At 65.5% G+C, this 110,509-nt stretch carries 122 protein-coding genes, 6 tRNA genes and 2 pseudogenes (2 of these 130 only partly in view); 44 read left to right on the top strand and 86 right to left on the bottom strand.

Going from position 1 to position 110,509, the window contains the following annotated elements; genetic code table 11:
* The 3 genes from SY91_RS08180 to SY91_RS08170 all read right to left on the bottom strand — a co-directional run.
* Positions 1–30: the 5' portion of a helix-turn-helix domain-containing protein gene (locus SY91_RS08180; RefSeq protein WP_023475456.1), read on the bottom strand. The gene continues 2,067 nt to the left of window position 1, outside the view; 30 of the gene's 2,097 nt are visible here — the first part of the coding sequence; its start codon is at positions 28–30; its stop codon lies off the left edge, out of view.
* Positions 31–241: 211 nt separating this feature from the next.
* Positions 242–946 carry an SOS response-associated peptidase family protein gene (locus tag SY91_RS08175; RefSeq protein ID WP_023475457.1) on the bottom strand — a complete coding sequence of 235 codons (705 nt, stop codon included), beginning with the start codon at positions 944–946 and terminating at the stop codon, positions 242–244.
* A 39-nt stretch (positions 947–985) separates the two neighbouring features.
* Entirely contained in the window at positions 986–1,327 is a 342-nt protein-coding gene (locus SY91_RS08170; RefSeq protein WP_043887002.1) for a hypothetical protein, read from the bottom strand.
* Positions 1,328–1,496: 169 nt separating this feature from the next.
* Here SY91_RS08170 and SY91_RS08165 point away from each other — a divergent pair, with 169 nt between their 5' ends.
* From SY91_RS08165 to SY91_RS08145, 6 genes are all read left to right on the top strand, one after another.
* Entirely contained in the window at positions 1,497–2,084 is a 588-nt protein-coding gene (locus SY91_RS08165) for a hypothetical protein (protein WP_023475458.1), read from the top strand.
* Positions 2,085–2,174: 90 nt separating this feature from the next.
* On the top strand, positions 2,175–2,588 hold the full coding sequence (locus SY91_RS08160) for a PAAR domain-containing protein (protein WP_043887004.1): 414 nt from the start codon (positions 2,175–2,177) through the stop codon (positions 2,586–2,588).
* Between the two features lie 3 nt (positions 2,589–2,591).
* Complete coding sequence (locus SY91_RS08155) at positions 2,592–3,095, top strand: DUF4123 domain-containing protein (RefSeq protein ID WP_043887005.1); 504 nt, start codon at positions 2,592–2,594, stop codon at positions 3,093–3,095.
* Positions 3,088–3,567, top strand: a complete 480-nt coding sequence (locus tag SY91_RS34950; protein ID WP_260632428.1) for a hypothetical protein — start codon at positions 3,088–3,090, stop codon at positions 3,565–3,567. Before SY91_RS08155 ends, SY91_RS34950 begins: the two co-directional genes overlap by 8 nt.
* On the top strand, positions 3,455–4,045 hold the full coding sequence (locus tag SY91_RS08150; RefSeq protein WP_260632432.1) for a restriction endonuclease fold toxin 5 domain-containing protein: 591 nt from the start codon (positions 3,455–3,457) through the stop codon (positions 4,043–4,045). The genes SY91_RS34950 and SY91_RS08150 overlap by 113 nt, the downstream gene beginning before the upstream one ends.
* 2 nt (positions 4,046–4,047) lie before the next feature.
* Positions 4,048–4,755 carry an immunity 52 family protein gene (locus tag SY91_RS08145; RefSeq protein WP_043887008.1) on the top strand — a complete coding sequence of 236 codons (708 nt, stop codon included), beginning with the start codon at positions 4,048–4,050 and terminating at the stop codon, positions 4,753–4,755.
* A 35-nt stretch (positions 4,756–4,790) separates the two neighbouring features.
* On the opposite strand, the gene SY91_RS08140 is transcribed toward SY91_RS08145, so the two are convergent.
* The 36 genes from SY91_RS08140 to SY91_RS07965 all read right to left on the bottom strand — a co-directional run bounded on the left by SY91_RS08140 (position 4,791) and on the right by SY91_RS07965 (position 34,641).
* The gene (locus SY91_RS08140) at positions 4,791–5,579 is read right to left on the bottom strand and encodes a DNA adenine methylase (RefSeq protein ID WP_023475462.1); all 789 of its coding nucleotides are present in this window, start codon (positions 5,577–5,579) and stop codon (positions 4,791–4,793) included.
* Positions 5,580–5,749: 170 nt separating this feature from the next.
* A complete protein-coding gene (locus tag SY91_RS08135; RefSeq protein ID WP_043887009.1) occupies positions 5,750–6,244 on the bottom strand; it encodes a DUF2514 family protein in 495 nt (164 codons plus the stop codon).
* Positions 6,241–6,735 carry a glycoside hydrolase family protein gene (locus SY91_RS08130; RefSeq protein ID WP_043887019.1) on the bottom strand — a complete coding sequence of 165 codons (495 nt, stop codon included), beginning with the start codon at positions 6,733–6,735 and terminating at the stop codon, positions 6,241–6,243. Before SY91_RS08130 ends, SY91_RS08135 begins: the two co-directional genes overlap by 4 nt.
* 2 nt (positions 6,736–6,737) lie before the next feature.
* Positions 6,738–7,022 (bottom strand): phage holin family protein, encoded by a 285-nt coding sequence (locus SY91_RS08125; protein ID WP_023475464.1) that lies wholly within the window; start codon positions 7,020–7,022, stop codon positions 6,738–6,740.
* A gap of 75 nt (positions 7,023–7,097) precedes the next feature.
* Positions 7,098–8,147: a phage late control D family protein gene (locus SY91_RS08120; RefSeq protein WP_023475465.1), complete on the bottom strand. Its 1,050-nt coding sequence runs from the start codon at positions 8,145–8,147 to the stop codon at positions 7,098–7,100.
* Between the two features lie 9 nt (positions 8,148–8,156).
* Positions 8,157–8,363 carry a tail protein X gene (locus SY91_RS08115; RefSeq protein ID WP_023475466.1) on the bottom strand — a complete coding sequence of 69 codons (207 nt, stop codon included), beginning with the start codon at positions 8,361–8,363 and terminating at the stop codon, positions 8,157–8,159.
* Complete coding sequence (locus SY91_RS08110; RefSeq protein WP_023475467.1) at positions 8,338–9,216, bottom strand: phage tail protein; 879 nt, start codon at positions 9,214–9,216, stop codon at positions 8,338–8,340. The genes SY91_RS08115 and SY91_RS08110 overlap by 26 nt, the downstream gene beginning before the upstream one ends.
* A gap of 9 nt (positions 9,217–9,225) precedes the next feature.
* Complete coding sequence (locus tag SY91_RS08105) at positions 9,226–11,667, bottom strand: phage tail tape measure protein (protein WP_023475468.1); 2,442 nt, start codon at positions 11,665–11,667, stop codon at positions 9,226–9,228.
* 80 nt (positions 11,668–11,747) lie between these two features.
* On the bottom strand, positions 11,748–12,050 hold the full coding sequence (locus SY91_RS08100) for a phage tail assembly protein (protein ID WP_023475469.1): 303 nt from the start codon (positions 12,048–12,050) through the stop codon (positions 11,748–11,750).
* A gap of 97 nt (positions 12,051–12,147) precedes the next feature.
* Positions 12,148–12,651 (bottom strand): phage major tail tube protein, encoded by a 504-nt coding sequence (locus SY91_RS08095; RefSeq protein ID WP_023475470.1) that lies wholly within the window; start codon positions 12,649–12,651, stop codon positions 12,148–12,150.
* 10 nt (positions 12,652–12,661) lie between these two features.
* Positions 12,662–13,831, bottom strand: coding sequence for a phage tail sheath family protein (locus SY91_RS08090; protein ID WP_023475471.1), 1,170 nt, complete (start codon positions 13,829–13,831; stop codon positions 12,662–12,664).
* 84 nt (positions 13,832–13,915) lie between these two features.
* Positions 13,916–14,668, bottom strand: a complete 753-nt coding sequence (locus tag SY91_RS08085; protein ID WP_043887021.1) for a tail fiber assembly protein — start codon at positions 14,666–14,668, stop codon at positions 13,916–13,918.
* A gap of 15 nt (positions 14,669–14,683) precedes the next feature.
* The gene (locus tag SY91_RS08080; RefSeq protein ID WP_043887023.1) at positions 14,684–16,651 is read right to left on the bottom strand and encodes a phage tail protein; all 1,968 of its coding nucleotides are present in this window, start codon (positions 16,649–16,651) and stop codon (positions 14,684–14,686) included.
* Positions 16,639–17,217 (bottom strand): phage tail protein I, encoded by a 579-nt coding sequence (locus SY91_RS08075; protein WP_023475474.1) that lies wholly within the window; start codon positions 17,215–17,217, stop codon positions 16,639–16,641. Before SY91_RS08075 ends, SY91_RS08080 begins: the two co-directional genes overlap by 13 nt.
* Complete coding sequence (locus tag SY91_RS08070) at positions 17,207–18,103, bottom strand: baseplate J/gp47 family protein (RefSeq protein ID WP_043887025.1); 897 nt, start codon at positions 18,101–18,103, stop codon at positions 17,207–17,209. The genes SY91_RS08075 and SY91_RS08070 overlap by 11 nt, the downstream gene beginning before the upstream one ends.
* Positions 18,100–18,435, bottom strand: a complete 336-nt coding sequence (locus SY91_RS08065; RefSeq protein ID WP_023475476.1) for a GPW/gp25 family protein — start codon at positions 18,433–18,435, stop codon at positions 18,100–18,102. The genes SY91_RS08070 and SY91_RS08065 overlap by 4 nt, the downstream gene beginning before the upstream one ends.
* A complete protein-coding gene (locus SY91_RS08060; RefSeq protein WP_226135219.1) occupies positions 18,435–18,596 on the bottom strand; it encodes a hypothetical protein in 162 nt (53 codons plus the stop codon). The genes SY91_RS08065 and SY91_RS08060 overlap by 1 nt, the downstream gene beginning before the upstream one ends.
* 98 nt (positions 18,597–18,694) lie before the next feature.
* Entirely contained in the window at positions 18,695–19,375 is a 681-nt protein-coding gene (locus tag SY91_RS08055) for a phage baseplate assembly protein V (RefSeq protein WP_043887028.1), read from the bottom strand.
* Entirely contained in the window at positions 19,372–19,902 is a 531-nt protein-coding gene (locus tag SY91_RS08050) for a hypothetical protein (protein ID WP_023475478.1), read from the bottom strand. The genes SY91_RS08055 and SY91_RS08050 overlap by 4 nt, the downstream gene beginning before the upstream one ends.
* A complete protein-coding gene (locus tag SY91_RS08045; RefSeq protein WP_043887029.1) occupies positions 19,892–20,422 on the bottom strand; it encodes a phage tail protein in 531 nt (176 codons plus the stop codon). The genes SY91_RS08050 and SY91_RS08045 overlap by 11 nt, the downstream gene beginning before the upstream one ends.
* Positions 20,423–20,424: 2 nt before the next feature.
* Positions 20,425–20,712, bottom strand: coding sequence for a hypothetical protein (locus SY91_RS08040; RefSeq protein WP_023475480.1), 288 nt, complete (start codon positions 20,710–20,712; stop codon positions 20,425–20,427).
* Position 20,713: 1 nt separating this feature from the next.
* Positions 20,714–21,709, bottom strand: a complete 996-nt coding sequence (locus tag SY91_RS08035) for a major capsid protein (RefSeq protein ID WP_023475481.1) — start codon at positions 21,707–21,709, stop codon at positions 20,714–20,716.
* Positions 21,710–21,782: 73 nt separating this feature from the next.
* On the bottom strand, positions 21,783–22,127 hold the full coding sequence (locus SY91_RS08030) for a head decoration protein (protein WP_023475482.1): 345 nt from the start codon (positions 22,125–22,127) through the stop codon (positions 21,783–21,785).
* A gap of 30 nt (positions 22,128–22,157) precedes the next feature.
* A complete protein-coding gene (locus SY91_RS08025; protein ID WP_023475483.1) occupies positions 22,158–23,225 on the bottom strand; it encodes a head maturation protease, ClpP-related in 1,068 nt (355 codons plus the stop codon).
* Positions 23,222–24,715, bottom strand: a complete 1,494-nt coding sequence (locus SY91_RS08020) for a phage portal protein (RefSeq protein WP_023475484.1) — start codon at positions 24,713–24,715, stop codon at positions 23,222–23,224. The genes SY91_RS08025 and SY91_RS08020 overlap by 4 nt, the downstream gene beginning before the upstream one ends.
* Positions 24,712–24,918, bottom strand: a complete 207-nt coding sequence (locus tag SY91_RS08015) for a phage head-tail joining protein (protein WP_023475485.1) — start codon at positions 24,916–24,918, stop codon at positions 24,712–24,714. Before SY91_RS08015 ends, SY91_RS08020 begins: the two co-directional genes overlap by 4 nt.
* 13 nt (positions 24,919–24,931) lie before the next feature.
* Positions 24,932–26,974: a phage terminase large subunit family protein gene (locus tag SY91_RS08010; protein WP_313771523.1), complete on the bottom strand. Its 2,043-nt coding sequence runs from the start codon at positions 26,972–26,974 to the stop codon at positions 24,932–24,934.
* On the bottom strand, positions 26,919–27,449 hold the full coding sequence (locus SY91_RS08005) for a hypothetical protein (protein WP_023475487.1): 531 nt from the start codon (positions 27,447–27,449) through the stop codon (positions 26,919–26,921). The genes SY91_RS08010 and SY91_RS08005 overlap by 56 nt, the downstream gene beginning before the upstream one ends.
* Positions 27,450–27,539: 90 nt before the next feature.
* Complete coding sequence (locus tag SY91_RS35460; RefSeq protein ID WP_313771522.1) at positions 27,540–27,851, bottom strand: hypothetical protein; 312 nt, start codon at positions 27,849–27,851, stop codon at positions 27,540–27,542.
* Positions 27,852–27,914: 63 nt separating this feature from the next.
* Positions 27,915–28,448, bottom strand: a complete 534-nt coding sequence (locus SY91_RS07995) for a hypothetical protein (RefSeq protein WP_185921129.1) — start codon at positions 28,446–28,448, stop codon at positions 27,915–27,917.
* Positions 28,449–28,583: 135 nt separating this feature from the next.
* Complete coding sequence (locus SY91_RS07990; protein ID WP_043887032.1) at positions 28,584–29,426, bottom strand: DUF4747 family protein; 843 nt, start codon at positions 29,424–29,426, stop codon at positions 28,584–28,586.
* 364 nt (positions 29,427–29,790) lie between these two features.
* Positions 29,791–30,378: a hypothetical protein gene (locus SY91_RS07985; protein ID WP_043887033.1), complete on the bottom strand. Its 588-nt coding sequence runs from the start codon at positions 30,376–30,378 to the stop codon at positions 29,791–29,793.
* Positions 30,379–30,598: 220 nt separating this feature from the next.
* Positions 30,599–33,106 carry a VapE domain-containing protein gene (locus SY91_RS07980; protein WP_023475490.1) on the bottom strand — a complete coding sequence of 836 codons (2,508 nt, stop codon included), beginning with the start codon at positions 33,104–33,106 and terminating at the stop codon, positions 30,599–30,601.
* Between the two features lie 269 nt (positions 33,107–33,375).
* Positions 33,376–33,759: a hypothetical protein gene (locus tag SY91_RS07975; protein WP_043887034.1), complete on the bottom strand. Its 384-nt coding sequence runs from the start codon at positions 33,757–33,759 to the stop codon at positions 33,376–33,378.
* Positions 33,746–34,288, bottom strand: coding sequence for a phage regulatory CII family protein (locus SY91_RS07970; protein WP_043887035.1), 543 nt, complete (start codon positions 34,286–34,288; stop codon positions 33,746–33,748). The genes SY91_RS07975 and SY91_RS07970 overlap by 14 nt, the downstream gene beginning before the upstream one ends.
* A gap of 83 nt (positions 34,289–34,371) precedes the next feature.
* Complete coding sequence (locus tag SY91_RS07965; RefSeq protein ID WP_072465517.1) at positions 34,372–34,641, bottom strand: transcriptional regulator; 270 nt, start codon at positions 34,639–34,641, stop codon at positions 34,372–34,374.
* Here SY91_RS07965 and SY91_RS07960 point away from each other — a divergent pair.
* The 7 genes from SY91_RS07960 (at position 34,640) to SY91_RS07930 (ending at position 38,935) form a co-directional block, all read left to right on the top strand.
* On the top strand, positions 34,640–35,377 hold the full coding sequence (locus SY91_RS07960) for a LexA family transcriptional regulator (RefSeq protein ID WP_260632427.1): 738 nt from the start codon (positions 34,640–34,642) through the stop codon (positions 35,375–35,377). The two genes, SY91_RS07965 and SY91_RS07960, sit on opposite strands and share 2 nt — an antisense overlap.
* Positions 35,378–35,546: 169 nt before the next feature.
* Positions 35,547–35,825: a hypothetical protein gene (locus SY91_RS07955; RefSeq protein ID WP_023475494.1), complete on the top strand. Its 279-nt coding sequence runs from the start codon at positions 35,547–35,549 to the stop codon at positions 35,823–35,825.
* 51 nt (positions 35,826–35,876) lie between these two features.
* Positions 35,877–36,239, top strand: a complete 363-nt coding sequence (locus SY91_RS07950; protein WP_043887045.1) for a hypothetical protein — start codon at positions 35,877–35,879, stop codon at positions 36,237–36,239.
* Positions 36,239–37,537, top strand: a complete 1,299-nt coding sequence (locus SY91_RS07945; protein ID WP_023475496.1) for a ParB/RepB/Spo0J family partition protein — start codon at positions 36,239–36,241, stop codon at positions 37,535–37,537. The genes SY91_RS07950 and SY91_RS07945 overlap by 1 nt, the downstream gene beginning before the upstream one ends.
* Positions 37,534–37,986 carry a hypothetical protein gene (locus SY91_RS07940; protein ID WP_260632426.1) on the top strand — a complete coding sequence of 151 codons (453 nt, stop codon included), beginning with the start codon at positions 37,534–37,536 and terminating at the stop codon, positions 37,984–37,986. Before SY91_RS07945 ends, SY91_RS07940 begins: the two co-directional genes overlap by 4 nt.
* 2 nt (positions 37,987–37,988) lie before the next feature.
* Entirely contained in the window at positions 37,989–38,591 is a 603-nt protein-coding gene (locus SY91_RS07935) for a hypothetical protein (RefSeq protein ID WP_185921163.1), read from the top strand.
* On the top strand, positions 38,588–38,935 hold the full coding sequence (locus SY91_RS07930) for a helix-turn-helix domain-containing protein (RefSeq protein WP_023475498.1): 348 nt from the start codon (positions 38,588–38,590) through the stop codon (positions 38,933–38,935). The genes SY91_RS07935 and SY91_RS07930 overlap by 4 nt, the downstream gene beginning before the upstream one ends.
* 69 nt (positions 38,936–39,004) lie before the next feature.
* On the opposite strand, the gene SY91_RS07925 is transcribed toward SY91_RS07930, so the two are convergent.
* The 8 genes from SY91_RS07925 to uvrC all read right to left on the bottom strand — a co-directional run bounded on the left by SY91_RS07925 (position 39,005) and on the right by uvrC (position 44,138).
* The gene (locus SY91_RS07925; RefSeq protein WP_185921128.1) at positions 39,005–39,244 is read right to left on the bottom strand and encodes a hypothetical protein; all 240 of its coding nucleotides are present in this window, start codon (positions 39,242–39,244) and stop codon (positions 39,005–39,007) included.
* Positions 39,245–39,395: 151 nt separating this feature from the next.
* The gene (locus tag SY91_RS07920) at positions 39,396–40,592 is read right to left on the bottom strand and encodes a site-specific integrase (protein ID WP_043887040.1); all 1,197 of its coding nucleotides are present in this window, start codon (positions 40,590–40,592) and stop codon (positions 39,396–39,398) included.
* Between the two features lie 174 nt (positions 40,593–40,766).
* A tRNA-Cys gene (locus SY91_RS07915) sits at positions 40,767–40,840 on the bottom strand.
* A gap of 99 nt (positions 40,841–40,939) precedes the next feature.
* Positions 40,940–41,015 (bottom strand) — tRNA-Gly (locus SY91_RS07910).
* A 51-nt stretch (positions 41,016–41,066) separates the two neighbouring features.
* Positions 41,067–41,142, bottom strand: a tRNA-Gly gene (locus SY91_RS07905).
* 53 nt (positions 41,143–41,195) lie between these two features.
* A tRNA-Gly gene (locus SY91_RS07900) sits at positions 41,196–41,271 on the bottom strand.
* Between the two features lie 141 nt (positions 41,272–41,412).
* Positions 41,413–42,000 carry a CDP-diacylglycerol--glycerol-3-phosphate 3-phosphatidyltransferase gene (gene pgsA / locus SY91_RS07895; protein ID WP_011544951.1) on the bottom strand — a complete coding sequence of 196 codons (588 nt, stop codon included), beginning with the start codon at positions 41,998–42,000 and terminating at the stop codon, positions 41,413–41,415.
* 89 nt (positions 42,001–42,089) lie between these two features.
* Positions 42,090–44,138, bottom strand: a complete 2,049-nt coding sequence (uvrC, locus tag SY91_RS07890) for an excinuclease ABC subunit UvrC (protein ID WP_023475501.1) — start codon at positions 44,136–44,138, stop codon at positions 42,090–42,092.
* Between the two features lie 108 nt (positions 44,139–44,246).
* On the opposite strand from uvrC, the gene earP reads away from it, so the two are divergent.
* The 3 genes from earP to SY91_RS07875 all read left to right on the top strand — a co-directional run bounded on the left by earP (position 44,247) and on the right by SY91_RS07875 (position 47,756).
* A complete protein-coding gene (gene earP / locus SY91_RS07885) occupies positions 44,247–45,407 on the top strand; it encodes an elongation factor P maturation arginine rhamnosyltransferase EarP (protein ID WP_023475502.1) in 1,161 nt (386 codons plus the stop codon).
* Positions 45,408–45,545: 138 nt separating this feature from the next.
* The gene (gene efp / locus SY91_RS07880; RefSeq protein ID WP_006476487.1) at positions 45,546–46,103 is read left to right on the top strand and encodes an elongation factor P; all 558 of its coding nucleotides are present in this window, start codon (positions 45,546–45,548) and stop codon (positions 46,101–46,103) included.
* A 267-nt stretch (positions 46,104–46,370) separates the two neighbouring features.
* Positions 46,371–47,756: a sigma-54-dependent transcriptional regulator gene (locus SY91_RS07875; RefSeq protein WP_023475503.1), complete on the top strand. Its 1,386-nt coding sequence runs from the start codon at positions 46,371–46,373 to the stop codon at positions 47,754–47,756.
* 182 nt (positions 47,757–47,938) lie between these two features.
* Here the strand turns inward: SY91_RS07875 and nagZ are convergent, their stop codons facing one another.
* The 22 genes from nagZ to SY91_RS07765 all read right to left on the bottom strand — a co-directional run bounded on the left by nagZ (position 47,939) and on the right by SY91_RS07765 (position 67,736).
* On the bottom strand, positions 47,939–48,967 hold the full coding sequence (nagZ, locus tag SY91_RS07870) for a beta-N-acetylhexosaminidase (RefSeq protein WP_023475504.1): 1,029 nt from the start codon (positions 48,965–48,967) through the stop codon (positions 47,939–47,941).
* A 16-nt stretch (positions 48,968–48,983) separates the two neighbouring features.
* Positions 48,984–49,418 carry a holo-ACP synthase gene (gene acpS, locus SY91_RS07865; protein ID WP_023475505.1) on the bottom strand — a complete coding sequence of 145 codons (435 nt, stop codon included), beginning with the start codon at positions 49,416–49,418 and terminating at the stop codon, positions 48,984–48,986.
* 81 nt (positions 49,419–49,499) lie between these two features.
* Entirely contained in the window at positions 49,500–50,276 is a 777-nt protein-coding gene (gene pdxJ, locus SY91_RS07860) for a pyridoxine 5'-phosphate synthase (RefSeq protein ID WP_011544945.1), read from the bottom strand.
* Complete coding sequence (recO, locus tag SY91_RS07855; RefSeq protein ID WP_006476492.1) at positions 50,273–51,109, bottom strand: DNA repair protein RecO; 837 nt, start codon at positions 51,107–51,109, stop codon at positions 50,273–50,275. The genes pdxJ and recO overlap by 4 nt, the downstream gene beginning before the upstream one ends.
* Positions 51,096–51,995, bottom strand: a complete 900-nt coding sequence (gene era / locus SY91_RS07850) for a GTPase Era (RefSeq protein ID WP_006476493.1) — start codon at positions 51,993–51,995, stop codon at positions 51,096–51,098. Before era ends, recO begins: the two co-directional genes overlap by 14 nt.
* A gap of 60 nt (positions 51,996–52,055) precedes the next feature.
* Positions 52,056–53,285: a ribonuclease III gene (gene rnc / locus SY91_RS07845; protein ID WP_124477050.1), complete on the bottom strand. Its 1,230-nt coding sequence runs from the start codon at positions 53,283–53,285 to the stop codon at positions 52,056–52,058.
* 154 nt (positions 53,286–53,439) lie between these two features.
* Complete coding sequence (gene lepB, locus SY91_RS07840; protein WP_011544943.1) at positions 53,440–54,333, bottom strand: signal peptidase I; 894 nt, start codon at positions 54,331–54,333, stop codon at positions 53,440–53,442.
* 16 nt (positions 54,334–54,349) lie between these two features.
* On the bottom strand, positions 54,350–56,143 hold the full coding sequence (lepA, locus tag SY91_RS07835; RefSeq protein WP_011544942.1) for a translation elongation factor 4: 1,794 nt from the start codon (positions 56,141–56,143) through the stop codon (positions 54,350–54,352).
* A 185-nt stretch (positions 56,144–56,328) separates the two neighbouring features.
* The gene (locus tag SY91_RS07830) at positions 56,329–56,565 is read right to left on the bottom strand and encodes a glutaredoxin family protein (protein ID WP_006476497.1); all 237 of its coding nucleotides are present in this window, start codon (positions 56,563–56,565) and stop codon (positions 56,329–56,331) included.
* 7 nt (positions 56,566–56,572) lie between these two features.
* The gene (locus SY91_RS07825; RefSeq protein WP_124477049.1) at positions 56,573–58,069 is read right to left on the bottom strand and encodes a DegQ family serine endoprotease; all 1,497 of its coding nucleotides are present in this window, start codon (positions 58,067–58,069) and stop codon (positions 56,573–56,575) included.
* Positions 58,070–58,085: 16 nt separating this feature from the next.
* Positions 58,086–59,138, bottom strand: a complete 1,053-nt coding sequence (locus SY91_RS07820) for a MucB/RseB C-terminal domain-containing protein (RefSeq protein WP_011544940.1) — start codon at positions 59,136–59,138, stop codon at positions 58,086–58,088.
* Between the two features lie 5 nt (positions 59,139–59,143).
* Complete coding sequence (locus SY91_RS07815; protein ID WP_012328152.1) at positions 59,144–59,761, bottom strand: sigma-E factor negative regulatory protein; 618 nt, start codon at positions 59,759–59,761, stop codon at positions 59,144–59,146.
* Between the two features lie 86 nt (positions 59,762–59,847).
* The gene (rpoE, locus tag SY91_RS07810; RefSeq protein WP_006490873.1) at positions 59,848–60,447 is read right to left on the bottom strand and encodes an RNA polymerase sigma factor RpoE; all 600 of its coding nucleotides are present in this window, start codon (positions 60,445–60,447) and stop codon (positions 59,848–59,850) included.
* Between the two features lie 91 nt (positions 60,448–60,538).
* Positions 60,539–61,003 carry a hypothetical protein gene (locus tag SY91_RS07805; RefSeq protein ID WP_124591679.1) on the bottom strand — a complete coding sequence of 155 codons (465 nt, stop codon included), beginning with the start codon at positions 61,001–61,003 and terminating at the stop codon, positions 60,539–60,541.
* Positions 61,004–61,014: 11 nt separating this feature from the next.
* Positions 61,015–62,247, bottom strand: a complete 1,233-nt coding sequence (gene fabF, locus SY91_RS07800) for a beta-ketoacyl-ACP synthase II (protein ID WP_124477047.1) — start codon at positions 62,245–62,247, stop codon at positions 61,015–61,017.
* A gap of 164 nt (positions 62,248–62,411) precedes the next feature.
* Complete coding sequence (gene acpP, locus SY91_RS07795; protein WP_004197638.1) at positions 62,412–62,651, bottom strand: acyl carrier protein; 240 nt, start codon at positions 62,649–62,651, stop codon at positions 62,412–62,414.
* A gap of 144 nt (positions 62,652–62,795) precedes the next feature.
* Entirely contained in the window at positions 62,796–63,545 is a 750-nt protein-coding gene (fabG, locus tag SY91_RS07790; protein ID WP_006476504.1) for a 3-oxoacyl-ACP reductase FabG, read from the bottom strand.
* A gap of 36 nt (positions 63,546–63,581) precedes the next feature.
* Positions 63,582–64,514, bottom strand: a complete 933-nt coding sequence (gene fabD, locus SY91_RS07785) for an ACP S-malonyltransferase (RefSeq protein WP_124477046.1) — start codon at positions 64,512–64,514, stop codon at positions 63,582–63,584.
* Positions 64,515–64,596: 82 nt separating this feature from the next.
* Complete coding sequence (locus SY91_RS07780) at positions 64,597–65,586, bottom strand: beta-ketoacyl-ACP synthase III (RefSeq protein WP_006476506.1); 990 nt, start codon at positions 65,584–65,586, stop codon at positions 64,597–64,599.
* Complete coding sequence (gene plsX, locus SY91_RS07775; RefSeq protein WP_006476507.1) at positions 65,587–66,693, bottom strand: phosphate acyltransferase PlsX; 1,107 nt, start codon at positions 66,691–66,693, stop codon at positions 65,587–65,589.
* Between the two features lie 129 nt (positions 66,694–66,822).
* Positions 66,823–67,002 (bottom strand): 50S ribosomal protein L32, encoded by a 180-nt coding sequence (rpmF, locus tag SY91_RS07770; RefSeq protein ID WP_006051932.1) that lies wholly within the window; start codon positions 67,000–67,002, stop codon positions 66,823–66,825.
* Positions 67,003–67,100: 98 nt separating this feature from the next.
* Positions 67,101–67,736 (bottom strand): YceD family protein, encoded by a 636-nt coding sequence (locus tag SY91_RS07765; protein ID WP_027805411.1) that lies wholly within the window; start codon positions 67,734–67,736, stop codon positions 67,101–67,103.
* 230 nt (positions 67,737–67,966) lie between these two features.
* Between SY91_RS07765 and SY91_RS07760 the strand changes: the two genes are divergently transcribed.
* Both SY91_RS07760 and SY91_RS07755 read left to right on the top strand, forming a co-directional pair.
* Positions 67,967–68,599, top strand: a complete 633-nt coding sequence (locus SY91_RS07760; protein ID WP_124477098.1) for a Maf-like protein — start codon at positions 67,967–67,969, stop codon at positions 68,597–68,599.
* Entirely contained in the window at positions 68,596–69,318 is a 723-nt protein-coding gene (locus SY91_RS07755; RefSeq protein WP_011544932.1) for an SAM-dependent methyltransferase, read from the top strand. Before SY91_RS07760 ends, SY91_RS07755 begins: the two co-directional genes overlap by 4 nt.
* Before the next feature lie 163 nt (positions 69,319–69,481).
* On the opposite strand, the gene SY91_RS07750 is transcribed toward SY91_RS07755, so the two are convergent.
* Genes SY91_RS07750 through SY91_RS07735 form a run of 4 tightly spaced genes read right to left on the bottom strand, consistent with a single transcriptional unit; the run spans position 69,482 to position 72,554 of the window.
* The gene (locus SY91_RS07750; RefSeq protein WP_023475865.1) at positions 69,482–70,474 is read right to left on the bottom strand and encodes a S49 family peptidase; all 993 of its coding nucleotides are present in this window, start codon (positions 70,472–70,474) and stop codon (positions 69,482–69,484) included.
* A gap of 12 nt (positions 70,475–70,486) precedes the next feature.
* Positions 70,487–70,888 carry a Rieske (2Fe-2S) protein gene (locus SY91_RS07745; protein WP_011544931.1) on the bottom strand — a complete coding sequence of 134 codons (402 nt, stop codon included), beginning with the start codon at positions 70,886–70,888 and terminating at the stop codon, positions 70,487–70,489.
* Positions 70,885–71,544 (bottom strand): HAD-IA family hydrolase, encoded by a 660-nt coding sequence (locus SY91_RS07740; protein ID WP_023475864.1) that lies wholly within the window; start codon positions 71,542–71,544, stop codon positions 70,885–70,887. The genes SY91_RS07745 and SY91_RS07740 overlap by 4 nt, the downstream gene beginning before the upstream one ends.
* A gap of 5 nt (positions 71,545–71,549) precedes the next feature.
* A complete protein-coding gene (locus tag SY91_RS07735; RefSeq protein WP_011544930.1) occupies positions 71,550–72,554 on the bottom strand; it encodes an RluA family pseudouridine synthase in 1,005 nt (334 codons plus the stop codon).
* A gap of 719 nt (positions 72,555–73,273) precedes the next feature.
* On the opposite strand from SY91_RS07735, the gene SY91_RS07730 reads away from it, so the two are divergent.
* The 6 genes from SY91_RS07730 (at position 73,274) to SY91_RS07705 (ending at position 80,537) form a co-directional block, all read left to right on the top strand.
* A complete protein-coding gene (locus SY91_RS07730; RefSeq protein WP_023475863.1) occupies positions 73,274–76,441 on the top strand; it encodes an Rne/Rng family ribonuclease in 3,168 nt (1,055 codons plus the stop codon).
* Between the two features lie 131 nt (positions 76,442–76,572).
* Entirely contained in the window at positions 76,573–77,685 is a 1,113-nt protein-coding gene (moaA, locus tag SY91_RS07725; protein ID WP_043887334.1) for a GTP 3',8-cyclase MoaA, read from the top strand.
* An 11-nt stretch (positions 77,686–77,696) separates the two neighbouring features.
* Positions 77,697–78,332, top strand: a complete 636-nt coding sequence (gene mobA, locus SY91_RS07720) for a molybdenum cofactor guanylyltransferase MobA (protein ID WP_185921144.1) — start codon at positions 77,697–77,699, stop codon at positions 78,330–78,332.
* A 111-nt stretch (positions 78,333–78,443) separates the two neighbouring features.
* The gene (gene glp / locus SY91_RS07715; RefSeq protein WP_023475862.1) at positions 78,444–79,742 is read left to right on the top strand and encodes a gephyrin-like molybdotransferase Glp; all 1,299 of its coding nucleotides are present in this window, start codon (positions 78,444–78,446) and stop codon (positions 79,740–79,742) included.
* 37 nt (positions 79,743–79,779) lie between these two features.
* The gene (locus SY91_RS07710; protein WP_006476519.1) at positions 79,780–80,055 is read left to right on the top strand and encodes a hypothetical protein; all 276 of its coding nucleotides are present in this window, start codon (positions 79,780–79,782) and stop codon (positions 80,053–80,055) included.
* On the top strand, positions 80,052–80,537 hold the full coding sequence (locus tag SY91_RS07705) for a GNAT family N-acetyltransferase (protein WP_023475861.1): 486 nt from the start codon (positions 80,052–80,054) through the stop codon (positions 80,535–80,537). Before SY91_RS07710 ends, SY91_RS07705 begins: the two co-directional genes overlap by 4 nt.
* Positions 80,538–80,627: 90 nt before the next feature.
* On the opposite strand, the gene rmuC is transcribed toward SY91_RS07705, so the two are convergent.
* From rmuC to pncB, 5 genes are all read right to left on the bottom strand, one after another.
* Positions 80,628–82,103 carry a DNA recombination protein RmuC gene (rmuC, locus tag SY91_RS07700; protein WP_023475860.1) on the bottom strand — a complete coding sequence of 492 codons (1,476 nt, stop codon included), beginning with the start codon at positions 82,101–82,103 and terminating at the stop codon, positions 80,628–80,630.
* On the bottom strand, positions 82,100–83,089 hold the full coding sequence (locus SY91_RS07695; protein ID WP_012328142.1) for a 2-hydroxyacid dehydrogenase: 990 nt from the start codon (positions 83,087–83,089) through the stop codon (positions 82,100–82,102). The genes rmuC and SY91_RS07695 overlap by 4 nt, the downstream gene beginning before the upstream one ends.
* 81 nt (positions 83,090–83,170) lie before the next feature.
* Positions 83,171–84,604, bottom strand: a complete 1,434-nt coding sequence (locus SY91_RS07690) for a sodium:proton antiporter (RefSeq protein ID WP_023475859.1) — start codon at positions 84,602–84,604, stop codon at positions 83,171–83,173.
* A 42-nt stretch (positions 84,605–84,646) separates the two neighbouring features.
* Entirely contained in the window at positions 84,647–85,309 is a 663-nt protein-coding gene (locus tag SY91_RS07685; RefSeq protein WP_011544921.1) for a lactate utilization protein C, read from the bottom strand.
* A gap of 87 nt (positions 85,310–85,396) precedes the next feature.
* The gene (gene pncB, locus SY91_RS07680) at positions 85,397–86,596 is read right to left on the bottom strand and encodes a nicotinate phosphoribosyltransferase (protein ID WP_027805402.1); all 1,200 of its coding nucleotides are present in this window, start codon (positions 86,594–86,596) and stop codon (positions 85,397–85,399) included.
* 288 nt (positions 86,597–86,884) lie between these two features.
* Here pncB and fdxA point away from each other — a divergent pair, with 288 nt between their 5' ends.
* The 8 genes from fdxA to SY91_RS07640 all read left to right on the top strand — a co-directional run bounded on the left by fdxA (position 86,885) and on the right by SY91_RS07640 (position 91,292).
* Entirely contained in the window at positions 86,885–87,208 is a 324-nt protein-coding gene (gene fdxA, locus SY91_RS07675; protein ID WP_011544919.1) for a ferredoxin FdxA, read from the top strand.
* Positions 87,209–87,310: 102 nt separating this feature from the next.
* Positions 87,311–87,386: transfer RNA gene (locus SY91_RS07670), tRNA-Asn, on the top strand.
* 71 nt (positions 87,387–87,457) lie between these two features.
* Positions 87,458–87,533: transfer RNA gene (locus SY91_RS07665), tRNA-Asn, on the top strand.
* Between the two features lie 127 nt (positions 87,534–87,660).
* Positions 87,661–88,146, top strand: a complete 486-nt coding sequence (locus tag SY91_RS07660) for a CreA family protein (protein WP_011544918.1) — start codon at positions 87,661–87,663, stop codon at positions 88,144–88,146.
* Between the two features lie 59 nt (positions 88,147–88,205).
* Positions 88,206–89,126 (top strand): AraC family transcriptional regulator, encoded by a 921-nt coding sequence (locus SY91_RS07655; protein WP_023475856.1) that lies wholly within the window; start codon positions 88,206–88,208, stop codon positions 89,124–89,126.
* A 126-nt stretch (positions 89,127–89,252) separates the two neighbouring features.
* Positions 89,253–90,020, top strand: a complete 768-nt coding sequence (locus tag SY91_RS07650; RefSeq protein ID WP_043887329.1) for an AzlC family ABC transporter permease — start codon at positions 89,253–89,255, stop codon at positions 90,018–90,020.
* A complete protein-coding gene (locus SY91_RS07645) occupies positions 90,017–90,355 on the top strand; it encodes an AzlD domain-containing protein (protein ID WP_023475854.1) in 339 nt (112 codons plus the stop codon). The genes SY91_RS07650 and SY91_RS07645 overlap by 4 nt, the downstream gene beginning before the upstream one ends.
* A 160-nt stretch (positions 90,356–90,515) precedes the next feature.
* Positions 90,516–91,292: a DUF4088 family protein gene (locus tag SY91_RS07640; protein ID WP_023475853.1), complete on the top strand. Its 777-nt coding sequence runs from the start codon at positions 90,516–90,518 to the stop codon at positions 91,290–91,292.
* A gap of 131 nt (positions 91,293–91,423) precedes the next feature.
* On the opposite strand, the gene SY91_RS07635 is transcribed toward SY91_RS07640, so the two are convergent.
* Positions 91,424–91,825, bottom strand: coding sequence for a hypothetical protein (locus tag SY91_RS07635; RefSeq protein ID WP_011544915.1), 402 nt, complete (start codon positions 91,823–91,825; stop codon positions 91,424–91,426).
* Positions 91,826–92,091: 266 nt separating this feature from the next.
* Between SY91_RS07635 and SY91_RS07630 the strand changes: the two genes are divergently transcribed.
* The 3 genes from SY91_RS07630 (at position 92,092) to fumC (ending at position 95,426) form a co-directional block, all read left to right on the top strand.
* A complete protein-coding gene (locus SY91_RS07630; protein WP_006486208.1) occupies positions 92,092–92,310 on the top strand; it encodes an RNA-binding S4 domain-containing protein in 219 nt (72 codons plus the stop codon).
* 138 nt (positions 92,311–92,448) lie between these two features.
* Complete coding sequence (norM, locus tag SY91_RS07625) at positions 92,449–93,837, top strand: multidrug efflux MATE transporter NorM (protein WP_023475852.1); 1,389 nt, start codon at positions 92,449–92,451, stop codon at positions 93,835–93,837.
* A gap of 194 nt (positions 93,838–94,031) precedes the next feature.
* Positions 94,032–95,426, top strand: a complete 1,395-nt coding sequence (gene fumC / locus SY91_RS07620; protein WP_011544913.1) for a class II fumarate hydratase — start codon at positions 94,032–94,034, stop codon at positions 95,424–95,426.
* Between the two features lie 46 nt (positions 95,427–95,472).
* Here fumC and SY91_RS07615 read toward each other — a convergent pair.
* Both SY91_RS07615 and SY91_RS07610 read right to left on the bottom strand, forming a co-directional pair.
* Positions 95,473–95,984: pseudogene (locus SY91_RS07615) on the bottom strand (acyl-CoA thioesterase).
* Between the two features lie 130 nt (positions 95,985–96,114).
* On the bottom strand, positions 96,115–96,255 hold the full coding sequence (locus SY91_RS07610) for a hypothetical protein (protein WP_012328134.1): 141 nt from the start codon (positions 96,253–96,255) through the stop codon (positions 96,115–96,117).
* A gap of 189 nt (positions 96,256–96,444) precedes the next feature.
* Here SY91_RS07610 and SY91_RS07605 point away from each other — a divergent pair, with 189 nt between their 5' ends.
* Together SY91_RS07605 and SY91_RS07600 are read left to right on the top strand one after the other, a co-directional pair.
* Positions 96,445–97,152 (top strand): ArsR/SmtB family transcription factor, encoded by a 708-nt coding sequence (locus SY91_RS07605; RefSeq protein WP_023475849.1) that lies wholly within the window; start codon positions 96,445–96,447, stop codon positions 97,150–97,152.
* A gap of 162 nt (positions 97,153–97,314) precedes the next feature.
* Positions 97,315–99,899, top strand: a pseudogene (locus SY91_RS07600) (DUF6600 domain-containing protein).
* Positions 99,900–99,998: 99 nt separating this feature from the next.
* Here the strand turns inward: SY91_RS07600 and SY91_RS07595 are convergent.
* Together SY91_RS07595 and SY91_RS07590 are read right to left on the bottom strand one after the other, a co-directional pair.
* Positions 99,999–100,970, bottom strand: a complete 972-nt coding sequence (locus tag SY91_RS07595) for a thymidylate synthase (protein ID WP_006476535.1) — start codon at positions 100,968–100,970, stop codon at positions 99,999–100,001.
* A 42-nt stretch (positions 100,971–101,012) separates the two neighbouring features.
* Entirely contained in the window at positions 101,013–102,410 is a 1,398-nt protein-coding gene (locus tag SY91_RS07590) for a sigma-54 dependent transcriptional regulator (RefSeq protein WP_043887326.1), read from the bottom strand.
* Between the two features lie 498 nt (positions 102,411–102,908).
* Between SY91_RS07590 and SY91_RS07585 the strand changes: the two genes are divergently transcribed.
* On the top strand, positions 102,909–103,235 hold the full coding sequence (locus SY91_RS07585; protein WP_023475845.1) for a hypothetical protein: 327 nt from the start codon (positions 102,909–102,911) through the stop codon (positions 103,233–103,235).
* Between the two features lie 296 nt (positions 103,236–103,531).
* The gene (locus SY91_RS07580) at positions 103,532–104,032 is read left to right on the top strand and encodes a dihydrofolate reductase (protein ID WP_023475844.1); all 501 of its coding nucleotides are present in this window, start codon (positions 103,532–103,534) and stop codon (positions 104,030–104,032) included.
* 85 nt (positions 104,033–104,117) lie between these two features.
* Here SY91_RS07580 and pmbA read toward each other — a convergent pair whose 3' ends face one another.
* Positions 104,118–105,488, bottom strand: coding sequence for a metalloprotease PmbA (pmbA, locus tag SY91_RS07575; protein ID WP_006476538.1), 1,371 nt, complete (start codon positions 105,486–105,488; stop codon positions 104,118–104,120).
* 127 nt (positions 105,489–105,615) lie between these two features.
* On the opposite strand from pmbA, the gene yjgA reads away from it, so the two are divergent.
* Positions 105,616–106,218 carry a ribosome biogenesis factor YjgA gene (gene yjgA / locus SY91_RS07570; protein ID WP_272929891.1) on the top strand — a complete coding sequence of 201 codons (603 nt, stop codon included), beginning with the start codon at positions 105,616–105,618 and terminating at the stop codon, positions 106,216–106,218.
* Positions 106,202–106,810: a molybdopterin adenylyltransferase gene (mog, locus tag SY91_RS07565; RefSeq protein WP_023475843.1), complete on the top strand. Its 609-nt coding sequence runs from the start codon at positions 106,202–106,204 to the stop codon at positions 106,808–106,810. Before yjgA ends, mog begins: the two co-directional genes overlap by 17 nt.
* A 34-nt stretch (positions 106,811–106,844) precedes the next feature.
* On the opposite strand, the gene orn is transcribed toward mog, so the two are convergent.
* Positions 106,845–107,465 (bottom strand): oligoribonuclease, encoded by a 621-nt coding sequence (gene orn, locus SY91_RS07560; protein WP_006476541.1) that lies wholly within the window; start codon positions 107,463–107,465, stop codon positions 106,845–106,847.
* Positions 107,466–107,591: 126 nt separating this feature from the next.
* Between orn and SY91_RS07555 the strand changes: the two genes are divergently transcribed.
* From SY91_RS07555 to SY91_RS07545, 3 genes are read left to right on the top strand one after another with little or no spacing between them, the layout of a single operon-like run.
* Positions 107,592–108,851 carry a M48 family metallopeptidase gene (locus tag SY91_RS07555; RefSeq protein WP_011544904.1) on the top strand — a complete coding sequence of 420 codons (1,260 nt, stop codon included), beginning with the start codon at positions 107,592–107,594 and terminating at the stop codon, positions 108,849–108,851.
* Positions 108,848–109,789: a ribosome small subunit-dependent GTPase A gene (rsgA, locus tag SY91_RS07550; RefSeq protein WP_023475842.1), complete on the top strand. Its 942-nt coding sequence runs from the start codon at positions 108,848–108,850 to the stop codon at positions 109,787–109,789. The genes SY91_RS07555 and rsgA overlap by 4 nt, the downstream gene beginning before the upstream one ends.
* Positions 109,790–109,845: 56 nt before the next feature.
* The gene (locus tag SY91_RS07545; RefSeq protein ID WP_011351362.1) at positions 109,846–110,163 is read left to right on the top strand and encodes a putative signal transducing protein; all 318 of its coding nucleotides are present in this window, start codon (positions 109,846–109,848) and stop codon (positions 110,161–110,163) included.
* A gap of 77 nt (positions 110,164–110,240) precedes the next feature.
* On the opposite strand, the gene SY91_RS07540 is transcribed toward SY91_RS07545, so the two are convergent.
* On the bottom strand, positions 110,241–110,509 hold the 3' portion of the coding sequence (locus SY91_RS07540; RefSeq protein WP_043887323.1) for a CobD/CbiB family protein. Its footprint extends 670 nt past the window's final position; 269 of the gene's 939 nt are visible here — the last part of the coding sequence; its start codon lies beyond the right edge, outside the window — the gene reads right to left on this strand; it ends in the stop codon at positions 110,241–110,243.

Genomic DNA, 110,509 nt, shown 5'->3' with positions numbered 1-110,509 from the left:
CGGGATATATATTCGGAATTCGGTTTTCACGGATTAGTGTAGCCGGAGGTGCGATGCTGTCTTTTGATTGGCACCCGAAGTATTCGAACATGCGCTTCAGGCGCGTAAGCGCTATAGCACACAATAATAAACGAATGTGGTAGCTCAACCGAACGAACGGTACTTACCATCCAGTCACATGCCCTGTCCCGTCAAGGGACGGGCGCGCTCCACGAATCTCCGGCGGCTCAGCAATTACAAGTTACTTTGGTTCTGCGAACATTTCGTCCGCCGGATAGAGTTGCAACATCGCTCGCGCTGCCTCAATGTTCGGCGTCGTCAGCCACTCCTCCCAGTCGTCCGGTCGCAGGATCACGACCGAGCGCTTCTCGTCGAAAGGCTTGTGCATTCGCGACATCAAGGGGTGTCCGTCAGCGTTGACCGTAAGCATCGCCATCGCATTGAGCTCCGCGCCATCCCGGCGACGCAGCGTTTGCCAGATACCGGCGACGCACATGGTGGGGCGATCGATCACGCTGATGCGCTGCCACACGCATGGCCCGAGCACCCATTTGCCATCCTCGCCTTCATACGCCTCCGGATACGACGGCTCGACGACGTATTTGGCCGGGATCAGGCAGCGGCCCCCGGCTCGCCATGTTGGAGCGAATAGCCGCGACTTCCCGACGTTGTCATCACGCACGTTCATCAGTGTACGCATGATGTCGGGCTTCTTGCCGGCCGCCTTTGCCGCTTCAATTCGCTCCTTCTGGACCGCGCGCGGCACGAAGCCGAAGCTGGCAATCAGAGGCTTGAACTGCCCGTCGACGTAACCGACGATCGGGGCGTCGTAGTCCTGGTAGATCTCCGGCTTCCACGGCGTCCACCGGTACAGATCATGAAAGCTGTCAATCTTCAGCTCACTCAGGCCTGGATCTTCGCCCGGCGCGACGTAGTTGGTGCACACAGTTCACGTCCTCTGGTTGTCCGAGATGCCAGTATCTGGCTAGTCGTAACCCAACTCCGGAGGCGATTGAATTTGGTCCAGCGGTATAACGGGACCGCTCAGCCACTCGTCCAGCGCGGTACAGATGATGTCGTAATAGACCTCATCGAACCCGGAGCCTTCGGGCTGGCCCGGCGCGTCGGGGAACAATTCTCGGCCGAGCGTCACCTGATGCTCGCAGAAGCCATATTTCCCCACGACGATATTCCCGGCTAGATCGTTGTAGCACCGCGCTTCGTACCCTATGACCGTGACTTCCATGAGGCTTAGGATATGGTATTTGGCATCTGCAATACACATGTCGACGAATGCCGATTGCACGGCTGTCATGGGTCGCAACATATCACCCTCCGTCCGGTGGCCTCCGTCTTCAGATCTTACTGCGCCACTCCTCGATCCCTATTTTTGAGACTTGACGGCACCATCTTGGCACAAGATAAACTGTATATCCATACAGTGTTATCTCCGCATCATGATATTGCCCCCATTTAGTCCGCCGCGCTTCGACGAGTTGTCGAAATGGTGGAACACGTGCACCTACGCCGAGGTTCATCGCCTGATTCTGGAGGTGCTGCACCTGCGGATTACGCTGAGGGAAATGGATTCGCTCACGGACGATGCCAAGCGCATGATCGCGTACCTAGAACAAGCGGACACGTTGAAATACGCGGCTCCGCTGCGGCGCTTGTCGACCAAGATCGACAAAGAGATTACGCGAGCTGGCCGAATAGGCAACGCACGTGCGCCGGTCGCGCCGTTCTCTGACGAGTGGCGTGCACGCGAAGAGATGAGGCGCAGGCTGTACGACACGCCAGGTGAGCCAGATCCGGGTTCCGACAAGGCGACAAAGCTGCCAGAGTTTCAGCGGCTGACATGGGCCGAGCTACGCGACGCGTGGAGCGCGACCCCGTTCAAGAAAAACAAGCTGCCGACTCTCGAACAGCGTTTCGTGCTGGAAGTTGTGCACGTCCGCCGAACACTGCGGCTCATGGAGAAAATGGTCTGCGCGGCCGAACTGGAGCTGAAGAAGAACGGCTATCCCGATTCGTTCGCGCTCGACCAGCTCCGGCGCATGATCGACGGCGCTCGCTTCGATTGACCGTAGTTGATTGAGGGCGATCTAGCCAATCATCAGACGTTCTCCCGGAAATGGTAAATTCATACGAAAACCACACCTACGAGAGAACATATGGCCCGAGCCATGATCTGCGTCGGCGACACGACGACGCATGGCGGCCGCGTGCAGGAGGGCAGCGCGACCGCGACAATTGAGGGAAAGCCCATTGCCGGCGTCGGACACAAGGTACTTTGCCCGCAGTGCAAGGGGATCTTTCCGATCCTTCCCACCGGACGGCAATACTCGCACACGTTCGACGGACGAGAAACCGCCGTCGAGGGTATGAAAACCGCGTGCGGCGCGACGCTGATCGCATCGCAGTCGTCAGCAACGTTCGACGACGTCGGATCGGGCACAGCGACGACTGGAGGCGCAAGTGCCGCCATCGCAACGACTGCCGCTGCGCTCGCTCCCTCGCCGACGCTCTGTCTCGAATGCCTGAAAGCTGCGGCCGAGAATGCCGCGACGATGATCGCGCGCGGGTAGTCTATGACCGAAAATTCGATCGAGGCTTTCTTCTTCAGGCGTCAACAGCAGTTGACCATGCAGGTGCATCTGTACGCGCTTGTCGACGGCCTTCTCTACGCTGATGCGGCCGGCGGTTCATCGCCCCAACGATCGCAGTCGGCCATAGCGGTATTCGACGGCACGCAGGACGCGTCACTCGCAGACGCTGGGCCGTGGCTTTTCGCGTACGAGGCTGCGGCTGACAATATCCGGCGAACGCTCTCCACAATGGCCAGCAGCTCCACCGGCGTGTCTTGGCTGATCAGCGCATATCCGATCGAATCACTCGCTGACGAGCTGCGCAGCCGCCTCGACGTACGCTTGCCGGATGGACACACCGCCCTCCTCCGCTTCTACGATGCCCGCATCATGACCGACATGGCGTCGCTGATGGAATTCACGCAGCGCATGCAATTCTTCGTGCCGACATTCGACTGGCTCGTCGAAGTGAATGGAAAACTCAGGGGAGTACACCCGCATGCTTGAGCTGACAAGCGAACAGGTCGCGGGCCTTGCCGAGATCGACGCGCGCGGATACGTCGAGCGCGTTAGGCAGGATCTCGTCAAAGCCGATCCCAAACTTGCCGACGACAGCACTCTGTCAACGCGTCTATGGAACGCATACGTTGCTGCTCGACGGTTGGGTATTCAGTCCGACGAGAACATGGCAGCGTTCCTTCGAATCGAGGCATACGCTCCGAAGTTTTACGAAAAGCCGGCCACGCGCGCATGGATAACCCGGCCCGGCCGATCTGCCGACGAACGCTTTCACGACTATTTCCGCGTCATCAAGTGGCGCATCGAACATCCGGAATACGATAGGAGATCAATAGATGGCGGGGTTCGTGGCACCGATAATCGAAGCGGCAGCAGTGGAGCTTGGGCCGCTATTGGCACGCGCTGGCGTCGCCTTGTTGGGCGGGGCAGCAGTGGCGGGAACGGGGAGTCTGTCGGGTGACACGCCGAAGGACGAAAGCAAGGCGACGCCAGACGTCCGCGCAGTGCCTCGTACTGGTGAAAAATGCCAGCAATGCCCGCCTGAATTGGGCGGTGCTCCGGCCCGACGCCGTTACCACATGAATCGCGGGCCTCGTGAGTATCAAGGACGAATCACGGGACGGCCATACAGCGTCGAGGAAGGATGGAGCGAGGAATGGGCATGGAACGGCACCGACTTTGATGGATTCCAACAACCGGCATGCCTCCTGCAGGAAGCGAAGGGGGACTATGACCAATTCTTCGACCGCGAGACGAAGAAGCCCATCACGTGGTTCAAGGGGTTTTCTAAAATCACGGTGGAAATCGAAGAGCGAGCAATGAAGGTCCATGCCAACCCGCCGACCAAACTCCAGTACTATTTTCAGACTCCGCTAACGATGTCCTACTTCCGCACAACTCTCGCAGAAAACGGGATTCCCTACGTTGTCACTGGTTGAATATGAAAATCACCTCCCGCTTCAGAGATCCGCAGCATGATGCATCCGACCTGCCCGTCGTCTTTGAACAGCTCGGGTCGGTCGCGCAGGCAATACACGCTCACGCGCCGCAGCTCTCCCAATGGTTCCTGACAGGCGAGTCGAAAGAGGAAGCCCGTCTATATCCTGCATTTGAGGACTGGAAGCCGACTGCCGCTGCGCTGGCAGTGTTGCGTACCGAGTTCGAAGGCGCGGAACATCGGCCGCAGATTATTTCACTGTGGGATGGCGGCGATGACCAACGGACTGGCGCAACATTGACGTATCTCGTCGCAACGAAAGAGCGCCCGAAGAAAATCGAAGCGGACTTCAATGACGAACGATTGCTTTCGGAAGAACAAGCCATTGCGATCGTCGAATCTATTGTCCAGCACACCGCGCCGGCATACGTAACAGTCGAGCCTCAAGGTTACGTCGACAAGCAGGTCTTCGACGACAAGCCCGGCGTCGGCTGGATGCTGTACTTACCGAAGATCATCACGCAACAACAGGTGCCGGAAGCACGCGGCCTCATCCCGGTCCCCTCTTCCGGAAAGCAAACCGGCACCATCATCGTCAGTGTGATCGACGGCCCGTTCTCCATCGAGAATCCCGAGCACGTCGAAGTCGCAAATCGAATCGAGATCCGCCTCGTTGATCAGGATCTAGTGCCGAACTACGCGGGTATCTGAGGAAAGTGGGGCGCCTGCCCCACAGACCGCCTGTCCTAGAACAGTCCGACGGGCTGCGCCGCGTCGTCCCAACTGAAAATGATCAGCTCGTTTCGCTCGACGCCCCTCCCACCGCCGACCGTGTATTGAATCGGCACGGTCTCGATGTGAAAGCCGTCGAACACGCGCCGAATGTCGGGATGGTCATTGAGGCTCACGATCGCACGCCCTTTGATCGACCGCAGGCGCTGCGCCATCTTCTCGTACTCGCTGACCGGAAACGCCACGCCGTACCCTTCCGTCTCGTAATACGGCGGGTCCAGGTAGAACAGCGTATGCGGGCGGTCGTACCGATCAATGCAGGCAGCCCAATCCAGCCGCTCGATATACGCGTTCGCAAGCCGCAAGTGGGCCGCTGACAATTCTTCCTCAAGCCGCAGCAGGTTCAGTCCCGGCGGATGTTCGGTTCGCGTTCCGAACGTTTGCCCTTCCAGCTTCCCGCCAAAGCAACTTTTCTGTAGGTAGTAGAACCGCGCAGCACGCTGGATATCGGTGAGGGTTTCCGGGATCGTCTGCTTCAGCCATTCGAACACCTGCCGACTCGTCAACGCCCACTTGAACTGACGCACAAATTCCTCCAGGTGATGCTGCACGACGCGATACAGGTTGATCAGTTCGCCGTTCACGTCGTTGATGACCTCGACCTTGGCTGGCGGTCGGAGAAAATACAGCGCAGCCCCGCCCGCGAACACTTCGACATAGCAGTCGTGCGCCGGGAAACGCGGGATGAGATGGTCTGCAAGACGGCGCTTGCCGCCGATCCAAGGAATAATGGGATTTGCCATTGTGAAAGCCGTTTTAAAACTTGGTGTAGAATCCGGCCCGCCTACCGGTAGGTAGCAGGGCCTTGGCCGATTCACTGGCGTAGACAGTGGAAAGGCGACCGGGAAGCGTGTTCCTGCACGCTCCTCGGTCGCCCTGTTTCTTTCGAGACCGCCCGGCCTCGATCGCCGCGCTACTGCGGCAGATTGGATTGCGCGTCGCCGATCAACGCGTCATAACTGCGCTCGCACTGCTGGCCGGCGATGCCCCGCTCGTCAGCGATCTTCGCCAGCTCTCCCGCGCGCTCGTCAGACCGGCCGAACACGTCGGCAAGCAGATCGAGGGCGTCGCCGGCTGCCGGGCTTCCGGCCGAAGCGCTGGCACGCCGGACGTCGGCAACGAGCACTGCGACCTGCTTGCGCAGGCCGTCAGCAGCAGCATCGGCAGTAGCGGCATCAGCGACCGCCTGATCACGTTTCTTTGCAGCATCGGTTGCGATCCCCTCTTGTGCCGCCAGCCGGCGGCGAATCTCGTTTCGTTCGTTCCGAAGGTCATCGATCTGCCTCGCCTGATCCGCGACCTTCGCGGATTGATCAGCGTCACGGTGTCCCTTGAAGTAACCGCAGGCCGAGCCGGCAACGACGCCGGCAACGACGAGCAGCCAGATACGCGGATCGATCCATGTCATGCGACCACCTCCCCGCCGGCCGCGCGATACGCGGCCAGCAAATGCTCAATGTCGTTCTCATGCTGACCGTAGCCGGCCCCCGGCAAACTGGCCCATACGTTCGACACTTTGGCGATAGCTTCACGAAACCGTCCGGCATCGATCAGCGGCAATGCGCCGTGCTCGCGCAACTGCTGCAGCGCGTACCGATCCTGCGACACCGGCCCGAAGTCGGGCAGCTTCATCTGCGCCTGATAGATCCGCCACCAGCGCGTCAGGATCTGATAGCGGCCGGCCGCCGTCGACGGCACACGGATCTGCCGGTTGAGCACATTCGGATGTGACACGTAGCTGGAGAACAGCAGCGGACGCGACGCGGTCGAACCGACCAGCACGTTGTAGCCGTCGTCCGACTTCGCCAGCAACGCCGCGCCGATCTCGCTCACCGCGACTGTGTCGAGAAACGCCACACGGTTCTTTCCGCCTGCGGCGGCAATACTGATTCGAGCCATCGTTACTTCTCCCCAAACACACGCTTCGCGTGCCGCCGCAGCAGCACTTCGAGGTACTGCGACCCGACGATGCCGAGCGCACTACCGAGCCCGAGCAGCGCGATCGGCGGCAGATCCGGGATCTGCAGCAGCGCAAGCCCGGCCACCATCGACGTCGCCGACCCCAAAACGGCACGGCCGGCAACGAGCCGGAGCGTCAAATGTTCGTTACCCACCAACACCTTGGCGATGCCAATCAAACCGCCCATGATGATCAGCTCCAGAATCGTCTTTTCATGGTCTTGCATCGGTTCCCCTTGCCCGATAAAAAGAAAGGCCGCTCCGGTTGCCCGTGAGCGGCCTTCGAATAACAGTGCGCGGCGTTATTTCGGCGCCGGCACCACCAGATCGATCTTCTTGCCCTTCTTCTTCCCGTGTCCGACCTTCGCTTTCCCCTTGTTCCCTCCATTCAATGTGACCACCGTGATCCACCCGCGTGACGCGAACGTGTGTTCGACCGACTCGATCAGAAACTCGCCGTCCACGCCCTTCTTAAATCCCTGCAGCGCAATCGTCTTCTCGGCCGACAGATCTGCGCGACCGCGCATCGTCAGCCGGCTCGTCGACGTGTGCCGGTTGAGCGTCGCCATTCGCGACGTCGCCCCGGCCTTCGCCGCTTCCGGGCTGGCGAACGCGTGACGTTCGGTATGTACCGCGGACGCACCTGGCGGCGCATCCGGGTTCGGGATCGTCAGGTCGATCTTCTTCCCCGTCTTGCGGTCATGCACCTTCGTGCGCACGGCCGCGAAGCTCGCGCGATCCGGGAAATTAATGTCGTAATCGAGCAGGTCGCCCGGCGTAAGCGTGACGATCGGCAGCGGCTTGCCGCTGGCGCTCTTGCCTCCCCCGCGCGGCAGGACGATCAGCTTGCCGGCCTTGACCGTCGCCGTCGCACCGTACTGCCGAGCCACGCGCGTGATGAAGTGCAGATCGCTCTCGCCGAACTGGTCGATGCGCGGCACGACGACGTCGACGTCGCACGCGGCCGACCACTTGTTACGACGCGAGACGTCGCCGACGATGTCGGCCAGCTTCGCGTTCGACCAGCTCCCGTATCGCTGCGTCTTCGACGTCGCGCGCATGTTCGCAGGCTTGCCACGGATCACGACGCTGGCCGGCGGGCCGCGCAATCCGACCTCGTCGACGGCATACTCGCCGAGCATCGACAGCCCCTGCCCCTCCCATCCGATCGACACCTTCAACGTCGCGCCCTTCGGAGGAAATTCGATACGGCCGTCACGATCGTCGAGCGTGATCGTGCACTCATCTGCGTCTAGACCCGGTTTGTCGATCGCCCGGATCTCCAGCACGCGGTCCTGAATCACCTTCGTCACATCCGCGCCGTTCGCGACCACCTGAAAAATTGCTTCCATCGTGCCTCGCTATGTCCACAGCTGGACCGACTCGACACGCGGCGCATCGAGATCCGGCATCACGATCTCGACACCAGACGCGAACGGCTGCGGTCGATTCGCCAGCCCCGGATTCGCGTCGTAGACGGCCTCGACGGTGCCCTGCAGCGTCCCGTAGTACCGATAGCAGAGCGTGTCGAGCACGTCGCCGTCAGACGTTCTTAAAGTCTTCGCCATAGCGGCCGAACTCCACCGAGAATGTTTGTTTGCGCGGCATGCCGTCCGCGAGCAGCGCGTCCTGTTCCTCCTCGATCGCCTGCAACAGCCAGCGGCCGAGCACTTCGCCGTCGCCCGTCGTGAGCTGTACGGGCTTCATCCGGCCGCCGATCGCCCGCAGCCGGCTGATCTGCTTCGTGCCTGCCCCAAGCGACGGGAACACGACGCCCGACAGCGTGATCGTCTCGCCCCCTTCACTGACCGGCTGAAGCGCCTCCTGACGATTCAGGCGCTCCTGAGACGCGACGCGATACCGCGTCGCGCGTCGCAGCTTGTCGTGAGCGGCCGTCGACAGATTGAAGTGGAACGCGTCGCCGGCATCCGTCGTCATCGTCATCAGGTGCGGCGTGCTCGACGACGCTCCGTCGACCAGCCCCGACAGCATCGAGCCGACGCCCGTCGACTTGATCACGTCCATCACCGCCGAGTCCTTCAGGCCGACCGCCGCGTTGAATTGATTCCACGCTCCGCCCAATGCAGACTTCACGCTGTCGGCGGCAGCCCGCACAAGGGGGAAATTCGATCCGTCGACCGCCTTCAGAATCGAGCCGATCGACGCCTGCGTCGCGTTGAAGCTGCGCATGATCGCGCCGACCTGTGGAAACAGGTCCGACGCCACCGACAGCGCGCTCGTCGCGCCCGTGAGCAGCTCGGCCGCGCTGCTGAGATTGCCGGTCGCGAGACGCTGCAGCACGTCGACCGTCGCCATGCTTGCCGCACGATTCCGGTCGAATATGCGAACCATCTGACGCACGCGCTCGGTCGCAATGCCAGCCTGCGTCGCGGCCCCCGTGATTTGTCGAATCACATCCATAGCGCCCCCTTACATATGCGGCGCGTCGAACATTGCCGTTCGACTGTTCGCCTTGCGTTGATGCTCGTCCAGCGCCCGCGTCAACAGCGGACTGACCTGCGCGAGGAATTTGTTCGCCATGTCGGCATCGCTCGCTTCGATCTTCACGTGGAAGACCGGTGCGAACGTGTTCTTCTGATCGATACGCGGCCCGAAGCGGCTATCTGCCGCCGGACTCTCAGCAACCTTCGCTGCCTTGGCAACCGCTTCGGCGTTCGCGGGCACCTCGTCCGGTTTCCTGCTCAGAAACTTGTTCGCGATGGCGCTCAATGCCTTGTCGCCGACGAACGTCCCGAGTGCCCCACCAATCACCCCGACGACTGCAGACCCGATCGGCCCACCGAGCGCACCAATCGTCGCCCCAACCTTCGCGCCGATCACACCGCCCGCGAGACTGCCGGCGATGCCGGCGAAGCGGCTCGCCTTCCGCTCGTTCGTGTCGGTGCTCGACGCGACGGCGTACGCTTCGCGAGCCGCAAGGCCAAACTTCAGCACGGTCCCCGCCACGGCAAGCTTCCCTGCCCACGGCGCGACCCGACCGAAGAGTGCACGTCCCGCGTTGACGACCCGCCCGATCCTCCCGAGCCGCCCCGCCCGAGCTGCGGCACGACGCGCGGCTCGACCGGCACGCCCACCACCCATCAGATCACCCAGCCCGCCACCGCCGATGCCGCCGCCGGGCATGTTCACAACGAACACACGCTGCACGCCACCAGCGGCGCTGGCAGCTCCGCCGAGCGCATCGAGCGCGCGACCGACAGGTCCACCCGCAGCCCCCTTCCGCCCTGCCGAGTCTCGACCACCACGCGCCAACAGCGTGCCGCGCGCGATGTCGAACATGCCGCGACCGATACTCCAAAGTGCCTTTGCTCCGCGCACCGCGAGCACCGTGCCGGCGATGCCGACGACAGCGGCCGTCGCCTTCGGGGCACTGTCTGCTGCGGACTGGATGCCGCTGCCGGCTCCCTTCGCGGCCTCACCAACGCGATCCGTGACCGGTCGCAACGCGTCGCCGATGCTGCGCATCGCGTCGTCCCATCGCTGCCCGACCTCGCTCCAGATCTGTTTGGACGTCTCCCGACGCGCTTCCAGATCCTTCTGAATCTCGCCGCTCGCCTGCTGCGCGTTGCGCTTCAGGTTCGAATACAGCTCGGCGTTCTGCATGTACGCCGTCAGCGCCGCCTTGACCTGCATGTCGTTGAACAGGTCGCCGGTCTTCATCGTCTCGGCGAACGCGGCCATCTGCGTCTGACGCTTGGCGGGGTCCATCTCGGAATTGAACTGCTTCGCCGCAGCCGCGAGTTGCTTCGCCTTGGCGGGATCGACGCGCTCGATGTACGCGCGGGCGAGCACGAACGACGCTTCCAGCGTCGACCAGCCCTTGCCGATCGCCTCGCGCATCTTGGCCTGATAATCGACGCCGGCCTTCGCATAGTTGCGTTCGGTCTCACCCGATCCGATCTTCGAAAACCAGTTCTTCAGGTTGTTCGCGGCTTCGTCCGAGCTACCGGCCGTCTTCATCTGCACCTGGAGCATCGCCCCGAGCTGCGTCACCGAGTCCTGCCCCGTGATGCCGATCTTCTTCATTTCGGCGAGCAGCACCGGGAACCACCGCGCCATGTCGACGGACTCGAACGACCCTTCCTTGCCGAGATACGCGATCGATTCGAGCGCCTTCGACATCTGCTTCGGGTCGACGATCTCCGCGTTCTGCTGCAGCGCTTGGATCATCTTCGCGGTCTCGACCGTCGTCGCCCCTTGGCCGATCGAGAACTTCGCAACCAGCGGCGCGAAGTTGAGCGCGCGATCCAGATCCATGCCGCCCGCGACCATCTGGTTGACGGCGTCGGCCAGCTCGTTGCGGCCGATACCGTTCGCCCCGGCGTCACGCCTGATCCGCGCCCCCATCGCGGCTTCTTCCTGCGTGCGCGCGATGCCGGCCTTGATCGCGATGTCGCGGATGATCGCCTGATAGTTCGCCGAGATCGTCGCCGGCACCGCGACTGCCGCCGTCAGCTTCATCGCATCGCCAATCACGCCGCGACCGGCCTCTTGCCCGGCTGCCAGTCGCTCGCGGCCGGCCACCTTCAGATCCAGCCCGCGAGCGGTTCGCCCGAGTTGCGCATACGCGCGATCGAGCCGGCCGACCTCGATGCCAGCGTCTCGCAACGATTTCAGATTGCTGTCGAGCTTGCGGCGGATGCCGTCCGCCGCGCTGTCGCCCGCCAGATGCAGGCGACGGAACTCATCCTGCACGCGCATCGTCTCGCCAATCTGGCGCTGCCAGAGCCGCGAGTCGTTCGCCCGCTTCTTCATCGCGTCGATCTTCGACGACGTGTCGGTGATCGCCTTCCCGAACGTTGCCGAGACGGCCCCGCCGATCACGATGCCAAGCGCTAAGTCTTTCGCCATCCCGGCCCCCTCAATCCGTCAACCACCAGAGCATGTCGTCGACCGTCATCTCGTCGATCGACGTCGGCGACATGCCGCATTCACGCACCAGCCGATTCGCCAGCGCCTTGAGCGTCTTTCGGTCCAGCTTCGCGTACGGATCGAAAGGAGTAGTAGGCGTCCTGCACGCGCTCGTAATCGGCCATGTCCATTTCTTCGATGTCGTCGGGCGAGACGTCGGCGAGATTCGCGAACAGGATCAGCTCCTGTTGTTCGGCATCATTCGGCGCGAGCTTCTGCGCCCCGCGCATGTCGCGCACCTTCGGCCGGCGCATCGTGAATTTGTCGCATTCGACGCCATTGAGCTTGATCGGATAAGTGAGCTTGACCGTGACCTTTTCCATTGCGATTCCTGAAATGAAAAATGGCGAGCTGTCGGCTCGCCATTGAGTGAATAAAGTAGCTTTGCTGCGTGTCCGTCGAGTGACGTCGACGTGGCAATTACATGCCGAGACCCTTACGGACTTCGGCGAGCTGGTCGATGCCGTTGATCACGCGCTTGCACGCGAAGATGTCGATCTCGTGCACGATCTGGCCCGCGATCTCCAGCTTGTAGTAGTCGCACGACACCGAGAATTTCGCCTCGTACTTGTCGCCCGGCTTCCAGTCACCCGGATCGATTTCATGCAACATGCCGCGCATATACGCGGCGACGTTCTTCGTCTTGCCGCTACGGTCCATGAAGACCGCGCGAAAAACAGCGTTGAACGCCCCCTGATCCACCAGCCCGAAGAAGCGCAGCACTTCGTACTCCATCGTCGACATTGCGAACGATGCGTCGAGCGCTTCCATGCCCTGATCGACCTTGACCGTCGCGTCCATCCCGCCCGCGCGAAAGTCGTCCGTCTTGATCTTCAGCTTCGGCGGCGTCACGCTCGTTGCGCGACCGGCGTATCCGCGGCCGTCGACGTGCGCGGTGCAGTTATACAGAGTTTCCGGAATCATCGTTCCTCCCTTAGATCTGGTTATCCAGCACTTCGGTCAGCCACTGGTTCGTGACCTCGAAGCGGAAAATCGGGTTTTCGGCCGGCGGGACGTCCGTGAATCGGATGTTCCAGTACACCTTGCCGTCTTCGAGCTGGCTCGCCGTGTTCAGCAGCGGGTCCGGATAGACTTCGAAGTTGATCACTGCGCCCTGACGCTTCAGGTCGCGCATGAAAGCCTGCAGCCCTTCGGTCACGTCGCTGACGTACGTCGCCGTGATGCCGCGATCGACCGCCCATTTGTGGCCGGCCTGCACGGCATCCATCACGATGTCGAGCGTTCGCACGCGCGTGACGAACTTCCACTTCGGATCGGCCGACAGCGTGCGGTTCCCCCAGAGGCGATACCCGCCGTCGCGAATGATCGTCGTGATGTTCGCGTTGTTGAGCAGGTTCGCGCGGCACGTCTCGTCGCCGTCGAGGTATTCGATCGGCCGGCCCGTGCCCGTGATCTCGACGATCTCCTTGTTCGACGGCGACGCCCAGAAGCCGATCTTCGCGTCGGTCTGACAGAAGAGTCCCGCCGCGTACGGCGACGCCGGCAGTGCGATCTCGCCGTTCGTCGCGTTGTCCCATGCCTTCGCGCCGGGGTCGACCATGTACAGGCGCTTGCTGCCGAAATTCTTCGCGTACGCAATCGCTGCCTCGTCGTCGACGTTCGGACCATCGATTACGGCCACTGCACGCAGCTTGCCGGCGAGCGAGTCAGCGGCCGTCGCGACCGGCTGCTTGGACGTATGCCCAGGTGCGATCAGCAAGCGCGGTTGTGCGTTGAAACGTGACTTCGCGTCGAGCAGCGCCTGCATGCCCGTGCGTGCGCCACCGGCCGAGACACCGCCGATAATCGCTGACGTGAGCTGCGCCGCGTCCGCCGCTACCGGCACGCCAACCGCGATTACAACCGCGCTGCTCTGCGCGTAGATCGCGCGGGCAGCCCGCGCGATCGCGCTGTTCTCCCCGAACGCGCGTACCGCTTCGCCGTAGCTGGTGAGTTGCACGGGAACGTTCGGCTGCGCCAGATCGGGACCGGGCGTGTACGTGTCGGCCATACCAACGACCGACGATGACGGCACGGCGATCGTGCGCGGCCCGCTGTCGACGATCGTTGTCGTGATGCCGTGGAAAAAGGAAGTCGCTGCCATGCGGATCTCCGGAAATAAAAAAAGCCGCTCATCGGAGCGGCTTGAAACGAAACGACGCCAATCAGGCGAGTGGCATCGGCAAAGTTACTTTTTGGTGGTCTCGCCCGACTCGGGCATCGGTTCAGCGTCGTCGGCATGAGTCGGCGTCGCTGCCTCTGCTGCCGCGCGATCTGCTTCGGCCTGCTTCGCTTCCGCTTCGCGCTTCGCTGCTTCGTCAGCTTCGCGAGCCGCTTTCTCCGCCCGCTCGGCCTGCACCTTCGCGAGAATGGCATCCGGATCGGGTTCATCCGGCCACGCGATCTGCGCCGGAAAATCCGGCGACTCGACGACACGCACCAGTGCGACCTGATAGTCGGCCCACGCATCGAACGTTGCCGCTTCGAGATCCGACAGCCGACCCGTCACGCGTGCGTCCGATTTGCCGAGATTCTGCTTGCGCGCCTTCTCCAGTCTCGCGAAGAAGTCATTCATCGCCGCTTCGCGAACCCTGCCGGCAACGATGTCTTCGTCGATCGCCCATGCACCATCACGCCAAACATGCGCGTCGGACGGTCGCGGGACTTCGGTCAATCCCACCTCATCCGGCGTCACACCTGCGACCGTGATCTCAGCCACAGCACCGGACTCGGTGCGATAGAGGCGCACACCGCGATAGTCCGGCAGCATTTCCCATTTGTCGTTGCGCCAGAACGGCCACGTACGCGGCTCACGCTCGGGCAGCGGTTCGAGCGTGCAGAACGCGGGCACCAGATAGCGACTGGAATTCATCGGATCGACGTCGGCCAGAAAACTCACAATGTACTGCCCCGTCAAACTGTCGTATTGATTGCAAAGCATGCTCTACCTCACTAATTAGAATGCCCGGATCATGGCGAGCACGGCGATGTTGCGCATGCGCGCCTCTGCGCCGCCATCTGCCGCCACCGTGATGGCGTGACTGTGTGCCCCGGCTCCGTTCATACCGATGTTGTGCCCATGCGCCCCCGCACCGTCCGTGTCGAACGCGTGTGCGTGGTCGCCGACCGCAGACGTACGCGCATTGCGGACCTCGTTATCAATCGAGAAGACGCTAGCTACACTGCCTCGATCAGTGTCTCCGCCGTATTGAGGAAGCGGATAATTGATCTGGTGATCGTGGCTACCAGCGCCGGCCGTGTTGCCGTGGTGTGCGTGAAAGCCCTGCGAGTCAGTCCAAGCGCCGTGCACGTGATCGCCGACCGCGGCAGCCGAAGCGCCGTGCGCGTGCGAGCGGTTCTGGCTGTCCTGCCACGTCCCGACTCGCCGGCCGGGATCGGCACCGCGACCGACGTCGGCACACCGAATGCCCTCACCTCGAAACTCCGGAATCCGGAACGTGGTAGCTCCGTCGCCAGTCGAGAACGAAGCCCAATTGTTACTCGCCCAATCCTTCTCTTCGACCAGCGTGCCGCTGCCCTGCGCATAGGCCCACAAGGCCGGATAATCCGCTCGATTCAGCACGGCGCCGTTGAGCGTGAGACATCCAGCACGCGGCGCTGTCCGGGACTCGAAAATGATCTGGCCGATCGACGCCGATGCGATCGCGTCGACGACGTACGCTGTCGACGCTGCGTTATTCGACCTGTCACCGGCGGCCGGAGTCGGAACCTGAACCGCACGATCAAAAATCGTGCCTTTGTTGGCCGTGAATCGTACGTTGACCAATCCGTTGCAGGTCACGCCAAACTCGCCATCGGCGATGTGGTACAGCCCGGTATCCGGCGCACCGTCCTTGTCGAACGTCAGCGACGGATTCTGCGGCGTACCTTCGGACAGGATGATGCGCGCCCCCGGAGCAAACGAGAGCGTCCCCTTCGAGGTTCCGCCGATATTGAGATCGAGCGGCGTCAGGTTTCCGGAATGCCATACAGGCTGACCGTCGATGCGAAACGTTCGGTTGCCGAAGTAGTACTGGAAAGCACCTTCCGTCGCCGAAAACCAGCCGACACCGCCCGCATTGGCATAGAAGTAGCCGCTGTTCTGGCCCAGATATATCCGCCCTTCTCCAGCCGTCCGTTTCAGCGTGAGGTCGCCAGCCATATCGACCGCCCCGCCGAGCTTGGTGCCCAGCCCCGTCCCATCAATCGTGACAGCACCCGTGTCCAGCGACCATGCAAACGGGCGGTACGTGTTCCACGTGCCAAGCGGATCACCCTTCTTCGTCTGCAGCAAATACGCAGACATCCCGTCATGGCGCAACAGCACCCCGTAGTTCGGGTCGGTCATCCGAAGATGCCCGCCGTCAGCCCCTTCCAGCCCGGTAATTTGAACGCCGTTCGCGAACGACGCACGGTAAGCGACCTGCATCCCGTCTCGGCCGTTGTCGTCGGTCGTCCCGAGCAGCAATCGACCGGCCGGCGTGAACCGACCGCGTTCGACCCCGCCCGAGTTGAACAACAGGAAACCACCGGGATTGAGCGTCAGATTGTTTCCGAGCATCACGACGTAGGGCACGCCGTTCGCGCCGAGCTGCAGATGACCATCTGCCGGTGAAAACATGCCCGTATCCGGATCGCCATCGAAGGCATACCCGACGTTCTTCGGGTTGTTGCCAGCGATCGCGCCGGGCTTTCCGAGCAGCGCCCCCGACACCGCACCGCCCGACTTGTCCAGCTTCCCGCTCCCAAGGCCCGCGACGACCTTGTCTGCCGCGTCCGCACGATCCTTGAGGTATCGCGTCCGGTTGCCAAGTTGCTTGAGTGCGATGTTGTCGACGCCGTCCGGGCCACCCTGCACCGGGTCTTCCGTCTCAAACTGGCGAATCCCCGGTTCCCACTTACTCTCTTCCTTCAAATCGGCCATGTTCCGATTACCCCTCGCGTATATTGACCGTTGCGCGTCGCGAGTCCGTTATGCCGGATCGCAACCTCCGAAAAATCGAGCCACGCCAGCACACTGCGCGCGGGCGCGTAGCGTTCGATAGCCCGCTTCAGGTTTTCTCCCTGATCCCGCGTCACCGGTTGCCGCAGCGTCACGATGTACTCGGCCCAAGCAGTCGAGCCGCCGTACCGATACCGGCCGTTCCGCTTAAACGATCCGTCGCGGCGCTTGATCTGACGCCCCTCCTGAATATCGATCTCGCCGAAACCGAGCCGCCGCACGATCTCGCGAATCGCCCACGGCGTACCCTTGCGCTGGTAGATCGCCAGCGATGACTTGATCAGTGCGCGTCGCGCGTCTTCGGACTCCGCCAGTTCCCACCCGTCGACCGCGAGCGACCACGCGAGCCACGGCAAAAATGCAACCGGACAGCGATCGGCGTCCCAAAGCGTCCGGATCACGTCGGGATCAACGCTCGGCCGCATCACCTGAGCAAGCGCTGCCTCAAGGCTCGTCTGGTTCGTCGGCAACAATGCTTCAGTCGTCATCGTTCACCTTCGGATTGAGCACGATCGACGTGCAGCGCGCGAACTCGTCGATCGCACATACGACATCGGCCGCTGGGGATTGCAAATCGACCCGCATGACGCCCGATTCCTTCGGATGCAGCGCCCCGGTTATTGCCGATCTGGGCATCCCGACTCGCAATCCCCCACCTGCCGCAACAGCGATATCGAGATCCTGCCGTCGCGCAGCGAGCACAACACCCGGATCAGGCCCGCGCCCGATGTAGACGTCGGCGACGATCGCGTAATTGACCGGCCGCGCCGGCACGACGAGCGGTGTGTCGTTAAGCGGCCGACGATCCTCAGGCGTAAGCGCACGGCGCACGGTGTCGAGCAGTGCAGCGCTCGCGACCCCGTCGTTCGAATACGACTTCACGACCACGCGCACGACACCCGGCTCGGGATGGTCGACGCGCACGTCGGCGACATCCGCTGACGCGTCCATCGCGAGCGATCGATACGCGCCTGACGGCCCGGCCGTCGACGCACGCTCGATCCCCATCTGCGTGCGCAGTCGCAAGCGCTCATCGCGCTCGTACGTGACCGGAATCGGCGGGTGCGCCTCCGGATCGCCGGGATCGACGATCTCTTTCTTCAGGTTCCAGAGCGCCGCGAGGTGTTCGAGATCCGCCCCCGTTGCATAGGCCAGCAGCACGGCACGTCCGGCATCGTTGACACGCGCCCGAAACCGGATTTCCTCGTACGCGGCCAGCTCCAGCAACTTCACGACCGGGTCGGATTCGAGCGCTGCCGTCCAATCCGGATAGATGCGCTTGAAGTGCTCCAGCTTGCGCTGATACACCTCCTCGAAGTCGAGCGTTTCGACGAGATCCGGCGGATCAAGCGCCGACAGATCGATCACTGTCATATCGTCACCTCGAATACAACGTCATCGCCGTTGTACTGCCCGGCGATCCGAAAAGTTACTTTGCCGTCCACGACAGACAGCGCCTTCACGCTATCCAGTGCAATACGTGGCTCCCACCGTCCGATTGCACGCGCGGCTTCGGCCTGTGCCGCCGATATCCATCCGCGCGTGACCGGCAGGTCCACCATCGCAGGGAGATCCGAGCCGTAATCGGGCCGCTGGCGACGGGTTCCCTTGCGCGTGCTCAGAATGTCCGCGATGCTCTGCACCAGATGCTCGACTCCGCCGATCAGTCGGCCCGTGCGGCGACACATACCGACCAGCGCGACCATCACTGCGCCTTCGTCGGAATGCGCTTGAAGCACTCGCGCGATTCGAGATACGCGATGTGCTCGGGCTCCGTCACTTCCGTTTTGCCGGCCAGCACGGCAACGTGCGAGCCGTCCGGAAACACGATCACGCGGCTGCGGAACTCGGTATCGATGAATGTCACGGGAGCCGCCGCCCCGCCCTGCTGTGCGTCTTTCGCCATAACCACCTCCACAAACGAAAAACCCCGCACGGGCGGGGTCAAAAGTTACTTTGCTGTGCTCACACTGGCGGGCTAACCAGCTCGCCGTCGCCTTCTTCGCGGTGCCTGTGCTTCGTGAGCGACTTACCGCCGGCAACAACGTCGTCGGTATATTCAGCACCACCAGCGATCTTCATCGCGACACCGCCACCCTCGCCCGGCTTGCCCTGCATGCCGCCGTTGAACGTCAGCAGTTGCTCCGTCGTTGTATTGCCCGTGAACGTCGAGTCCGGCACGTCTGCCAGCAACTTCGCGCTGCGCAGCATTGCGCCGTCCGCCTTCAGCTCGAACTCCGTACCACCGATGCGGAACACGATCCGACCACCGGCCGGCACCGACAGCACGTATTCGTGGCTCGCATGGTTGTACTGCTCGAATGCGCCGTCCGGGAAGTCGGTCGCGGTCTCGTCGGGACTCGATCGACCGGACCCGCCGTGCTGCTCCGTGTAGTAGCCGGGCGCGACGAACGCACCGGCGAGATCGCCGGACGGCGCCCACAGGGCGACCTCTTCGTCGACGGACGGCGGACGCCAATGCCGAACCTTGCCGGCAGCACCGGCCTGCCATTTGAGCCAGTCGCTCACCCAATCGCCGACACGCACTTTCACGCGCGGCGGGTCGTACGTGATCGCCTCCACGACCGCGGATTGCGTCAGGCACGCCATACGGCGATCCATTTCGCCAAGCTCAAAGTCGCTCACACGTCACCCCGCCCCTGTTCCGCTGGATTCCAGTAGTGGTCTTCGTGCCCCGGCCCCGTCTCCGGATCGACACCCCACACCACCGCACGCCCCTTCGTCGGCGGCTCGTACGCATCGCCCAGGTCGAATTCGTGCACCCACTCGACAAGCCAAACGAGATACGTATCCAGCTCGGGCCGAAAGGGATCTTCACCGGCCGATCCGACCTGCTTGCCGGGCGTCATCGGCAGCCCCCATGTCGCGCCGTGCACCGTTTGCAGCACGCGCGCCGATAGCTCGCGCACCTGGACCTCGGCATCCTCCACCAGCGGGTCGACGATCACGCGGGCCTGCATGCGCGCGATCAGCGGCACCCGACCCGTTCCGTCATCGTGCCCCGGCTCCAGCTCCGCAAGCTCGATCGCGATGAACGGCGTGTCGATCGACTTGCCGATCTTCGGATACGCATGGATGCGTTCGAGATCCGGCAGCCGCTCGCGCAGTCCTGCCTCGATTCCGTCGTGCAGTTGTTTCAGGTTAGCGAGCACGGTTCACCGCCTTTTGCAGTTCATAGTCGACCTCTTGCCGAAGGACCGTCATCAGCCGCGCCTCGCACGCACGTGCCGCCCGTCGAAATGCCGGATCTCCCGTCTGCGCCCACTCGACCGTCACCACCTCGAACGGCGTTCGCGCCTTCCCGGTGCGGCGGTAGATTGCGCCGTCCGGCTGCGCCTTGGTCTTGCGCCACGCGCCCTCGAACAGCGATTTGCCGGCACGCATCCCCTTCTTCGTCCGCCGTACCGCGCCGAGCCGGTGCGCCTCGATCGGATTCAGCCCGAGCCACACCTTGCCCGTATCAAGCGAACGCATGAAGAAGTACATCCGCTGCCGCAGCAACTTCTGTTGAATGCCCGTCGCGCCGCTGACCTCTTTCGCCGTCTGGCTGCGAATCCATGCGCCCGTCTTGCGCAGCGTCCGACGCCATGCCGCCTGCATTGCTGCAGGCGGCAGGCCCGCGAGCGCTTCGAGCGCCCCCTTAACGTCGATCTCAACCTTAAGCAGATCCATCGTCACCTCAGAATCAGGATCGTCCAGCCCGTGCCGGTCGGGTGGATCTCGAAGACACGGAACCGCTCGCCACCCGCTTCGACGATGCTGCCCTCACGCACGCGTGCCGCGTCGTCGTCCGTGATGTCGAGGATCGGCGCAACGAGCTGCGTGCGTTGCGTTCCGAGAGCCGGGCCGAGCCAAGGCGCCTTGAACATGCCTTCCAGCGGCTTGCCATCGATCTTGACCTCGTCCGACAGGTCTCGCTTCACGGCCGTGTCGACGTCGGCCATCAGATCCCGGAACGCCATGTCACGCCTTCAGCTTGACGAGCGCCTTCGGGCGCGTGCACAGGTGGATCGGATTCGACTGCGCCTCGACCTCGACGCCCTTGCCGAAGGGCATCAGCTCCTGCTTCGCGTAGTACGGAATCCCCGTCGTGTTCACCGCCTCGACGTAGTCGGCCGGCGCGAAACGCGTGATGAACAGATCGGACACGCCCTCCGGCACCGCATGCGCTTCGTCGTCCGCGACATACCCGACATCGCCGACGCGCCCGCGATAACGCTCGAACGTGCAGCCACCGAAGTCGAACGCGTCGCGCGCGTCGCCACGCAACTGCGCGGCCATCACGGACGCGAGATACGTTTCCTTCACCGACTTTGCGGCGATCAGCTTGTTCCAGAACTCGCGCCCGCAGAGCACGCGCACGCCGGTGTACGTCATCGCACCGAGCGCATCTTCGATCGCGTCCTGCACCTCGATGCACTTCTGACGAATCTCGGTGGTCGCGGTCGACAGCTCGAACGGAATGACCGTCTGCTCGATACCGAAGTACTTCAGCAGATCGATCAGCACCGTCTTGCCGTCCGCGTCGAGCACCGCGCCCTTGATTGCACCGATGCGGTGGAATTCATGCGTCGCGTCGAGCTGGCGGCGCATCTTCGCGAGCCGGCGATTCACGACGGTCTGCAGCGCCTCCAGCTCCGTTTCCGAGCCGAACGCACGCAGGTTCGCGATTTCGTCGGCCATGATCACCGCGCGCTGCGGCAGATGCACCGTGTTGAACGGGATCATGTTGCGCTTGCTGCCCGCGACAACAGCGGCCGGCGCACCGCGCTGGCCAGACGCGACGAGCGACAGCGTGTCGCCATCGCGCTCGATCTGCACCGTCGTCGTGGTGATGCCGTCCTCTTCGAACAGGCCGAGCGTGCCGATCCGGCCGGGCACATACGGCTGCTCGTTGATCGCAGCACTCAGGGACGACAGCGAAAACGCATCGTCTTGAAACAGGGCGATATCCGCCATACAACCTCCGACATGAAAATGGATACAAAAAAGGCCACGCGGTTGGCGTGGCCTTGAATGGGGCGTGATGCGATCAGCGGACGATCACGTGTCGCTCGGCGAGATCACCGCGACCGGCTGCATCGAGCCCCGTGAGCAGCCCGCCAGCGACTTCAGCGAGCCGGACGACACCCGTCGCCGGTCGCGGCGCTTCGGACGCCGCCAGCGGCGCGTAGAGCACCGCTGCGGCGACTTCGGAACCGTCGTTCGCGGCGTTGTCGTACGGCGCGTATTCGCCGGTACTGGTCACGCCGAGCACCTGCCCGGCCGGCAGCGCCGGACCAGCCTTCACGACGATCCGCTCGCGCGAGATCTGCCCGTTACCCTCCGACACGAGAAATTCAGCCGTCAGAGCGGCCTGTACCTTCCAGTTCGACATGAGTTTTCCCCTCCTCGGGTTGCGTCAAAGTTACTTGCCGCTCTTGCGAGCCGCGTAGATGGACGCCGCACGCGGCGCATTCGCGACCACGGGTGCGTCTTGCGACGCAACCGGGGCAGCACGATGGTTGATCGGCTTCTGCGAGGCCGTCATGCGCTCGAACAGCCGCGCACGAACCTGATCCGGCGACAGGCCATCCGATACGAAGCCGGCCGTCAGCTCGGTCAGACTCGCGGCCAGACAGATACCGGCGATATCCTGCGCGTTGCGGATCGCGGCGTCGACGCTCGCGCGATCCCGCAGGCCGGTCGCCAGCACGATGCCTTCCGCGCAGTGTTCGATGCGCGCGTCGCGGCACGCGCTGTACACGTGAGCAGCGAGAACCGACACGTCCGGGCCCGGCGCTGGTGTAGGCGTCGGCAGCCGATGAGGCTCCGGGGCCGGCGTCACCTCGCTGTCGTCCTCCAGCACGGCGCGGATCTCGGCCGGCACCGCCGCATAGCGTGCGGCGAGCCGTGCCGCGCCCGCATACGCCTCGATCCGGATCGGATCCACGATCGCGTCGCAAAAGCCTTGCTCCTTCGCCTGCGCGGCCGTGAGCCAGGTCTCGGCATCCATGATCGCGCGGACTTCCTCTGCGGTTCGGCCGCTGCGCTCGACGTAGGCCGCCAACATGCTGTCGGACGTGCTGTCCAGCAGATCGGCGAGCTTGCGCAGATGCTCCGCCTCGCCGGCCGCGACTGTGTTCGGGTTGTGGATCATCAGCCTCGCGTTCGACGGCATCTCGATCGTGTCGCATGCCATCAGGATCAGCGACGCAGCCGATGCGGCGACACCGTCGACGCGCCCCGTCACCTTGCCGCTATGCCGACGCACCGCGTTGTAGATCGCGAACGCATCGAACACGTCGCCGCCCATCGAGTTGATCGCGAGGACGATCGACGTCGCTGTCGACGCTACCTCGTCCAGCTTCGTCGCAAACAGTTCCGCGTCGGTGCCCCAAAATCCGATGTCGCCGTAGATCCGGATCTCGACTTCGTTCCCGCCCGCCGCGTTCGCCTGCGCGCGGATGTCCCACCACCGCTTCTTGCCTTTCATTCGCCATCCCCATTAGAAAGATCGCTCGCCCCGTCGATGGGATCGAGCGTGTCATATCGAATTCCGAGCCGGCGCTCGCGCGCGAGATCGTCCGCGTTCTCCTGATCGACCTGCTCCGGATCGTCACCGCGCGAGAGGACTGCACCTGTCCGGCTCGCAAGCCCGGAGCGGATCTCCATCCGCTTCGCCGTGACGTCCTGCACCGGATGGATATATGGCCAGCCCTGCGGCACCCACCGCACCCGCAGGTACTCGCGCCGTCGTCGGTAGTAGTCGGGCATCGCCATCGCGCCCGACAGCGCACATGCGTCGACCCACCAGCGCCAGACCTTCCTGCAAAACTGGTGAATGAACACGTTCCACTGGAACTGCTCGATCGACCGCCGGAACTCGTTCAAGATCACCCGCAGCACCCGATCGCTCACGTCGCGCAGATCGCCCGTCAGGACTTCGTACGGCATGCCGACCGACGCCGCAGCAGCCATCAGTTGCTGACGCATGAATGGGCCGTAGTCGGTCCCCGCGCCCGGCGGCTCCGCAAACTTGACGTCTTCGCCGGGGGCCAGCTCCTGCATGCTTCCCGGCTCGAGCGAAACGACCGGCGAGAAGCCGTCGACGTCGTACTCCATCGCCGCGCCCGTGACTGGATCGCCCGGCAGGCCCGGCTCGGCGGGCGGCTTCGTGATGAATCCGGCAAAGAGGTTGCTGACCTCCTGCCGGAACAGCACCGCATCATCGAAGTTGTCCAGCGACTTCAGCCGCAGCAGCACGGTCGACAGCTCGGGAACGCCCCGCACCTGGCCGGGCCGGAGCGCGAGGAACACGTGCGCAATCTCGTCGGCCGGCACACGAACCGTCTGCATGTTGGCCGTCGATGCACGCCCGTACTCGCCGGGATGACGCTGCAGCAGGTGATACGCAACGCGTCGACCGTCCGCATTGAACTCGACGCCGTTGACGATCTCGCCCCCGCCGGGGACGATCTCGTTCTTCTCCATCGGCAGCAGGTCGCCTTCGAGAAGCCGGATCTGCAACGGGACCGCCAAACCTTCGCTCGGACTGCGGAACTGACGACGAACAAGTACCTCGCCGTCACTGAAAAACGTCCGTGCGGCAAGCGTCTGCACGCCCGCCATGTCGAACAGCTCGTCCGCGTCGATCTCCTCGCAGCTATCCTCCCAAAGTTGCTTTTGCATTTTTCGCACCGCAGCGTTCGGATGCTTCGGGTGAGCTTGGATGCCGTTCCCGATCGTGTTCGATACGAGTCTGGCAATCGCCGTCTTCGCCCACGGGTCGTTTCGGATCGCATCGCGAGCGCGCGAGCGCAGTAGCGGCAGGTTTTGCGCCGCCGCCGCGTTCGGTCCCGCGCTTGACGCCCGCCACGACTTCGCCCGTGCGCCAGTCGTGCTCGCCGACTCGTATGCCGCCGCCTTCAGCCGCGTCGGCACCACGAATCCGCGACGCGCGAGTGACGGAAAGCCCGCCTTCATCGCACCCCCTTGCCGGCGTGGCGAATCCGGACGATCGACGAACGCCCGGCCGCGCCGTTCAGGTCGCGAATGATCTCGGTGCGTGCCTCGCGCAGCTCGCTGATCGAGCGATATTTCACGCGCCGGTCGGCATACTGCACTTCCAGCTCGCCCTTCGCGATTGCAGACTGGATGTTCTGCAGATCCTGTTTTGTGTAGCCCATGCCATTCCCTCGTTTAGCGCCGCTTCAGGTACGTCGAGCGACCGACACGACGCCCCTGAATGCGCGAAACCCCGCTCGGGGGCGGGGTTTCGGTGGGTTTTACTACCTGCGGCGACGGCCGCGGAGTCTCTGTTACGGTCTCTTCGACCGGCGGATCAGGAAGTACCTCGGCCGGCAGCGCCGCCGGCAATGCCTCCAGTACCGGGACCGCATCAAACAGCGACACCTGCGATGCGCGATGCTGCTCGACCTGCCAGTGCGCCTCGGTCATCAGGTGCACTTTCACACTGCGGGCCGCGTGCAGCGCGTACCCTTCGCAGTCCAGCGCCTCGTTGCGCGGACTGATCTTCTTCCACACGCGCTTACCGCCACGTGGCCCTGGCACCTTGACCTCCGCCGTGAGCTGCTGCAAGTAGTCGCTGCGCACGCCGCTGTACCAGTGCATCCGGCCCGGCCCATCGCCTTCGAGCTTCAGCCGGTTTTCGAGGATCAGATCCTTCGCCCGGCTGACGCCGACCATATACGGCCGCAGCCCGTACTTCGCCGCCTTGCTGTTGTTGCGCGTCGAGTCGATCGACGCCTTCGGCACGCTGAAGATCTCCGCGTCGACGTTGCTGCTGCCCTTGACCGCCATGACGTTGTAACCGGCCTGCTGCGCCGCGCGCACATACCTGTATACGGCGTCCGACGTCGCACCGTCCGACGAGTCGATCGACGTTGCACGGACACGCAACAGCCAGCCGTTCTCATGCCGGTATGCGTGCGACAACAGCATCGTCAACGCGCCCCATACGCCGCCTGTCATCGGGTCTTGCTGCTGCTCCGTCACGTTGCCGTAGATCTCGCCCCATGCGACGAGCCAGCTTTCCTCGCCGCGCCCCCATGAACGCAGGACGATTGCGAGCCGGTCGTGCTGCACGTCGACGCCAAGTGTCAACACCAGACCCCCGAGCGGCACCGTCAGCTCCGCGTATGGCAGCGCACGTTGCGCGAGCACGTCCAGCTCGGGCAGATCGGTCTTGTACTTGTACGCCCGGCCCTGCGAGTTGTTCACGAACGAACGCATCTTCGTATCGTCGCCCTCGCGCAGCGCCCTGTCGGCCGTCAGCCACTTCTTGACCAGCTCGGCCATGTTCGAGCCGGGGAACGGCGACACCAGCTCGTTGATGCGGAAGCCGGCGACGCCGTGAAACGGTGCCGTCGCTACCCATCGCCCGCGACGAACGGCGCGAATGCGCGTCGCGTCGTCCCACAACGAGCCGCAATGCGGGCAGGTGTAACGGGCCGTCTCCGGTTGTGCGCGGCCGTAGACCTCATGCACGACTTCGGCGCCCTCGCTCCACGTGACGTTTTCCCACGCCAGCTCATGCTCCTCGTCACAATCCGGGCACGGCACCAGATACACGCGCTGATCCGATGCCGCGTATGCCTGCTGGATGCGCGACAGGCCGTCGATGGTCGGCGTGCCGCCCAAGATCATCTTGCGTCGCCGGGCCGAATAGCTCTTGTTCCGCTCCTCCAGCAGCGTGATCGAATCGCCCTGCTCGCGAACGTTCGTATTCGCGTCGTCCGGCTCCTCGACCGCAACGACCGGGGCCGGCGTCGACTTCACTTCGTCCGGCGCGTTCGACGTGATGAACTTCAGGAAGCCGCGTGCGAACGTCTTGTGATCCCACAAGTTGTTTTTGTCGCGGGCCGCGTGAACCGGCAATTTCGCCGAGAGGCGAGGCGTCACCTCGACCATCGGCTCGAACTTCTCCAGGTTGAATTTCTTCGCCGTCTTCTCTTTCGGGAACATGACGATCATCGGGCACGGGTCAACGTCGATCCGCTTGCCGATGTAGTTCAGCAGCACGCCATCCGTCCACGCGACCTGCGCCGACTTCATACACACGATCTTCTGCACGGTCGGATCGTCCAGCGCTTCGTGCATGCCGAACACCCACGGCGTGATGTTCGGGTTATACCGGCCGGGGCTGGCCGACCCTTTCGCGCTCAACCTACGATGTTTGCGTGCCCAATCCGTCGTCCCAATCCGCTCCGGCGGACGCAGCATCGTCGCGATCCGGCGAATCACCGCGTGGACTGTCTGGGTCGTATTCAGAAAGCTGCTCAAGGCATCCATATATATGCTCATTCAACCATTCGACATCGACCTCGACGCCGTATAGCGTGCGCAGCTCCTGCACCAGCTTGTCGGACAGCGACAGCAGCTCCGTTTGAAATGCGCCGACCATCAGGCCGTACGCCTGTTCGAGCTGCGCCGCGTTGACGAGCTGCCCCTTCTTCTCGGCCAGCGTCAGCAGTTTGATCTCGCGATCGACGATCTCGGTCTTCGCCCGTTCCGCGACGAGATCGATGCCCGTACCGCTGGACCGGCCGGCCGCGACCTCGCGCAAATGACGTATGTACGCGACGCGGATCTCGTCGATCGACGCCACGCGGTAATCGAGCTGGACCTTGTCGACGAACCGCGAAACGGCCGACTGGTCAAGGTCGAGATGGTCAGCGATCTGCTGCTGAGTCGGCATGAATATGACCCCCTATGAAGACTCGCCAGTAGAGAAAAAACGCGGGTGCGAGCCCCCGCGTCTGGCGATGGCCAGAGGGTCCCCGCCTGCTCAAAAAATAGGCAGACCCGCACCGATCGCGACATCGGCGGTCACGCCGTCGCGCGCTCGGTCCATCGCCCACACGACACGGTCGATCGCGTCGTCAAACACGAAGCACCGCGCGGTAACGCGCCCCATGCTCCGATCTTCATCCCACGTCAACCAGACCTCGCGCGGCCCAGCGTTCGTCGACTCGATTCGCATTTCAGCGCCCCAATACAAAAAGCCCTGAGGGCTTTCGCACTCAAGGCTTCGATATTCACTTCGTAAGGAAAAACGTCCCGCCCAACCAAGATACGTTACAGCCAGCACCCAGGCCACACGGAAAACCACACCCACAAAATACAGTGCTGGGCGTGGTCTTCCTCCATGCGTATCAACCGCTTAGACCCGCCAATTTCGAGCGCGGCGAGCCAACATCCGCCTTCGGCTCATCACTCGACGTCTCGGTGGCTCCGTCTTTTTCGGCTCCTCGTCCCGCTCAATCATCGTCGTCAGCCGAAAGATCGCCATGGCAGTAGCGAGAGCCGTCGCGATGGCGTAGATGAACAGCAGGAAGCCCAGGAAATACCCGACCGGGGATATCCATTTGTGTACGAAGTCGACTGATCCGAAAACGGAGTACACATAGACACCAATCCCCTCCGTCTCCTCAAGTGGAAAGTCGAGACCCTTTGCAACTAATGCAACGCCGAATGCCGCAAGTTGCACGACAATGAAGTGAGCGAGTGACGCGCTGATTGTAACGAAGGGACTCGTTTTCCCCTTCCGCCGGGTCATGATGACGCTTCGAAAACGCTCGTCCCCAAAGCCCAACACAATCGCATACGCACCAATCGCAAAACCAACCATAGTTGGCAAAACGGCGATAGGGTCACCCCACCATTTGCCGTCTACCCACAGATTGGCGAGCAACACCGTGACAACCGCTGAAGCATGGAGATACGGAGAGGTCAGGACCGCTCGCCATCCCCCATATGCACTCCAGTATCGCCGGAATATGTTGCGTACCCCGCGATACGATCTCTTCAGGTCACTCAGCATGAGTTAGCCTCAGGCAGGTCTGCGTAAACGACGGATACGTGCTAGATACGCGTTGGCTACAGCCTTCAACGCGGTAACAATGGTCTCGGCGTTTGGATCATACGGTGCCGGACTCAACATCGGATGTTTTTTCGTAGAGAGCGTCTGGACCTTCCCGATCTCGGTCTTCCCGCGAGCCTCTACATAGCCATTAGCCTGCGCTACCTCGGAAAGCAAACGTGTGTGCTCATTCGGCTCCAGAGACTCCCCCTTTTGTGCGACAAGAACCGTCACCATTGTCGCCGCGTTCTGCTCTGCCATTCTCTCCTTGACGTCCTGCTCGACTTCCTCCCAATCATCGGGATTCGGCGGCGTAATGACGATATGGAGCTTTCGAAGCTCTGGCAGGCTAAAGATCTTGTCGAGTGTATCGGCGCCCGGAATGACCGTAACGGCGATTTCCTTAAACTGATCCGTCAGTCGCGGCTGATTAAGCAACTGCTTGAAGTATCTGCCAGCATCCTGCGGCCCCAGATGCTCTTGAGAGTCTTGACTAACAAAGAAGAGCCGGTGCGACGGCGCATGGAATAGGAACGGAAATGCCTCAAGACCCGGCTTCAGATGTTGGGGGACATTCAGTTCCGCCAAATCATCCTCTTCTGCCGGAGCCTGCTCAAGCATATTAAGCCACTTCCCAGTGAGCTTGAGATCGTAGAACTTGAATATCTCGCCGTAGTAGAAACCATCGCCAAGATCCTCCCCGAAAGTACCCAGAATCCCGGCGAACTGTCCTCGGATTTTCACAACTCGTTTGGTCTTGTACGCCTTCTTAAGCAAGTCAACGTATCGCGCCGGGCTATGAGGCTCAGGCATAACAATATTCAGAGCGCCGACAGTAGCAGTTCTCACGCTATTCCCCCGTATCGTTATATGAAATGGCGCAGAAAATTCCACGTCCGATCCATATATTACTCGGAAATCGGAGCATCCGACCTGACCAACGACCCGGAGCAGCTTTGCGAAGGGCACACAGCAAAAAACCCCGAGAGCTTCCGCACTCAGGGCTTCAGAATTCACTTCGTAGGGACGAACGCCCCCACACGACCTAACGGGCTCCATTACGTGTTCTTATGTCCCGAGAGGTTTGCACGACTAACGCGCGGTGCCAGCGAATATCCAGTAACGCGGTAAAGGATTTCCGAAGTTTACGCGATCTACTCTTGAAATGAAAGATGTTTCATTCTCGCATTTGGCGGCGCATTGTGTCGGACACCGATCCATTCACGTGATCGAGCAGCGAATGCATGTCGTGAAAGCGCCGCGACCAGTGACGCCGATATTCATCAAGTGGAATGCCGAGTGCATGCGCACGTGCTGCATCGTCGATCGGCCGCTTGCCCGAGCCAGCGCAGTCCGGACAAATATAACGACCGTCCCGCCGCACGATGCCGCGCCCTTCGCACCGCACGCATTGATCGTTGATCCACTCGTCTAGCACACGCAACGCGAAGCGCTCAACAATATCAACCTTCGCGCGTTCGACTTCGCGTCCTGCGCGCTGATCGCGACGCTCCTCACGGTTCAGGCCCGTGAACCGGTTGCGCTTAAACCGGCCCGACAATCGGATCATCTGCGCAAACAGCAACGTTGCCTTGCGGATCGTTCCCGGCCTTGCCTCCTGTCCCGCCTTGATCCGCACCAGCAACCGACCGAGATCGTTCGCAAATGCGAGTGCCCCCAAAGTAACTTTAGGATCGGCAATCGGGTCGGTGAACTGACCACGAACGCTCATCGCTATACCTGCCCGCTCCATCAAATCAATCACGACTCTCTCCTATTCGTCCTAATGTCTCAATGTCCCAAGGGAAAAGGCTTGCAGGGGTGCGCGCCTGCGACATGCGACATGCGCCGCTCACGTCGCGCATGTCGCGCCCCTGCACCCGCGCCCGAGACCGCGCCTTGGGACGTTGGGACATGGGACGTCCGCAGCGCGCCACGACGGGGCATGTGGCGCGCTTACCGTGCAGGCACAGCGCGCCACGCGATCACAGCGGACTGTCGTCATCACCCGCTGCGACCAGTTCGCGCTCCGCTTCCTGCTGTTGCTCCTCCTTCACGTAGTACCAGCCACGCGATCCGGTCGACTCGCGCTTGCGCACCCAGCCGAGCGACTTCAACGCCTTGCCGATGCGGCGCTGCTCTGCCAGCGTCCATTTCGACGTATCGAGCTTCAGGATGTCCGCGAGGATCTCTTCCATCGTCGTGCGCGAGACGAATTCCAGGGCCTTGGCGATCTTGTCCTCATACACGTCGCCCTCGTAACGCTCCGCCTGTTCGATCTCGAACAGCGGGCGCTCATGCTCTTCTACGTGCCACACGACGCCCGAGCGGTACAGGTGCACGGCTTCCGCCCATAGCTGATCGCGGACGGCCACAATGCCGTCGATGTCGACCAGCCCGCCGACACGCAGCGGCCAGTAACGCCGGTTGCCCGATTCGTCTTTGAGGTACGTGTCGAAGTTGACCGAGCCGGCGAACACGCACTGACGGGGGACGTCGGTCGCCCGCTTGCCGTAGAAGTTGCGGAACCGGTCGACGGCAGTCGCGAAGAAGCTCTTTACCGCCGACGAGTCGGCCTTGTTCAACGAGTCCAGCTCGGCCAGCTCGATCACCCACTTCCCGGCCAGCACCGCGTATGTGTCTTTGTTCCCGATCTGGATCGGCGTATCGGTGAACCACGGTGCGCCGGCCAGCACCTTCAGCGCCGTCGATTTGCGATGCCCCTGCTTGCCTTCGAGGATCAGGACGTTGTCGACCTTGCAGCCCGGCTCCATCACGCGCGCGACGGCGGCGATCATCCATTTCGTGAACGCGAGCCGCACATACTCGCTGTCGGCGACACGCAGGTAGGTCGACGGCATCGATCGCATGCGCGACACGCCGTCCCATTTGAGCCCTTCGAGGTATTCGCGCACGTCATGGAAGTGCTTCTCGTCCGCCACCAACAGAACCGCGTTCATCACGATATCGGTGCGCACCGAGAGGCCGTAGCGCTGCGACAACCAAAGCGCGCAGCGCTGATCGTCCATGTCAGTCCACTCGCCCTTCACGCCTTGCCGGAACGGCGGTGCCTTGCGCTTCATCACGCGGCCACCGAAGTCGTCCTGCTCGATGACGCCCTGCCACGCTTTGTGATTCGCCAAGATCATGTGCACGTTGCCGAGCGTCGGCAGCAGCGTGCCCTTGTCCGAACGCGCGAGATCCTGCTCCCATGTGTGCGCGCCGTTCTCCGCCTCGCGGCCATCCCATTCCGGCTGTTTCGCGGCAGCGGACGTCGCGGCGGATTTCGTCGGCGTGTCGTTCGCGGTCGACACCGCAACCGTCGCCGGTCGGATCTCTTCGTTCGCTGGCGCGATGACGCGCAAGATCGCCGCCTGCACCTGAGCCTGGACAGGGTCGATGCCCTCTTCGACGTGCAGGTCGTTGAAATCGGTCAGCTTGCGCTCGCCGCGCTTGGCGAATACCGGATAGACGACGCTGACGTCGGCGACCATCGCTGCCGCCTCATACGCACGTTTCAGGCCCGTGTTTTCGAACCGCTTACGACGCAACGGCATCACGTCGTTTCCGTAGCTGACCTCGACATACGGCACACCATTGTCGTCACGACGGCGTGACGCGGCGACCATGTACCACGTGTTCTTCGCCTCGATCCGTACCGGGTCGGCACCAAACGGCAGTTCACCCCGGAAACCGAACTCGTCGGCAAGCCAGTCGCGCATGCGCTGCTCGATCTTCCAGTCGTCGTCGGCGCAGACCACCACATGCACATCCGGATACGTCGCACGCAAATACCGCACGGCCGGGAGGATGCCGCCCGCGTCAAAGCAGACATTGACCGCGAACGCCTCGTCGACCGCCACGCGGATCGATCGCGCGGTCGCGTAGCCTTCGGCGACCAGCACGATCTGGTCGTCGGCGCCCACCTCGCCGAGCAGATACGACGCGCCCTTCTTTTCCATGCCTTTGTTGAAGCGCTTCGCGCCGTCCGGCGTGATCTTCTGCAGACCGATGAGCCGAGCGTCATCGCCGTACTGATACATCGGCACGAAGATCGTGCCGTCCGCGTCGAAACGCACGCCTTCGGCCGTGATGCGCTTGCGTTCAAGATAGGCGGACTCGCCGTGCTCTGCCGCGCGGTTCCACTGATCTCGCGCGCGGTTCGCGGCGAGCTTCGCCTGACGCGCGTCACGCTCCGCCTGCTCACGGTCGGCGGCTTCCTGCCGGCGACGCGTCTCCGCGAGCACTTCCTCGCTCAGCGGTGCGCCGCTCCACTCGAATCGATCGGTGCCCGGATCGTCGCCCGAGAAATGGCCGAACGTACCGCCATAGCCGATCACCGCGCCCTTGCTGATGACTTCGCGAAGCTGATACCAGTATTTCTTGCGCGGCCCGTATCGGTGATGTTTGCCGTCCGCGATCGGATGCCCGGCGGGCAGGTCAGGATGACCCGCAGCACGCAATTGCTGAATAATCTGGTCCAGTGTCGCCATACAAAAATTCCCTCGATCAAAGTTACTTTGGCCGCCCGAGTCACTATTGGCGGCCAGATCACAATTCGTTGAGTTGCGCGCCGTTAGCTCGCACGACGACCCGCCTCCAACTCGACGAGACGACGGTCGCGCTCGACCTTGTGAGAAAAGCTTCGCCATGCAGCCCGCCCCGCCGCATAGCACTGCCGTCCGCTCGGCGAGCGGCTGTACTGCGATGCGCCGCGTCGCAACGCGCTACTGGTCCCGTTCACGTTCACATGTGTCTCCGGTTATTTGCCGCGCAGTCGACGCCATTCCGCCGACATGAGATCGTCGAACGCGGCAAGGTCCAGCGCGCAGAGACGATCGGTAAGCTGGTCGCGGAACGCGTGACGTTCCGCCTTGGTCGCGAGCGCGGCGCATGCGCGCGCAGCTCGCTCGATGAACACGCGCACGCGCCCCGCTGCGTTCGCTTCCGCAAGAATCGGAGCGAGGCGATCGGGAAACGTGGCGAGCAATTCGGACAGCAAGCGCCCCGCTTCGGCGGGGGCATACTCGAATCGGGATGCGAGCGTCGTGACAGCGCATGCCAATTGCTGCTCAGGCGAACAGCAGAGGCCGACGTGTTCACGGTCAGGCCGGCAGCACCCCATGCCAGGCTTAAACCGCTCCATGACGACGGCGCCGACGCGCGGTGAGGTTGCGAGCAGCGTGAATCAAACGCTGGAACAGACGCTGGCCCTTGCGGCCGGTCGCGATGATCTTCTCGGCATGTTGATCGTCGATCCGCTGATCAGCCAGCGCACGCGTCACGTCGTCAGCAACGAGACCAACATGCGCCTGCAGGTGCAGCGCCGTCGATACAAGACGCAGCGTGCCGGGTTCGCTGACGTCGTCAGCGGCATGGTCGTCGACGTGTTCGGCAACCAGCCCGAAGCGCGCGTTCAACGCATGCAGCGCGTCAAGCGCGTACGCCTCGCCCTCTGCCTTTTCCTGCATCCACTCGATCAGCAGCTCGAACATTTCCATCGACAAGCGACTGTCGCCAACACCACGCAAGCGAAGGCGAAGCGATTCTGGCGTGATGTTCTTACCGCGTCGGATGGTGAGGTGATTCGCCGCGTCGGCGACACCGCCGGGCGTGTTGCGAACAGACGTATAGAGGACGTCCAGCCATTCGGTACTGTCGTATCGGCAGGTCATAGCGTTTGAGATCGGAGCGTTTCATCCTGTCGCGACGCGCGAAACGTCACTAGGATTCGAGATGTGCGATCGAAACCGCACCGTTAGCTGTTGCAGACATGCGTTGCGCTTGGCGATGGCCCCGATTGGCGGACGAAGGCCCAATCGACCCGACTGTTCAGCTCCTCACATCGCACGGCACCGTGGCAAAGCTGCTCAATTGGAGGGCAGTGTTCAGCCGGCACCCGCCGGCCCGCCTGCTTCCATTGCTGGACCGCCGCGCGAGTCACGCCAAGGTGGTCTGCAAGCGACTGCATAGTCAGCCCGGCCGCTTTGGCGGCCCGATCCAAGGGGTGTTCAACGATGTTGTCCATGAGCTTCCATCATCAGCGCAATGATAGAAATTCTAACATTCGAGAGATAGAAAATATAGCCATACGCGCGCAAGATTTTCTTACCATTGAGCGCATGGACATCGGTGAATGGATAAAGGCCAGCCGCGAAGCTGCCAGCCTCAAGCAAGATGAACTCGCGGAGCGATTGGGGAAGACGCGCGGCAACGTGTCAGCGTGGGAGAACGGCCGTCACGAGCCAAGCTTCGGCCAGATTCTTGAGATCGCACGTATTACCAAACATGCAATTCCCATCCCCGGCGTTGCGGGTACGCCCATTGGGAACGTTGTCCCGGCGAATGTCGGCACGCGTCGCATACCGCTGATCAGCAGCGTGCAAGCCGGCCTGATGAGCGAGGCAATCACTCCGTTTCCACCTGGCGGTGCGTTCGAGTACCTGCTAACCGATCTAGAGCTATCGGATCATGCGTTCGCCCTTGAGGTAGAGGGGGAATCGATGGCACCGGAGTTTATGCCTGGCGATAGAATCATCGTTGAGCCAGCCATTGCACCTAGGCCGGGCGACTATGTCGTCGCTAAGAACGGCAAAGAAGAAGCCACGTTCAAGAAGTACAGGCTTCGTGGCGTGAGTACGACTGGCGCGGAAGTGTTTGAGCTGGTCCCACTGAATTCCGACTATCCAACGATAAATAGCGAACACGAACCCGTTCGGATTATTGGCGTGATGGTTGAACACCGTCGATATCGCCGGCGATAACTCGCTCCCCGCAGTCCCGCTTCGGCGGGATTTTTTTTGCACACCCACTCCTGACTATTGCCTACTCGATCTCAATAGATAGATTTTCTACCGACAAGGATAGTTTTTCTTGCATATGATTGGATAGAAAATCTATCATCCTCACGTCACAACCTATCGTGAGGAACTGATGAATCGCGAACTTCCTGAACTGCACGCCTCGCAACCCGTCGCTCACCACTGTCAAGCGAGCCGCCTGATCGATTGCCAGCTCTACGACCGTCACGAATGGCTCCGAGACGAGCAAACACCCCGCATTACCCCGTCCGAGCCGGCACGCCAAAGCAACTTTGAAAAATCGAAGATCTTCCGCTGGACGGTCGTCGCCGCCCTGCTGTTTGTCGTCGTGAATGTGTTTCAAGACGATCCGGTCGTCGCCCCAACGACCGCTTACAACGTCACCGTCTAAACCGCCCCGACATTGCCGGGGCGAGCCCGCCCCGGCGTCATGGAGACCACCATGCCGCGCATCAAAGTCAAAGCAGAACCCCTATTCGACGTCGAACGTCGCGACACCCTCTCACTCCGCACTTTCACGCGATACGACCGGAGCGCACGCCGTCCGTCGACACCGCTCCTGATCGGTAAGTACGTTGTCGGGCGCCGTCCGCTGCCGGACAGCGTGCATACGGAATATTTGATCCTCGACGGTACCGAAATTGCGCGCAGGCAGATCTCGATTCCCGACGAAGGCAACTGCGCTGACGCGATCAAACGCCTGCGCGACGCCAAGCGCGCAGCGGGCGTCGAGGCGTCGAACGCGATCAATAGAGCGAAGAAGCGTGGCAAGGCGCGGACGGCGGTACCGCAGGAGGTTGCGTAATGGACGACCGCACGCAACAGCTCGACCTGACCGCGCCGATCCCGACCGGGAGCGCGAAGGTAGCAGCGGCCGCTGCGGGCGCAACGTCAGCCGACCTGTGGATGGTCCCGTACGGCCAACTTCATTACGACCCGTCCGACAACATCCGCCCCGTTGATCCCGAATGGGTGACGCACCTTACTGCCCTCATCATCGAGAACGGGTACGACAAGGGTTCGCCGCTTCATTGCTACGCGCGAAAGGTTGACGGGAAGGATCTGCTGTTCGTGTACAAGGGGCAGCACCGCTACCTTGCCGCCGGCAAGGCAATCGAAACAGGCAAGGACATCGGCAAGATCCCGGTCGTCGTCCGTGACGCCAAGACGGTCAACCGCGCCGAAATGGTGATCGACGGCTATCTCAGCAACAACGGCAAACCGTCGTCGCCGCTTGATCTGGCCGCTGCCGTCGCAGAGCTGCGCGACATTCACGGCATGGCGCTTGCGGCGATCTGCAAGCGCCTGAATGTCACCGACCAAACGATCCGCGACGTCGGCCTGCTCGAACGGGCACCGGTCGAACTGCATCAGCTCATACGGAACGGCCAATGTACCGGCACACTGGCCATCGAGCAGATCCGCCTGCACGGCGGCGACAAAGCGCTCGAACGCATCGTGTCCGGCCTGTCGAAAGCGAAGGAGGCCGGCAAAGGGAAGGTCACGAAGAAGCATCTAGCCAGCAACACGAAGCCTTACGAGCCGGCCGCGCCCAAAGCGACAAAGATCACCGATGCCTGTGCAAAGCAACTTTTGCAGGCGCTACAGGCAGTCCTGCATGATCCCGTTTTCGGGAAGCTTTCGCCCGGAACGATTCGAGCCGTCCATACGGCACTCTCGCCGCTCGCCGATCTCCTCGACACTCCGCAAAAGGCACGGATTTACCCCGTGACGGCACCGGATCAAGACGGTCGCTGCGTCGCGACCGATACCCTTCGATCGCCCAACAGCAAGCGTACGAAAAAGCCGATCGCCGAGATCTACGTGGCCCAACCGAAAGCAAATCAGTGGATTTGCGCGGCTATGTACAACTTCGGGGACAGCTTCGCATCAACTCCACTGAAATTCGGCCCGGGCACCACGATTTATCCGACGCGGATGCAGGCAGTTCAAGAAGGCGCTCGATGGCTTAGGAAGCGTCTCGGCAGTGAAAGCGTCAAGCGTCAGAAAGATCTGCCGTTCGTCCTTCAGTGGCTCGATGACATCCTTCAGTTGCCCGACCCAGATTGGACGCATGAATTGGCGCAGGAGGCGGCCCAATGACCCCACGCCCGGCCACTTCTACCCCACGTCCGCTGCCGCGAAAGCGGGAACACGCGAAGAAGCGCCCGGCTATCGCACTGGCGAGCGTCAACGGCACTTCGATGCAGTCGGACAACGACGGGCTGACGCCCGTAAAAACGATCCAGAAGGACGGAGCGCCGCTCGCGCGGCGCAAACCGGTCGAGATGAACGAAGCCTTGGCGGAGGCCCGCCAAGGCAGGCTCGCGCGATTCGACGCCCTTCGCATCGAGATCCGCGCGTTGATCGCCGAAATCTCGCACGCGGCCGACATCGAGCTGCTGGACCTGATGGCCGACGAGATCGGGTCATTCGCTCGCCACAAAACCGCGCAGGACGCGCGCACCTGGGCAGCAACCGCCGGGATCACGTTGGAAACCGGCTTGATGCAACTCGCTCGCGCTCTGCCCGCTACCTCCACAGGAGAATGACAATGACAGGTACCCAAACGCACTGCGCCGATGCGCTGGCGAACAACGCGTCGACGGAACGCTTACGAACGTACCTGACTGAGCACTATTCGGACGCTCGGCCGCGCTCGACCGACGACGTTGCATCGTGGGCACTTGCTGCGCTAGACGTCCGGACCGCACGACTCCACAGGGCAATTGAATCCGCGCGCCAAGGGGCGTTGCGAATTTATGGTGAATCTAGCCGCCCGACGCGCCACGCGATCGAGCAAATCACGCGATCGCTGCTCAGAATCTATCCCGACCGCACGGAACCGCACGCTGTAGTAACACGGACTGCCTCTGCCCGCGATGTGCTCGTTGAGCGCAACCGACAAATTGCCGTAGAACGCCGGGGGGCAACCAGCGACGATCAATACACAGAAGGCGAATTGCCTGAAGCAGCGGTCGCGTATGCTGTGTCTGCTGCCGGTTGGGATCTTGATACAGCCGCCTACTACTGGCCAAGCTCATGGGCAGCATGCTGGTTCAAACCGACCACGCCTCGTCGCGATCTCGTGAGAGCCGCTGCACTGATCCTCGCCGAGATCGAACGCATCGATCGGGCTGCAGGGGGCATTGCGTGAGAACGTTCGATCTACAAGAATGCGCCGACTTCCTGAAGGTCGACCGCACCACGGCGATGAAACTGGCGCAGCAAGGCGACATCGTCGGTGCTCGTATCGGTCGGGCATGGGTGTTTCTCGAAGACGATGTCGTCGCGTTCCTCCGTGAACAGGCGCAGCAGCAAACCCTCGAACGCCTCGAAGGCCGCACCAGACCCGATTACGCGGAAACTGATCGCCGCACGCATGCCGCAATTCAGCGGCAGTTGCAACAGGCACCCGCACGCAAGGCCGGCCGCACGGCTCGCGCGTTGCCGCGTCTGCCCGACCTGCCGGCGAACAATCCAGCCGCACAGGCTGCATGAGAAGGCTGCTGCCCGTCAAATGACGGGCAGCGGCCCCAAAGCCGTCGTGCTTGGCCTGATTTGAATTGATCAGCTAGGACGCACGCGATCGAGCTCCTCGACGGAGGCTGAAACAACTTCGAGGAGATGGCGAACGATCTCCTCGGCGGACATTCCGGCTTCGCCATATTCGCGAACGCTCATATGGCGGGGTTGATACGATCCCTGCTCTCCATTCACGATGTAAATCGTAGCCTGCTCGTCACCTGGCGTGAAAACGACTTGAATCGTCTTATTGCTCACGATTGCTTGCATGCTTATGGTGCCCATCGTGCCCTCCGGTCTAGCCTAGTATGCTCCATCGCCCGAGGTATTGTTTCGCGAATTGGCGACGGCAGTCGCAACGCATGCCGAGCTACGCCTCCGAAAAGAGGACTATCGCCCTAGAGATCCAGCCAAGCAGTTGTGTATACGCGGCACGCTACCAAAGCCGCGCGGCCAGATCACTGCCCCGCAGGTTCGCGTAACGCATTAGGACCTTGGGATCTGTATGACCGGTAATCTTCGCTATCTGGATATCACTCAATGTCGTCCGTTCGTACAGCCGCGACGTCGCCTCATGCCTCAGATCATGGAAGACCAGATCAGGGCAGCCGGCGGCGTTGAATAGCCGACCGAACTGGCCCGACAGCCGCACGGTGACGCGTTCGAGAACCTTCCGCCGGAGAACTGGCATATTCTTCGCGCGCATGCCCGCCTCGATCTCACCGACCCACGGGAAGAGCCTGCCGCCCTCGAACGAAAAACCGCACATCGCCGGGTCATGACCGTTCACTGCCTCGACGTAGCGTTCGAACGCTGCCACTGCCACCGTCGTGAGCGGCACTGAACGCTTGCTGCCGTTCTTTGTCCGCTCCAACGCGGCCGTCCGGCGGCCGACGTCAAACTGCACGACGTCTAGCGTATACATCTCGCGCATCCGCATTGCGGACTCGATCGCCAGCTCGAACAGGAATACCAACGCCGGCCGATACGGCAACTCAAACGCCCGCTCTCGGTCCTTGGGCTTTCCCCCTGCCATGATGCGTCGGATCTCGGTCAATTCTTCTTCGCTTGGCCGTCGGTCTCGGTGCACATCTTCTTTCGGCGCACGATCCTGCGCCTCAACTGCCACGCGATCGTCATCGGTATACGTCGCGTAGCGCTTCGGCAACAGCCGCAGTGGATTGACGGCAAGCATCGGAGTACCTGACTTCACTACCCAATCGAAACAGCGAGCGAGCGCCCCGACATTGTGGCGAATCGTCGATGGTGACAAATGATGCTCGCGCTTCATTGTCGTCACCCATCGTTCCGCCCAATCGTAGTCCACGGTAGAAAGCGCCTTCGAAGGGAGTCGGCCGCCGAGCAACGTATTTAGCACTTGGGCGTCGGAGTCTGGCACCGACACACGTCGCAGGTATTCTCGAACGGCGTCGAGCGTCGTGGCGATAGCTTCGCGTTGCTCAACGACGTCCGTCGGCACAATGCCGGCATCGAGCAGTTGCTCCAGCCGGGCGACGTACGCATCGCCCTCTTCTTCAGATTGAAACGTAAGGGAAAGTGGCTTTGGAAGAAGTTTCGAACGTCGGATGATGTATTCCCACGTTCCGGAGGGTCGTAGTCGCTTGGTTGCCATGCGCTGATGCGAACTCGCCTATACGGCCAAAGAGCCGACTTAGGCGTGGTTACGCGTGCTTCTTGAGTGGTTAGAGGCGACTTTGTACCACTCTCGGCGACTTTCTTACAAGGATGAAAGTGGGGCCGGAAAAAGAAAAAGCCCTGATTTCTCAGGGCTTTTTCTCTTCCTACCTGGAGGCGCGAGCCGGAGTCGAACCGGCCTAAACGGCTTTGCAGGCCGCTGCATAACCGCTTTGCTATCGCGCCAAAAGCGGACTGTCCGGATGCCGTGAGGCAAGCGACAGATTTTTATTCGAGGACCGGAAGCCCATCAAATAAAAAGGGAAGCGTGGCTTCCCCATTACTTGGAGCGGGAGACGAGTCTCGAACTCGCGACCTCAACCTTGGCAAGGTTGCGCTCTACCAACTGAGCTACTCCCGCATTGTCCTGCATCTGCAGCGCTTTGCCGTACCACACGCTGCCAGAAAAATCTGGAGCGGGAGACGAGTCTCGAACTCGCGACCTCAACCTTGGCAAGGTTGCGCTCTACCAACTGAGCTACTCCCGCATGTGTCCTGCATCTGCAGCGCTTTGCCGTACCACGCGCTGCCAGAAAAAATCTGGAGCGGGAGACGAGTCTCGAACTCGCGACCTCAACCTTGGCAAGGTTGCGCTCTACCAACTGAGCTACTCCCGCGTATTGCTACGCTACCGCTTCCCCGTCACACACTTACTTCGTCGTGCAGCGGAGAAGCGAGATTATGTCGAAGGCACATTCGTGTGTCAAGGGCTTTTCCAGCCCTTTTTACAAAAACCACCGCCGCACAGGCAATGCGGGTCACGCACCGCCGCGCTCGCGAATCTGCGGCCAGGCGAGCTTCATGTAGTACAGCATCGACCAGATCGTCAGCACCGCGGCCAGATACATCAGCCACTCGCCCCACACGCGCGTATCGATCGTCACGACGCCGAGCGGCAGCGGCCCGTAGAACAGCAGCATCGGAATCGCGACCATCTGGCACGCGGTCTTGAACTTGCCGAGCTGGTTCACCGCGACGCTCTTCGACGCGCCGATCTGCGCCATCCACTCGCGCAGCGCCGAAATGGCGATCTCGCGACCGACGATCACCAGCGCGATCGCCGCGTCGACCCGCGAAATCTGCACGAGGATCAGCAGCGCGGCCGTCACCATCAGCTTGTCCGCCACCGGGTCGAGAAAGGCACCGAACGACGACGTCTGGTTCCACTTGCGGGCGAGGAAGCCGTCGAACCAGTCGGTCAGCGCGGCGAGGATGAAGATCGCCGCCGCCGCGAGATTGCGGTGCGCGCCGCCCATCACCGTGTCCGGCAGATAGAACACGCCGACGACGAGCGGAATCAGCACGATCCGTACCCACGTCAGGAAAATCGGGAAATTGAACGGCATGGCATGCGGGACAGTAAAGGATTCGCAATTGTGCCGTGTCGACCGGCCTGCCACAAGAACGCTGGCAACGAGCCGGCCGCACGGCCGCGTCAGTGAAGCTGCTTGTAGATCTGCTCGGCGAGCGCGTGCGAAATGCCCTCGACGCTCGCCAGTTCCTCGACACTCGCGGCCACCACGCCGCGCAACCCGCCGAAGCGCGCGAGCAGCCGCTGCCGGCGCTTCGCGCCGACGCCTTCGAGCTCCTCGAGCCGCGACGTCTGGCGAGCCTTCGCCCGCTTCGCCCGCATGCCGGTGATCGCGAAGCGGTGCGCCTCGTCGCGAATCTGCGCGACGAGCATCAGCGCGGCGCTCTCCTTGCCGAGTTCGAGCGGCGCGCGGCCGTCCGCGAACACCAGCGTCTCGAGGCCGACCTTGCGCCCCTCGCCTTTCGCGACGCCGACCAGCATCGACGTGTCGAGGCCGAGCTCGGTGAACACCTGCCGCGCGATCTCGACCTGACCCTTGCCGCCGTCGATCAGCACGATGTTCGGCAGCAGGCTCGACGCCTCGGCCTGGCGCGTCGACTCGCCGTCGATGCCGGCCGCTTCGTCGACGGCCGCCGCCTGCGCGGCCTGCTCGACCATCTTCTCGTAGCGGCGCGTGAGCACCTGCCGCATCGCCGCGTAATCGTCGCCCGGCGTGATGCCCGTGATGTTGTAGCGGCGGTATTCGCTCGACTGCATCTTGTGATGGTGATAAACGACACACGATGCCTGCGTCGCCTCGCCCATCGTATGGCTGATGTCGAAGCACTCGATCCGCAGCGTCGCGAGATCGTCGCTGTCGTAGCTGAGCGTGTCCGCCAGCGCGCGCGTACGCGCCTGCTGCGAGCCCTGCTCGGACAGCAGCCGCGCAAGCGCGAGCCGTGCGTTCTGCTCGGCCATCGACAGCCACGCGCGCCGCTGTCCCTGCGGCTGCCGCACCAGCGACACCTTGTGGCCGGCCTGCTCGGACAGCAGCTCCAGCAGGTCGCGGCTCGCGGGCGCATGGCTGACGACGAGCACCGGCGGCACGCGGTTGCCCAGATAGTGCTGCGCGATGAATGCGTCGAGCACCTCGGCCTCGACCGACGCTGTCGCCGCCGCGCCGCGCGCGCTGCCCGCCTCTTGCGCAGGCTGATCGGCCACTGTGTCGACCGGCGCGTCGGCCATCGCATCGATCGACTCCGCCGGCTCGACCTCTTCACCGAGACCGCCTTCGGCGAGCGTCAGCGCACTTTCGACGTGCGTCGGGAAATACGCCTTGTCGCCCAGGTGCCGGCCGCCGCGCACCATCGCGAGGTTCACGCACACGCGTCCGCCCTGCGCGACGACGGCCAGGATGTCGACGTCGCTGTCGCTGCCGACCTCGATCGCCTGCTGGTGCAGCACCGTCGCGAGCGAGCTCATCTGGTTGCGCACGGCCGCCGCCTGCTCGAATTTCAGCTCGGCCGCGAACGCGTGCATCTTCTGCTCGAGCTCCTTCATCACTTCGGACTGCCGGCCAAGCAGGAAGCGCGCGGCGTTCGACACGTCGACCGCGTAATCCTCGTCGGAGATCGCGCCCACGCACGGCGCCGTGCAACGCCCGATCTGATGCAGCAGGCACGGCCGCGTACGGTTGTTGAAGACCGAATCCTCGCAGGTGCGCAACTGGAACACGCGCTGCAGGATCTGGATGCTCTCGCGCACGGCCCACGCGCTCGGGAACGGCCCGAAGTACTGGTTCTGCTTGTCGACCGAGCCGCGGTAGTAGGCCATCCGCGGAAAGCGGTGCGCGGTGAGCTTCAGGTACGGATACGACTTGTCGTCGCGAAACAGGATGTTGTAGCGCGGCGCGAGCGCCTTGATCAGGTTGTTCTCGAGCAGCAGCGCTTCGGCTTCCGAGCGCGTGACGGTCGTTTCGATGCGCGCGATGCGCGTGACCATCATCGCGATGCGCGGCGACAGTTGCGTCTTCGTGAAATAACTCGACACGCGCTTTTTCAGGTCGCGCGCCTTGCCGACGTAGAGGACGGCGCCCGCCGTATCGTAATAGCGATAGACGCCCGGCATGTGCGGCAACTGCGCAAGGATCTTCTTCGGTTCGAACGGAGTAGCGGAGGCTTCTGGGGATGTCATGCGTGATCCGGGCGCCTTGTAACGCGGAACGGGTCTATTAGAATCGCCAGTTTAGAGCATTCACCGGCCCGCTTCGATGCCACGCACCACCGCTGCCCCCTCTCCGCCGTGCCGCTCGCGCCGGGCGAACCGATTGCCTGCGACCTCTTCTGCACGGTGATCGACAATTTCGGCGACATCGGCGTGTGCTGGCGCGTCGCGCGCCAGCTCGCGCACGAGCACGGCTGGCAGGTTCGCCTGTTCGTCGACGACCTGCACACGTTCGCGCGCCTGCTGCCGCAGGTCGATCCCGACGCGGGGCGGCAGACGGTCGATGCGATCGTGATCGAGCACTGGCATGCGGAAGTCGGCGACGCGCTGGACATCGCCGATGTCGTGATCGAGGCGTTCGCGTGCGAGTTGCCCGGTCCGTATCTCGCGGCGATGGCGCGGCGCGCGCGCCGCCCCGTGTGGATCAACCTCGAATACCTGAGCGCCGAGGACTGGGTCGCCGATTTCCATTTGCGGCCATCGCCGCATCCGCGCTACCCGCTGCTGAAGACGTTCTTCTTCCCGGGCCTGTCGGCCGGCACCGGCGGCGTGCCGAAGGAGCGCGACCTCGACGCGCGCCGCGCGGCCTTCGACGCCGATCCGGCAGCCCGCGCCGCGTGGTGGCAGCGCGCGACCGGCGGCGCGGCGCCGGCGCCCGGCACAACGGTCGTCAGCCTGTTCGCCTACGAAAACCCGGCCGTCGACGCGCTGCTCGCGCAGTGGCGCGACGGCCCGTCGCCGGTCGTCGCGCTCGTGCCGACCGGGCGCCTGTCGCCCGCCGTCGCGCGTTTTTTTGGGGTCGAGTCGTTCTCGGCGGGCATACGGGCGCGCAGCGGCAACCTGACCGCCCACAGCCTCGCATTCGTTCCCCAGGCCGACTACGATCCGCTGCTGTGGGTCGCCGATCTCAATTTCGTGCGCGGCGAGGATTCGTTCGTCCGCGCGCAGTGGGCGCGCAAGCCGTTCGTGTGGCACATCTATCCGCAGGCCGACGACGTGCACCTGCCCAAGCTCGATGCCGCGCTCGCGCACCTCTCGGCCGGCCTCGCCGATGCGCCGCGCGCCGCGCTCGAGCGGTTCTGGCATGCGTGGAACGGCGCCGGCACGCCCGACTGGGCCGATTTCTGGCAACACCGCGCCGCGCTTGACGCCAATGCACTCCGCTGGGCCGACGCGCTCGCGGCCGTCGGCGATCTCGCCGGAAAGCTGGCGGAATACGCAAAATCTCAGTTAAAATAAGCGGTTATCCGACGGCTGACCACGCAAGCGCTCGCGTTTGGGCTCCTGGCGCCCACCGGAACGCACCGCCGCTTGCGCCGTCAGCCGTTGCGCAACGCTCAGGCACCTATTTATTTGATTTGATCAGGACAGTTTTTTATGAAAACCGCACAGGAACTCCGCGTAGGCAACGTCGTGCAGATCGGCAGCGAAGCATGGGTCATCGCAAAAGCGGAATACAACAAGTCGGGCCGTAACTCGGCCGTCGTCAAGATGAAGATGAAGAACCTGCTGTCCAACGCAGGTCAGGAATCGGTCTACAAGGCTGACGACAAGTTCGAGGTCGTCGTGCTCGACCGCAAGGAAGTGACGTACTCGTACTTCGCCGACCCGATGTACGTGTTCATGGACGCCGACTACAACCAGTACGAAGTCGAAGCCGAAATGATGGGCGAAGCGCTGAACTACCTCGAAGACGGCATGGCTTGCGAAGTCGTGTTCTACAACGAGAAGGCGATCTCGGTCGAGCTGCCGACGGTCCTCGTTCGCGAAATCACCTACACGGAACCGGCCGTCAAGGGCGACACGTCGTCGGGCAAGGTGCTGAAGAACGCGAAGCTGGCGACCGGCTTCGAGCTGCAAGTGCCGCTGTTCTGCAACACCGGCGACAAGATCGAAATCGATACGCGCACGAACGAATACCGCAGCCGCGCGTAATCGTCAGCGATTTCCGCATCGAACAAAGCGCCCTTCGGGGCGCTTTTTGTTTGTCTGGCGCCAACAGCTGCCACAAACCGGAGCCATGCGCAGCACAAAAGCCACCGGTAAAGATATTCAATTTGTATCATCGGTAACTGTTTTATAGCGCCGGAGAAATAATGCGCGTGACGCGTTCGGCGGGGCATAAAATCAGTCTTTAATCCGACATGCGGCTGCGGCCCGCTGGCCGACAGCCCGCCTCTCTTGACTCGACTCGCGTCCACCATGCCACACGCCCTGATTGTCGAAGACGATCCCAACAGCCTGTCAGGCCTCACCGCGCTGCTCGCCGCAGACGGCTTCTCGGTCGACACGGCCACGTCGCTCGCCGAAGCGCGCACGGCGCTCGGCCGCTCGATTCCCGACGTCGTGCTCGTCGACCTGAACCTGCCGGACGGCAGCGGGTTCGATCTGCTCCAGCACCTGCCGCAGCAACAGCCGAACGGCTCGCTGCCCGTGATCGTGCTGACGGGCAACGCGACGGTCGAGAGCGCCATCGAGGGGCTGCGTCACGGCATCTGGGACTACCTGCTGAAGCCGATCAACATCCCGCGCCTGCGCAGCCTGCTCGCGCGGATTCCCCGCCCGTACGAACTGATCGACGAAGTGCAGTCGCTGCGTGCGTCGCTGCGCCATCTCGGCCGCTTCGGCGCGCTGGTCGGCCGCAGCGACGCGATGCAGCACGTGTACGACATGATCGAGCACAACGCCCGCACCGAAACGGCCGTGCTGTTCTCGGGCGAAGCGGGCACCGGCAAGAAGCTGGCGGCGCGCACGCTGCACGAACTGAGCCGGCGCCGCAAGGGCCCGTTCGTGTCGTTCGACTGCCGCATGCTCGTGCAGGCCGGCCGGCATGGCGCGTCGCTCGACAGCGTGCTGTTCGGCCATGAGCGCGGCGCGTTCGACGGCGCCGAGCGCCGCGAGACGGGCCTGTTCGAACAAGCCGGCGGCGGCACGCTGTTCCTCGACGAAATCACCGCACTGCCGCTCGTGCTGCAGGAAGCGCTGCTGCACGCGCTCGATTCGCAGAACTTCATGCGGATCGGCGGCACGAGCTCGATCACCAGCGATTTCCGGCTGATCGCGGCCACCCGCCGCCCTGCGCGCGAAGCGGTGGCGAACGGCACGCTGCGCGAGGATCTGTGGCTGCGCCTCGACGCGGCGTCGATCACGATGCCGCCGCTGCGCGAGCGCGACGGCGATGCGCTCGCGATCGCGGACGCGCAGATCGACGAACTGAACCGGGAAGCGCGCGCAACCGGCCGCAGCACGACCGACAAGCGCGCGGCCCCGGGCTTCGTGCGCGAATGCCTGTCGTACGAATGGCCGGGCAACGTGCGCGAACTGCAGGAGCGCGTGCGTTTCGCGTACGACGCATCGGGCGACTTCATCGAGACGCTGCGCGCGGGCGAAGCCAGCTTCTCCGCCGGCGCCGCGCTGAACGGCAGCAGCGTGCAGATCAAGGTCGGCACCCCGCTGTCCGACGTCGAGGATCTGCTGATCCGCGCGACGCTCGACGCGGTCGGCGGGACGCGCCACCGCGCGGCGACGCTGCTCGGCATCAGCCCGAAGACGCTGTACAACAAGCTGCAGCGAATGAAGGTGAACTGAGTGGGGCAGCCCCTGGATTCGGGCGCTGGCCGGATCTGACCGTTAGTTGCGCATGAATCCATTCCAGCTGCTATCCGAATCGGGTCATCGCACGGGACATCCGCAATAAAAAAGCCGCGCTATAGCGCGGCTTTTCGTTTGGAATGACCGGAACGGCGCGACCCGCGCCGTCCCCTGCCCGCTTACGCCAGCGCGCTGCTCAGCAGCGCCTGCGCCTGCAGATACTCGGGCTGCGCGATCAGCTTGTCCCACTTGAGCGCCTTGCCGCGCGCGCGCATCCGCTTGAGGCGCCGCACCGACTCGGCCGAGGTCCGCGCCTTCAGTCCGTTCAGCACGACTTCGGCCGCATCCGGCTGGTTGCAGACGAGCACCATGTCGCAACCGGCGGCGAGCGCGGCGTCGGCGGCCTGCGTGAGCGTGCCGCCTTCGCGGGCGGCCTCCATCGACAGGTCGTCGCTGAAGATCGCGCCCGTGAAGCCGAGCTTGCCGCGCAGGATGTCCTGCAGCCACACGCGCGAGAACCCGGCCGGCCGCTTGTCGACCTGCGTGTAGATCACATGCGCCGGAATCACCGCGGCAAGCGACAGCCCGAGCCAGTCGTACGGCGCGACGTCCTGCTCGAGGATCGCATCGAGCGTGCGGTCGTCGGTCGGCAGCGCGACGTGCGAATCGGCCTCCGCGAAGCCGTGCCCGGGAAAATGCTTGCCGCAGTTCGCCATGCCGGCGAGCGACAGCCCGTGATTCAGGCTCTTCGCGAGCAGCGTGACGACGCGCGGGTCGCGATGGAACGCCCGATCGCCGATCACCTTCGAGTGCCCGTAGTCGAGATCGAGCACGGGTGTGAAGCTCATGTCGATCCCGCACGCGCGCAATTCGGCGGCCAGGATGTAGCCGACGGCGGTGGCGACCTTCGTCGCGAGCAGCACGTCGCGATCCCACAGTTCGCCGAGGCGGCGCATCGCGGGCAGCACCGTGAAGCCGTCGGTGCGGAACCGCTGCACGCGCCCGCCTTCGTGGTCGACGGCGATCAGGATGTCTTCGCGCACCGCGCGGATCGCGTCGGTCAGCGCGGTCAGTTGCGCACGATTCTGGAAGTGCCGCGCGAACAGGATCACGCCGCCGGTATTCGGATGCGCGAGGCGCCGCGCATCGTCGCGCGACAGGGTCGTGCCGACGACGTCGAGCATGACCGGGCCGGGAGTCGTTTTCATCAGATCGGGAATTCCGTCAGGAGGAGGTTCGGGAAACAGGTACAGGAGCAGGCGCGGCGTCCGTTTCGGCGACAACGAACGACACCGCGTAGTCGCGTTCGTCGCTGACCGTCACGCGCGCCGTGATGCCGCGCGCGGCCAGCCAGTCGGCCAGCTCGCCCGAAGCGACCACGTACGGCTCGCCGCTCGGATGATTGAGCGTCTGCAGCGCGCGCCACGTCATCGGCCAGTGCATGCCGAGCCCGATCGCCTTCGAGAACGCTTCCTTCGCGGAGAAGCGCGTCGCGAGAAATGCGATGCCGCGTGCCTCGGAGCGGGCGCGCCGGGCATGGAACACGCGCAATTCGTCGGGGCCGAGCACCTTCTCGGCAAACCGGCCACCCGTGCGTTCGAGCACGGCCGCGACGCGGCTCACCTGTGCGATGTCGGTACCGATGCCATAGATCGCCATGTCAGTCTCCGCCGGGGCGGCCCGGCGAGGCCGGGCCAAGCACGTCGCAAACGGCGTGCGGGGCGCGGCGGCCTCGCATCGTCAGCGCGCGCCGCCGTGCAGCGCGGCGACGCGTGCGGCGACCATGATCGCCTTCATCTCGCGCACCGCGTTGTCCCAGCCCGCGAAAATCGCGTGCGCGACGATCGCGTGGCCGATGTTCAGTTCGACGATGCCGTCGATCGCGGCGATCTGCTGCACGTTCGTGTAGTGCAGCCCGTGACCCGCGTTGACCTTCAGGCCAAGCCGCGCGCCGGCCTGCACGCCCGCGACGATACGCTCGTATTCGCGCTGCTGCTCGGCTTCGTCGTGCGCTTCGGCGTAGCGGCCCGTATGCAGCTCGATCACCGGTGCGCCCGCTTCGTGCGCGGCGCGGATCTGCGTGTCGTCCGGGTCGATGAACAGCGACACGCGCACGCCCACGTCGGCGAGCTGCTTGCACGCCGCGCGCACGGCCTCGAAGTGGCCGGCGACATCGAGACCGCCTTCGGTCGTCAGTTCCTCGCGCTTCTCCGGCACGAGGCACGCATCGTGCGGACGCACTTCGCAGGCGATGTCGAGCATCTCGGCCGTGACCGCGCATTCGAGGTTCATGCGCGTCTTCAGCAGCGGGCGCAGTTCGCGCACGTCGGCGTCGACGATGTGACGACGATCCTCGCGCAGGTGCAGCGTGATCGCGTCCGCGCCCGCTTCTTCGGCGGCGAGCGCCGCGCGGATCGGATCGGGATAGCGCGTGCCGCGCGCATTGCGCAGCGTCGCGACGTGGTCGATGTTCACGCCGAGGTCGATGGCGGTGGGCGTTGTCAGGAAGAAGCTCATAGGTTTTGCAGGTCGATCAGGATCTGACGCGTGGCGAGCGGCGTGCCGCCGAGATAGGTGTTCAGCAGGAAGCGCATCAGCGTCTTGCTTTGCGCAACCGTCTGGGCTCGATGGTAATCGTCCTGTTCCATGTCGAGCAACGTCTGCCCGGTGATGACCGGCCAGTGCGACGGCACGTCGTCGTCCGCATTGCGCACGCCGCGTTCCGGATCGAACACGTAGCGGCGCTCGGGTTCGACCGCGCGGCGGGCAACCGTGCGGTTCAGCGCCATCGCATAGCCGGTCTCGCGCAGCAGCACGCGCTCGAACGAGCGCAGCACCTGCACCGCGGGCTCGCCGTGCGCGAGGCGCGTGAGGGTCAGCACGTAATGATTGAACAGCGGCGGCTGCGGATCCTCGCGCGCGCAGAACTTCACGAGCAGCTCGTTCGCGTAGAAACCGCACAACAGCCCGTCGCCGCCGAGCGGCAGCATCCCGCCGACCCACTCGGCGCCCGTCAGCGTGCGCACCTCGGATTTGCCGGACCAGGACAGCAGCAGCGGCTGGAACGTCTGCAAGACGCCGCGCAACGCGGAGTGCGGGCGCTTCGCGCCCTTCGCGACGAGCGCGAGCCGGCCGTGGTCGCGCGTCAGCACGTCGACGATCAGACTCGTTTCCCGATACGGATAGCTGTGCAGCACGAACGCCGGCTGCTCGGCGACGCGGAAATCGGACGTGCGAGACGTCGCGCGCCGCGCCTTGCGCGGCGGTTCGGGCGGTGCCGGCAGCGGCGCGTCGTTCGCGCCGGCCGTCACCGCGTCTTCGGTCGACGTCAGCGCGTCATTCGTACCCATAGGCACGCAGCCCCGCCTCGTTGTCGGCCCAGCCGCTCTTCACCTTCACGAAGGTCTCGAGGTACACGGGGCCGTCGAACAGCTTTTCCATGTCCATCCGCGCCTCGGTGCTGATCTGCTTGAGCTTCTCGCCCTTCTTGCCGATCACCATCGCCTTGTGCGAATCGCGCTCGACGAGGATCGTCGCGAAGATGCGCTTCAGGCGGCCCTCTTCCTCGAACTTGTCGATCAGCACGGTGCTCGTGTACGGCAGTTCGTCGCCGGTCCAGCGAAACACCTTCTCGCGCAGGATTTCGGCCGCGAGAAAACGCGAGCTGCGGTCGGTCAGCTCGTCCTCGCCGTAGATCGGCTCGCCTTCCGGCAGGTACGGCTTGATCGTGTCCAGCAGGCGCTTGATGTCTTCCGGCTTCTGCGCCGACAGCGGCACGAGCTCGGTGAATTCGCGCAGCTCGCTCACCTTCTGCATGAACGGGAACAGCGTGGCCTTGTCGTTCACGCGGTCGATCTTGTTCGCGATCAGCAGCGTCGGCATGCCGGGCGGGATCAGGTCGAGCACCTTCTGGTCGTCGGGCCCGAAGCGGCCGGCCTCGATCACGAACAGGATCACGTCGACCGACGTCAGCGTCGACGTGACCGCGCGGTTCAGCGAACGGTTCAGCGCGGTGCTGTGACGGGTCTGGAAGCCCGGCGTGTCGACGAACACGAATTGCGCGTCGTCGAACGTGTTGATGCCGGTGATGCGGTGGCGGGTCGTCTGCGCCTTGCGCGACGTGATGCTGATCTTCTGGCCGACGAGTGCGTTCATCAACGTCGACTTGCCGACGTTCGGGCGGCCCACGATCGCGATCATGCCGCAACGGAAACCGGTAGGAGCGGGAGTGTTCATATCGTTTGGGAGACAGGTTCGGAAACGGCCGCGCGGCGCGCGGCACGATCGCTGGGCAATTCAGTGGTCGGCATCGGCCACGCGCGCCTGCGCGGCAGCAAGACTCGCGCCGCCGGGCGGCGTGTCGGCGTCGGGCGCCGCGGCATCGCGTGCGCGCGCAGGCGTACGCGCGGCGGCGTCGGCACTCGCGGCAGGCTTGTCGGCCGACGACGATGCCGGATCGGCTGCGTGACCAGCCGGCTTGTCGGCTGCGCGCGGCGCGGCCTCGGCGGGCTTTTCCGCGGCCTTGTCGGGCCGCTCGGCCGGTTTGTCGGCAACCTTGTCGGCCGCCGGCTTCGCCGCCCGTTCGCCCTTGTCCGCGGCCGGCTCGACATGCGCCGCGCGAATCGCGGCCATCGGCGCGATGGCCGGCTCGGCGCCCGTCGCCGCGGCTGCGGCGGTGGCAGCCGGCACCGCGCCCGCCGCTCTCGCCTCGCGCGCCGCCGCACGTTCCTTCCGCTCGGGCGAGCGCAGGTCGAGCGCTTCCTGCACACCCTTCACGCCCGGCACGATCTCGGGTTCGACATGCTTGGACCCGCGCGCGTTTTTCGAGCGCTTCGGCTTCGCGGCCAGCATCGGCGCGGCCGCCATCACTTCGTCGAGCGCCTTCTTCGCGGCAGCCTGCTCGGCCGCGCGCCGGCTCGCGCCGGAGCCCGATACCTTCACGTCCAGCTTCGGCACCGTGCACTCGACCTCGAACTGCTGATTGTGCGCTGCACCATGCGTCGCGACGACCGTATAGGTCGGCAGCGCGATCTTGTGCCCCTGCAGATATTCCTGCAGCAGCGTCTTCGCGTCCTTGCCGAGCGTACGCGGATCGATGTGGTCGAGAATCGGGATATAGAGGCGCTTGATGACCCCTTGGGCGGCTTCGAAGCCCCCATCGAGGAACACGGCCCCGATGATGGCTTCGAACGCGTCCGCGAGGATCGACGGGCGGCGGAACCCGCCGCTGCGCAGTTCGCCCTCGCCCAGCCGCAGGCCGTCCGAGATATTCAGGGCCTGAGCAATTTCGTACAGCGACTGCTGCTTGACGAGATTGGCGCGTACGCGCGACAGGTCACCTTCGTCCAGCTTGCCGAAACGCTGGAACAAAAGGGCCGCCACCGCGCAATTCAGAACGGAATCGCCGAGAAACTCGAGCCGTTCATTGTGCGTGGCACTGTGACTGCGATGGGTCAAAGCCTGGCGCAACAATTCCGCATTGCGAAATTCGTAGCGCAGCCGGCTTTCCAACTGGGATGAGGGCATGTGCAGGAGTATAACGCGGGCGCCCGGTCGGGCCGAAACGGCACGGCCGGACGCGAAAAGGCGTGACGAGGCGGTGTTACCGCCGGTTCTTAAAGTAGTTCGGCAATACGCGACGCGGCCCGTGCGTCGCGTACTGCGTGTGAATCGAATGCGGTCAGTTGAAGGAGCCGATGCGCTTCAGGTCGCTGAAGTTCATCCAGATGAAGAACGCGCGGCCGACGATGTTCTGGTCGGGCACGAAACCCCAGTAGCGGCTGTCCGCGCTGTTGTCGCGGTTGTCGCCCATCATGAAGTAATGACCGGGCGGCACCTTGCAGATCACGCCGCGGCTGTTGTACGTGCAGTTGTCGCGATACGGATAGTCGTATGCGCCCATCACGAACGGCGGCACGGCCGGGTTGTTGAGGATCGCGTTCTTCTTGTTGCCGATCGTTTCCTCGAACTGCTTCGCGTAATTCTGGCGCTCGTCGTCGAAGAAATCGGGCAGCGGCGTTTCGGGCACCGGCTGGCCGTTGATCGTGAGCTGCTTGTCCTGGTACGCGACGGTATCGCCCGGCAGGCCGATCACGCGCTTGATGTAGTCGACCGACTCGTCCTTCGGATAGCGGAACACGACGACGTCACCGCGCGACAGCGGGCTGCCCTGCGTGATCTTCGTGTTGGTGACCGGCAGGCGCAGCCCGTACTCGAACTTGTTGACGAGGATGAAGTCGCCGACGAGCAGCGTCGGCACCATCGAGCCCGACGGGATCTTGAACGGCTCGACGACGAACGAACGCACGACGAACACGGCCAGAATCACCGGAAAGAAGCTCGCCGTGTACTCGAGCCACCACGGCTGGCGCAGCTTTTCGTCACGCAGCTTCGAACGCGTCTGCACCGCGTTTTCGTCCGCGAAACGCTTGTCGATGCGCGACTGCTGGCGATCGAACTCCTCGATCGCCGAGTCGGCCGCCTTGCGACGCCGCGGCAGGAACACCAGTTTGTCCAACACCCACGCTACGCCCGTCACGACGACGAGCACAAAAAGAATCAGCGCAAAATTCATAAAAGGATCAGTCCTGTTATTTGTCTTCGACGCGCAAGATCGCGAGGAACGCCTCCTGCGGGATCTCGACCGAACCCACCTGCTTCATCCGTTTCTTACCTTCTTTCTGCTTCTCGAGCAGTTTCTTCTTCCGCGTGATGTCGCCGCCGTAGCACTTCGCGAGCACGTTCTTGCGCAGCGCCTTGATGTTCTCGCGCGCGACTATGTGCGCGCCGATCGCGGCCTGGATCGCCACGTCGTACATCTGGCGCGGAATGATCTCGCGCATCTTCGCGGCGACTTCGCGGCCGCGGTATTGCGATTGCGACCGGTGCACGATGATCGAGAGCGCGTCGACCTTGTCGCCGTTGATCAGCATGTCGACCTTCACGACGTCCGACGAACGGTATTCCTTGAACTCGTAGTCCATCGACGCATAGCCGCGCGACACCGACTTCAGGCGATCGAAGAAGTCGAGCACGATTTCCGCCATCGGGATCTCGTACGTGAGCTGCACCTGGCGGCCGTGATACTGCATGTTGATCTGCGAGCCGCGCTTCTGCTCGCACAGCGTGATCACCGAGCCGACGTAATCCTGCGGCATGTAGAGATTCACGGTGACGATCGGCTCGCGGACTTCGGCGATGCGGCCGGGCTCCGGCATCTTCGCCGGGTTCTCGACCATGATTGTCGAGCCGTCGCTCTGCACGACCTCGTAGACGACCGTCGGCGCGGTCGTGATGAGATCCATGTCGAATTCGCGCTCGAGCCGCTCCTGCACGATTTCCATGTGCAGCAGCCCGAGGAAGCCGCAGCGGAAACCGAAGCCGAGCGCCTGCGACACTTCCGGCTCGTACTGCAGCGATGCGTCGTTCAGCTTCAGCTTCTCGAGCGATTCGCGCAGCGCGTCGTACTGGTTCGCCTCGACCGGATACAGCCCCGCGAACACCTGCGGCTTCACTTCCTTGAAGCCCGGCAGCGGCTCGGCGGCGGCCTTGGCCGCGTGCGTGACGGTATCGCCGACCTTCGCGGCCGTCAGCTCCTTGATGCCGGCGATGATGAAGCCCACCTGCCCGGCCGACAGCGAGTCGAGATTGCGCGACTTCGGCGTGAACACGCCGACGTGCTCGACCGGATACTGCGCGCCGGTCGCCATCATCTTGATCTTGTCCTTCGGACGCAGCGTGCCGTTGACGATGCGCACGAGCATCACGACGCCGACGTAGTTGTCGAACCACGAATCGATGATCAGCGCCTGCAGCGGCGCGGCCGGATCGCCCTTCGGCGGCGGCACCTTCGCGATCAGCGACTCGAGCACGTCTTCCACGCCGAGGCCCGTCTTCGCGCTGCAGCGCGTCGCGTCGGTCGCATCGATGCCGATCACGTCCTCGATCTCCTCGATCGCGTTCTCGGGGTTCGCGGCCGGCAGGTCGATCTTGTTCAGCACCGGCACGACCTCGACGCCGAGCTCGATCGCCGTGTAGCAGTTCGCGACCGTCTGCGCCTCGACGCCCTGGCTCGCGTCGACGACCAGCAGCGCGCCTTCGCACGCGGACAGCGAACGGCTGACCTCGTACGAGAAGTCGACGTGCCCCGGCGTGTCGATCAGGTTCAGGTTGTAGACCTTGCCATCGCGTGCGCGATAGGACAACGCGGCAGTCTGCGCCTTGATCGTGATGCCGCGCTCGCGCTCGATATCCATCGAATCGAGCACCTGCGCTTCCATTTCACGGTCGGCGAGGCCGCCGCATACCTGGATGATGCGATCCGCGAGTGTCGACTTGCCATGGTCGATGTGCGCGATGATCGAGAAATTGCGAATATGATCCATTCAGTGCCGATCAAGCGAAAAAGGCGCGCTCGACGACTGCGGAGCACGCCTTGTGTAAGTCGGTGAAAAAACGGCTTATTTTAGCCGAAAAGGCTTACGCCGGGCGGGATTTCGGACGCCCGCCCCGCGGGAGCCCGGCGGATCGAGCCCCGTGCGAAGCGGCGTCGGCCGACGGCGGGCCAGGTTCAGCGCCGGGCCGCCAGCGCGTCGCGCACCCGCGCATCGTCGAAGCGGTGGCGGCACACTTCCGCGCCGTCCAGCAGCAGCACGGGTACGTCCTCGTCGTAACGCGCGACGAGCGCCGCATCGGTGTCGATGTCGATATAGTCGACCGCGACGCCGAATTCGGCCGCCACCGGCGCCAGTGCATCGCGCATGTCGTCGCACAGGTGGCACCAGCCGCGGCCGTAGAGGGTGAACATCGGCGCGTTACTTCTGGCGCGGCCGCACGGGCACGAACTGCGTGTTGTCGCCACGCCGCACGAGCACCGCGACCGCCTTCTGCGGATCGAGCTGCGCGGTCACGTCGGCGAACTGCTTCGCGCTCGTGATGTCGGTGTCGCCGACACGCAGCACGATGTCGCCGCGCTGCAGGCCCGCACGGGCGGCCGGGCCGTCGACGCCGTCGATCTGCACCCCGTTCTTCAGCTTCAGCGTCTTCAACTGCTCCGCGGTCAGGTCGCTGACCGTCAGGCCGAGCGAATTGGTCTGGCGCGGCTTCTGCGGCGCGTTCTTGCGCTGTTCGGCCTTTGCCGTCGATTCGGCCGGCGTCTCGGCGATCGTGATCGGCAGATCGCGTGCCTGACCCTTGCGCCACACGTTGACCGTCGCCTTCGTGCCGGGCTTCGTGTCGCCGACCATGCGCGGCAGGTCCGACGCCGCATCGACCGGACGGCCGTTGAACTTCAGGATAATGTCGCCCGGCTGGATGCCGGCCTTGTCGGCCGGGCCGCCCGGCTCGACGCTGCTGACGAGCGCGCCTTCGGCCTTCGGCAGCCCGATCGAGTCGGCCACGTCCTTCGTCACCTCGCCGATCGCCACCGCGATCCGGCCGCGCGTGACCTTGCCCGTCGCCTTCAGCTGGTCGGCCACGCGCATCGCCTCGTCAATCGGAATCGCGAACGAAATGCCCATGAAGCCGCCGGTGCGGCTGTAGATCTGCGAGTTGATGCCGATCACCTCGCCTTGCATGTTGATCAGCGGGCCGCCCGAGTTGCCGGGGTTCACGGCGACGTCGGTCTGGATGAACGGCAGGTAGTCGCCCGTATTGCGGCTCTTCGAGCTGACGATACCGGCCGTGACCGTGTTGTCGAGGCCGAACGGCGAACCGATCGCGACGACCCACTCGCCGACGCGCACCTTGTTCGAATCGCCGATCGCGACGACCGGCAGGTTCGACGCCTGGATCTTGACGACCGCGACGTCCGTGCGGTCGTCGACGCCGATCAGCTTCGCCTTGAATTCGCGCTTGTCGGTCAGCGTCACGTAGATGGTGTCGGCATCGTCGACGACGTGCGCATTGGTCATCACATAACCGTCGGCCGACACGATGAAGCCCGAGCCGACGCCGCGATTCTGCTCGGTGTCGGGCCCGTTGTCCGGCGCCGGCACGTTCTTCGGGTTGCTGCCGTTGCCGCCGCCGTTGCCGGGCGCCTGCGGCAGCGGAATGCCGAAGAAGCGCCGGAAGAATTCCGACATGTCGCCGTTGTCGAAGCCGGGCGGGAGCATCCCGCGCGGGCCGCTCGTCGGCACGTTGGCGGTGGTCCGGATGTTCACGACGGCCGGCCCGACCTTTTCGACCAGATCGGCGAAATCGGGAAGGCTGGCAGCCGGAGGCGTGACAGCGACCGCGGTTTGCGGGACGAGCGGCAGGCAGGCACACAGCGCCGCCGCCGCGAGCACTTTGCGCAGCGTGAGTTTCGTCATGTCGGAAGCCGTAGCGTTACTTGGAAGCCTTGTATTCTATGGCAGACGCGAACTGCTGCAACGTCGCCGGCGGCACTTCGCCGAGCACGGTGATCCAGTAGTCGCCGCGGCGCTTCACGAGAACGTGCGTCGCACCGGTGCTGCCCGCGCCCTCCTTGCGCGTATTCTTTTCGGCCGGCTCGATGAAGACCGAGATCGTCGCGAGGCCGTCGGTGAAGACGGCCTGATCGACCGGGATCGGCGGATCACCCGCATCGCGCGCGGCCATCGGCCGGCGCACTTCACGAATCTTCTGGAAGCCGGCGACGCTCGGCGCGAGCTGCCAGCCCTGCGCTTCCATGTCGACAGCCGCGACCGGCGGGCGCACGACCGTCCAGCCGCTCAGGTTGCGCATGCCGGCTGCAATCGCGGCCTTGTCGCCGCTCGCGCCGCCGGTTTGCAATTGCGAGAACGCGATCTGTTCGAGCACGTGATCGTTCGCGTCGAGCGTCTGCGAACGCAGCAGCAGCCCGGTGCGCGCGTCGGCCCACAGCTTGTACGTGAAACGGTAGGCATCCTTCGGCACGAGCTCGACGACCTGCGCGTCGATCCCGGCCACGCGGTCCTTGCCGAGCGACTTCGCATCGTAGACGGACATCACGTGCTCGCCGCTCGCGCCGAGCAGCGCGGGGAACGAGTCGCGCGTCTGGCGGCGCTCGACCACGCACAGCTTGCGCTCGGGCACGAACGTGTACAGCTCGTCGTTGTGCCGCAGCAGCTTGCGCGGCTTGCCGTCGAGCGTCTCGATCCGCTCGAACTCGCCGTCGCGGGACGAGACGTGCGCGATGCGTGACGACTGCACATACCCGCCGCGCTGGTAGACGAACGTACCTTCGTAGCTCTGCTGTTGCGCCGCCTGCTGGACGCGGTCGAGCCAGTCGGCGGCACCCTTGCGGGTCGCGACGGGATCGTCCGGTTGCTGGGCGCTGGCGGGAAGGGATTGAACGGACAACAGGGCGGCTGCGCAAAGCAGGAGGGCCGGCAGCCGCTTCCATCCGGAGATGGCGTGATTCAACTGCAATGTCCGCATCGGGTTTATTGGCCTGGCGTGGTGGTCACGGCAGCGCGGATCAGCGGCATCGAACCCGTGACGACGGGCTGCTGGGCGAATTGCTGGTGCGCTTCAAGGTATTGGTCGAGGCTGGCGTCGCGAATGATGTTGACGTCCTGCAGACCCGGCTGGGCCGATGCCTGCGCAACCGTCACGCGCTGCAGGTTGCCGTTCTGCGGCGCGCCCACCGATGCAACCTGGACGGCGCCCGGCGCACCGGCCGTCTGCATCTGCGGGACGACGATCCACGTCAGCGTGGCGGCCGCGGCGGCCACCGCGAATGCCGGCACGACACGGCGGCGCAGCGACAGCAGCTTGCGCGCGACCGGCGCGGCCGCCGGTGCCAGCAGGTGCGGCTCGCTTTCGAGCGCAGCCGACATGCGCGCGGTGAACGCGACACTCAGCGCGGGCGACAGCGCGAGCTCGTCCGAGCGCAGCGCATCGCCGATCAGGTGGTAATGGGCCCACACGGCGCGATCCGCGCGGTCGAGCTCAGCCAGAAACTGCCCGTGATCCGGGCCATCGAACATTTCGCCGTCGACCAGCGCGGAAAGGCGCTCGCCGCGCGAGCACGCTTGCGATTGCGTATTGACCGACCCCATGATGCTCCCCATCTTGCACACCCCGTCGTGACTTCACGACTCTATCCGTAACTAGACCCCGACCCGCGTCGTTCCGCCCGTCGCGCTTACCAGCGCTTGCCTTCGGGCGTATCGAGCAGCGGACGCAATTTGGCAGCGATTGCTTCGCGCGCGCGGAAGATCCGCGACCGGACCGTCCCGATCGGACAGCCCATCATTTCCGCGATCTCTTCGTAGCTCAGGCCCTCGATCTCGCGCAGCGTGATTGCCTGGCGCAGTTCCTCGGGCAGCAGAGCCATTGCAGCGTTGACCGTCTCGGCAATCTGCTTGCTCATCAACATCGACTCAGGCGTGTTGATATCCCTTAGTTGGTCTGCGTCCGAGAAAGTTTCCGCTTCCTCCGCATCGGCCTCGGTCGAGGTCGGCGCCCGGCGGCCTTGCGTCGCAAGGTAGTTCTTCGCCGTGTTGACGGCAATTCGGTACAACCACGTATAGAACGCCGATTCGCCGCGGAATTGCGGCAGCGCACGATACGCCTTGATGAACGCGTCCTGGGCCACATCCTCGACCTCGGCGGGATCCCGCACGAGGCGCGAGATCAGCCGAATGATCTTGCGGTGGTATTTGGAGACCAGGAGTTCGAACGCCGCCTTGTCGCCCTTCTGTACGCGCTCGACCAGAGCCTGATCGATTTCTTTTTCACTCACCTGACAAATCCGTTAACTAGGGATGCAACGCGGAGCGTTATTGTAGCGTTCCGGCGCCGGCCGCTGGTTACGGTCGGTAACCGCACCGCCGTCATGCCCGCCCCGCCGCCCCGGCCGTTCTCGCCAGTACCGACAGCGCGCTGAACGACGCGGCGTCGAGCGCGTCGGCCGGAATCAGCAGCGGCCGGGTCCGCCGGGCACCCTGCCCGACCGACAGCACCAGCAGCAGGCTGCTCCAGTGCGCATGGCCCGTCACACGGCCACGGGCCAGCAACCGCCCGGTGCGGCCAAACGCCGCAATCTCCCCGAAGGCATCGATCCGCAACTCGGCCGGCAGCCGGCGGGCGCAAGCGCGCGCCGCCCATACGGCCAGCAGTGCCGCCGTCGCGGCCGACACGCCTGCGCCGGCGGCAGCGCCCGCGCGCGGCGCCCAGAACAGGTACGCCGAGGCGGCAGCCGACGCGACGAACGCGGCCAGCACGAGATACGACACGGCCGAGGCCCGCAACGCAAAGCGCTGCGGACGCCCGGCCGGAGCATCGAATGGACTCGTCAAGCGATTCGACGTCAGACGCGCTTGAACACCAGCGTGCCGTTGGTGCCGCCGAAGCCGAAATTGTTCTTCACGGCTACGTCGATCTTCATGTCACGCGCGGTGTTCGCGCAGTAATCGAGATCGCACTCGGGGTCCTGGTTGAAGATGTTGATGGTCGGCGGCGACACGTTGTTGTGCAGCGCCAGCACCGTGAACACCGATTCGAGGCCGCCCGCGCCACCCAGCAGGTGGCCCGTCATCGACTTCGTCGAGTTGACCACCATCTTGTACGCGTGCTCGCCGAAGGCCGCCTTCACCGCATCGGACTCGTTCTTGTCGCCCAGCGGCGTCGACGTGCCATGCGCGTTCAGGTACTGCACCTCGTCGGCATTCAGGCCGGCGTCGCGCAGCGCCGCGACCATGCAGCGGCGCGGGCCGTCCATGTTCGGCGCGGTCATGTGGTACGCGTCGCCCGTCATGCCGAAACCCACGACTTCCGCGTAGATCTTCGCGCCGCGCGCCTTCGCGGCCTCGTACTCCTCGAGCACCATCACGCCGGAACCCTCGCCCAGCACGAAGCCGTCGCGGTCCTTGTCCCACGGACGCGACGCGGTAGCCGGATCGTCGTTGCGGGTCGACAGCGCGCGCGCGGCGGCGAACCCGCCGATGCCGAGCGGCGACACCGTCGATTCGGCACCGCCCGCGACCATCACGTCGGCGTCGCCGGCCTGGATCAGCCGCGCGGCGAGGCCGATGCTGTGCAGGCCGGTCGTGCAGGCCGTGACGGCCGCGAGGTTGGGGCCCTTCAGGCCGAACATGATGCTCAGGTGACCCGAGATCATGTTGATGATCGAACCCGGCACGAAGAACGGCGAGATCCGGCGCGCGCCGCGATCGACGTAGGTCTGGTGCGTATCTTCGATCATCGGCAGGCCGCCGATGCCGGAACCGACCAGCACGCCGATGCGTTCCGCGTTGGCTTCGGTCACTTCCAGCCCGCTGTCCCGGATGGCCTGGACGCCGGCGGCGATGCCGTAATGGATGAACGTATCCATGTTCCGGGCTTCCTTCGCCGGGATGTACTCCTCGGCGCTGAAACCCTTCACTTCGCCCGCGAAATGGCACGCGAGGTTCGACGCATCGAACTTCGTGACGGTGGCGATACCGGACTTGCCGGCGACGAGATTGGCCCAGCCGTCGGCAACACTATTGCCAACAGGCGAAATCAGCCCCAGGCCTGTAACGACAACACGACGGCGGCTCACGGTAACCTCTTTTCCATTATTGGATGACAAAAACAAAAGCCACAGTGGCCACAGGAACCAGCCCTGCGAGCCCTGTGGCTGTTAGTCCGTCCGGCGCGAAGCCGGCAGGATGGCGCGTCAATCGCGAAGATCGCGGCGACGTGGCGGACAAGCGCGAAAGGCGCTTACGCCTTGACGTTTGCGCGAGCGTAGTCGATCGCTTGCTGAACGGTCGTGATCTTCTCTGCTTCTTCGTCCGGGATTTCCATGCCGAACTCGTCTTCCAGAGCCATCACCAGTTCGACCGTGTCGAGCGAGTCCGCGCCCAGGTCGTTCACGAACGAAGCCTCGTTCTTGATCTCGGCTTCCGCGACGCCCAGTTGCTCAGCGACGATCTTCTTGACACGTTGTTCGATGTTGTCCATTACCCCTCCGAGGGAAAGTTCAGATTTACAAGTGCGCGCATTTTATCAGGTTTGCTGACGCCAAAACGCGCGTTGGCTTGATGGTCGATCAAGCGCCGGTCCGCCTGAAAAACGGGATACGGCGCGGATGGTAAACGAAAACCGTTACGACATGTACATGCCGCCGTTCACGTGCAGCGTCGTGCCGGTGATGTAACCGGCCTGCGGCGATGCGAGGAACGCGACGGCATGGGCGATGTCCTCCGGGCTGCCGAGGCGGCCGAGCGGAATCTGGGTCTTGAGCGCGGCCTGCTGTTCTTCCGGCAGCGTCTTCGTCATGTCGGTATCGATGAAGCCCGGCGCCACGCAGTTCACCGTGATGCCGCGGCTGCCGATTTCACGCGCGAGCGCACGCGTCATGCCCGCGACGCCGGCCTTCGCGGCCGCGTAGTTGACCTGACCCGGATTGCCGGCCGAGCCGACCACCGACGTGATGTTGATGATACGGCCGCCGCGCGCCTTCATCATCGGGCGCAGCACCGCGCGCGACAGACGGAACACCGACTTCAGGTTGGTGTCGATCACCGCGTCCCAGTCCTCGTCCTTCATCCGCATCGCGAGCTGGTCCTGCGTGATGCCCGCGTTGTTGACGAGCACGTTCAGCGCGCCGAATTCTTTCACGGTCGCATCGATCAGCGCCTCGGCGGCGGCCGCGTCGTTGACGTTCAGCACCGCGCCGCGGCCCGTGACGCCCGCTTCCGCGAACGCCGCGGTGATCGCGGCGGCGCCCGATTCGCTCGTCGCCGTGCCGATCACCGTCGCGCCCAGGCGCGCGAGTTCGAGGGCGATCGAACGGCCGATGCCGCGCGACGCGCCGGTCACGATCGCAACCTGTTTATCGAGAGTCTTGTCCATGAATCGAATATCCGTTGCTTGGGAAAAGGCGCCGCGTCAGGCGGTCGCGAGCTTGAGCGCTTCGTCGAGCGAAGCCGGATCGAACACCGAGGCGCCGACCAGATTGCCGTCGATGCGCTTCGTCAGGCCGGCGAGCACCTTGCCCGGACCGCATTCGATCACGTGCGTGACGCCCGTGCCGGCGATGTGCCGCACGCACTCGACCCAGCGCACCGGGCCCGCGGCCTGGCGCACCAGCGCATCCTTGATCGCGGCCGGATCGCTGACCACGGCGACGTCGATGTTGTTGACGACCGGAATCTGCGGCGCCTTCACGTCGACGTTCGCGAGATAGTCGCGCAACTGATCCGACGCCGGCTTGAGCAGCGACGAATGGAACGGCGCCGACACCGGCAGCGGCAGCGCGCGCTTCGCGCCCTTCGCCTTCGCGATTTCGCATGCCTTTTCGACCGCAGCCTTGCTGCCTGCGATCACGACCTGCGCGGGCGCATTGAAGTTCACCGCTTCGACGACGCCTGCTTCCGCGGCTTCGGCGCATACCGCGCGTACCGTTTCGTCGTCGAGGCCCAGGATCGCGGCCATGCCGCCCTGGCCCACCGGCACGGCCGTCTGCATGGCCTGCGCGCGGAAGCGCACGAGCGGCACCGCGTCCTTGAACGCGAGCGCGCCGGCCGCGACGAGCGCCGTGTATTCACCGAGGCTGTGGCCGGCGACGATCGACGGCGCCGGGCCGCCTGCCTGCTGCCACGCGCGGTAGCACGCGTACGCCGCGGCCAGCATCACGGGCTGCGTGTTGGTGGTCAGGTTCAGCTCTTCGGCCGGGCCTTCGGCGATCAGCTTGCCGAGATCCTGATTGAGTGCATCGGATGCTTCCTGGAGCGTCTCGCGCACGACGGCCAGATCGGCGAATGCGTCGAGCATTCCGATCGCCTGCGAACCCTGCCCCGGAAAAACGAATGCAAATTTCATATCGTCCCCAATTGAATCGATTCGGACGGCGCGCACGAACGGCGCGCCGATGGGACCCGCGCGCGGCAATGCGCGCCGCGGATCAGAAGCGGAAGACCGACGCGCCCCAGGTGAAGCCGCCGCCGACGCCTTCGATCAGCACGTGCTGGCCACGCTGGATACGGCCGTCGCGCACCGCGGCGTCGAGCGCCAGCGGGATCGACGCAGCCGACGTGTTGCCGTGCTGGTCGACCGTCACGACCATGCGCTCCTGCGGCAGGCCGAGCTTGCGGCAGGTGCTGGTCATGATGCGGATGTTGGCCTGGTGCGGAATCAGCCAGTCGATTTGCTCGGGCGCGAGATTCGCCTTCGCGAGCGCCTCGATCGCGACCTTTTCGAGCACGTTGACCGCGAGCTTGAACACGGCCTGCCCGTCCATGTGCAGGAACGCGCTGCCGTCGATCACGCCGCGATTGACGTTGCCCGGCGTGCACAGGATGTTCGAGTAGCTGCCGTCCGCGTGCAGCGCGCTGCCGAGCACGCCCGGCTCTTCCGACGCGGACAAGATCACCGCGCCCGCGCCGTCGCCGAACAGCACGCAGGTCGTGCGGTCCTTGAAGTCGAGAATGCGCGAGAACGTCTCCGCGCCGACGATCAGCGCGGTGCGGTGCTGGCCGCTGCGGATGAAGCTGTCGGCCGTCGCCATCGCGTATGCGAAGCCCGAACACACGGCCTGCACGTCGAATGCCGCGCCGCCGTTCTTGATGCCGAGCTTGTTCTGCAGCAGGCACGCGGTGCTCGGAAACACGAAATCGGGTGTCGAAGTCGCGACGATGATCAGGTCGATCGACTGCGGATCGACACCGGCCGCTTCGATCGCACGACGCGACGCCTCGAGCGCGAGATCGCTCGTCGTGACGTCCGGTGCGGCGAAATGGCGCGCATGGATGCCCGTGCGCGCCACGATCCATTCATCGCTCGTCTCGATGCCTTCCTTCGCAAGACGATCGGTCAGCTGCTGGTTCGTGACGCGGTCGGGCGGCAGGTAGCTGCCCGTGCCGAGCACGCGGGAGTAGAGAGTCGATTGGGCCATTTATGCTTTAGAGGATTGCGCAGCGGAAGGTTCGGCGTGATGGCCTGCGGCCGGGCTTGCCTGGCCCGCGCCGCCCGCGTCGTGTTCGCCGTCGCCGAGCGACACTGAATTATCCGCCATCGCGCGCGCGAGGCGCTCCAGCACCCCGTTTTTGACGGCATCATACCCGCGTTTGATCGCCCACTCAAACGCGTAGGCGTCGGCCGACCCGTGGCTCTTGATCACGAGGCTCTTCAGCCCCAGCAGCGCCGCGCCGTTGTACTGGCGGTGGTCGACGCGCTTCTTGAAACGCATCAGCACGGGCAGCGCGAGCAGCGCCATCAGCTTCGACATCAGCGAGCGGCCGAACTCCTCGCGGATGATGTCCGACAGCATCTGCGCGAGCCCTTCCGACGTCTTCAGCGCGACGTTGCCGACGAAGCCATCGCACACGATCACATCGACGGTGCCCTTGTAGATGTCGTTGCCTTCCACGTTGCCGCGGAAATTGAGCGTGCTGGCGCGCAGCAGCTCGCCTGCGCGCTTGATCGTCTCGTTGCCCTTGATGACCTCTTCGCCGATGTTCAGCAGGCCGATCGTCGGGCGCTCCTTGCCTTCGAGCGCGGCCACGAGCGCGTGCCCCATCTCCGCGAACTGCAGCAGGTGCTGCGGCTCGCAGTCGACGTTCGCGCCGAGGTCCAGCATCATCGTGTAGCCGGTCGGGTTCGGCAGCGCGAACGCGATCGCGGGCCGCTCGATGCCGGGCAGCGTCTTGAGTACGTAACGGGAAACCGCCATCAGCGCGCCGGTATTGCCGGCGGAGATGCAGGCCTGCGCCGCGCCTTCCTTGACGTGGTTGAGCGCGACGCGCATCGAAGAATCCTTCTTCTTGCGCAGCGCCACTTCGACAGGATCGTCCATCGCCACGACTTCGGTGGCGGGCACGATGGTCAACGCGGGATCGTCGAGGGCTTTCAGCTTCTTCAGCTGAGCGCGAATCGCGCTTTCGATGCCGACGAGCATCAGGTGCGCATCGGGATGCGCGCGGACGAACTTGACTGCCGCGGGAACGGTCACGGACGGGCCGTGGTCGCCTCCCATGCAATCGATTGTGAGCTTTACGGTCATGGAATGCGACGAATTTCAGGCACAAAAAAGCGGCAGTTGAATGCCGCCTTTTTGTTGAGCCAGGAAAGTGTCAAGCGAACCAGTTGTCACGCGAACGGCGAGCGTAGCGCGCAACGCGTGACTTGACGCTTAGTCGTTCTTCGTCTTGACGACTTTCTTGCCGCGATAGTAGCCGTTCGGGCTGACGTGGTGACGCAGGTGCACTTCACCCGTGCTCGGCTCGACTGCCAGCGGCGCTGCCGTCAGGAAATCGTGCGAACGATGCATGCCGCGCTTCGACGGCGACTTCTTGTTTTGCTGGACTGCCATGACTAACTCCTAAATAATTTTCCGGATTCTAACACAGCCCGATCCGGCGCTTAACTACCCTGGCCCAAAGCCCTTACGCCTTCCCGCGCCACAACTGCTTAGTGTTTCTTGGTGCCGTCACCGTCCTTCTTCAACGCTTGCAGCGCTGCGAACGGATTCGGCCGTTTGCCTTCGTCCCCGGCTTCGTCGGACTCTTCGTCCTCCTCTTCCGCGGGACCGCTCGCACCCGACACGAGGCTTTCGTGAACTGCCGGGCAAACCTCGTGCTTGGGCACGAGCGGCAACGAAAGCAGCAATTCCTCTTCGATCAAGTCGACGAGATCGAACTGGCGTGAGCCCACGATCACATCGGCTTCATCGTCGTCGAGCGGAAATTCTTCAGCTTCTTCTTCGGTCGCGACGACGCGGTACGTCATGTCCACGTCGAACGTCTGGTCGTACGGCGTCATGCAGCGCTGGCACGTGAGCCACGCGTGGCCATGCACCGCGAGGCGCAGATACGGCTGCTGCCCGTCGGCGCCGTCGTCCTGCAACTCCTTCTGCGTGAACCCTTCCGCCTGCCACGTGAAGACCGTGTCGCGATCTGGCGCGTCCGTCGGCACTTCGTTTAACATGCGCGGCAGTTGCGAGAGGTGTACCGCGCCAGCTGCCTGCCGCCCGCTGCGGGCGAACTCGAACAGGTCGACCGCGTGCGGATCGAGCGCCGCCGCAGGTTTGCCAGAAGAAGTGTTCATGTGCGCTCCTGCCTACAGGCTGACTTGCGGGATCCGGCTTGGCACCGCTCGCGTACGGCTCATCGAGGATGACGTACTTTACTTCCGAAGACCCGGCAGGCGCCACCACAACGGATGCCTGCCGACGAAAAGCGGGAAAGCATACCTGTTTTACCTTTTGCGGTCAATCACTTAAGCTTGCGTCCGCGCAACGCCGCGCCCCACCTGACGACTCACCGATCCAACCGACCATGCCGGATACCGTTTGCCGCCCGCCGCGGCTGATTCTTGCCTCCAGTTCCCGTTACCGCCGGGCGCTCCTCGAGCGCCTCGGCATACCGTTCGACGTCGTGTCACCCGATCTCGACGAAACCCCGCTGGCCGGCGAAACGCCGGCCGCGACCGCACTGCGCCTCGCCGGCGCGAAGGCGCGCGCCGTGGCCGCGACAATCGACGCGCCGGACGGCGTGCTTGTGATCGGGTCGGACCAGGTTGCGACCTTCGACGGCCACCAGATCGGCAAGCCCGGCACGCACGAGCGCGCGCTCGCGCAACTCGTGTCGATGCAGGGCCGCGAAGTCGAATTCCACAGCGCGCTCTGCCTGTACGACAGCCGGACGGACGACGCGCAGGTCGAAGACATCGTCACGCACGTGCGCTTCCGCTCGCTGCCCGAGGCCGAACTCGACGCGTACCTGCGCGCGGAAACGCCGTACGACGTGGCCGGCAGCGCGAAGTCCGAAGGACTTGGCATCGCCCTGCTCGATGCAATCGACTCGGACGACCCGACCGCGCTCGTTGGCCTGCCGCTGATCGCCCTCACGCGGATGCTGCGCACCACCGACTACCCGCTGTTTGCAACCACCCGTGGAGACCGCGCATGACCGCCGGCACGCTTTATCTCGTCCCGAACACGCTCGGCGAAGGCGACGAATCGATGCTCGCCGCCGTGCTGCCCGCCGCCGTGCAGGCGCGCGCCGGCACGCTCGGCTACTACATCGGCGAGAATGCGAAAACGACGCGCGCGTTTCTGAAGAAGATCGGCACGACGCGCCCGATCCAGGAAATCGAGATCAGCGAGCTGAACGTCAATACGCCGGCCGGCGCCATCGACCGGCTGCTCGCGCCCGTGCTGGCCGGCGCGGACGCCGGCCTCGTGTCGGAGGCCGGCTGCCCGGCCGTCGCCGATCCTGGCGCGCTGCTGGTACGCCGCGCGCACGAGCGTGGCGTGAAGGTCGTGCCGCTCGTCGGGCCGAGTTCGATCCTGCTCGCGCTGATGGCGTCGGGCCTGAACGGCCAGAGCTTCGCGTTCAACGGCTATCTGCCGGTCGATGCGGCCGCGCGCGCGAAACGCCTGCGCGAACTTGAGCAACTGTCGCGCAAGGCGCGCCAGACGCAGATCTTCATCGAAACGCCGTACCGGAATCACGCAATGCTCGACACGCTGGTCGCGACCTGCGCGCCGTCGACGCAAATCTGCGTCGCGGCCGATCTGACCCTCGCGACCGAGACGATCGCGAGCCGCACTGTGGCGGACTGGAAAAAGGCGCCTGCACCGAATCTGCACAAGCGCCCCGCGATCTTCCTGCTGCTCGCGAACTGATGCCGAGAACGGCGATCAGTTAACTGAAAGGCGGGCCGTCGCGGCCCGCCGATTGTCGCCGGTCGCCGGTCGCCGGTCGCCGGTCGCCGGTCGCCGGTCGCCGGTCGCCGGTCGCCGGTCGCCGGTCGCCGGTCGCCGGCCGTCAGCCGTCAGCCGTCAGCCGTCAGCGCAGGCTGACCGGCGCGCCGCCGGCCGTCAGCGCCTTCATCGCGGCGCCCCCGACGGCCGCGCCGAACTTGCGCGCGACGCGATTCGTCAGGCTTTCCTTCACCGTATAGTCGACCAGATCCGGCGCCTTCAGCACGTCACGCGCGACCGTGTCGGTCGTGCCGTAGCCGTCGGCGAGCCCGAGCTCGACGCTCTTCTCGCCGGTCCAGAACAGGCCCGAGAACATGTCGGGCGTCTCGTGCAGCCGCTTGCCACGACCATCCTTCACGGCCTTGATGAACTGCGCATGCACCTGGTCGAGCAGCGCCTGCGCGTGCGCGTCCATCTTCGGCGTTTCCGGCGAGAACGGATCGTAGAAGCCCTTGTTTTCGCCCGACGTATGCAGGCGCCGCTCGACCCCGAGCTTGCCCATCAGCCCGGTGAAGCCGAATCCGTCCATCAGCACGCCGATCGACCCGACGATGCTCGCCTTGTCGACGAAGATCTTGTCGGCCGCGGACGCGATGTAATAGCCGCCCGACGCACACATGTCGGTCACGACGACGTACAGCGGCTTGTCCGGATACTTGCCGCGCAACCGCCGGATCTCGTCGTAGACCATGCCGGCCTGCACGGGGCTGCCGCCCGGGCTGTTGATCCGCAGCACCACGCCGACCGTGCCGTCGTCGTCGAACGCGGCATCGAGCGCCGTGTTGATGTCGTCCGCGTTCGCGTTGACGCCGGCCGCGATCTCGCCGTCGATCGTCACGAGCGCCGTATGCCGCCCGCTCGACGAGAACTTCGAATCGCTGGAGAAATCGATCAGCGCGAACGCGAGCAGCACGAATACGCCGAGAAACGCGAAGCGGAAGAAGATCTTCCAGCGCCGTGCGGCACGCTGCTCCTTGACGGCCGCGAGCGCGATCCGCTCGAGCGCCGCGCGCTCCCAGCTCGGTTCACGGCTGTCGGGACGGGAGGAGGAATCCGGGGAATTCGGTTGGTCGGCCATGCAGTGATGTCGTCAGTCGGTCGTGGCGGGAGTGGCGGGATGCAGATCGGCATCGGGTACCCAGAATACCGCACGGCCGTCGGGCGTGTCGCGCTCGTCGACCTCGACCGGCCGCAGACGGCCGCCGCGGCACGGGCCGCCGACGCACTTGCCGGTATCCGGCGCGTAGATCGCGCCGTGCGTCGCGCACATCAGATAAAGGCCCGACGACTCGAAGAACTGCCCTTCGGCCCAGTCGAGCTCCATCGGCACATGCGCGCAGCGGTTCAGGTAGCCGTAAGCGCGGCCGTCGTAGCGCACGAAGAACACGACGGCCTGCTCGCCGCGCAGCGTCGCGTCGACCCGCACGCCGGCTCCGCCGTCGGTCAGTGCGGCCGATGCGCACACGCGCACGGCGTCCGGCGCCGCGCTCACGCGTGCTCCCGCAGCCAGGCGGCCAGCGCGCCGACGTCCGGCGCGACGAAGCGCGGCGTGAGCGCCGCCAGCGCATCGGCCGTATGCGCGCCGTACGCGACGCCGACGCCGGCTGCGCCGGCGCTGGCGGCCATCTGCAGGTCGTGCGTGGTGTCGCCGATCATCACGGTGCGCGCCAGATCCTGCCCCAATTCCCGCGACAACTCGTGCAGCATCGCCGGATGCGGCTTCGAGAACGTCTCGTCCGCGCAGCGCGTCGCGTCGAACCAGCTCGTCAGCTTCGACTGGTCGAGCACGCGGTTCAGCCCGACCCGCCCCTTGCCGGTCGCGACGGCGAGCAGGTAGCCCGTGTCGCGCAGCTCGGCGAGCAGCTCGCGCACACCGGCGAACAGCTCGATGCGCTGGTCGTCGAGCAGATAGTGATAGCGGTAGCGCTCGGCCAGCCGCGCGTAGTCGGACGGATCGAGGGTCGGCGCCGTGATCTGCAGCGCATCGCGCAGGCCGAGGCCGATCACGTAACGGGAAGCCTCGTCGGACGGCGTGGGCAGGCCGAGATCGCGGCATGCCGCCTGGATGCTGTGCGCGATGTGCGCAGTCGAATCCATCAGCGTGCCGTCCCAGTCGAAGACGATCAGGTCAAATTGCTGTCGAGCCATGCGGTTCAGGCGGTATCGCGCAATGCGCTGAGTTGATCGAGGAAGCGCCGGCATTCGGCCGGCAGCGGCGCATCGAACTGCAGCGCCTCGCCGGTCAGCGGATGCGCGAGCTTGAGGCGGTGCGCATGCAGGAACATCCGTTTGAGCGACGGCTGCGCGTTCGCGCGCGCCAGCGCCTTGTTCAGTGCGAAATCGCCGTACTTGGCGTCGCCGGCGATCGGCAGGCCGAGATGCGCGAGGTGCACCCGGATCTGATGGGTCCGACCCGTTTTGAGTTCCGCTTCGACGAGCACATAGTCGGGCCACCGATCGACGAGATTGAACACCGTATGCGACGCCAGCCCGTCGTCCTGCACGCGCACCCGGCGCTCCCCTTCCGGGGTCGAATACTTGAACAGCGGCGCCTTCACCGCGCGGCGCCGGCCCCAGTCGGGCTGCCATTCGCCGTGCGCGCACGCGAAGTAGCGCTTGTCCATCCGGTTCTCGCGGATCTGCTCGTGCAGGCCCACGAGCGCCGTGCGCTTCTTCGCGAGCATCAGGATCCCGGACGTCTCGCGGTCGAGCCGGTGCACCAGTTCGAGGAATTTCGCGCGCGGGCGCGCCTGCCGCATCTGCTCGATCACGCCGAACGCGACGCCGCTGCCGCCATGGACCGCGACCCCGGCCGGCTTGTCGATGACGAGCATCGCATCGTCCTCGTACAGCACATCGAAATTCGCGGGCGGCACGACCGGCGTGTCGGCACGCGCGAGGTCGGCCGCCGCCACGCGCACCGGCGGCACGCGGACGAGGTCGCCCAGTTCGAGGCGGTACTGCGCGTCGATCCGACCCTTGTTGACTCGCACTTCGCCGCTGCGCAGGATCCGGTAAATATGGCTTTTCGGCACGCCTTTACAGACGCGCAACAGGAAATTGTCGATGCGCTGACCGGCCGAGTTTTCGTCGATCTCGATCATCGATACCTGGCCGCTTGCGACCGAATTCTGGGATATTTTGCCTAACTCATTCATACTGAATATAATTTTGCCCAGCCTGACGTTGTGGGTGGCCTGTTCGGCCGGCCCCGGCTGAATCGGGCAAGGCGCAAGCGCAAACTGCTATTTTACTTGCGCCGGGGGTCCGCTGCTCACCCCTAATCAAAGAGAAGCAGCAAGTTGCACGCACGGCGCCGCCCGTCGGCAAGGATCGCGCCCACAGGCGGATTCGGTCGGCAAGGCGCCGCGGTAACGGAAAGTTGGTTGAAAAGAATTTGATCGGCAGCCCGACGGCGCGAAGTGCGTCCGCAGGCTGCCGGTTGCGAAAATTACGGCGTTGCGCCCGATTTGGCCCGCGAAGCGTGCGGGGCTTGGCGACGTCAAACCAGGGAAGTACACCCCAAGCGGGAAAGTCGGGCTGGATTCGATACTCCCCGCTGCGGCCCAAGCCGCAGCATCTGCCGCCCGTCGGCGCGCGCGACGCATTGCGCGCGCCCGTGGCAATGCCCGGACAGGCTTAGCGCGCTTTTGCAGCGTGCGGTGTGTGAACGCCGTGCTTTGAAGCCGTATTCGCAGGTGCCCTATGGCCGCCGGCCCCGTCTTTCGGGCCCAAGCGCCTCTTCAGGCAATTCTCCCCGCCAGCATTCCCGCTCCAGCGTGCTCGTGACAACACAACAAGGTGCGGCCTGCCGTCGTTCCCGCCCTCGCGCCTGACAACCGCGAGGCGCCGGCAGCGGAGCCGCCTGGAGTCGTTCATGAAACGCATGCTGTTCAATGCGACGCAGCAGGAGGAGCTGCGCGTCGCCATCGTCGATGGGCAAAAGCTCATCGACATCGACATCGAAACCGCCGGGCGCGAACAGCGCAAAGGCAATATCTACAAAGGTGTCATCACCCGTATCGAGCCGTCGCTCGAAGCGTGCTTCGTCAACTACGGCGAAGACCGCCACGGCTTCCTGCCGTTCAAGGAAGTCGCCCGCCAGTACTTCAAGGAAGGCATCGACATGCGCTCCGCGCGCATCCAGGATGCCCTGCGCGAAGGCCAGGAGCTGATCGTCCAGGTCGAGAAGGAAGAGCGTGGCAACAAGGGCGCCGCCCTCACCACCTTCATCTCGCTCGCCGGCCGCTACCTCGTGCTGATGCCGAACAACCCGCGCGGCGGCGGCGTGTCGCGCCGGATCGAAGGCGACGAGCGCCAGGAACTGCGCGAAACGATGGCGCAACTGCAGATTCCGGACGGCATGAGCATGATCGCCCGTACCGCGGGCATCGGCCGCAGCGCCGAGGAACTGCAGTGGGACCTGAACTACCTGCTGCAACTGTGGCGCGCGATCGAGGCCGCCTCGCAAAGCGGCAACTCCGGCCAGCCGATGCTGATCTATCTGGAATCGAGCCTCGTGATCCGCGCGATCCGGGACTATTTCCAGCCGGATATCGGCGAAATTCTGATCGACACGAACGAAATCCACGATCAGGCCCGCGCGTTCATGGACATCGTGATGCCGGACAACGTCGCGAAGGTGAAGCGCTATCACGACGACGTGCCGCTGTTCTCCCGCTTCCAGATCGAGCACCAGATCGAAACCGCGTACTCGCGTACGGTCCCGCTGCCGTCCGGCGGCGCGATCGTGATCGACCACACCGAAGCGCTCGTCGCGATCGACGTGAACTCGGCACGCGCGACCAAGGGCGCGGACATCGAGGAAACGGCCACCCGCACGAACCTCGAAGCGGCGGACGAAGTCGCCCGCCAGTTGCGCCTGCGCGACCTCGGCGGCCTGATCGTGATCGATTTCATCGACATGGAATCGGCGAAGAGCCAGCGTGAAGTCGAGCAACGCCTGAAGGACGCGCTCAAGCACGACCGTGCGCGCGTGCAGATGGGCAAGATCTCCCGCTTCGGCCTGATGGAGCTGTCGCGCCAGCGCCTGCGTCCGGCGCTGTCGGAAGGCAGCCACGTGACGTGCCCGCGCTGCAACGGCACCGGCCACATCCGCGATACCGAATCGTCCGCGCTGCAGGTCCTGCGGATCATTCAGGAAGAAGCAATGAAGGAAAACACCGCGGCGATCCACTGCCAGGTGCCGGTCGAGGTGACCGCCTTCCTGCTGAACGAAAAGCGTCAGGAAATCAACAAGATCGAGTCGCGCTTCAAGGTCGGCATCGTGCTGATCCCGAACAAGCACCTCGATACGCCGCACTACAAGCTCGAGCGCCTGCGTCACGACGACGCGCGCCTCGACGATCCGCGCGCGTCCTGGAAGATGGCCGAGGAAGCAGCCCGCGAGCTCGAGTCGGAAACCGGCTACAGCAAGCGTGCCGCCGAAGTGAAGCCGAAGCAGGAAGCCGCGGTCAAGGGCATCACGCCCGAGCGTCCGGCACCGAGCGCGGCGCCGCAGCGTCCGGTCGAGCCCGTTGCCGCCCCCGCCCCTGCGCCCGTCGCAGCGGCAAGCGGCGGTTTCATCGGCTGGCTGAAGGGCCTGTTCGGCGTGTCGCCGGCACCGGCGCCCGCACCGGTTGCTCCGGCACCGGCGAAGGAGCAGGCAGCCCGTCCGGCTCGCGAACGCACCGAAAAGACCGAGCAACGCGGCGGCGATCGCAACCGCAACCGTCGCGGCGGCGCCCAGCAGGGGCAAGGCGGCCGCGACCAGGCAGCCGCAGGCCGTGGCCAGCCGCAACGCCAGGAACGCGAAGGCAAGGAAGTGCGCGAACCGCGTGAAGGCCGTGAGCCGCGCGAGGGCCGTGAGCTGCGTGAAGGTCGCGAGGGCCGCGAAAACCGCGAAGGCCGCGAGAACCGTGAAGGTCGCGAAGGTCGCGAGGGCCGTGGCCCGCGCGAAGGTCGCGAGCCGCGTGAAGGCCGTGAGCCGCGCGAACCGCGCGAAAATCGCGAGCCGCGCGAGCGTGCCGAACAGCCGGAAGGCGGCGACGCAGCCGGCCGGGGCGAGCGCCAGGAACGCGGCGAGCGTCGCGAGCGCGGCGAACGCCGCAAGCCGACCCAGCATGCGGCCACGCTCGAGACCGTCACCCGCGGTGAAAACCATCCGGAACCGGAAACCGACAAGGCTGTTGCAGAAGCCCTGCCCGGCGCGGAACTGGCAGCCGATGCGGAAGCCGGCGCACGTGACGGCGAAGAACGTCGCCGTCGCCGTCGCGGCCGCCGCGGCGGTCGTCGCGAGCGCGAGGAAGACGGTGCAATCGACCAGGCCGAGCAAGGCGTCGAAGTCGAAGGTGAAGTCGCGGCGCAAGCCGTGACGCCGGCCGCACCGGTCGCAGCCGAACCGGCCCACACGGCCGCACCGGCAGTCGTCGCGGCCGTGGCCAGCGCGGTCGCCGTCGAAGCCGTCGTCGAGCAGCATGCCGCACCGGCCGCTGTCGAAGCGCAGCCGGCACCGGCACGCGTCGAAGCGGCTCCGGCCGCCCCGGTCGAGCCCGCCGTCGCCGTCCAGGCAGCAGAACCGGCACCGGTCGCACCGGTGATCGCGGAAGCGGGCCCGGCTCCGGTCGCGGTGTCGCCGACCGACGCGTTCGAAGTGCCGGCAACCGCGCCGGCCGCTGTCGAGGCGCCGCAAGCCGCGCCGGTCGAGCAAGCCGCTCCGGCCGCCGTGGCGATCGAAACCGCGCCGGTGGCAGTCGAACCGGCACCGGTCGAAGCCGCACCGGCCGAGGCCGTCGCTGCACCGGCCCCGGTACCGACGCCGGCTCCCGCCCCCGCACAACCGGCAGCCGCGCCCGCTTCGGCGAGCCTGGATGTCGTGCTGGAGCAGGCCGGTCTCGTCTGGGTGAACACGGACGCCGACAAGTTCGCGGCCGCGCAGGAAGCCGCATCGCGGCTCCCGCGCCCGGCCCGCGTGCCGCGCGAACGCAAGGTGCTGCCGCCGGCCGATACGGCCCCGATGCAGCAGGTCGAAACGACGCACCACTGAACGGCGCATCGCACGACCAGGAAAAGCCCGCCTCCGGCGGGCTTTTTCATGTCCGCGCTGCGGGTTTCCGCCCACCGGCCCCGCCGGCCGGTTGCGGCTAAAATAGCGGTCTGGTTCGCACTTCTTCCAACATGTCCCGACGCATCATTCCTCTCGCCGACGTCAGCGGGATGCCGGACGTCTCCGGCGTCGCGCATGCCCCCGACGGCACGCTGGCCGACACGTTCGCCAGGCCGCTGCGCGACCTGCGCATTTCGGTGACGGACCGCTGCAACTTCCGTTGCGTGTACTGCATGCCGCGCGCGGTGTTCGACAAGGACTACCCGTTCCTGCCGCACAGCGCGCTGCTCACGCACGAGGAAATCGAGCGCGTGGCGCGGCTCTTCGTCGCGCACGGCGTCGAGAAGATCCGCATCACGGGCGGTGAACCGTTGCTGCGCAAGAACCTCGAATTCCTGATCGAGCGCCTCGCGCGCCTGACGACGCACGCCGGCCGCCCGCTCGACCTGACACTGACGACCAACGGCTCGCTGCTCGCACGCAAGGCGCGCGCGCTGAAGGACGCCGGGCTCACGCGCGTCACGGTCAGCCTCGATGCGCTCGACGACGCGCTGTTCAAGCGCATGAACGATGCCGAGTTCGCGAGCGCCGACGTGCTCGACGGCATCTTCGCCGCACAGGCCGCGGGCCTCGCGCCGGTCAAGGTCAACATGGTCGTGAAGCGCGGCACCAACGACAGCGAGATCCTGCCGATGGCCGAGCGCTTCCGCGGCACCGGCGTGATCCTGCGTTTCATCGAATACATGGACGTCGGCACGTCGAACGGCTGGAACATGACCGAGGTACTGCCGTCGGCGGACGTCGTCGCACGTATCGCCGAACATTTCCCGCTCGTGCCGCTCGAGCCGCACACGGCGTCCGAAACCGCGCAGCGCTGGGGCTATGCGGACGGCAGCGGCGAAATCGGCGTGATCTCGAGCGTCACGCAGGCCTTCTGCGGCGACTGCACGCGCGCGCGGCTGTCGACCGAAGGCAAGCTGTACCTGTGCCTGTTCGCGTCGACCGGCCACGACCTGCGCGCACTCGTGCGCGGCGGCGCGAGCGATGCCGAGATCGCGACCGCGATCGCCCGCATCTGGCAGGCGCGCACCGACCGCTATTCGCAGCTGCGCGGCAGCGCATCGGCCGATGCCGCGCCCGACGGCGCCGGCAAGCGCGTCGAAATGTCGTACATCGGCGGCTGACGCACGCCGCTCTGTCCACCCCTGCGCACGATGCCCGCCCCGCCTCCCCGTCGATCGCCGGCCTGCTGCTCGCAGGCGGGCGCGCCACCCGCATGGATGGTGTCGACAAGGGCCTGCAGCTGCTCGACGGTACGCCGCTCGCGCTGCACGTGCTGCGCCGGCTGGCGCCGCAGGTCGACGAGACGCTGATCAGCGCGAATCGCCATGCCGATCGCTATGCCGAGCTCGGTGCCCCGTTTGACGCGCGCATCATCGCGGATGAAACGCCCGACTTCCCCGGCCCGCTCGCGGGCCTGCTCGCCGGCATGCGCGCGGCGCGCGCACCGCTGGTCGCGTGCTCGCCGTGCGATACGCCCTATCTGCCCGTCGACCTCGTCGCACGGCTGCGGGCAGCGCTCGACGCGCAGCAGGCGGACATCGCGATGGCCGTCACCATCGACGCGCAGCAGGTGTGCTCGCCGCAGCCGACGTTCGCGCTGCTGCGCACGTCGCTGGCCGACGACCTGGCCGCCCGGCTCGCGGCCGGCGACCGCAAGGTGCGTGCGTGGTACGCACGCCACAAGACGGTCGAAGTCGAGTTTCGCGACGAGCGTGCGTTTTACAATGCCAACTCCTGGCAGGAACTCGCCGCGCTGGCCCGTCGCTGACGGCCCTGTGCCGTTCCTGCCCGGCGCCCGCCACACGCGAAACCCGCGCCCCGGCACCCTCCTCGCGCCACCGGCCACGAACCCGATACGCCTTGCGGCGCAGTCCGACTGATGATCACGCACTCCTCGCCCGCCTCCCGAACCGCACCCGACCCCGATGCCCCGCTGTCGCTCGCCGACGCGCAGGCGCTCGCGTGCCGCTTCGCGGTGCCCGTCGACGCGTGTGACACGGTGACGCTGCGCGAGGCGCTCGATCGCGTGCTCGCGGCCGACGTGAGCGCGCCGTTCGACATTCCCGCGTACGACAACTCGGCCATGGACGGCTATGCGTTCGACGGCGCCGCCGCGGCATTCGCATCGGCGCAGGGCGAGGTCGCGATGCCGGTCGCCGGCACCGCGTTCGCCGGCCATCCGTTCGACGGCGCCGTGGCGGCCGGTGCATGCGTGCGCATCATGACGGGCGCGCCGATGCCGGCCGGATGCGACACGGTGATTCCGCAGGAACGCGTGCGCGTCGACGGCGACACGATCCGCTTCGCCGCGCACGACGTCGCGCGCGGCGCGAACTGCCGCCGGGCCGGCGAGGATCTCGCGCGCGGCGCCTGTGCGCTCGCCGCGGGCCGCATCCTGCGGCCGTCCGATCTCGGCCTGCTCGCGTCGTTCGGCATCGCCGACGTCACGGTGCGCCGCCGCGTGCGCGTCGCGGTGTTCTCGACCGGCGACGAGTTGCGCGAGCCCGGCGAACCGCTCGGCCGCGGCGCGCTGTACGACAGCAATCGCGGCATGCTGATCGCGATGCTCGAACGGCTGCACGTCGACACGATCGACCTCGGCATCGTCCGCGACGACCCGGCCGCGCTCGAAACCGCGTTGCGCAACGCCATCGCCGCGCAAGCCGATGCGGTCATCACGTCGGGCGGCGTATCGGTCGGCGAAGCCGACTTCACGCGCGACGTGATGGCGCGGCTCGGCGACGTGACATTCGCGAGTCTCGCGCTGCGGCCCGGCCGGCCGCTCGCGTGCGGCACGCTCGCCCGCGCGGCCGACGGCGCCGGCCACGCGCTGTTCTTCGGGCTGCCCGGCAATCCTGTCGCGTCCGCCGTGACGTTCCTTGCGATCGTGCGTCCTGCGCTGCTCAAGCTGGCCGGCACGCAAACGCCGCCGCCGGCCATGTATACGGCGCTCAGTACGCAGCCGTTGAAGAAGCGTCCCGGCCGCACCGACTACCTGCGCGGCATCGCGACGCGCGCCGCCGACGGCCAATGGCACGTCGCGCCGACGGGATCGCAAAGCTCCGCGTCGCTGAGCGGTCTTGCCGCCGCCAACTGTTTCATCGTCCTGGGCCACGATACCGCGGCAGTCGACGCGGGCGCCCCGGTCGACATCCTGCCGCTCGACGGCCTGATCTGAATTCCAATCGGTATATTTCTACGGGGGCAATCCGCACATGAAGAAACAAATCTCGTCGATCGCCGCGGGGCAGACCGCAAAGGCGCTGATCCTCGTCTACCTGACGTTCAGCGTGCCGATCGTGCTGCTCGGCATTCTGGTCGCGTATATCCGCTACGGGATGGTCGAGTTGAGCACGATCCTGAGCGCACTGCTGCTGAACGCGATCCTCGGTTTCGTGCTGCTGTGGATCGCGTGCCATGCGTACAACTGGGTCGCATCGCGCTTCGGCGGCATCGAGATCGTGCTGTCCGATCCGCCGGAGGAAGCGTGAGCGGCACGCCGCTGATCCGCGCGGCCGACCCGCGCGACGTCGGCGCGATCCTCGCGCTGATGCGCGAGCTGGCCGAGTTCGAGAAGCTCACGCATCTGTTCGTCGCGACCGAAGCCGATCTCGCCGACGCGCTGTTCGGCGAGCACCCCGCTGCCGAAGCGCTGGTGGCCGAGCGCGACGGCGCGATCGTCGCGTATGCGCTGTTCTTCCACAACTACTCGACCTTCCTCGGCCGCCGCGGGCTCTATCTCGAGGATCTGTACGTGCAGCCGTCGCAGCGCGGCACGGGCCTCGGCACCGCGATGCTGCGTCATCTCGCGGCACTCGCCGTCGAGCGCCGTTGCGCGCGCTTCGAATGGTCGGTCCTCGACTGGAACCAGCCGGCAATCGATTTCTACGAGAAGATGGGCGCGTCCGTGCTGCCGGAGTGGCGCATCGTGCGCGTGACGGGCGACGCGCTGGACACGCTCGCCGCGCATTGAGGGCGAGCCGGCCGCGCCGGCGATCGCCACACAAGAAAACGGGCGCCGCGGCGCCCGTTTTTTCCGTCCGGCAGCGGCCGGCAACGCGCATCACGTGTCGTCCGCATCGGCGCCTTCGGCCCCGTCCGCGCCGAGCAGCCCGGCCGCCGTGTCGCCCGGCAGCGCCTCGACCTGCTTGAGCTTGCGACTCATCACCCGCGTGCGCTGCTCGGCAGACTCGATCGAACGCGTGACCGTTTCGAGCTGCGCCTTCGTGCGCGCGAGCACGTCGCCGAACTTGCCGAACTCCGTCTTGACCGCGCCGAGCACCTGCCACACCTCGCTCGAGCGCTGCTCGATCGCGAGCGTGCGGAACCCCATCTGCAGGCTGTTCAGTAGCGCGGTGAGCGTGGTCGGCCCGGCGACCGTCACGCGATAGTCGCGCTGGAGCAGGTCGGTCAGCCCCGGGCGGCGCAGGATCTCCGCATAGAGCCCCTCGGTCGGCAGGAACAGCAGCGCGAAATCGGTCGTGTGCGGCGGCGCGACGTACTTCTCGGCGATCGTGCGCGCTTCCATCCGCACCCGCGCCTCGAGCGCACGCGCCGCCTCCTCGACGGCCACCGCATCGGCGCGCTCCTGCGCGTCGATCAGCCGCTCGTAGTCTTCGCGCGGGAATTTCGCGTCGATCGGCAGCCACACCGGCGGCGCGTCGCGCGTGCCGGCATCGCGGCCCGGCAGCCGGATCGCGAATTCGACGCGCTCGGTGCTCTTCGGCACCGTCGCGACGTTCTTCGCGTACTGGTCGGCCGTCAGCATCTGTTCGAGCAGCGCTTCGAGCTGCACCTCGCCCCAGGTGCCGCGCGTCTTCACGTTGGTCAGCACCTTCTTCAGGTCGCCGACACCGGCCGCGAGCGTCTGCATCTCGCCGAGCCCGCGATGCACCTGCTCGAGCCGGTCCGACACGAGCTTGAACGATTCGCCGAGCCGCTGCTCGAGCGTCGCATGCAGCTTCTCGTCGACGGTGCGACGCATCTCCTCGAGCTTCGCTGCGTTGTTCGTCTCGATTTCCTTCAACCGCTGTTCGAGCGTCGCACGTACTTCCCCGATCCGGCGATCGTTCGCCTCGGTCAGTTGCGTGAGCTGCCGGTGCAACGTGTCGCCGAACAGCCGCAACGCGCCAGTCTGTTCCTCGCGCGCCTGCTGGGCCTGGCGCTGCAGGCTCTCGCGCATCGCGTCGAACTGCTGCGCGTTGCCGGCGACGAGCTTGCCGAGCTGCTGCGCGAACCCCTCGATCTGGTTGTTCTGCACGGTCGCCACGCTCGTCAGTTGCGCGGCGAGCGTCTGCTGCAACTGGACGAAGCTGCCGGCCAGCTCGGTACGCGAGCCGCGTGCGTTTTCGACGATCTCGCCGCGCAATTCGCGTTCGAGCCGCTCGACCGCGCGCGCCTGCGCATGCGCGGCGTCCTCGATCTGATCGCCGAGCACGGCCGCATCGTCGTGGCGGCCGCCGCGCACGAGCGCGACGATCGCCACCGCGAGCGCGACGGCCAGCACGACGACCGCCGCCAGCAACAACGTCATCGTCATGCGCGCGGCTTCCCGATCACGTCAGGGTTGATCGGATTCGGCGGCTGCCCCGCACGCGGTCCCTCGCCGAGCGCGGCGATCAGGTTGTCGGCAGCGAGATTCGCCATCGCGCGGCGGGTCTTTTCGGTCGCGCTCGCGATATGCGGCGTCAGCACGACGTTCGGCACCTCGAGCAGCGCCGGATGCACGCTCGGCTCGCCCTCGTACACGTCGAGGCCGGCCGCGGCGATCGTCCCGTCGCGCAGCGCGACGGCCAGCGCCGCATCGTCGACGATCCCGCCACGCGCGATATTGGTCAGCGTCGCCGTGGGTTTCATCTTCGCGAGCTCGGCCGCGCCGATCGTGTGATGGTTCTCCTTCGTGTACGGCAGCACGAGCACGACATGATCGGCGCGCGCGAGCAGCGCATCCTTCGACACGTATTCAGCATTCAGCTCGGCCTCGATCTCCGGCGCGACCCGCGACCGGTTGTGATAGATCACCTGCATCCCGAAGCCACGCGCGCGGCGCGCGAGCGCCTGGCCGATGCGGCCCATCCCGATCACGCCGAGCGTCGAGCCGTGGATGTCGGTGCCGAGGAAGCCGTCGTACGCCCACTTCTGCCAGTGACCGGCGCGCAGCCAGTGTTCGGATTCGGCGATCCGGCGCGCGGCGGCCATCATCAGCGCCCAGCCGAAATCGGCGGTCGACTCGTTCAGCACGTCTGGCGTGTTGGTGCCGAGCACGTTCGCCGCGTTGAACGCAGCCATGTCGAAGTTGTTGTAGCCGACCGCCATGTTCGCCACGACCCGCAGGCGCGGCGCCGCCGCGAGCGTGGCCGCGCCGACCGGGTCGCCGGCCGTCAGCGCGCCGTCCTTGTCGGCCAGACGCGCGGCGAGCGCGTCGGGCGCGAGTGCGTCGCCGTCGTTCCAGTCGACGTCGAAATACTGCTTGAGCCGTTCGATCACGTCCGGAAAGATCGGACGCGCGACCAGAATCTTCTGCATCGCCATCTCCGCATGCCGCGGACGGATCGCGGCGCGCCATGCGCCGCCGGAGCCGCCCGCTCGGGGTTGAAAAACGTCAGCTTACGCCGTGAAGAAAAGCCACGACGTCAGCAGGAATACCGGTATCAGCACGACGAGCGCCCAGCCAAGATACGCGAAGAAGCTCGGCATCTTCACGCCGCGCGATTCGGCGATCGCCTTCACCATGAAATTCGGCGCGTTGCCGATATAGCTGTTCGCGCCCATGAACACCGCGCCGGCGGAAATCGCGGCGAGCGTCGATGCGCCGGTCGTCATCAGCGTCTGCGCATCGCCGCCCGCAAGGTTGAAGAACACGAGATAGGTCGGTGCGTTGTCGAGGAACGACGACAGGATGCCCGTCGCCCAGAAGTACATCGCGTCGATCGGCCTGCCGTCGGGCCCGGTGACGAGATGCACGATCTGTGCGAACGCGCCGTCCGCGCCCGCGCGCAGGATCACGATTACCGGCGCAATCGTCACGAAGATGCCCGCGAACAGCTTCGCGACTTCCTCGATCGGCGCCCAGTTGAATGCGTTGCCCTCGCGCGCGGAACGCGGCGTCAGCGCGAGCGACGCGAGCGTCACCACCACGAGCGCGACGTCGCGCACGAGATTCTGCAGCGCGACGTGCGTACCCCACACGTCGAACGAGATGCCCGGCTTCCACACGCCGCTCATCAGCACGAGCGCGATCACGACCGCCAGCAGCACGAAGTTGATCTTGCCGTCGATCGACAGCGCCGCGCCGTCGGGCGTCGGATCGAGCGCGGCCGGCCGCTCCTCGCCGCCCTTCCGGTAGAAGTACGTATCGAGCACGAAGAACAGCGTCAGCAGCACCACGCAGATGAACAGCATCGGCAGCGCGAGATGGGTGGTCGTCCAGAAGAAGCTCACGCCGTTCAGGAAGCCGAGGAACAGCGGCGGATCGCCGAGCGGCGACAGCGAGCCGCCCGCATTCGCGACGAGGAAGATGAAGAAGATCACGACGTGCACGACATGCTTGCGGTTGTCGTTGGCGCGCAGCAGCGGCCGGATCAGCAGCATCGCGGCGCCCGTCGTACCCATCACGCTCGCGAGCAGCGTGCCGAGCGCGAGGATCGCGGTATTCAGCTTCGGCGAGCCATGCAGGTTGCCGTTCACGCAGATGCCGCCCGCGACCGTGTAGAGCGCGGTGAGCAGCACGATGAACGGAATGTATTCCTCGAGCAGCGCATGCACGAGCGTGCCGAACGCGGTGCCGGCGCCGAACGCGACCGCGAACGGCGCCAGGAACACGATCGCCCAGCCGGCGGCGATCTTGCCGAAGTGGTGATGCCAGAACACGGGGGCGACGAGCGGGAACAGCGCGATGGACAGCAGGATTCCCGCGAACGGGATGCCCCAGAGCGCGGACAGCGTGGCACCGTCGAGCGTGGCGGCCGATGCGAGCGCGGGAGCGGCGCCAAGCGCGATTCCCGACGCCATGCCCGCCCAGGCGGCGGCATGTCGTTTCATGCGGAACTTCCTTGTCGAGTAGGGGTGAATACAGCGGGCGCGTCAGGCGCCCCGTACGACGATCGCGTGCACGCGGTACGGGCCGTGCGCACCCAGAATGATCGTTTGCTCGATGTCGCCCGTGCGCGACGGGCCCGACACGAAATTGACCGCGCGCGGCAACTCGCCGCGCTCCGCGCGAATCAGTGCGAACGCGTCTTCATGACCGGCGACGATGCGTGACGCCGGCACGATCGCGATGTGGGTTTCCGGCAGCAGGCCGGCCGATGCGTAAGTGTCGGGGCCGGACAGCAACACCAGCGACCCCGTTTCGGCGGTCGCGCAGAAGCAGCCGGTCAGGCCGACGAGATCGCCGTCGCGCGGCTTGCGGCACTCGACCGACAGGCCGGCGCCGGCCCAGTCGAGATCGGCCAGCGTGCGCCATGCGACGGCCTGCGTCGGCAGACCATGAGCGGCAAGATAGCGGGCGGCGGCGGCGGGCACATCGGCCAGCGTCGCGACTTCGTCGACCGTGGTCGACAGGCGCCCCGCTTCGTCGACGAAAGCGGCGACGAGGTCGGCCGGCGCCGGCGGGCGCGGGCCCTCCGGATGACGGGCGAGATAGTCGGCGACGCCGTCGCGCTCCGCTGCATCGGGTTCGGCCGCGCGCCCCTGCGCCGCGCGGATGCGCGCGAGGATCTGGCGACGGGCAGCGGAAGTGTCCATGAACGGTCCTCGTGACGTTGGCGTGCAATACGTCGGATTATACCGGCCACCCCTGCCGCGACACACCTTCGGCCGAACGGCCGACGCCTACTTCGACGCGTCTTCCTCGACCGGCTGCGCGATGCCGAACACCTGCCGCAGGTACGCGAGATACGCCTTGTCGTCGCACATGCTCTTGCCCGGCGAATCGGACAGCTTCGCGACCGGCTGGCCGTTGCAGCGAACCATCTTGATCACGATCTGCAGCGGCACGTAGCCGAGATCGTTGGTGAGGTTGGTGCCGACGCCGAACGCGAGCTTGCAGCGGCCGCGGAACCGTTCGTACAGCTGCATGACCTTCGGGATGTCGAGCGCGTCCGAGAACACGAGCACCTTGGTGCGCGGGTCGCACCGGTTCGCCTCGTAATGGCGCAGCATCCGCTCGCCCCACTCGAACGGATCGCCCGAATCGTGGCGCGCGCCGTCGAACAGCTTGCAGAAGTACATGTCGAAGTCGTTCAGGAACGCGTCCATGCCGTAGACGTCCGACAGCGCGATCCCGAGGTCGCCGCGATATTCCTTCGCCCACATCTCGAAGCCGTAGATCTGCGAGTCGCGCAGCCGCGGGCCGAGCGCCTGGCACGCCTGCAGGTATTCGTGCGCCATCGTGCCGAGCGGCGTGATGTCGTGCTTCATCGCGTACAGCACGTTGCTCGTGCCCGCGAACTGCGGGCCGAGCCCGTCGCGCAGCGTGAGCGCGACTTCCTCGTGCCAGACCTTCGAGAAGCGCCGGCGCGTGCCGTAGTCGGCGATCTTGCAGTCGGCGAATTCGGGCTTCGCGCCGAGCAGCTTGATCTTCTCGCGCAGCCGCTCGCGCCCTTCGCGATAGTCGGGCTCGCGCTGCGTGTTGCGGAAATAGACTTCGTTGACGATCGCGAGCACGGGGATCTCGAACAGGATCGTATGCAGCCACGGCCCCTCGATCACGATGTCGATTTCGCCGTTGCCCTTCGGCGACGGCGTGATCGAGATGTACTTCTCGTTCAGGTGGAACAGCGCGAGGAAGTCGACGAAGTCGCTCTTGATGAAGCGCATCCGCCGCAGGTAGTCGAGTTCGACGTCGGCAAAGCGCAGCGAGCACAGGCCGCGCACCTCGTCGCGAATCTCGTCGATGTACGGCACGAGATCGACGCCGGGCGTGCGGCACCGGAAGCGGTATTCGACGTTTGCAGCCGGGAAGTGATGCAGGACGACCTGCATCATCGTGAACTTGTAGAGATCCGTGTCGAGCAGCGAAGTGATGATCATGATGACGGCAGCGCCAATATCGTGACCGGCCCCGGCGCACCGCGCGCCGCCCGGTCTGTCGGTCATGTTACCCGAATGCGGGACGGACCATCGTGAAACCGCCCCGCCGCCTTGCCGCATCGTGCCGGCGCCCGACGTGCGCGTACCCGTCTTGCACATCCCATAAACTAATCACGAAACGATATAAGCCGGATAGCCGACCTCGTCATGCGGGTTTTGCGCTTCAGTTACAATGCCGCTTTTGGCGCAAACGCCACCCCATATATACCGCCAAGCAGGAGCGTTTTAATGACTCACGTTGTGACCGAAGGCTGCATCAAGTGCAAATACACGGATTGCGTGGATGTGTGCCCGGTGGATTGCTTCCGTGAAGGTCCCAACTTTCTCGCCATCGATCCGGACGAGTGCATCGACTGCGCCGTGTGCGTCGCCGAATGCCCGACCAATGCGATCTATGCCGAAGAAGACGTTCCGGGCGACCAGCAGCAGTTCACCGAGCTGAATGCCGAGCTGGCGAAGAATTGGCCGTCGATCACGAAGACCAAGCCGGCGCCGGCCGACGCGGACGAGTGGAAGGACGTGCAGGACAAGCTGCACCTGCTCGAGCGCTGATCGCGCGGCGGCCGCAAAAAATTTTATGCGCCGCGGCCCCAAAGTGTTGACAGGTTAGCGAACACTCCATACAATCTCGTTTCTCTGCTGTTGCTTGTTTGTTCCCCGATAGCTCAGTCGGTAGAGCGCCGGACTGTTAATCCGTAGGTCCCTGGTTCGAGCCCAGGTCGGGGAGCCAAAAACGCAAAAGCCCGTTGAAAGTGGACGGGTTTTTTGTTGGAAAACACAGCACGCAGATGTACCGATTTATTCCCGATAGCTCAGTCGGTAGAGCGCCGGACTGTTAATCCGTAGGTCCCTGGTTCGAGCCCAGGTCGGGGAGCCAAATAGCGAAAGGCCCGTCATGCGACGGGCCTTTTGTTTTTCCGGCCACCGTTCCGTCTTTCTGCTTTTCGTGGCCCGGTCATGCGCATGCTAGAGTCTCTGTCCCGCATTCGCATCCGGTTCCGTCGATGAAGCATCGTCTCCTGCGCTCCGCGCCCCTCGCCCTCCTGCTCTCCGCCTTCGCCGCGGCACCGTTCGCGCATGCGGAGGAAGTCGGCAGCGTCAACACCCATTTCCGCGTCACGGGTTCCGACCGCGTGGTCGTCGAGGCCTATGACGATCCGGTCGTGACCGGCGTGACCTGCTACGTGTCGCGCGCCCGCACCGGCGGGATCAAGGGCACGCTCGGCGTGGCCGAGGACCCCAGCGAAGCGTCGATCGCGTGCCGGCAGGTCGGCCCGATCAGCTTCAAGGAACCGGTCAAGCAGCAGGCCGACGTCTTCAGCGAACGCATGTCGTTCATCTTCAAGACGCTGCACGTCGTGCGCGTGGTCGACAAGAAACGCAACACGATCGTCTATCTGACCTACAGCGACCGCATCGTCAGCGGCAGCCCGAAGAACGCCGTCACCGCGGTGCCGATGCCGGCCGGCACGACGATTCCGGTCAAGTAAGGCCGCACCCGCCGGGCGCGCGAGCGATACACTGTCGGTTCGACCGCTCGCGCCCGATCATGTCCACCACCCGCCTCCCCGATTCCGCACGCTACTGGCGTACGCCGCTCGTGCCGGACGCGGATCTGCTCACGGCCACCTATCGCGATCACGCGTTCGCGCCCCACTGGCACGACGCGTACACGATCCCCGTGATTCTCGAAGGCGCGGAACGCTTTACCTATCGCGGCACCGGCTACGTCGCCGAAACGGGCACCGTGCCCGTGATCAATCCCGGTGAAGTGCATACGGGCTCGCGTGCCGCCGACGAAGGCTGGTGCTATCGCGTCAGCTACATGCCGGTCGAATTCATCCACGAGCTCGCGAGTACGATCGCGGGCCGCCCGCAGGATGCGCCCTGGTTTGCCCCCGACGTGATCCGCGACGCCGATCTCGCGGCCCGGCTCACGCTCGCGCACCGGATGCTGGAAGCCGGCAGCGAGCGCGCGCTGTCGTCGCAGGCCGATGCGCCCGGACAGCCGGCCGGCGATCCGGCGGCCGGCGATTCGGCCACCGGCGCGCCGCGCATCTACGATCCGCTCGCCGCCGAAACCGCGATGCTCGACGCGCTGTCGACGCTGATCGTGCGCCACGCCGACGTGCGGCCGCAACCGGCGCCGCTCGCGGCCGACGAGCCACGCGTCGACGCGATGCGCGAGCGGCTCGCTGCCGACCTGACGTGCACGGTGACGCTCGACGACGTCGCGCAGACGGTCGGCCTGTCGCCATTTCACGCGGCGCGCCTGTTCACACGTACGACCGGCATGCCGCCGCATGCGTGGCGCAACCAGCTGCGGCTGCAGCGCGCGCTGGCGCCGTTGCGCGCGGGCGTGCCGGTCGCCGATGTCGCCGCGGCCAGCGGCTTCGTCGACCAGAGTCACTTCACGCGGCATTTCAAACGGATGTTCGGCGTGCCGCCCGGGCGCTGGCAGGCAAGCTGACGCCGGCTTCCCGCCATCGTCGGTCGCGCCGTGATCCGTGCCGGCCGGCACGTGAGCACCGGCCCCGCTCCGGCGGGCGCAAGAACATACAAGCCGGCTCGCCGCCGGCCCGCTATCCTCCCGCTCATGGAGGAGCGCTTCTTGAACAAGACACCCGCATCACCCCCGCGCCGCCCGCTCAACGAATGGCTCGATGGCGCGCGCGACACGATCCCGATGATGATCGGCGCCGCGCCGTTCGGCGTGATATTCGGCACGCTCGTCGGCGGCGGTCCGCTCGCCGCGTGGCACGGCGCACTGATGTCGCTTGCCGTGTTCGCGGGCTCCGCGCAATTCATCGCGCTCGGCCTGATCGCCGGCAGCGCCAGTTTCGTCGTCGTGCTCGCCACGACGCTGATCGTGAACCTGCGCCACCTGCTGTACAGCGCGACGCTCGCGCCCTATGTCGCCCACCTGCCGCTGCGCTGGCGCGCGACGCTCGGCGCGTTGATGACCGACGAGGTGTTCGCGGTCGCCTACGGCCACTACCGGCACTACCCGCCCGGTACGATCGGCCCCCACTACTTTTTCGGCTCCGGGCTCGCGATGTACCTGAACTGGCAGGTCTGGACGCTCGCGGGCATCGGCTTCGGCGCGGCGTTCCCGGGCCTGCAGTCGCTCGGCCTCGATTTCGCGATGGCAGCGACCTTCATCGCGATCGTCGTCCCGCAGCTCGGCACGCTGCGCTACTTCGCGGCGGCCGCCACGGCGGGCACGCTCGCGTACTTCTGGCAGGGCTGGCCGTACAAGCTCGGGCTGCTCGGCGCGGTCGCCGCCGGCGTCGCGATCGGCGTCGTGCTCACGCTGCGGCACGATCGCACGCACGCCAACGCTCGTTCGGGGGCCGCATCGTGAGCTACGCGCTGTTGATCCTCGGGATGGCCGTCATCACGTATGCGATCCGCTCGACGCTGTTCCTGTTCGGCGAGCGGCTGACGTTCCCGCCGCTCGTGCGGACCGCGCTCGCCTTCGTGCCGGTCACCGTGCTGACCGCGATCATCGTGCCGATGACCGTCTCGCCGCACGGCGGCACGGCCGAGCTGACCTGGCGCAATCCGCAGCTCGTCGGCGCACTCGCGGCCGTGCTCGTGTCGGCCGCGACCCGCCGCCCGCTCGTGACGATCGCGGCCGGGCTCGTGGTGTTCTTCGTGTGGCAAGGGGCCGTCCTCCCGCACTGGCCGGCTACCTGAGCGCACGCTCCATATCGCGCGCTCAAGTTTCCGCCCGGTGCGCCGATATAGGAGAGGAAGACCCGCCACCGGCCCCGGCGCGCACCGGTCAGTCGACGCTGCGCCCGCCCCGGTGCGCCGTGCCGACGCCGGCTTGCGCGGGCCCCCATCGAGACGATTCATGGGCCAGATCACCCTTTCCCTCAAGGACGACACGCTCGAGTCCCTGCGCAAGGACTACGACGCGTTCGTCCGCGTGTCGCTGAAACTCGACCCGCAATTCGCGACGCCGTCGTTCGAGGATTTCCTGCGCGCCAAGCTGCTCGACAACATGGTGCCGCTCACCGAGCACGCCGTGCAGCGGATGCTGCAGGGCGGCCAGTACGCGTGGGCCAAGCGCACGCTCGACAAGGAATTTCCGGACGTCGTCGCGATCCTGATGCGGCAGGCCGGCGAATTCGGCTTCGGCTTCGCGTCGCGCTCCGAATGGACGCCCGACGAACTCGCGAAGGCGTGCCGCGACTGGGCGAAGGCGATCGTCGCCGAAGCGCAGGGCGATGCGTCGCTGATCGACCCGCTCGCGTCGCAGATCAAGGGCGCCGCGCAGGACATCCAGACGCTCGAGGAACTGATGCAGACGCCTGCGTGGCGGCTCGCGGAATCGCTGCGACAGCGGATCTACGAGGCCAAGCTCGCGTGCGAGATGAGCGTCGGCAGCATTGCCCGCGACAAGCTCGGCGAATTGCGCGGACTGCTGCGGCTCGGGCTCGCGCACGGCTCGTTCCAGAAGCAGGAAGCGCAGCAGATCATGGAATACCTGCGGCTGCTGAAGCCGGAGATCTTCGTCGAGGAACCGTATGACGTCTTCGCGCGGCTCGCCGCGTGGCTGCGCAGCGTGTTCACCCCTGCTGCCGTGCGGCCGCCGCAGGGGCAGGGACAAGGGCAGCGCCGGCCGTAAGCGCGCGTCCCGCTGAACGCATCACCTGATGAAAATGGCCCGGTTCGCGCGGAGCGAACCGGGCCGCCGGACGATCGCCCGTCGCGACGCGCCGTCCGAAGACGAGCGTCGCGACAAGCCCCGGGCACCGCTTACTGCGTGGCGCCCTGGGCCGATGCACCGCCCTGCGCGCCGACCGATGCGCCGCCTTCGGTCGCGTCGTCGGCCTTCGCCTTGGCCGAACCCGCATGGCTCTTGGCCGACTTCGCCGCATGCTTCGTATGCTTCTTGGTCGAATGGACGGCCGACGACGTCGTATCCTTCGCGCCATCGGCTGCCGCGCCGACCGCATCGGTCGCACCGCCCGCCGCATTGCCCGACGCGTTCGCGCCGGCACCACCCTGCACGCCTGCACCGGCACCAGCGGCCGGCGTCTGCGCCTGCACGCCGGCACCGGCCGCGCCTTGCGCCGTCGTGCCCGTCTGGGCGAATGCGGCCGAAGTGGCGAACGCCGTCAGCGCGGCACCGATCAGCATCGTACGAATCTTGGACATGGCAATTCTCCTCAAGAAGTTGTGCGTCCGGTCCGCAGCGATGCGGTCCGTCGCGTTCCCCGCCGCAACACGCAACAGGTACGACAGAAGACCCGCGGCCCGCGCGGCCGGTTCGCGAATCTCTCAGACTGTTACCCACCGTTTCATTTGCTGACGAATCGCTCACAGTCCTTTACAACGTGCGCCGGCCGCCCGCGCTCGCGTGCCGGCCCCGGTGCCGTATGATGCGGAGCGTTTCCTCCCGCGCGTCGCGCACCTTCCTCGTCATGCCCAATCTGGATTTCACGCTGACCGGCGAATACGTCGAGCTGCACAACCTTCTCAAGATCACCGGCCTCGCGGACAGCGGCGGCACCGCGAAGCTGATCGTCGCGTCCGGCGCCGTGAAAGTGGACGGCGCGGTCGAGCTGCGCAAGACCTGCAAGATTCGCGCGGGCCAGGTCGTGCTGCTCGGCGACACGCGCATCGCGGTACGCGAGGCGTAGCGCCCGCCGGGGTTCCCCCTGCCCGCGACATGGCCATCGGCGCACGCGTTCGACACGGTACGAATAAAGCCGTAAGCTAGCCGTCTCTCAAAATAAATACATATAGCGCGGGCCCGCACCCGCGCGAGCGCCCATTCCATGTCGCATTCCGGTCTTACGCGGACGGCCGCCGCGCCGCCGTCCCTGTCCAGTCATGCCGCCGATACCGCGCGCCTCGCCGCACCGCTCGCGATCGCGCAACTCTCCCAGATGGCGATGAGCGTCACCGACACGGTGCTGCTCGGTTCGCTCGGCCCCGATTCGCTCGCGGCAGGCGGGCTCGGCGCGAACTTCTTCTTCGTGATCGTGACGATCCTGCAAGGCGTGCTGTCGTCGGTCAGCGTGAGCGTCGCGCACGCGCGCGGCGCGCAGGCCGAGGATCGCGTGCCGCACATCTACTGGACGGGCTTCGCGCTGTCCGTGCTGCTCGCGATTCCGGCAATCGTCGCGCTGTCGCTGGCCGAACCGATCCTGCTGATGTTCCACGAGCCGCCGCTGCTCGCGCATCACGTCGGCGAATACACGGGCATCCTGCGCTACGCGGCGCTCGGCAGCCTGATCGGCGTCGGGCTGATGCGCGCGTTCCTGCCCGCGATCGGCGCCGCGCGCCGCCTCCTGTGGGTGTCGATCGGCGGCGTTGGCGTGAACGGCGTGCTGAACTACGGGCTGATCCACGGCGCATTCGGGCTGCCGCGCTTGGGCTTTCTCGGCTCGGCCGTCGCGACGTCGATCACGATCTGGCTCACCGCGCTCGCCCTCATCTGGCTGCTGCACGGCCGGCAGCGCTTCCGCCATTTCGTGACCGCCGCGCGCCCGAAGCTGCCCGTGATGGGCGAGCTGATCGGCGTCGGCTGGCCGGTGGCGATCACGTACGGGGTCGAATCGACGCTGTTCCTCGCCACCGGCCTCACGGTCGGCGTGCTGGGCGCGACGTCGCTCGCCGCGCACCAGATCGCGCTGAACGTCGCGTCGGTGTCGTTCATGGTGCCGCTTGCGATCGGCCAGGCAGCCAACGTGCGCGTCGGCTACTGGATCGGCGCGGGCTCGCCCGTCGCCGCGCGGCACGCGGGCTTCGTCGCGCTGGCGCTCGGCGTCGGCTTCATGTCGCTGTCGGGCCTCGTGATGATCGTCGCGCCGCACACGATCGTCGGCCTGTACCTGCATCTCGACGATCCGGCCAACGCGGCCACGGTATCGCTCGCCGCGTCGCTGCTCGGCATCGCCGCGGTGTTCCAGATCGTCGACGGCATGCAGACCGTCGCGTCGGGTGCGCTGCGCGGCCTGAAGGACACGCGTATCCCGATGCTCGCCGCGACCTTCGGCTACTGGGGCATCGGCTTCCCGACCGGCTACTGGTTCGCGTTCCACGCGGGCCTCGGCGCGCGCGGCCTGTGGTGGGGGCTCGCGGCCGGGCTCGCGAGCGTCGCCGCGCTGATGGCCTGGCGCTTTCACCGCAAGACCACTTCGCTGATCGCGACGGCCCGCTAGGGGCTGGTTACGCTCGTCACGAGCTTGCGCCGCCCCCAGGCGCGACACGACGCAAAATCGCGACCGGCGCTATGCTTATCGGTTGAACCCCTCGAGACGCCGCGCTAGCGGCGCGACTGCCTCACGATACGTCTGATTACGCCTGACGCCGCGCGACGACGCGCGGCCTTTCCCCTTTCCCGGAGGAGTGCATCATGAATGAAGCAGTTCGGATGGAACGCGACACGTTCGGCGAGATCGCCGTGCCGGCCGACCGGCTCTGGGGCGCGCAGACCGAGCGCTCGCTGCAGAATTTCCGGATCTCGACCGAGAAGCAGTCACCCGAGCTGATCCACGCGCTCGCGATCGTCAAGCGCGCCGCGGCGGCCGTCAACCAGTCGCTCGGCGTGCTCGCCGACGACAAGGCACACGCGATCATCGAAGCCGCCGACGAGATCATCGCCGGCAAGCATCCGCGCGAATTCCCGCTGGCGGTATGGCAGACCGGCTCCGGCACGCAGACCAACATGAACCTCAACGAGGTGATCGCGAATCGCGCGAGCGAGCTGCTGGGCGGCGAGCGCGGCGAAGCGCGCAAGGTTCATCCGAACGACGACGTGAACCGCGGCCAGTCGTCGAACGACGTGTTCCCGACCGCGATGCACATCGCGGCCGCGTATGCGATCGTCAATCACCTGCTGCCGGCGCTGCGCACGCTGCGCGCGACGCTCGACGCGAAGTCGAAGGCGTTTGCCGACATCGTCAAGATCGGCCGCACCCACCTGCAGGACGCCACGCCGCTCACGCTCGGCCAGGAGTTCTCCGGCTACGTCGCGCAGCTCGACCAGGGCATCCGTCACGTCGAATCGGCGCTGCCGCACCTGTACGAGCTCGCGCTCGGCGGCACCGCGGTCGGCACGGGGCTGAACGCGCATCCGGAGTTCGCGGTGCGCGTGGCCGACGAGATCGGCCGGCTCGCGAAGCTGCCGTTCGTGACGGCGCCGAGCAAGTTCGAGGTGATGGCGGCCGCCGACGCGCTGGTGTTCGCGCACGGCGCGCTGAAAACGGTCGCGGCCAGCCTGATGAAGATCGCGAACGACGTGCGCTGGCTCGCGAGCGGGCCGCGCTGCGGGCTCGGCGAGCTGTCGATTCCGGAAAACGAGCCGGGCAGCTCGATCATGCCGGGCAAGGTGAACCCGACGCAGTCGGAAGCCGTGACGATGCTGTGCTGCCAGGTGTTCGGCAACGACGTCGCGGTCAACGTCGGCGGCGCGAGCGGCAACTTCGAGCTGAACGTGTTCCGGCCGATGATCGCGCACAACGTGCTGCAGTCGGTGCGGCTGCTCGCCGACGGCGCGCAGAGCTTCAACGATCACTGCGCGGTGGGCATCGAGCCGAACCGCTCGCGCATCGACCTGTTGCTGAACGAATCGCTGATGCTCGTGACGGCGCTCAATCCGCACATCGGCTACGACAAGTCCGCGCAGATCGCGAAGAAGGCGCACAAGGAAGGCACGACGCTGAAGGCGGCCGCGCTCGCACTCGGCTACCTGACCGAGGCGGAATTCGATGCATGGGTGCGCCCCGAGCAGATGATCGGGACGCGGTAACGGCAGGACGGCGGGCGCGGCGCACCGAGCGCGGCGCCCGCGGCACTCAGACGGTGCCCTTCGCGACTTCTTCCGGCTTCATCTCGACGATCTTGTCGAGCGCGGCCCGCACGTCGGCCGCATATTTCGCGAGCACCCGCTGCTCGTCGGTTTCGGGACGAACGGCGGCACCGGCACCGGGTTGCCGTTCTCGTCGACCGCGACGAACACGACGAGGCAGTCGGTCGTCTGGCGCAGCACGCCGCCCTTCGGATCGCCGGCGTGCACCGACACATGGATGTGCATGCTGGTCCGGCCCGTCGCGACGACGCGCGCCTTCAGCTCGACCAGATTGCCGACCAGGATCGGGCGCTGGAAACGGATGTTGCCGACGCTGACCGTCACGCAATAGCGGCTCGACCAGACGGCCGCGCACGCATACGCGACCTCGTCGATCCACTTCATCAGCGCGCCGCCATGCACCTTGCCGCCGAAGTTCACGGACGAAGGCTCGGCAAGGAAGCGGAATACGGTTTCGGTGCGGTCGAGGGCGGCCGGCACGGGGGACGGTTGGGGCATTGTTGTGGCTCCAGGCGGCAGGGGCGCTGTGATCGGGCCATTATACGTTGCGCTGCGGCAACGCGGCGCGGCCAGCCCCGCGTGGCGGGGCTCCAGCGGCTATTCCGGCTCGCGCCCGAACCGGCGCCGATCAGCGGCGCACCGTGATGCCCTGGTCGATCGTCCCGTACATCTCGATACTGCCGCCGCGCTCGCCGGTCGCACCCGCGCCACCCTGCGCACAGGCCGCGCAGACGAGCGCGGCCGCCAACATGCAGAAAATCGTCTTCATCGTTGCATCGCGTCACATGCGGCGGCCCGTTGCCGCCGCGTCCGGCCATTCTACGCGTGGCCCGCGACGGCCCGCGGTCCGGCCGGCCACGGCGTCAAAACCGCTGCATCCGACATTTCATCCGGAAGCGAAACATCGAATGCGCGCACGAACTACACTGCCCGTCATCCCGCTCGACGAGACACGACGATGACTGACCAAGACGACCACCATTTTCCGGGCCTGAGCCGCATCGGCGCGCTGATCGCCGATCCGGGCCGCGCCGCGATGCTGTGGGTGCTGATGGACGGCAGCGCACGGCCGGCCGGCGAGCTGACGATGATCGCGGGGCTGTCGCCGTCCGCGGCCAGCGCGCACCTCGCGCGCCTGACCGAAGGCGGCCTGCTGGCCCTCGACGTGCGCGGCCGGCATCGCTACTACCGCATTGCGTCGGCCGACATCGCGGCCTCGCTCGAAGCGCTGGCGAACGTCGCCCGCGCGGCCGCGCCGCATCGCCCGGTTCCGCCGCCGTCGCGCGCGGTCCCGGCCGAACTGCGCTACGCACGTACCTGCTACGACCACATGGCCGGCGAACTCGCGGTACGCATCTTCGACGGCCTCACCGCGCGCGGCTGGCTGCTCGCCAACGGCGACGCGATCGACACCACCGAGCTCGGCACGCAGGCACTCGCGCAATGGGGCATCGACGTCGCGCAGCAACGCGCGCGCCGACGCCGCTTCGCGTGCGGCTGTCTCGACTGGAGCGAACGGCGCTCGCATCTCGGCGGCGCCCTCGGCGCGGCGCTGCTCGACAGCTTCTGCGCCCACGGCTGGATCGAACGCGCTGCCCGCCCGCGCGTGCTGCACGTCACGGTGCCCGGGCAGCAGGTTTTCGACGCGTGGCTTACGTCCGCTTGACGCCGGCATTGCAGCTGCACGACAACGGCGCGCGATGGACAGGTTTTGTTACATCGCGTGCCATTCGATTTACAAAACACCGTGCCTTGAAACAGGCCAAGCGGATATCGTGAACTGGACGGCACGAATCGACGCGCCGCGATCACAACGATGACGCTCACCATGGCCCCCCTGTTCACGCTCAAGCGCACCGCCCGCTACACGCTGCTCGCGTTCGTCGCGCTGGCGGCGCTGCCGCCCGCCTTCGCGCAATCGGCCGATGCACCGCCGAATATGGCCGCGGCACGGCAACCGGGCGGCGATCCGCCCGGGCGCGTCGCGCGGCTCAATTACCTGTCGGGCGCCGTGACGACCGAACCGGCCGGCACCGACGCGTGGTCGTATGCGGCGGTGAACCGCCCGCTGACGACGGGCGACCAGCTGTGGAACGATGCCGGCGCGCGCTCGGAACTGCACATCGGCTCGACGGCGGTGCGGCTCGGCGAATCGACCAGCCTGTCGGTGCTGAACCTCGACGACACGACGACGCAATTGAAGGTGGGGCTCGGCACCGTGTCGACGCACGTGCGCGATCTGCCGGCCGGCGGATCATACGAAATCGACACGCCGAACCTCGCGCTCGGCATCACCGGCCCCGGCGACTATCGCGTCGATGTCGCGCCGAACGGCGCGAGCACGACGGTGACGGTGCGCAGCGGCAGCGCGACCGTCTACGGCAGCAACGGGCAGTATCCGCTGTCGCCCGGCCAGCAGGTCGTGTTCACCGGCACCGACCTGCAGGTCGCGCAGCAATCGGCCGCACCGGGCCCCGACGCGCTCGACCAGTGGGCCGCCAGCCGCGACGCGGCCGAAGCGCGCTCGGTATCGGCCCGCTACGTGTCCCGCGACATTCCCGGCTACCAGGATCTCGACGCGAACGGCACGTGGCGCGAAACCCCGAATTACGGCGCGGTATGGGTGCCGAACGACACGCCGGCCGACTGGGCGCCGTACCACGACGGCCACTGGATCTGGCAGGCGCCGTGGGGCTGGACCTGGGTCGACGACGCACCGTGGGGCTTCGCGCCGTATCACTACGGCCGCTGGGCGTACGTGGACGACAGCTGGGCATGGGTACCCGGCCCGATGGCAGTGAGCCAGCCGCCCGTCTATGCGCCGGCGCTCGTCGCGTTCGTGGGCGGCGGGGGCGGCGGCGGTTCCGATTGGAATGTGGCGCTGACGGTCGGCGGCGTCGCCACGGCCGGCTGCGCATGGTTCGCGCTCGGCCCGGGCGAGCCGTGGCATCCGGGCTGGGGCGGCTGGAGCCCGCACTACTACGACCGCGTCAACCGCAACATCGTGGTGAACAACGTCAACGTGAACAAGACCGTGAACGTGACGAACATCACCAATATCACCAACATCAACAAGACGTACGTGAACTTCCGCGCGCCGCACGCGATCACGGCCGTGCCGGCCGCCGCGTTCGTGCACGGCCAGCCGGTCGCGCACTTCTCGCAGCACGTCGATCCGCAACAATGGCGCAACGCGCACGTCACGCCGGGCACGCCCGGCATCGCGCCGGTGCGCCAGAGCTTCACCGGCGGGCTGCGCAATGCCAGCTACCGTCCGCCGGCGGCGCTCGCGCAACACCCGTACGTCGCGACGCGCAATCCGGCCGTGCCGCCTGCGTACCGCGATCAGGCCGCCGCCCACCTCGCGCAGCAAGGCGGGCGCGTGCCGGGTGCCGGCGCGCCCGTCGTGAAGACGAACGTGCCGGCCGACTATACGGCTCGCCCGGTCCGCGTGCCGGGCAAGCCGGGCGGCGGCGCCTGGGCGATGCACAACGTGCAGCTCGTGAATCCGCACGGCCCCGTCGTCCAGCCGGCCCGCGCGCCGCGCGAGGGCCAGCCGGCCGGCGTGCAGGCCGGACGGCCGGGCGCACCGGTGCCCGGCATGCCGAATGTCGCACGGCCGGCGAACGGCGAAACGCCCAACGCACCGCGTTTCGCCAACGGCGGCACGCCGCAGGCGCCCGGCAACCCGATCCCGCATCAGGCGTTCGCGCCCGGCAACGGCGTTCCGCATCCGCCCGAAGCGAACCACGCCCCGCCGGGGACCGGTAACGCGCACGCAGCCAACACGCCGTCGCCTGCGTGGATGCAGCCGCACACGCCGATGGAGCGTCAGCGCGCGGCTCCGCCCACCGCGCTGCACGCGGCAGGACAGAACGCGCTGCCGCCCGTGCGCAGCGCTGCGGTGCCGCATCCGGACGGCGTGCCGGCGCCGCAGGGCGTACCGCCCGGCGGCCGCAACGAAGCGCCGCGCACGCAGCCGCAGCCGCAGCCGCAGCCGCAGCCGCAACCGCAACCGCAACCCGACCATACCGCGCAGATTCCGCAACCGCGTCCGCGCCCCGATTTCCCGACGCCGGCCCGCCATGCGCAGCCGCAACCGGAACGGGCCGCCCCCGCGCCGCAACCGCGTCCGGACTTCGCTCAACCCACGCCGCATCGCGAAGTCGCGCCGCCGCGCGTGAACGAATACCGTCCGCCGGCACCTGTCGTCCATGACGTGCCGCGGCCGCAGCCGCAGGCGCCGCGTATGGAGCCGCGACCGCAGCCGCAGCCCGCGCCCCGCATGGAGCCGCGCCCGTCGATGCCGCCCCCCGGATGGAACCATGGCCGCAGCCGGCGCCGCACGTCGAAGCGCCGCATCCGGGCAATCCGCCGCCGCAGGGCGGCCACGAGGAGCGGCATCGCCAGTAAGTGCAGCAAACCTGAAACAAAAAGGCTCGACCGGCGGATACCGGTCGAGCCTTTTTGCAGGATGCGGCTCGATGCAGCCGCGCGGCCCCGGCCGCGCGATCAGACCGCCATCGGCGCGGTCAACGGCTCATGGTGCCGATAGCCGACGAGCGAGAAATCGGACGGCTCGACCTGCTCCAGCCATTCCGGCGCATAGACGCCCGTCTTCGCGTACTCGGGCACGCGCTCGGCAATCTCGAGCCGCGGGCTTTCGTACGGCTCGCGCGTGAGCTGCTGCTGCAGCATGTCGAGCTGGTTCTCGTAGATGTGCGCGTCGCCGATGAAATACGTGAACCAGCGCGGCGTATAGCCCGTCAGCCGGCCGACGAGCGACAGCAGCGCGGCCCCTTCCGTCAGGTTGAACGGCGTGCCGAGGCCGACGTCGTTGCTGCGGATGTACAGGCACAGCGAGATCTCGCGCTTCGTCGCGTTCGGCAGGAACTGGTACAGCAAATGGCACGCGGGCAGCGCGATCTGGTCGAGCACGGCCGGATTCCACGCGTGAAACAGGATGCGGCGATCGGACGGGTTCTCCATGATCGTGTCCAGGCACTGGCGCAGCTGGTCGATCGCCTTGTACAGCAGCACCTTCGGCGCGCCGTCTTCGTCGAAACGCGTGACGATCCGGAAGCCGCGGCGCGTCGCATCGGCGATCTGCGCGTCGGCGTTCGCATCGAGCACCTTGTAGCCCGGCCACTGGCGCCATTGCACACCGTAGACGTCGCCCAGATCGTCGACGCCCTGGCGATACGGGTTCGCGAGCCACTGCGCGTTCTCGTTCGCGTTCGCATCCCACACCTTGCAGCCGAGCGCGCGGAAATCGGCCGCGCTGCGCGACGCACGCAGGAAGCCGACCAGCTCGCCGATCGCGGACTTGAACGCGAGCTTCTTGGTCGTCACGGCCGGGAAGCCTTGCTGCAGGTCGAAGCGCAGCATCGCGCCCGGCATGCTGATGGTGCGGATTCCCGTGCGGTTCTCCTGCCAGGTGCCGGTATCGAGAATGGTACGAACGAGATCGAGATACTGTTTCATGCGGGTTCCTTCGGCCGCGAGGGGCGGCCGTACCCGCCAATTTTAGCAAGCGTGACGCGGAAGCTCCGGCAACGGTGCCGAAAACCCTCCCAGCGTGTCGCCGCGGTCGCGCATGCCGTGCGCGCACATCAGCCGGTAGAGCGTGACGCGCGACACGCCGAGCTCACGCGCGGCATCGGCAAAACGGCCGCGATGGCGCAGCAGCGCCTGCTCGATCGCCTGCCGCTCGGCCGCCTCGCGCGCCTCCAGCAGCGATACCGGCGCGAGCATCGCATAGTCGTTCAGTTCGAGATCGGCCGCGGTGATCATTCGGCCTTCCGACATCACGATCGCGCGGCGTACGCGATTGATCAGCTCGCGCACGTTGCCCGGCCACGAATAGCCGTACAGCGATGCGACCGCGTCAGGCGAAAAACCGCGCAGGCGGCGATGCGCATCGCCCTTGAAGCGATCGAGCATGTGACGCGCGAGCACCTCGATGTCCTTGCCGCGCGCGCGCAACGGCGGCTCCTCGATCTTCAGCACGCACAGCCGGTGAAACAGATCCTCGCGGAAGCGCCCTTCGCGCAGCGCCGCTTCCATGTCCACGTGCGTCGCGCAAATCACGCGTACGTCGACCGGCACCGACACGTGCGCGCCGAGCCGCTCGATCTTGCCTTCCTGCAGGAAGCGCAACAGGCTCGCCTGGCTTTCGAGCGGCAAATCGCCGATCTCGTCGAGAAACAGCGTGCCGCCGTTGGCGGCCTCGACGCGGCCGATCTTGCGCTGGTTCGCGCCGGTAAACGCGCCGCGTTCATAGCCGAACAGTTCGGCCTGCAGCAGCGTCGACGGTATCGCCCCGCAATTGATCGCGATGAACGGCGCCTGCGCGCGCGACGAACGCTCGTGAATCGCGACCGCCGTCAACTCCTTGCCCGTGCCCGACTCGCCGGAGATGAACACCGGCGCATCGGTTGCCGCGACACGACGGATCGTCCGGAACAGCCCGAGCATCGCATCGCAGGTGCCAACCATCTCGCCTTCGCTGCGCCCGGCGCCGACGGGTGGCGCAACGGGATCGGTCAGGGCGACCATGCCGTGCGCATGACCGACGGTCTCGACGATCCGCGCCGTTTCGTACGGCATCGTCACGTAGTCGAAGCAATAGTCGCGAATGAGATGGCGCAGCGTCGCGTCCTGCAACTGGCCGCGTCGCGTCGCCGCGATCCAGCCGATGTGCTGGATGCTCAGGCAGGATTCGAGTTCGCGCAGGTCCGACGGCTTGAAGCCCGGCGAGAAATCGAGCAGGCCGGCGGTTGCCACGCCGTGCTGCACGACGCGCCGCACATCGCGCACGGTCTCGGCGAGATCGACGCGCCAGCCGCATTCGTCGAAATGGCCGCGCAACGCGTCGTTCGGTTCGCGCGAATAGTAGATCACGTGCCGCTGATCGGCTCCCATATCCTCACCCCGTTCATCAACCGTCTAACGATTGCCGCACACGTAGATCACGTGCAAAAGGATCGAATCGGGTCAGCCAGAGGTGGCTCGATTCGCCATGCCGATGCGCGGCAACGACAAGGCCTCGCATGATGGCGCTTATCTCGCGTCCAATAATTTTGATCAAGACAGCTAGGTTATAGGCACCGAATACGACAAACCCGTTTCAGTACCGACGGCGATGCGGCCCAATCGCTCGAGAGGTCGACGCAGGTCAATCATCTGCACATAGCGCATGTGCAGAAGGACTCCGTCATCAACACACGCGCCGATTTTCATCCTTGAAGCGTGTCGATTGAATCAGCAGTATTCCCGAGCCCCATCGTTTCAGGCCTGAAACATTTTCAGGCGTTTTCGGCCACCATTCGCAACACTCGAGCGCGAATCGCAATGACGGCAATGGTCCCGGTACGGTGGCATGTATTTCGCTGAATACGGAAACGACCGGAGACAGTCGCCATGCGAAAACATCTTTTACTTTCTTTCGTGCCGATGACGCTCGCGCTCTCGGCCGCCGGCCCGCCTGCACCGGCATGCGCGGATGAAGGCATGCAGCCGGATCGCACCGCGCTGCTCGCCGAAAGCATGCCGCGCGTCGCGTACGGCAACGGGTTCGGTATCGTGGCCGTGTCGGCGCCGCAACCGTTGCCGGCCGCCCAGGCCTCCGTGACGCTGTGGGACGAACTCCCGCCGCCGCCCCTGTTGCCGATGCCGCTACCGGCGCCGCAATCGGGCGACATCCGGCATGCTCTGGAAGGCAACGCGCGAGGCAATACGCATCCCTGAATATTCGCCGCCTCAGTTCAATCAGGATGACATATTGAACTGACGATCCGGTCGAACGGGATGCCATCGAGCGGAACCGGTATCGCCGATCTCGCGACATAAAACGTTTTTGTGCTCCGTCCCCGGCGGGCACTCTTTTTATTCGGACGGTCGTCGCGACGCGAGGACATCACGCGTCGCGACGCACGACGCATCGCACAAGAAGCGCCGACGCCCATGTGGATGCGGGAAATCCGGTGCGCGCCACCGTTCCGGTAAAATCGGCCCCATTCCGTTTCCCCTCTTCCCCGACCTTCATGACGACGTTGACCCTGATCGTCGCGCGTGCCCGCAACGGCATCATCGGCCGCGACAACGAGTTGCCCTGGAAACTTCCGGAGGATCTCGCGTTCTTCAAGCGCACGACGATGGGCGCGCCGATCGTGATGGGCCGCAAGACCCACGAGTCGATCGGCCGTCCGCTGCCGGGCCGCCGCAACATCGTCGTCACGCGCGACGCCACGCGCCGTTTCGAAGGCTGCGACACGGTCACGTCGCTCGCCGATGCGCTGGCGCTCGCCGCGCGCGACGGGGTGCCCGAGGCATTCCTGATCGGCGGTGCGCAACTCTATGCGGAAGGTCTCATGCTCGCCGACAAGCTGATCGTCACCGAGATCGACGCCGACTTCGACGGCGACGCATCGTTCCCGGCGCCCGATACCGCGCACTGGCAGGAAATCTCGCGCGACGCGCATCAGGCTGCCGCGCCCAACACGTTCGGCTATGCGTTCGTCGTCTACACGCGCAAGCGCGACTGACGACTTCTTCGCACGATGAAAAAAGCCCGACCGGCTCGCGCCGGTCGGGCTTTGTCGTTTCCTGGCGGCCTGCGCCGCGTGCGGCTTACTGCCCTGCGATCGTCATCTGCTCGATCAGCACCGAGCCGGTTTCCTTCGTGCCGCGCACGAGCGAATCCGCACCGATCGCGACGATATGGCGGAACATCTCCTGCAGCGTGCTGGCAACGGTGATTTCCTCGACCGGATACTGGATCACGCCGTTCTCCACCCAGAAGCCCGCCGCGCCGCGCGAATAGTCGCCCGTCACGTAGTTCACGCCCTGCCCCATCAGCTCGGTCAGCAGCAGGCCCGTGCCGAGCTTCTTCAGCATCGCGTCGAAATCGTCGCCCGCCTGCGTGTTCGAGCTGCGCAGCGCGAGGTTGTGCGAGCCGCCCGCGTTGCCGGTGGTTTGCGTGCCGAGCTTGCGTGCCGAATAGGTCGACAGGAAATAGCCTTCGACGACACCGTCCTTCACGACGCTGCGCGCCCGCGTGCGCACGCCTTCCTCGTCGAACGGCGCGCTGCCCATCGCGCGCGGCACATGCGGATCCTCGACGACCTGGATGTGCGGCGCGAACACCGGCTTGCCGAGGCTGTCGACGAGGAACGACGTCTTGCGATACAGCGCGCCGCCGCTCACCGCCTGCACGAATGCGCCGAGCAGGCCGGCCGCGAGCGGCGCCTCGAACAGCACGGGCACCTTGCGCGTGTCGAGACGGCGCGCGCCCATCCGCGCAAGCGCGCGTTCGGCCGCGTAACGGCCCACCGCTTCGGGCGCGGCGAGATCGATCGCGCTGCGCTTCGACGAATACCAGTCGTCGCGCTGCATGTGACGGCCGCTACCCGCGATCGGCGCGCATGCGATGTAGTGGCGCGAGTACGGATAGCCGGCAAGGAAGCCGCGCGACGTCGCCAGCACGAACTGCGAGTGCTGCGCCGACACGCTCGCGCCTTCCGAATTGCGAATCTGCGGGCTGACCGCGAACGCGGCGTCTTCCGCGCGGCGGGCGAGCTCGACGGCCTCGTCGGCGCTCAGCGCCCACGGGTGGTACAGGTCGAGGTCGCGCGGGTCGGTTTCGAGCAACTCGGCCTCGGCGAGGCCGGCCGCTTCGTCCTCGGCCGTGAAGCGCGCGATGTTGTACGCGGCCGCGACGGTATCCTTGATCGCGGCCGGCGAGAAGTCCGACGTGCTCGCGTTGCCGCGCTTCTTGCCGATGAACACGGTGACGCCGACCATCTTGTCGCGGTTGTGCTCGATCGTTTCGACTTCGCCGCGGCGCACCGACACCGACAGGCCGTCGCCCTCGGAGATTTCGGTCGCGGCGTCGGTCGCGCCGAGCGCCTTCGCATGGCGAAGGATGTCCGACGCGATTTCCTTGAGCTGGTCCTGCGTGTGCGGGAAATAGCGCGCTTGTACATCGAGATTGGCTGCCATCGTCTTGGTATCCGGTGGCGGGCGGGCGCCCGCATGGTCAAAATGTTGCGTATCCCGCGATCATAGCAAGGTCCGGGGCCGGACACAGACAAGCTTGGGGTGTCCGCGCCGCGATACAATGCCGCCCATGACACGCAAAACCCGAATCCAGCCGATCGAGCCTGTCGCCGAAGAAGACGACAACGGCTACGATCGCCCCAGCAAATCCCAGTTGAAGCGCGAAATGCACGAGCTGCAGGTGCTCGGCCAGGCGCTCGTCGACCTGCCGAAAGACGCACTGAAGCGCATGCCGATGCCCGAAAGTCTCGGGGACGCCGTGCGCGAGGCCCGCCGGATCACCGATCACGAAGGCAAGCGCCGCCAGCTTCAGTACGTCGGCCGCGTGATGCGCTCGCTGACCGACGACGAAACGGCCGCGCTGCGCACCGCGCTCGACGCGCAACGCGGCGTGAACAAGGCCGCCACCGCCCGCCTGCACTGGATCGAGCGCACGCGCGAGCAACTGCTCGCGAGCGACGACGCGCTGACCGAATTCCTGCGCCAGCACCCCGACGCCGACATCCAGGAAGGCCGCACGCTGATCCGCAACGCGCGCAAGGAAGCGCAGCAAGGCAAGCCGCCGCGCTATTTCCGCGAGCTGTTCCAGTGGATCAAGGCCGCGGGCGGCGCGTCCGACAGCGACGACGAAGCGGCCGACGACGCCGGAGACGACCATGACGACGAAGCGTAACCATCCGGACGAGCTCGTGGTCGGCTTCGTGTCGATCAGCGACCGCGCGAGTACGGGGGTCTACGAAGACAAGGGCATTCCGGCGCTGCAGGAATGGCTCGCCGGCACGCTGGTTTCGCCGTGGCGCGCCGAAACGCGCCTGATCCAGGACGATGCGCCGACGATCTCGGCCACGCTGACCGAACTCGTCGACGTCGCCGGCTGCGACCTCGTACTGACGACGGGCGGCACCGGCCCCGCGCGCCGCGACGTGACGCCCGAGGCCACGCTGGCCGTGGCGACGAAGGAAATGCCGGGATTCGGCGAGCAGATGCGGCAGATCAGCCTGAACTTCGTGCCGACCGCGATCCTGTCGCGGCAGGTCGCGGTGATCCGCGAAACGGCCGACCATGCGGCGCTGATCATCAACCTGCCCGGCCAGCCGAAGTCGATCCGGGAAACGCTCGAAGGGCTGCGCGATGCCGACGGCAAGTCGACCGTGCCCGGCATCTTCGCCGCGGTGCCGTACTGCATCGACCTGCTCGGCGGCCCGTATATCGAGACCGACGCCGCGGTGGTCGCGGCGTTCCGGCCGAAAAGCGCGCGGCGCTGAGCGTTGGCCGAGCGCGGTGCGCGTGCCGGCCCGCTCAGGCGGCCGGCGCGGACTCGCCTGCCGACACCGACGCGGCCGGAATCAGAAAATGCTCGCGGTAGTACTTCAGCTCGTCGATCGACTCGTGGATGTCCGCGAGCGCCGTGTGCATCGCCCGCTTCTGGAAACCCTTGTAGATGGCCGGCTGCCAGCGGCGGCACAGCTCCTTGAGCGTGCTGACGTCGAGGTTGCGGTAGTGGAAGAATCGCTCGAATTCCGGCATCCAGCGCGCCATGAAGCGGCGGTCCTGGCAAATCGAGTTGCCGCACATCGGCGACTTGCCGGGCGACACGTACTGCGCGAGGAACGCCTGCAACTGCGCGGCGGCTTCCGCCTCGGTCACGGTCGATGCGCGCACGCGGTCGATCAGGCCCGAGCGGCCGTGCGTCGACTTGTTCCAGTCGTCCATCTTCGCGAGCGTCTCGTCGCTCTGGTGGATCGCGAACACCGGCCCCTCGACGGCGATGTCGAGCGTGGAATTGGTCACGACGACCGCGATCTCGATGATGCGGTCGTTATCCGGGTCGAGGCCCGTCATCTCCATGTCGAGCCAGACGAGGTTCAACTCGTTGCGCACGAGCGCGGGCTGGCTGGCGGAAGCGGCGGTATCGGTCATGATTCATCCTGGCAAATGGCGGACCGGGCCTCGCCGATGCAGCGCCGCCCGGGCGGCCGGCATCGCATCAGCGGGGCCGGTCCGCAAGAACATATAATTCTCGCATAGAACCCTTTGGCGCCTTCGATGTCACCCTTTTCGTTCACCCTGCTGTTCGCGATCGCCGTACTCGCGATGGTCGTCACCAAGCTGTGGCTCGCGTCGCGGCAGATCCGCTTCGTCGCCGCGCACCGCAACGGCGTGCCCGCGCAGTTCAGCGCCACCATCCCGCTGACCGCCCACCAGCGCGCGGCCGACTACACGGTCGAGCGCACCCGGCTGACGATGCTCGAGATCGTCGTCAGCGCGGCCGTGCTGGTCGGCCTCACGCTGCTCGGCGGCGTCGGCGCGCTCGACACGCTGCTGACCGGCTGGCTTGGCCGCGGCTACGGGCAGCAGGTCGCGCTGGTCGCCGCGGTGCTCGTGATCACGGGCGTGATCGACGTGCCGTTCGAGTATTACCGCCAGTTCGGCATCGAGCAGCGTTTCGGCTTCAACCGGATGACGAAGCGGCTGTTCTTCACCGACATGCTGAAGAATTCGCTGCTCGGCGCCGTGCTCGGCCTGCCGCTGCTGTTCGTCGTGCTGTGGCTGATGAACCAGGCCGGCAGCCTGTGGTGGCTGTGGACCTGGATCGTGTGGGTCGCGTTCCAGATGCTCGTGCTGCTGATCTACCCGACCTTCATCGCGCCGCTTTTCAACAAGTTCGAGCCGCTGAAGGACGACGCGCTGCGCGCGCGCATCGAGTCGCTGATGAAGCGCTGCGGCTTTGCGGCCAAGGGGCTGTTCGTGATGGACGGCAGCCGCCGCTCCGCGCACGGCAACGCGTATTTCACGGGCTTCGGCGCATCGAAGCGGATCGTGTTCTTCGACACGCTGCTCGCGCGCCTGTCCGGCCAGGAGATCGAAGCCGTACTCGCGCACGAACTCGGCCACTTCAAGCGCCGCCACGTGATGAAACGGATGCTCGTGTCGTTCGTGCTGAGCCTCGTGCTGCTCGCGCTGCTCGGCTGGCTCGCGCAACGCACGTGGTTCTACACGGGGCTCGGCGTCACGCCATCGCTCGACACCAGCAACGCAGGCGCCGCGCTCATCCTGTTCTTCCTCGCGATTCCGGTATTCCTGTTCTTCGCGACGCCGTTCAGCAGCCTGACGTCGCGCAAGCATGAATTCGAGGCCGACGCGTTCGCGGCCAGCCAGACCGACGCGCAGGATCTCGTCAGCGCGCTCGTGAAGCTCTACGAGGACAACGCATCGACGCTGACGCCCGACCCCGTCTACACGGCCTTCTACTACTCGCATCCGCCCGCGTCGCAGCGGATCGATCGCCTGCTGCAGCACGCATGAGCCGGCCGACTTCCCGCAAGCCGGCCCCGCGCGCATCGGGCGCGCAACGGGCCGAAGGCCGCGTGATCGCGGCGCACGGCCGCCACTACATCGTCGCCCCCGACGACGGCGGCCCGATGCTGCAATGCTTCCCGCGCGGCAAGAAGAGCGACATCGCGGTCGGCGACCGCGTCGCATACGAACTCGCGTCGGCCGACCAGGGCGTGATCGTGGAGATCGGCGAACGGCGTAACCTGCTGTACCGCTCCGACCAGTTCAAGTCGAAGCTGTTCGCGGCAAACCTCGACCAGTTGCTGATCGTGCTCGCGACCGAGCCCTATTTCAGCGAGGATCTGCTCGGCCGTGCGCTGATCGCCGCCGAAGCGAACGAGCTGAAGCCGCTCGTCGTGCTGAACAAGATCGACGTCGAGACCGCGCTGCCGGTCGCGCGAGAGCGTCTTGCGCCGTACCGCGCGCTCGGCTACGACGCGCTCGAGCTGTCGGTGAAAGGTGCGCCGGACGATGCACGCGCGCAGTTGATGCCGCACCTGGCCGGCCATTCGACGATCCTGCTCGGCCAGTCCGGGATGGGCAAATCCACGCTCGTGAACCTGCTCGTACCCGATGCCGAAGCCGCGACCCGCGAGATTTCGGCCGCGCTCAACAGCGGCCGTCACACGACGACGTTCACGCGCCTGTACCCGCTGGAAGGCGGCGGTGCGCTGATCGATTCGCCGGGCTTCCAGGAATTCGGCCTCTACCACTTGACGGAAGGCCGCCTCGAACGCGCGTTTCCGGAATTCCGGCCGCTGCTCGCGGACTGCCGTTTCTATAATTGTCATCATCTGCACGAGCCCGGCTGCGCGATCCTCGAAGCCGTCGCCGACGGCCGCATCGCGCCGTCGCGGCACGCGCTTTACGCGCAGCTCGTGCACGAGGCGAGCCAGATCGTCCGCTGACCGCGCGACGTGTGCGACGGCCGGCTGGCGGCAGGCCTTCATCGACAGGAGCCGCGATGCGTTTCAAGGCACCCGACCTCGCGACCGCGCAGCATTGGGCCAACGTGCTTCAGGTGGCCGGCATCGGTTGCGAGCTGCACAACTGCTACGCGACCGGCGCGCTCGGCGGCCTGCCCGCCGATGCATGCACGCCCGAGCTGTGGCTCGACGACGAACGTGACGACGCGCTCGCCCGCCGGCTGCTCGATGCCGCGTCGCACGGCCCGTCGGCGGGCGCGGCGCCCTGGCGCTGCCGGCAATGCGGCGAAGCGCTCGAAGCGCAATTCACCGCGTGCTGGCAATGCGGCGCCGTGCGCGACCCGCTCGATGACTGAACGTACTCTCCTGGCGCACAGCGAAAAGGCCGGCATCGAGCCGGCCTTTTCATTTCGTCGCGCGCTGCGCTAGCGCGTCACGATACCCAGACGGCCAGCGTCAGCATCAACAGCAGGATCATCCACAGAATCACCGCTCGCCATACGAGACCAACCGCCGACTGCAGCGTGCGCGGCGTGCAATCGTCACCGACCGTCAACGGACCGCTGTCGCCGACCGCCAGCGCATCGAGGCTCGACGGTTCCGCGAGCGGCCCCGCGAGACGCGCGCCGAGCGCCCCGCTGCCGGCGGCCAGCAATACGCCGTCGTTCGGGTCGGGCCACTGGCGCGTATGGTTGCGCCACG

Source organism: Burkholderia cenocepacia (assembly GCF_014211915.1).
Classification (GTDB): Bacteria; Pseudomonadota; Gammaproteobacteria; order Burkholderiales; family Burkholderiaceae; genus Burkholderia; species Burkholderia orbicola.
Note: the sequence above shows the minus strand (reverse complement) of the source record. Positions and strands in the feature narration are given on the sequence as shown.

What these genes read in the sequence shown, in the direction of transcription:
- SY91_RS07580 (WP_023475844.1), top strand. Translation starts at nt 103,532, where the DNA reads ATGACGACGTTGACCCTGATCGTCGCGCGTGCCCGCAACGGCATCATC.
- SY91_RS07945 (WP_023475496.1), top strand. Translation starts at nt 36,239, where the DNA reads ATGGACGACCGCACGCAACAGCTCGACCTGACCGCGCCGATCCCGACC.
- SY91_RS08010 (WP_313771523.1), bottom strand. Translation starts at nt 26,974, where the DNA reads ATGCTGCGTCCGCCGGAGCGGATTGGGACGACGGATTGGGCACGCAAA.
- SY91_RS08075 (WP_023475474.1), bottom strand. Translation starts at nt 17,217, where the DNA reads ATGACGACTGAAGCATTGTTGCCGACGAACCAGACGAGCCTTGAGGCA.
- uvrC (WP_023475501.1), bottom strand. Translation starts at nt 44,138, where the DNA reads ATGACATCCCCAGAAGCCTCCGCTACTCCGTTCGAACCGAAGAAGATC.
- SY91_RS08080 (WP_043887023.1), bottom strand. Translation starts at nt 16,651, where the DNA reads ATGGCCGATTTGAAGGAAGAGAGTAAGTGGGAACCGGGGATTCGCCAG.
- SY91_RS08130 (WP_043887019.1), bottom strand. Translation starts at nt 6,735, where the DNA reads ATGGCTCGAATCAGTATTGCCGCCGCAGGCGGAAAGAACCGTGTGGCG.
- SY91_RS07920 (WP_043887040.1), bottom strand. Translation starts at nt 40,592, where the DNA reads ATGGCAACCAAGCGACTACGACCCTCCGGAACGTGGGAATACATCATC.
- glp (WP_023475862.1), top strand. Translation starts at nt 78,444, where the DNA reads ATGATCACGCACTCCTCGCCCGCCTCCCGAACCGCACCCGACCCCGAT.
- SY91_RS07735 (WP_011544930.1), bottom strand. Translation starts at nt 72,554, where the DNA reads ATGAATGAGTTAGGCAAAATATCCCAGAATTCGGTCGCAAGCGGCCAG.
- SY91_RS08110 (WP_023475467.1), bottom strand. Translation starts at nt 9,216, where the DNA reads ATGGATGTGATTCGACAAATCACGGGGGCCGCGACGCAGGCTGGCATT.
- SY91_RS08145 (WP_043887008.1), top strand. Translation starts at nt 4,048, where the DNA reads ATGAAAATCACCTCCCGCTTCAGAGATCCGCAGCATGATGCATCCGAC.
- lepB (WP_011544943.1), bottom strand. Translation starts at nt 54,333, where the DNA reads ATGAATTTTGCGCTGATTCTTTTTGTGCTCGTCGTCGTGACGGGCGTA.
- SY91_RS07760 (WP_124477098.1), top strand. Translation starts at nt 67,967, where the DNA reads ATGCCGGATACCGTTTGCCGCCCGCCGCGGCTGATTCTTGCCTCCAGT.
- SY91_RS08065 (WP_023475476.1), bottom strand. Translation starts at nt 18,435, where the DNA reads ATGGTCGCGCTGGTCGGTATGTGTCGCCGCACGGGCCGACTGATCGGC.
- SY91_RS07960 (WP_260632427.1), top strand. Translation starts at nt 34,640, where the DNA reads ATGAGCTTCCATCATCAGCGCAATGATAGAAATTCTAACATTCGAGAG.
- SY91_RS07590 (WP_043887326.1), bottom strand. Translation starts at nt 102,410, where the DNA reads ATGGGAGCCGATCAGCGGCACGTGATCTACTATTCGCGCGAACCGAAC.
- nagZ (WP_023475504.1), bottom strand. Translation starts at nt 48,967, where the DNA reads ATGAAAACGACTCCCGGCCCGGTCATGCTCGACGTCGTCGGCACGACC.
- SY91_RS07740 (WP_023475864.1), bottom strand. Translation starts at nt 71,544, where the DNA reads ATGGCTCGACAGCAATTTGACCTGATCGTCTTCGACTGGGACGGCACG.
- SY91_RS07815 (WP_012328152.1), bottom strand. Translation starts at nt 59,761, where the DNA reads ATGGGGTCGGTCAATACGCAATCGCAAGCGTGCTCGCGCGGCGAGCGC.
- SY91_RS07935 (WP_185921163.1), top strand. Translation starts at nt 37,989, where the DNA reads ATGACAGGTACCCAAACGCACTGCGCCGATGCGCTGGCGAACAACGCG.
- SY91_RS07585 (WP_023475845.1), top strand. Translation starts at nt 102,909, where the DNA reads ATGCGAAAACATCTTTTACTTTCTTTCGTGCCGATGACGCTCGCGCTC.
- SY91_RS07975 (WP_043887034.1), bottom strand. Translation starts at nt 33,759, where the DNA reads ATGGAGCGGTTTAAGCCTGGCATGGGGTGCTGCCGGCCTGACCGTGAA.
- SY91_RS08160 (WP_043887004.1), top strand. Translation starts at nt 2,175, where the DNA reads ATGGCCCGAGCCATGATCTGCGTCGGCGACACGACGACGCATGGCGGC.
- rsgA (WP_023475842.1), top strand. Translation starts at nt 108,848, where the DNA reads ATGAGCCGGCCGACTTCCCGCAAGCCGGCCCCGCGCGCATCGGGCGCG.
- SY91_RS07635 (WP_011544915.1), bottom strand. Translation starts at nt 91,825, where the DNA reads ATGTCCAAGATTCGTACGATGCTGATCGGTGCCGCGCTGACGGCGTTC.
- yjgA (WP_272929891.1), top strand. Translation starts at nt 105,616, where the DNA reads ATGACACGCAAAACCCGAATCCAGCCGATCGAGCCTGTCGCCGAAGAA.
- SY91_RS08040 (WP_023475480.1), bottom strand. Translation starts at nt 20,712, where the DNA reads ATGGCGTTCCGGGATCTGATGGCCGACGTCGACACGGCCGTGAAGCGA.
- SY91_RS07965 (WP_072465517.1), bottom strand. Translation starts at nt 34,641, where the DNA reads ATGGACAACATCGTTGAACACCCCTTGGATCGGGCCGCCAAAGCGGCC.
- pmbA (WP_006476538.1), bottom strand. Translation starts at nt 105,488, where the DNA reads ATGGCAGCCAATCTCGATGTACAAGCGCGCTATTTCCCGCACACGCAG.
- SY91_RS07605 (WP_023475849.1), top strand. Translation starts at nt 96,445, where the DNA reads ATGACTGACCAAGACGACCACCATTTTCCGGGCCTGAGCCGCATCGGC.
- SY91_RS07830 (WP_006476497.1), bottom strand. Translation starts at nt 56,565, where the DNA reads ATGTTCACCCTCTACGGCCGCGGCTGGTGCCACCTGTGCGACGACATG.
- SY91_RS08135 (WP_043887009.1), bottom strand. Translation starts at nt 6,244, where the DNA reads ATGACATGGATCGATCCGCGTATCTGGCTGCTCGTCGTTGCCGGCGTC.
- SY91_RS08100 (WP_023475469.1), bottom strand. Translation starts at nt 12,050, where the DNA reads ATGGAAAAGGTCACGGTCAAGCTCACTTATCCGATCAAGCTCAATGGC.
- SY91_RS07640 (WP_023475853.1), top strand. Translation starts at nt 90,516, where the DNA reads ATGGGCCAGATCACCCTTTCCCTCAAGGACGACACGCTCGAGTCCCTG.
- SY91_RS34950 (WP_260632428.1), top strand. Translation starts at nt 3,088, where the DNA reads ATGCTTGAGCTGACAAGCGAACAGGTCGCGGGCCTTGCCGAGATCGAC.
- era (WP_006476493.1), bottom strand. Translation starts at nt 51,995, where the DNA reads ATGAACACTCCCGCTCCTACCGGTTTCCGTTGCGGCATGATCGCGATC.
- SY91_RS07690 (WP_023475859.1), bottom strand. Translation starts at nt 84,604, where the DNA reads ATGAAACGACATGCCGCCGCCTGGGCGGGCATGGCGTCGGGAATCGCG.
- pncB (WP_027805402.1), bottom strand. Translation starts at nt 86,596, where the DNA reads ATGATCATCACTTCGCTGCTCGACACGGATCTCTACAAGTTCACGATG.
- SY91_RS08030 (WP_023475482.1), bottom strand. Translation starts at nt 22,127, where the DNA reads ATGTCGAACTGGAAGGTACAGGCCGCTCTGACGGCTGAATTTCTCGTG.
- rmuC (WP_023475860.1), bottom strand. Translation starts at nt 82,103, where the DNA reads ATGACGATGACGTTGTTGCTGGCGGCGGTCGTCGTGCTGGCCGTCGCG.
- SY91_RS08035 (WP_023475481.1), bottom strand. Translation starts at nt 21,709, where the DNA reads ATGGCGGATATCGCCCTGTTTCAAGACGATGCGTTTTCGCTGTCGTCC.
- fabG (WP_006476504.1), bottom strand. Translation starts at nt 63,545, where the DNA reads ATGGACAAGACTCTCGATAAACAGGTTGCGATCGTGACCGGCGCGTCG.
- SY91_RS07610 (WP_012328134.1), bottom strand. Translation starts at nt 96,255, where the DNA reads ATGAAGACGATTTTCTGCATGTTGGCGGCCGCGCTCGTCTGCGCGGCC.
- fabD (WP_124477046.1), bottom strand. Translation starts at nt 64,514, where the DNA reads ATGAAATTTGCATTCGTTTTTCCGGGGCAGGGTTCGCAGGCGATCGGA.
- SY91_RS07710 (WP_006476519.1), top strand. Translation starts at nt 79,780, where the DNA reads ATGAAGAAACAAATCTCGTCGATCGCCGCGGGGCAGACCGCAAAGGCG.
- SY91_RS07695 (WP_012328142.1), bottom strand. Translation starts at nt 83,089, where the DNA reads ATGCAGAAGATTCTGGTCGCGCGTCCGATCTTTCCGGACGTGATCGAA.
- SY91_RS08155 (WP_043887005.1), top strand. Translation starts at nt 2,592, where the DNA reads ATGACCGAAAATTCGATCGAGGCTTTCTTCTTCAGGCGTCAACAGCAG.
- SY91_RS07940 (WP_260632426.1), top strand. Translation starts at nt 37,534, where the DNA reads ATGACCCCACGCCCGGCCACTTCTACCCCACGTCCGCTGCCGCGAAAG.
- SY91_RS08045 (WP_043887029.1), bottom strand. Translation starts at nt 20,422, where the DNA reads ATGGATCTGCTTAAGGTTGAGATCGACGTTAAGGGGGCGCTCGAAGCG.
- pgsA (WP_011544951.1), bottom strand. Translation starts at nt 42,000, where the DNA reads ATGCCGTTCAATTTCCCGATTTTCCTGACGTGGGTACGGATCGTGCTG.
- acpP (WP_004197638.1), bottom strand. Translation starts at nt 62,651, where the DNA reads ATGGACAACATCGAACAACGTGTCAAGAAGATCGTCGCTGAGCAACTG.
- SY91_RS08120 (WP_023475465.1), bottom strand. Translation starts at nt 8,147, where the DNA reads ATGGAAGCAATTTTTCAGGTGGTCGCGAACGGCGCGGATGTGACGAAG.
- SY91_RS07555 (WP_011544904.1), top strand. Translation starts at nt 107,592, where the DNA reads ATGTCACCCTTTTCGTTCACCCTGCTGTTCGCGATCGCCGTACTCGCG.
- SY91_RS08105 (WP_023475468.1), bottom strand. Translation starts at nt 11,667, where the DNA reads ATGGCGAAAGACTTAGCGCTTGGCATCGTGATCGGCGGGGCCGTCTCG.
- SY91_RS08020 (WP_023475484.1), bottom strand. Translation starts at nt 24,715, where the DNA reads ATGAAGGCGGGCTTTCCGTCACTCGCGCGTCGCGGATTCGTGGTGCCG.
- plsX (WP_006476507.1), bottom strand. Translation starts at nt 66,693, where the DNA reads ATGACCGTAAAGCTCACAATCGATTGCATGGGAGGCGACCACGGCCCG.
- pdxJ (WP_011544945.1), bottom strand. Translation starts at nt 50,276, where the DNA reads ATGAGCTTCTTCCTGACAACGCCCACCGCCATCGACCTCGGCGTGAAC.
- SY91_RS07595 (WP_006476535.1), bottom strand. Translation starts at nt 100,970, where the DNA reads ATGAAACAGTATCTCGATCTCGTTCGTACCATTCTCGATACCGGCACC.
- rnc (WP_124477050.1), bottom strand. Translation starts at nt 53,285, where the DNA reads ATGCCCTCATCCCAGTTGGAAAGCCGGCTGCGCTACGAATTTCGCAAT.
- SY91_RS08125 (WP_023475464.1), bottom strand. Translation starts at nt 7,022, where the DNA reads ATGCAAGACCATGAAAAGACGATTCTGGAGCTGATCATCATGGGCGGT.
- SY91_RS08170 (WP_043887002.1), bottom strand. Translation starts at nt 1,327, where the DNA reads ATGTTGCGACCCATGACAGCCGTGCAATCGGCATTCGTCGACATGTGT.
- SY91_RS08070 (WP_043887025.1), bottom strand. Translation starts at nt 18,103, where the DNA reads ATGACAGTGATCGATCTGTCGGCGCTTGATCCGCCGGATCTCGTCGAA.
- acpS (WP_023475505.1), bottom strand. Translation starts at nt 49,418, where the DNA reads ATGGCGATCTATGGCATCGGTACCGACATCGCACAGGTGAGCCGCGTC.
- SY91_RS07545 (WP_011351362.1), top strand. Translation starts at nt 109,846, where the DNA reads ATGCGTTTCAAGGCACCCGACCTCGCGACCGCGCAGCATTGGGCCAAC.
- recO (WP_006476492.1), bottom strand. Translation starts at nt 51,109, where the DNA reads ATGGGTACGAATGACGCGCTGACGTCGACCGAAGACGCGGTGACGGCC.
- SY91_RS07650 (WP_043887329.1), top strand. Translation starts at nt 89,253, where the DNA reads ATGGAGGAGCGCTTCTTGAACAAGACACCCGCATCACCCCCGCGCCGC.
- SY91_RS08095 (WP_023475470.1), bottom strand. Translation starts at nt 12,651, where the DNA reads ATGATTCCGGAAACTCTGTATAACTGCACCGCGCACGTCGACGGCCGC.
- SY91_RS07875 (WP_023475503.1), top strand. Translation starts at nt 46,371, where the DNA reads ATGCCACACGCCCTGATTGTCGAAGACGATCCCAACAGCCTGTCAGGC.
- SY91_RS07765 (WP_027805411.1), bottom strand. Translation starts at nt 67,736, where the DNA reads ATGAACACTTCTTCTGGCAAACCTGCGGCGGCGCTCGATCCGCACGCG.
- SY91_RS07970 (WP_043887035.1), bottom strand. Translation starts at nt 34,288, where the DNA reads ATGACCTGCCGATACGACAGTACCGAATGGCTGGACGTCCTCTATACG.
- SY91_RS07980 (WP_023475490.1), bottom strand. Translation starts at nt 33,106, where the DNA reads ATGGCGACACTGGACCAGATTATTCAGCAATTGCGTGCTGCGGGTCAT.
- SY91_RS08090 (WP_023475471.1), bottom strand. Translation starts at nt 13,831, where the DNA reads ATGGCAGCGACTTCCTTTTTCCACGGCATCACGACAACGATCGTCGAC.
- SY91_RS08015 (WP_023475485.1), bottom strand. Translation starts at nt 24,918, where the DNA reads ATGGGCTACACAAAACAGGATCTGCAGAACATCCAGTCTGCAATCGCG.
- mog (WP_023475843.1), top strand. Translation starts at nt 106,202, where the DNA reads ATGACGACGAAGCGTAACCATCCGGACGAGCTCGTGGTCGGCTTCGTG.
- SY91_RS07955 (WP_023475494.1), top strand. Translation starts at nt 35,547, where the DNA reads ATGAATCGCGAACTTCCTGAACTGCACGCCTCGCAACCCGTCGCTCAC.
- SY91_RS07750 (WP_023475865.1), bottom strand. Translation starts at nt 70,474, where the DNA reads ATGGCCGACCAACCGAATTCCCCGGATTCCTCCTCCCGTCCCGACAGC.
- rpmF (WP_006051932.1), bottom strand. Translation starts at nt 67,002, where the DNA reads ATGGCAGTCCAGCAAAACAAGAAGTCGCCGTCGAAGCGCGGCATGCAT.
- SY91_RS07755 (WP_011544932.1), top strand. Translation starts at nt 68,596, where the DNA reads ATGACCGCCGGCACGCTTTATCTCGTCCCGAACACGCTCGGCGAAGGC.
- SY91_RS08005 (WP_023475487.1), bottom strand. Translation starts at nt 27,449, where the DNA reads ATGCCGACTCAGCAGCAGATCGCTGACCATCTCGACCTTGACCAGTCG.
- SY91_RS07730 (WP_023475863.1), top strand. Translation starts at nt 73,274, where the DNA reads ATGAAACGCATGCTGTTCAATGCGACGCAGCAGGAGGAGCTGCGCGTC.
- efp (WP_006476487.1), top strand. Translation starts at nt 45,546, where the DNA reads ATGAAAACCGCACAGGAACTCCGCGTAGGCAACGTCGTGCAGATCGGC.
- SY91_RS08025 (WP_023475483.1), bottom strand. Translation starts at nt 23,225, where the DNA reads ATGAAAGGCAAGAAGCGGTGGTGGGACATCCGCGCGCAGGCGAACGCG.
- norM (WP_023475852.1), top strand. Translation starts at nt 92,449, where the DNA reads ATGTCGCATTCCGGTCTTACGCGGACGGCCGCCGCGCCGCCGTCCCTG.
- SY91_RS08085 (WP_043887021.1), bottom strand. Translation starts at nt 14,668, where the DNA reads ATGCTTTGCAATCAATACGACAGTTTGACGGGGCAGTACATTGTGAGT.
- SY91_RS07630 (WP_006486208.1), top strand. Translation starts at nt 92,092, where the DNA reads ATGCCCAATCTGGATTTCACGCTGACCGGCGAATACGTCGAGCTGCAC.
- orn (WP_006476541.1), bottom strand. Translation starts at nt 107,465, where the DNA reads ATGACCGATACCGCCGCTTCCGCCAGCCAGCCCGCGCTCGTGCGCAAC.
- SY91_RS08115 (WP_023475466.1), bottom strand. Translation starts at nt 8,363, where the DNA reads ATGGCGAAGACTTTAAGAACGTCTGACGGCGACGTGCTCGACACGCTC.
- fdxA (WP_011544919.1), top strand. Translation starts at nt 86,885, where the DNA reads ATGACTCACGTTGTGACCGAAGGCTGCATCAAGTGCAAATACACGGAT.
- SY91_RS07685 (WP_011544921.1), bottom strand. Translation starts at nt 85,309, where the DNA reads ATGGACACTTCCGCTGCCCGTCGCCAGATCCTCGCGCGCATCCGCGCG.
- SY91_RS07780 (WP_006476506.1), bottom strand. Translation starts at nt 65,586, where the DNA reads ATGGCCCAATCGACTCTCTACTCCCGCGTGCTCGGCACGGGCAGCTAC.
- SY91_RS07820 (WP_011544940.1), bottom strand. Translation starts at nt 59,138, where the DNA reads ATGCGGACATTGCAGTTGAATCACGCCATCTCCGGATGGAAGCGGCTG.
- SY91_RS07825 (WP_124477049.1), bottom strand. Translation starts at nt 58,069, where the DNA reads ATGACGAAACTCACGCTGCGCAAAGTGCTCGCGGCGGCGGCGCTGTGT.
- SY91_RS07990 (WP_043887032.1), bottom strand. Translation starts at nt 29,426, where the DNA reads ATGCCTGAGCCTCATAGCCCGGCGCGATACGTTGACTTGCTTAAGAAG.
- SY91_RS07950 (WP_043887045.1), top strand. Translation starts at nt 35,877, where the DNA reads ATGCCGCGCATCAAAGTCAAAGCAGAACCCCTATTCGACGTCGAACGT.
- moaA (WP_043887334.1), top strand. Translation starts at nt 76,573, where the DNA reads ATGTCCCGACGCATCATTCCTCTCGCCGACGTCAGCGGGATGCCGGAC.
- fumC (WP_011544913.1), top strand. Translation starts at nt 94,032, where the DNA reads ATGAATGAAGCAGTTCGGATGGAACGCGACACGTTCGGCGAGATCGCC.
- SY91_RS07925 (WP_185921128.1), bottom strand. Translation starts at nt 39,244, where the DNA reads ATGGGCACCATAAGCATGCAAGCAATCGTGAGCAATAAGACGATTCAA.
- lepA (WP_011544942.1), bottom strand. Translation starts at nt 56,143, where the DNA reads ATGGATCATATTCGCAATTTCTCGATCATCGCGCACATCGACCATGGC.
- SY91_RS07655 (WP_023475856.1), top strand. Translation starts at nt 88,206, where the DNA reads ATGTCCACCACCCGCCTCCCCGATTCCGCACGCTACTGGCGTACGCCG.
- SY91_RS08140 (WP_023475462.1), bottom strand. Translation starts at nt 5,579, where the DNA reads ATGGCAAATCCCATTATTCCTTGGATCGGCGGCAAGCGCCGTCTTGCA.
- SY91_RS07660 (WP_011544918.1), top strand. Translation starts at nt 87,661, where the DNA reads ATGAAGCATCGTCTCCTGCGCTCCGCGCCCCTCGCCCTCCTGCTCTCC.